Source organism: Microbacterium sp. NPDC060132 (assembly GCF_042729675.1).
Classification (GTDB): Bacteria; Actinomycetota; Actinomycetes; order Actinomycetales; family Microbacteriaceae; genus Microbacterium; species Microbacterium sufflavum.
Genome location: NZ_JBHWXU010000002.1, coordinates 54541 through 169883, shown reverse-complemented (window position 1 = coordinate 169883; position 115343 = coordinate 54541). Strand labels below are relative to the sequence as shown.

Annotated in this window: 103 protein-coding genes and 1 tRNA gene (2 of these 104 only partly in view); 43 read left to right on the top strand and 61 right to left on the bottom strand. The window is 71.2% G+C overall.

The annotated features are described in order from the left end of the window. Window positions 1-837 carry the 5' portion of an ATP-binding cassette domain-containing protein gene (locus tag ACFWCH_RS17295; RefSeq protein ID WP_308194378.1) on the bottom strand. The gene continues 318 nt to the left of window position 1, outside the view, so the window shows 837 of its 1155 coding nt (coding positions 1-837); the start codon lies at window positions 835-837; its stop codon lies beyond the left edge, outside the window. A gap of 133 nt (window positions 838-970) precedes the next feature. Between ACFWCH_RS17295 and ACFWCH_RS17290 the strand changes: the two genes are divergently transcribed. From ACFWCH_RS17290 to ACFWCH_RS17270, 5 genes are all read left to right on the top strand, one after another. After that, the gene (locus tag ACFWCH_RS17290) at window positions 971-2059 is read left to right on the top strand and encodes a hypothetical protein (RefSeq protein ID WP_378803923.1); all 1089 of its coding nucleotides are present in this window, start codon (window positions 971-973) and stop codon (window positions 2057-2059) included. A gap of 71 nt (window positions 2060-2130) precedes the next feature. After that, on the top strand, window positions 2131-2823 hold the full coding sequence (locus tag ACFWCH_RS17285; protein WP_136030312.1) for an NTP transferase domain-containing protein: 693 nt from the start codon (window positions 2131-2133) through the stop codon (window positions 2821-2823). A gap of 81 nt (window positions 2824-2904) precedes the next feature. Continuing rightward, window positions 2905-3900 carry a hypothetical protein gene (locus ACFWCH_RS17280; RefSeq protein ID WP_136030314.1) on the top strand — a complete coding sequence of 332 codons (996 nt, stop codon included), beginning with the start codon at window positions 2905-2907 and terminating at the stop codon, window positions 3898-3900. Between the two features lie 90 nt (window positions 3901-3990). Next, window positions 3991-5580: an acyl-CoA carboxylase subunit beta gene (locus ACFWCH_RS17275; protein ID WP_206253148.1), complete on the top strand. Its 1590-nt coding sequence runs from the start codon at window positions 3991-3993 to the stop codon at window positions 5578-5580. Beyond that, window positions 5577-5825, top strand: coding sequence for an acyl-CoA carboxylase subunit epsilon (locus ACFWCH_RS17270; protein WP_206253146.1), 249 nt, complete (start codon window positions 5577-5579; stop codon window positions 5823-5825). The genes ACFWCH_RS17275 and ACFWCH_RS17270 overlap by 4 nt, the downstream gene beginning before the upstream one ends. Before the next feature lie 21 nt (window positions 5826-5846). Here the strand turns inward: ACFWCH_RS17270 and ACFWCH_RS17265 are convergent, their stop codons facing one another. From ACFWCH_RS17265 to ACFWCH_RS17245, 5 genes are all read right to left on the bottom strand, one after another. Further along, complete coding sequence (locus tag ACFWCH_RS17265) at window positions 5847-7079, bottom strand: ROK family transcriptional regulator (RefSeq protein ID WP_206253144.1); 1233 nt, start codon at window positions 7077-7079, stop codon at window positions 5847-5849. Between the two features lie 216 nt (window positions 7080-7295). Next, the gene (locus tag ACFWCH_RS17260; RefSeq protein ID WP_378803922.1) at window positions 7296-8315 is read right to left on the bottom strand and encodes a hypothetical protein; all 1020 of its coding nucleotides are present in this window, start codon (window positions 8313-8315) and stop codon (window positions 7296-7298) included. Next, window positions 8312-9547, bottom strand: coding sequence for an ATP-binding protein (locus ACFWCH_RS17255; protein WP_136036327.1), 1236 nt, complete (start codon window positions 9545-9547; stop codon window positions 8312-8314). Before ACFWCH_RS17255 ends, ACFWCH_RS17260 begins: the two co-directional genes overlap by 4 nt. Further along, window positions 9537-10196 (bottom strand): response regulator, encoded by a 660-nt coding sequence (locus ACFWCH_RS17250; protein WP_136030323.1) that lies wholly within the window; start codon window positions 10194-10196, stop codon window positions 9537-9539. The genes ACFWCH_RS17255 and ACFWCH_RS17250 overlap by 11 nt, the downstream gene beginning before the upstream one ends. Window positions 10197-10237: 41 nt before the next feature. Then, a complete protein-coding gene (locus tag ACFWCH_RS17245) occupies window positions 10238-11476 on the bottom strand; it encodes a class I SAM-dependent RNA methyltransferase (RefSeq protein WP_247639041.1) in 1239 nt (412 codons plus the stop codon). A 23-nt stretch (window positions 11477-11499) separates the two neighbouring features. Here ACFWCH_RS17245 and ACFWCH_RS17240 point away from each other — a divergent pair, with 23 nt between their 5' ends. After that, entirely contained in the window at window positions 11500-12135 is a 636-nt protein-coding gene (locus ACFWCH_RS17240) for a nucleoside triphosphate pyrophosphatase (RefSeq protein WP_241115746.1), read from the top strand. Window positions 12136-12213: 78 nt separating this feature from the next. Next, window positions 12214-13980, top strand: a complete 1767-nt coding sequence (locus tag ACFWCH_RS17235) for a biotin carboxylase N-terminal domain-containing protein (protein ID WP_136030327.1) — start codon at window positions 12214-12216, stop codon at window positions 13978-13980. Window positions 13981-14053: 73 nt separating this feature from the next. Here the strand turns inward: ACFWCH_RS17235 and ACFWCH_RS17230 are convergent, their stop codons facing one another. After that, window positions 14054-15502, bottom strand: a complete 1449-nt coding sequence (locus tag ACFWCH_RS17230) for an NAD(P)H-quinone dehydrogenase (RefSeq protein ID WP_136030329.1) — start codon at window positions 15500-15502, stop codon at window positions 14054-14056. A gap of 48 nt (window positions 15503-15550) precedes the next feature. Between ACFWCH_RS17230 and ACFWCH_RS17225 the strand changes: the two genes are divergently transcribed. The 3 genes from ACFWCH_RS17225 to ACFWCH_RS17215 are packed head-to-tail and all read left to right on the top strand — an operon-like array spanning window position 15551 to window position 18317. Then, complete coding sequence (locus ACFWCH_RS17225) at window positions 15551-16384, top strand: purine-nucleoside phosphorylase (RefSeq protein ID WP_136045840.1); 834 nt, start codon at window positions 15551-15553, stop codon at window positions 16382-16384. Then, window positions 16381-18051 (top strand): phospho-sugar mutase, encoded by a 1671-nt coding sequence (locus ACFWCH_RS17220; RefSeq protein WP_136035526.1) that lies wholly within the window; start codon window positions 16381-16383, stop codon window positions 18049-18051. The genes ACFWCH_RS17225 and ACFWCH_RS17220 overlap by 4 nt, the downstream gene beginning before the upstream one ends. A 2-nt stretch (window positions 18052-18053) precedes the next feature. Continuing rightward, window positions 18054-18317 carry an HPr family phosphocarrier protein gene (locus tag ACFWCH_RS17215; protein ID WP_136030335.1) on the top strand — a complete coding sequence of 88 codons (264 nt, stop codon included), beginning with the start codon at window positions 18054-18056 and terminating at the stop codon, window positions 18315-18317. Window positions 18318-18319: 2 nt separating this feature from the next. Here the strand turns inward: ACFWCH_RS17215 and ACFWCH_RS17210 are convergent, their stop codons facing one another. After that, a complete protein-coding gene (locus ACFWCH_RS17210; protein ID WP_206253138.1) occupies window positions 18320-20242 on the bottom strand; it encodes a transcription antiterminator in 1923 nt (640 codons plus the stop codon). A 165-nt stretch (window positions 20243-20407) separates the two neighbouring features. Between ACFWCH_RS17210 and ACFWCH_RS17205 the strand changes: the two genes are divergently transcribed. From ACFWCH_RS17205 to ACFWCH_RS17160, 10 genes are all read left to right on the top strand, one after another. Beyond that, window positions 20408-20725, top strand: coding sequence for a PTS sugar transporter subunit IIB (locus ACFWCH_RS17205; RefSeq protein ID WP_136035488.1), 318 nt, complete (start codon window positions 20408-20410; stop codon window positions 20723-20725). Beyond that, a complete protein-coding gene (locus ACFWCH_RS17200; protein WP_136030342.1) occupies window positions 20722-21003 on the top strand; it encodes an HPr family phosphocarrier protein in 282 nt (93 codons plus the stop codon). The genes ACFWCH_RS17205 and ACFWCH_RS17200 overlap by 4 nt, the downstream gene beginning before the upstream one ends. Continuing rightward, entirely contained in the window at window positions 21000-22685 is a 1686-nt protein-coding gene (gene ptsP / locus ACFWCH_RS17195) for a phosphoenolpyruvate--protein phosphotransferase (RefSeq protein ID WP_247639043.1), read from the top strand. The genes ACFWCH_RS17200 and ptsP overlap by 4 nt, the downstream gene beginning before the upstream one ends. Next, the gene (locus ACFWCH_RS17190; RefSeq protein WP_136030346.1) at window positions 22682-24316 is read left to right on the top strand and encodes a PTS mannitol transporter subunit IICB; all 1635 of its coding nucleotides are present in this window, start codon (window positions 22682-22684) and stop codon (window positions 24314-24316) included. The genes ptsP and ACFWCH_RS17190 overlap by 4 nt, the downstream gene beginning before the upstream one ends. After that, a complete protein-coding gene (locus tag ACFWCH_RS17185) occupies window positions 24313-24747 on the top strand; it encodes a PTS sugar transporter subunit IIA (RefSeq protein WP_378803921.1) in 435 nt (144 codons plus the stop codon). The genes ACFWCH_RS17190 and ACFWCH_RS17185 overlap by 4 nt, the downstream gene beginning before the upstream one ends. Then, window positions 24744-25901 carry a mannitol-1-phosphate 5-dehydrogenase gene (locus tag ACFWCH_RS17180; protein ID WP_378803920.1) on the top strand — a complete coding sequence of 386 codons (1158 nt, stop codon included), beginning with the start codon at window positions 24744-24746 and terminating at the stop codon, window positions 25899-25901. Before ACFWCH_RS17185 ends, ACFWCH_RS17180 begins: the two co-directional genes overlap by 4 nt. Before the next feature lie 96 nt (window positions 25902-25997). Continuing rightward, window positions 25998-27290: a flavin-containing monooxygenase gene (locus ACFWCH_RS17175; RefSeq protein WP_378803919.1), complete on the top strand. Its 1293-nt coding sequence runs from the start codon at window positions 25998-26000 to the stop codon at window positions 27288-27290. Next, window positions 27287-28237 carry a bile acid:sodium symporter family protein gene (locus tag ACFWCH_RS17170; protein ID WP_378803918.1) on the top strand — a complete coding sequence of 317 codons (951 nt, stop codon included), beginning with the start codon at window positions 27287-27289 and terminating at the stop codon, window positions 28235-28237. The genes ACFWCH_RS17175 and ACFWCH_RS17170 overlap by 4 nt, the downstream gene beginning before the upstream one ends. After that, window positions 28237-29193, top strand: coding sequence for an SDR family oxidoreductase (locus ACFWCH_RS17165; RefSeq protein WP_378803917.1), 957 nt, complete (start codon window positions 28237-28239; stop codon window positions 29191-29193). The genes ACFWCH_RS17170 and ACFWCH_RS17165 overlap by 1 nt, the downstream gene beginning before the upstream one ends. Before the next feature lie 10 nt (window positions 29194-29203). Then, window positions 29204-29950 carry an alpha/beta hydrolase gene (locus ACFWCH_RS17160; protein WP_247639045.1) on the top strand — a complete coding sequence of 249 codons (747 nt, stop codon included), beginning with the start codon at window positions 29204-29206 and terminating at the stop codon, window positions 29948-29950. Window positions 29951-29960: 10 nt separating this feature from the next. On the opposite strand, the gene ACFWCH_RS17155 is transcribed toward ACFWCH_RS17160, so the two are convergent. From ACFWCH_RS17155 to ACFWCH_RS17110, 10 genes are all read right to left on the bottom strand, one after another. Next, the gene (locus ACFWCH_RS17155) at window positions 29961-30812 is read right to left on the bottom strand and encodes a carbohydrate kinase family protein (RefSeq protein WP_240744532.1); all 852 of its coding nucleotides are present in this window, start codon (window positions 30810-30812) and stop codon (window positions 29961-29963) included. A 3-nt stretch (window positions 30813-30815) separates the two neighbouring features. Further along, window positions 30816-31937: a polysaccharide deacetylase family protein gene (locus ACFWCH_RS17150; RefSeq protein WP_247981940.1), complete on the bottom strand. Its 1122-nt coding sequence runs from the start codon at window positions 31935-31937 to the stop codon at window positions 30816-30818. Between the two features lie 2 nt (window positions 31938-31939). Continuing rightward, window positions 31940-33055, bottom strand: coding sequence for an adenosine deaminase (locus ACFWCH_RS17145; protein ID WP_136030362.1), 1116 nt, complete (start codon window positions 33053-33055; stop codon window positions 31940-31942). A 50-nt stretch (window positions 33056-33105) separates the two neighbouring features. Continuing rightward, entirely contained in the window at window positions 33106-34398 is a 1293-nt protein-coding gene (locus ACFWCH_RS17140) for a thymidine phosphorylase (RefSeq protein ID WP_136030364.1), read from the bottom strand. After that, window positions 34395-34793 carry a cytidine deaminase gene (locus ACFWCH_RS17135; RefSeq protein ID WP_136030366.1) on the bottom strand — a complete coding sequence of 133 codons (399 nt, stop codon included), beginning with the start codon at window positions 34791-34793 and terminating at the stop codon, window positions 34395-34397. The genes ACFWCH_RS17140 and ACFWCH_RS17135 overlap by 4 nt, the downstream gene beginning before the upstream one ends. Window positions 34794-34818: 25 nt before the next feature. Next, window positions 34819-36105, bottom strand: a complete 1287-nt coding sequence (locus ACFWCH_RS17130) for an ABC transporter permease (RefSeq protein WP_378803916.1) — start codon at window positions 36103-36105, stop codon at window positions 34819-34821. Beyond that, on the bottom strand, window positions 36102-37421 hold the full coding sequence (locus ACFWCH_RS17125; protein WP_136030370.1) for an ABC transporter permease: 1320 nt from the start codon (window positions 37419-37421) through the stop codon (window positions 36102-36104). Before ACFWCH_RS17125 ends, ACFWCH_RS17130 begins: the two co-directional genes overlap by 4 nt. After that, window positions 37418-38932: an ABC transporter ATP-binding protein gene (locus tag ACFWCH_RS17120; protein ID WP_247639049.1), complete on the bottom strand. Its 1515-nt coding sequence runs from the start codon at window positions 38930-38932 to the stop codon at window positions 37418-37420. Before ACFWCH_RS17120 ends, ACFWCH_RS17125 begins: the two co-directional genes overlap by 4 nt. Window positions 38933-39038: 106 nt before the next feature. Further along, window positions 39039-40151, bottom strand: a complete 1113-nt coding sequence (locus tag ACFWCH_RS17115) for a BMP family protein (RefSeq protein WP_136030376.1) — start codon at window positions 40149-40151, stop codon at window positions 39039-39041. A gap of 149 nt (window positions 40152-40300) precedes the next feature. Beyond that, entirely contained in the window at window positions 40301-41416 is a 1116-nt protein-coding gene (locus ACFWCH_RS17110) for a mannose-1-phosphate guanylyltransferase (protein WP_136030378.1), read from the bottom strand. 227 nt (window positions 41417-41643) lie between these two features. Here ACFWCH_RS17110 and sdhC point away from each other — a divergent pair, with 227 nt between their 5' ends. The 6 genes from sdhC to ACFWCH_RS17080 all read left to right on the top strand — a co-directional run bounded on the left by sdhC (window position 41644) and on the right by ACFWCH_RS17080 (window position 47299). Next, window positions 41644-42078 (top strand): succinate dehydrogenase, cytochrome b556 subunit, encoded by a 435-nt coding sequence (gene sdhC / locus ACFWCH_RS17105; RefSeq protein ID WP_136030381.1) that lies wholly within the window; start codon window positions 41644-41646, stop codon window positions 42076-42078. Beyond that, window positions 42078-42518, top strand: a complete 441-nt coding sequence (locus ACFWCH_RS17100) for a succinate dehydrogenase hydrophobic membrane anchor subunit (protein ID WP_136030382.1) — start codon at window positions 42078-42080, stop codon at window positions 42516-42518. Before sdhC ends, ACFWCH_RS17100 begins: the two co-directional genes overlap by 1 nt. Window positions 42519-42537: 19 nt before the next feature. Then, window positions 42538-44364 (top strand): succinate dehydrogenase flavoprotein subunit, encoded by a 1827-nt coding sequence (sdhA, locus tag ACFWCH_RS17095; protein ID WP_136030384.1) that lies wholly within the window; start codon window positions 42538-42540, stop codon window positions 44362-44364. 2 nt (window positions 44365-44366) lie between these two features. Further along, window positions 44367-45134, top strand: coding sequence for a succinate dehydrogenase iron-sulfur subunit (locus ACFWCH_RS17090; RefSeq protein WP_136030386.1), 768 nt, complete (start codon window positions 44367-44369; stop codon window positions 45132-45134). Window positions 45135-45235: 101 nt separating this feature from the next. After that, window positions 45236-46450: a YihY/virulence factor BrkB family protein gene (locus ACFWCH_RS17085; RefSeq protein ID WP_136030388.1), complete on the top strand. Its 1215-nt coding sequence runs from the start codon at window positions 45236-45238 to the stop codon at window positions 46448-46450. A gap of 9 nt (window positions 46451-46459) precedes the next feature. Next, window positions 46460-47299 carry an exodeoxyribonuclease III gene (locus ACFWCH_RS17080; protein WP_378803915.1) on the top strand — a complete coding sequence of 280 codons (840 nt, stop codon included), beginning with the start codon at window positions 46460-46462 and terminating at the stop codon, window positions 47297-47299. A gap of 45 nt (window positions 47300-47344) precedes the next feature. Here the strand turns inward: ACFWCH_RS17080 and ACFWCH_RS17075 are convergent, their stop codons facing one another. Further along, a complete protein-coding gene (locus ACFWCH_RS17075) occupies window positions 47345-48016 on the bottom strand; it encodes a DUF4166 domain-containing protein (RefSeq protein ID WP_378803914.1) in 672 nt (223 codons plus the stop codon). 60 nt (window positions 48017-48076) lie between these two features. Between ACFWCH_RS17075 and trpS the strand changes: the two genes are divergently transcribed. Continuing rightward, window positions 48077-49081, top strand: a complete 1005-nt coding sequence (gene trpS, locus ACFWCH_RS17070) for a tryptophan--tRNA ligase (protein WP_136044440.1) — start codon at window positions 48077-48079, stop codon at window positions 49079-49081. 50 nt (window positions 49082-49131) lie between these two features. Continuing rightward, entirely contained in the window at window positions 49132-49863 is a 732-nt protein-coding gene (locus ACFWCH_RS17065) for a hypothetical protein (RefSeq protein WP_378803913.1), read from the top strand. Window positions 49864-49875: 12 nt separating this feature from the next. Here ACFWCH_RS17065 and pth read toward each other — a convergent pair whose 3' ends face one another. Both pth and ACFWCH_RS17055 read right to left on the bottom strand, forming a co-directional pair. Further along, window positions 49876-50457, bottom strand: coding sequence for an aminoacyl-tRNA hydrolase (pth, locus tag ACFWCH_RS17060; RefSeq protein ID WP_136036311.1), 582 nt, complete (start codon window positions 50455-50457; stop codon window positions 49876-49878). Window positions 50458-50553: 96 nt separating this feature from the next. Next, window positions 50554-51168, bottom strand: coding sequence for a 50S ribosomal protein L25/general stress protein Ctc (locus tag ACFWCH_RS17055; protein WP_136030399.1), 615 nt, complete (start codon window positions 51166-51168; stop codon window positions 50554-50556). Window positions 51169-51390: 222 nt separating this feature from the next. On the opposite strand from ACFWCH_RS17055, the gene ACFWCH_RS17050 reads away from it, so the two are divergent. Then, complete coding sequence (locus tag ACFWCH_RS17050; protein WP_275090547.1) at window positions 51391-51516, top strand: hypothetical protein; 126 nt, start codon at window positions 51391-51393, stop codon at window positions 51514-51516. Here ACFWCH_RS17050 and ACFWCH_RS17045 read toward each other — a convergent pair. After that, on the bottom strand, window positions 51501-52022 hold the full coding sequence (locus ACFWCH_RS17045) for a gluconokinase (protein WP_378803912.1): 522 nt from the start codon (window positions 52020-52022) through the stop codon (window positions 51501-51503). The two genes, ACFWCH_RS17050 and ACFWCH_RS17045, sit on opposite strands and share 16 nt — an antisense overlap. Window positions 52023-52033: 11 nt before the next feature. Beyond that, window positions 52034-53092: a D-2-hydroxyacid dehydrogenase gene (locus tag ACFWCH_RS17040; protein ID WP_247639055.1), complete on the bottom strand. Its 1059-nt coding sequence runs from the start codon at window positions 53090-53092 to the stop codon at window positions 52034-52036. Window positions 53093-53241: 149 nt separating this feature from the next. On the opposite strand from ACFWCH_RS17040, the gene gndA reads away from it, so the two are divergent. Further along, window positions 53242-54696 (top strand): NADP-dependent phosphogluconate dehydrogenase, encoded by a 1455-nt coding sequence (gene gndA, locus ACFWCH_RS17035; protein WP_136030406.1) that lies wholly within the window; start codon window positions 53242-53244, stop codon window positions 54694-54696. Window positions 54697-54756: 60 nt separating this feature from the next. Here gndA and ACFWCH_RS17030 read toward each other — a convergent pair whose 3' ends face one another. Further along, a complete protein-coding gene (locus ACFWCH_RS17030) occupies window positions 54757-56007 on the bottom strand; it encodes an FAD-binding oxidoreductase (protein WP_378803911.1) in 1251 nt (416 codons plus the stop codon). A gap of 104 nt (window positions 56008-56111) precedes the next feature. On the opposite strand from ACFWCH_RS17030, the gene ACFWCH_RS17025 reads away from it, so the two are divergent. Both ACFWCH_RS17025 and ACFWCH_RS17020 read left to right on the top strand, forming a co-directional pair. Beyond that, window positions 56112-56840 (top strand): response regulator transcription factor, encoded by a 729-nt coding sequence (locus ACFWCH_RS17025; protein ID WP_136030408.1) that lies wholly within the window; start codon window positions 56112-56114, stop codon window positions 56838-56840. Window positions 56841-56866: 26 nt separating this feature from the next. Next, the gene (locus ACFWCH_RS17020) at window positions 56867-58360 is read left to right on the top strand and encodes a cell wall metabolism sensor histidine kinase WalK (protein ID WP_136036313.1); all 1494 of its coding nucleotides are present in this window, start codon (window positions 56867-56869) and stop codon (window positions 58358-58360) included. Here ACFWCH_RS17020 and ACFWCH_RS17015 read toward each other — a convergent pair. The 6 genes from ACFWCH_RS17015 to ACFWCH_RS16990 form a co-directional block, all read right to left on the bottom strand. Continuing rightward, entirely contained in the window at window positions 58354-59928 is a 1575-nt protein-coding gene (locus ACFWCH_RS17015; RefSeq protein ID WP_136030410.1) for an FAD-dependent oxidoreductase, read from the bottom strand. The two genes, ACFWCH_RS17020 and ACFWCH_RS17015, sit on opposite strands and share 7 nt — an antisense overlap. A gap of 14 nt (window positions 59929-59942) precedes the next feature. Next, a complete protein-coding gene (locus ACFWCH_RS17010; protein ID WP_206253094.1) occupies window positions 59943-60821 on the bottom strand; it encodes an FAD:protein FMN transferase in 879 nt (292 codons plus the stop codon). 15 nt (window positions 60822-60836) lie between these two features. Next, window positions 60837-61307: an FMN-binding protein gene (locus ACFWCH_RS17005; RefSeq protein WP_136030415.1), complete on the bottom strand. Its 471-nt coding sequence runs from the start codon at window positions 61305-61307 to the stop codon at window positions 60837-60839. 81 nt (window positions 61308-61388) lie between these two features. Then, window positions 61389-62423 (bottom strand): ribose-phosphate diphosphokinase, encoded by a 1035-nt coding sequence (locus tag ACFWCH_RS17000; RefSeq protein WP_136030418.1) that lies wholly within the window; start codon window positions 62421-62423, stop codon window positions 61389-61391. Window positions 62424-62430: 7 nt separating this feature from the next. Continuing rightward, on the bottom strand, window positions 62431-63861 hold the full coding sequence (gene glmU, locus ACFWCH_RS16995; RefSeq protein WP_136030420.1) for a bifunctional UDP-N-acetylglucosamine diphosphorylase/glucosamine-1-phosphate N-acetyltransferase GlmU: 1431 nt from the start codon (window positions 63859-63861) through the stop codon (window positions 62431-62433). A 1-nt stretch (window position 63862) separates the two neighbouring features. Next, window positions 63863-63934: transfer RNA gene (locus tag ACFWCH_RS16990), tRNA-Gln, on the bottom strand. A gap of 114 nt (window positions 63935-64048) precedes the next feature. On the opposite strand from ACFWCH_RS16990, the gene ACFWCH_RS16985 reads away from it, so the two are divergent. From ACFWCH_RS16985 to ACFWCH_RS16970, 4 genes are all read left to right on the top strand, one after another. Continuing rightward, complete coding sequence (locus tag ACFWCH_RS16985; protein WP_378803910.1) at window positions 64049-64561, top strand: GNAT family N-acetyltransferase; 513 nt, start codon at window positions 64049-64051, stop codon at window positions 64559-64561. Further along, window positions 64558-65052, top strand: coding sequence for a MarR family winged helix-turn-helix transcriptional regulator (locus ACFWCH_RS16980; protein ID WP_136030425.1), 495 nt, complete (start codon window positions 64558-64560; stop codon window positions 65050-65052). The genes ACFWCH_RS16985 and ACFWCH_RS16980 overlap by 4 nt, the downstream gene beginning before the upstream one ends. A gap of 73 nt (window positions 65053-65125) precedes the next feature. Continuing rightward, entirely contained in the window at window positions 65126-65875 is a 750-nt protein-coding gene (locus tag ACFWCH_RS16975; RefSeq protein WP_136030427.1) for an SDR family oxidoreductase, read from the top strand. Between the two features lie 65 nt (window positions 65876-65940). Then, window positions 65941-66864 carry a pseudouridine synthase gene (locus tag ACFWCH_RS16970; RefSeq protein ID WP_378803909.1) on the top strand — a complete coding sequence of 308 codons (924 nt, stop codon included), beginning with the start codon at window positions 65941-65943 and terminating at the stop codon, window positions 66862-66864. 18 nt (window positions 66865-66882) lie between these two features. On the opposite strand, the gene ACFWCH_RS16965 is transcribed toward ACFWCH_RS16970, so the two are convergent. The 6 genes from ACFWCH_RS16965 to ACFWCH_RS16940 all read right to left on the bottom strand — a co-directional run bounded on the left by ACFWCH_RS16965 (window position 66883) and on the right by ACFWCH_RS16940 (window position 74134). After that, entirely contained in the window at window positions 66883-67542 is a 660-nt protein-coding gene (locus tag ACFWCH_RS16965) for a methionine ABC transporter permease (RefSeq protein WP_136030431.1), read from the bottom strand. Continuing rightward, window positions 67542-68585 carry a methionine ABC transporter ATP-binding protein gene (locus tag ACFWCH_RS16960; protein WP_136030433.1) on the bottom strand — a complete coding sequence of 348 codons (1044 nt, stop codon included), beginning with the start codon at window positions 68583-68585 and terminating at the stop codon, window positions 67542-67544. The genes ACFWCH_RS16965 and ACFWCH_RS16960 overlap by 1 nt, the downstream gene beginning before the upstream one ends. Before the next feature lie 103 nt (window positions 68586-68688). Continuing rightward, window positions 68689-69591, bottom strand: coding sequence for a MetQ/NlpA family ABC transporter substrate-binding protein (locus ACFWCH_RS16955; RefSeq protein WP_378803908.1), 903 nt, complete (start codon window positions 69589-69591; stop codon window positions 68689-68691). A 125-nt stretch (window positions 69592-69716) separates the two neighbouring features. Then, the gene (locus tag ACFWCH_RS16950; protein ID WP_136036320.1) at window positions 69717-71483 is read right to left on the bottom strand and encodes a Na+/H+ antiporter; all 1767 of its coding nucleotides are present in this window, start codon (window positions 71481-71483) and stop codon (window positions 69717-69719) included. A gap of 41 nt (window positions 71484-71524) precedes the next feature. Beyond that, on the bottom strand, window positions 71525-73348 hold the full coding sequence (locus ACFWCH_RS16945; RefSeq protein ID WP_136036321.1) for an ABC-F family ATP-binding cassette domain-containing protein: 1824 nt from the start codon (window positions 73346-73348) through the stop codon (window positions 71525-71527). A 45-nt stretch (window positions 73349-73393) separates the two neighbouring features. Continuing rightward, entirely contained in the window at window positions 73394-74134 is a 741-nt protein-coding gene (locus tag ACFWCH_RS16940) for an alpha/beta fold hydrolase (protein ID WP_136045695.1), read from the bottom strand. Window positions 74135-74236: 102 nt separating this feature from the next. Here ACFWCH_RS16940 and ACFWCH_RS16935 point away from each other — a divergent pair, with 102 nt between their 5' ends. Together ACFWCH_RS16935 and ACFWCH_RS16930 are read left to right on the top strand one after the other, a co-directional pair. Then, window positions 74237-75544, top strand: a complete 1308-nt coding sequence (locus ACFWCH_RS16935) for a DUF222 domain-containing protein (protein ID WP_378803907.1) — start codon at window positions 74237-74239, stop codon at window positions 75542-75544. Between the two features lie 423 nt (window positions 75545-75967). Beyond that, entirely contained in the window at window positions 75968-77227 is a 1260-nt protein-coding gene (locus ACFWCH_RS16930; protein WP_378803905.1) for an MFS transporter, read from the top strand. A 152-nt stretch (window positions 77228-77379) separates the two neighbouring features. On the opposite strand, the gene ACFWCH_RS16925 is transcribed toward ACFWCH_RS16930, so the two are convergent. From ACFWCH_RS16925 to mgrA, 6 genes are all read right to left on the bottom strand, one after another. Further along, the gene (locus ACFWCH_RS16925) at window positions 77380-78498 is read right to left on the bottom strand and encodes a sugar-binding protein (RefSeq protein WP_136028598.1); all 1119 of its coding nucleotides are present in this window, start codon (window positions 78496-78498) and stop codon (window positions 77380-77382) included. Between the two features lie 59 nt (window positions 78499-78557). Further along, window positions 78558-79931 (bottom strand): multiple monosaccharide ABC transporter permease, encoded by a 1374-nt coding sequence (gene mmsB / locus ACFWCH_RS16920; protein ID WP_136028597.1) that lies wholly within the window; start codon window positions 79929-79931, stop codon window positions 78558-78560. Continuing rightward, window positions 79928-81448, bottom strand: a complete 1521-nt coding sequence (mmsA, locus tag ACFWCH_RS16915; RefSeq protein ID WP_241115732.1) for a multiple monosaccharide ABC transporter ATP-binding protein — start codon at window positions 81446-81448, stop codon at window positions 79928-79930. The genes mmsB and mmsA overlap by 4 nt, the downstream gene beginning before the upstream one ends. Before the next feature lie 278 nt (window positions 81449-81726). Beyond that, window positions 81727-82740, bottom strand: coding sequence for a LacI family DNA-binding transcriptional regulator (locus ACFWCH_RS16910; protein ID WP_136028596.1), 1014 nt, complete (start codon window positions 82738-82740; stop codon window positions 81727-81729). 118 nt (window positions 82741-82858) lie between these two features. Next, complete coding sequence (locus ACFWCH_RS16905; RefSeq protein ID WP_247639067.1) at window positions 82859-83791, bottom strand: 4-(cytidine 5'-diphospho)-2-C-methyl-D-erythritol kinase; 933 nt, start codon at window positions 83789-83791, stop codon at window positions 82859-82861. A gap of 7 nt (window positions 83792-83798) precedes the next feature. Further along, on the bottom strand, window positions 83799-84866 hold the full coding sequence (gene mgrA, locus ACFWCH_RS16900; protein ID WP_136036205.1) for an L-glyceraldehyde 3-phosphate reductase: 1068 nt from the start codon (window positions 84864-84866) through the stop codon (window positions 83799-83801). A gap of 271 nt (window positions 84867-85137) precedes the next feature. Between mgrA and ACFWCH_RS16895 the strand changes: the two genes are divergently transcribed. Beyond that, window positions 85138-85959: a carbonic anhydrase gene (locus tag ACFWCH_RS16895; protein ID WP_378803904.1), complete on the top strand. Its 822-nt coding sequence runs from the start codon at window positions 85138-85140 to the stop codon at window positions 85957-85959. A 206-nt stretch (window positions 85960-86165) separates the two neighbouring features. Here the strand turns inward: ACFWCH_RS16895 and rsmA are convergent, their stop codons facing one another. After that, window positions 86166-87035, bottom strand: a complete 870-nt coding sequence (gene rsmA / locus ACFWCH_RS16890) for a 16S rRNA (adenine(1518)-N(6)/adenine(1519)-N(6))-dimethyltransferase RsmA (protein WP_378803903.1) — start codon at window positions 87033-87035, stop codon at window positions 86166-86168. 54 nt (window positions 87036-87089) lie between these two features. Here rsmA and ACFWCH_RS16885 point away from each other — a divergent pair, with 54 nt between their 5' ends. Continuing rightward, on the top strand, window positions 87090-88373 hold the full coding sequence (locus ACFWCH_RS16885) for an MFS transporter (RefSeq protein WP_378803902.1): 1284 nt from the start codon (window positions 87090-87092) through the stop codon (window positions 88371-88373). On the opposite strand, the gene ACFWCH_RS16880 is transcribed toward ACFWCH_RS16885, so the two are convergent. From ACFWCH_RS16880 to rsmI, 10 genes are all read right to left on the bottom strand, one after another. Beyond that, on the bottom strand, window positions 88352-89245 hold the full coding sequence (locus ACFWCH_RS16880; RefSeq protein WP_378803901.1) for a TatD family hydrolase: 894 nt from the start codon (window positions 89243-89245) through the stop codon (window positions 88352-88354). The genes ACFWCH_RS16885 and ACFWCH_RS16880 overlap by 22 nt on opposite strands. A gap of 10 nt (window positions 89246-89255) precedes the next feature. Continuing rightward, window positions 89256-90833, bottom strand: coding sequence for a methionine--tRNA ligase (gene metG / locus ACFWCH_RS16875; RefSeq protein WP_378803900.1), 1578 nt, complete (start codon window positions 90831-90833; stop codon window positions 89256-89258). 48 nt (window positions 90834-90881) lie between these two features. After that, complete coding sequence (locus ACFWCH_RS16870; protein ID WP_136036524.1) at window positions 90882-92051, bottom strand: glycoside hydrolase family 1 protein; 1170 nt, start codon at window positions 92049-92051, stop codon at window positions 90882-90884. Window positions 92052-92093: 42 nt separating this feature from the next. Next, window positions 92094-93821, bottom strand: a complete 1728-nt coding sequence (locus ACFWCH_RS16865) for an ABC transporter ATP-binding protein (RefSeq protein ID WP_240744477.1) — start codon at window positions 93819-93821, stop codon at window positions 92094-92096. Further along, window positions 93818-94732 (bottom strand): ABC transporter permease, encoded by a 915-nt coding sequence (locus ACFWCH_RS16860; RefSeq protein WP_136028587.1) that lies wholly within the window; start codon window positions 94730-94732, stop codon window positions 93818-93820. The genes ACFWCH_RS16865 and ACFWCH_RS16860 overlap by 4 nt, the downstream gene beginning before the upstream one ends. Window positions 94733-94787: 55 nt before the next feature. Next, window positions 94788-95768, bottom strand: coding sequence for an ABC transporter permease (locus tag ACFWCH_RS16855; protein WP_136028586.1), 981 nt, complete (start codon window positions 95766-95768; stop codon window positions 94788-94790). Continuing rightward, complete coding sequence (locus ACFWCH_RS16850; protein WP_136036525.1) at window positions 95765-97429, bottom strand: ABC transporter substrate-binding protein; 1665 nt, start codon at window positions 97427-97429, stop codon at window positions 95765-95767. The genes ACFWCH_RS16855 and ACFWCH_RS16850 overlap by 4 nt, the downstream gene beginning before the upstream one ends. Window positions 97430-97572: 143 nt before the next feature. Continuing rightward, the gene (locus ACFWCH_RS16845) at window positions 97573-98682 is read right to left on the bottom strand and encodes a LacI family DNA-binding transcriptional regulator (protein ID WP_247639076.1); all 1110 of its coding nucleotides are present in this window, start codon (window positions 98680-98682) and stop codon (window positions 97573-97575) included. 51 nt (window positions 98683-98733) lie between these two features. Then, window positions 98734-99360, bottom strand: a complete 627-nt coding sequence (locus tag ACFWCH_RS16840; protein ID WP_136045274.1) for a class I SAM-dependent methyltransferase — start codon at window positions 99358-99360, stop codon at window positions 98734-98736. Between the two features lie 16 nt (window positions 99361-99376). Next, on the bottom strand, window positions 99377-100198 hold the full coding sequence (gene rsmI / locus ACFWCH_RS16835; RefSeq protein WP_378803899.1) for a 16S rRNA (cytidine(1402)-2'-O)-methyltransferase: 822 nt from the start codon (window positions 100196-100198) through the stop codon (window positions 99377-99379). Between the two features lie 39 nt (window positions 100199-100237). Between rsmI and ACFWCH_RS16830 the strand changes: the two genes are divergently transcribed. After that, complete coding sequence (locus tag ACFWCH_RS16830; RefSeq protein ID WP_378803898.1) at window positions 100238-101791, top strand: dolichyl-phosphate-mannose--protein mannosyltransferase; 1554 nt, start codon at window positions 100238-100240, stop codon at window positions 101789-101791. A 30-nt stretch (window positions 101792-101821) separates the two neighbouring features. On the opposite strand, the gene ACFWCH_RS16825 is transcribed toward ACFWCH_RS16830, so the two are convergent. The 6 genes from ACFWCH_RS16825 to ACFWCH_RS16800 all read right to left on the bottom strand — a co-directional run bounded on the left by ACFWCH_RS16825 (window position 101822) and on the right by ACFWCH_RS16800 (window position 109109). After that, window positions 101822-102304 carry an Lrp/AsnC family transcriptional regulator gene (locus tag ACFWCH_RS16825; protein WP_136028578.1) on the bottom strand — a complete coding sequence of 161 codons (483 nt, stop codon included), beginning with the start codon at window positions 102302-102304 and terminating at the stop codon, window positions 101822-101824. 4 nt (window positions 102305-102308) lie between these two features. Continuing rightward, on the bottom strand, window positions 102309-103700 hold the full coding sequence (locus ACFWCH_RS16820; protein WP_378803897.1) for an amino acid permease: 1392 nt from the start codon (window positions 103698-103700) through the stop codon (window positions 102309-102311). After that, complete coding sequence (gene hisC / locus ACFWCH_RS16815) at window positions 103697-104809, bottom strand: histidinol-phosphate transaminase (protein ID WP_378803896.1); 1113 nt, start codon at window positions 104807-104809, stop codon at window positions 103697-103699. The genes ACFWCH_RS16820 and hisC overlap by 4 nt, the downstream gene beginning before the upstream one ends. 180 nt (window positions 104810-104989) lie before the next feature. After that, a complete protein-coding gene (locus tag ACFWCH_RS16810; RefSeq protein WP_378803895.1) occupies window positions 104990-106792 on the bottom strand; it encodes a thioredoxin domain-containing protein in 1803 nt (600 codons plus the stop codon). Between the two features lie 245 nt (window positions 106793-107037). Next, entirely contained in the window at window positions 107038-107877 is an 840-nt protein-coding gene (locus ACFWCH_RS16805) for an aldo/keto reductase (RefSeq protein ID WP_247639080.1), read from the bottom strand. Beyond that, window positions 107874-109109, bottom strand: a complete 1236-nt coding sequence (locus ACFWCH_RS16800) for a heparan-alpha-glucosaminide N-acetyltransferase domain-containing protein (protein ID WP_378803894.1) — start codon at window positions 109107-109109, stop codon at window positions 107874-107876. Before ACFWCH_RS16800 ends, ACFWCH_RS16805 begins: the two co-directional genes overlap by 4 nt. 43 nt (window positions 109110-109152) lie before the next feature. On the opposite strand from ACFWCH_RS16800, the gene hrpA reads away from it, so the two are divergent. Together hrpA and ACFWCH_RS16790 are read left to right on the top strand one after the other, a co-directional pair. Next, window positions 109153-113085, top strand: a complete 3933-nt coding sequence (gene hrpA / locus ACFWCH_RS16795; RefSeq protein WP_378803893.1) for an ATP-dependent RNA helicase HrpA — start codon at window positions 109153-109155, stop codon at window positions 113083-113085. A gap of 118 nt (window positions 113086-113203) precedes the next feature. Beyond that, a complete protein-coding gene (locus ACFWCH_RS16790) occupies window positions 113204-114148 on the top strand; it encodes a zinc-binding alcohol dehydrogenase family protein (protein WP_378803892.1) in 945 nt (314 codons plus the stop codon). A gap of 35 nt (window positions 114149-114183) precedes the next feature. Here the strand turns inward: ACFWCH_RS16790 and ACFWCH_RS16785 are convergent, their stop codons facing one another. Further along, window positions 114184-114957, bottom strand: coding sequence for an alkylhydroperoxidase domain protein (locus ACFWCH_RS16785; RefSeq protein ID WP_378803891.1), 774 nt, complete (start codon window positions 114955-114957; stop codon window positions 114184-114186). Next, window positions 114954-115343: the 3' portion of a CMD domain protein gene (locus ACFWCH_RS16780; RefSeq protein ID WP_378803889.1), read on the bottom strand. The gene runs 252 nt beyond the window's last position; only the last 390 of its 642 coding nucleotides appear in the window; its start codon lies beyond the right edge, outside the window; the stop codon is at window positions 114954-114956. Before ACFWCH_RS16780 ends, ACFWCH_RS16785 begins: the two co-directional genes overlap by 4 nt.

Genomic DNA, 115343 nt, shown 5'->3' with positions numbered 1-115343 from the left:
ACCGGCGAGCATGATCTTCTTCGTCATACCCGCGGAGTAGTCCGACACCACGCGGTTGAGCGCGTCTCCGAGATCGAAGGCGCGAGCCAGATCCGCGGCGCGCTTCTCGATGACGTCAGCCGCCAGCCCGCGAAGCAGTCCGTAGTAGTAGAGGAGTTGTCGGCCGGTCAGGCGGTCGAAGGTGCGAAGGCGGTCGGGAAGCACTCCCATGACGCGCTTGGCGGCGAGAGGGTCGACGGCCTGGTCGATGCCGCAGATCACGACGCTCCCCTCGTCGGCGCGCAGCAGCCCCGCGACGATCGAGAGCGTGGTGGTCTTGCCCGCACCGTTCGGTCCGACGATCCCGTAGAACGAGGCGGCGGGCACCGACAGGTCGATGCCGTCGACGGCGCGGTTGTCGCCGAACTGCTTCACCAGGCCGCGGATGCGGATCGCCTCGGTGCTCGGCTGGTCCTCACGGGAACCCTCGGCACGCAGCGGCGGCTCCTGCGAGGTCTCCGGATCGACGACGACGACGGAGTCGTCCGTCAGCGCGTCGGCTGTGGGGTTCGGCACGGGCTCCACCGCATCGGCGGGCACGGGAACGGCTGTGCTCTCGGCGGTCGGCTCGAGCTCTGCGACGATGGTGTCCGCGCCCGGATCATCGGACGCCGCTTCACCCACAGAGCCGGCGGACATCGGAGCTACCGTGTCGTCCGCCACCGCGGTGGCGGACGCAATCGCGACGCCCTCACCGTCCACGGCGGGCGTCTCCGTGACGGTCTCGAGCGCGGCAGCCCCGTCGGCCGCCGCCTCCTCGCCGGTCCCCTCGTGCGTCGCCTGCTCGGCTGCCGCCATCTCGGCTGCGACTTTCTCGGCTGCGACTTTCTCGGCTGCGACTTTCTCGGCTGCGGCCTTCTCAGCCGCGGCTTTCTCAGCTGCGGCCTTCTCGGCTGCGGCCTTCTCGGCTGCGGCCTTCGCGGCAGCCGTCTTGGCCGCCGCCGTCTTCGCCGACGCGGAGCGCGCCGTGCTCTTCGCCGCTGCCGACTTGGCCGCCGCCGCCTTCGCCGCCGCCGTCTTCGCAGCGGTCGCTGTGGACGTCGCCGCCCGTGGGGACGTCGGCGTGGCCGCCGCGTTCTTCACCGCCGCCGCCCGGGAGGCGCCGGCCTGTCGGGGTCGCGCGGGTGTGCGCGCTGCCGTGTTCCTCGCCGCCGCGAGTCGCGCCGCATCGGCGCTGCGCGCTGCGGGCGCCACGGCTGAAGCATCAACGCTGCCCTTGGGTGTCGGCTCCACCACGACCTCGAGCGACGCGGCGGCATTTTCTGCGGCCGCCTTGGCCGGTGCCGCCGTTGCGCTGACGCTCTTCGCCGATGCGGAGGTCTTCGCCGCCGCCTTCGACGCCGCAGCCTTCGATGCCGTGGCCTTCGATGCCGTGGCCTTCGATGACGAGGCCTTCGATGACGAGCCCTTCGCTCCCGCGGCTTGCGATGCTGACGTCTTCGCTGCCGTGGCCTTCGCTGCCGTCGTCTTCGCTGCCGCAGCCTTCGATGCCGTGGCCTTCGATGACGAGGCCTTCGATCCCGCGCCTTGCGATGCTGACGTCTTCGCTGCCGACGTCTTCGACGCAATCGTCTTCGCTGCCGACGTCTTCGATGCCGCCGTCTTCGCGCCCGTGGGCTGTGGCGTCGCGCCGCTCTCGTCGGCGCTCTTCTTCACCGCCGCCCCGCCCGTCGCCTTCTTCACGGTGGTGGTGCTGCGGCGAGGCGCACGTGGCTTCTTGGCCGCGGTCGCGGCGGTCGCCTTCTTCGCGCTCTCCGCCGCTGACGCACTCGCGTCGGGCGTTCCCGAAGGGGTCTCGTTCGTGTCCACCTCGGCGGTGCGGTCGTCAGGGGAGGAAGTCACCGTCCTACGGTATCAATGGGCGGCTTCCAGCCAAGGCCCCACGCGACAATCCGACATGCAGACCGCAACGCGAGGAGGAATGCAAGGGGGTTGCCGAGGCTGTGCGTTGCGTGTGTACTCGGTCACGAAATGGCAACAGGGACCTCTGGGCCCCGGGCTTCCCAGGCGGAATCGCTAGCATGATTCCCGGCACGACGAAGTGTCTGGTCGGTGAACCGGCCGTGAACACAACTTCCTTTAGGAGCACTCGTGACTCTTCAGACCGTCATCCTCGCAGCCGGCATGGGCTCTCGACTCGGCCGCGCGCTGCCCAAGCCGCTGACCGAGCTCAACGACGGCCGCACGATCATGCGCCAGCAGCACGACAACATCCGCGCCGCCTTCGGCTCTGACGCGCGCATCACCACCGTGGTGGGCTATCGCGCCGAGACGATCATCGAGGCGTTCCCGAACGTGAACTACGTCCACAACGACCGCTACGACGAGACCAACACGTCGAAGAGCCTCCTTCGCGCGCTCGGCGCCACCGGCCGCGGCGGGGTGCTCTGGATGAACGGCGACGTCGTGTTCGACCCGATGATCCTCGGCCGCGCGGTGGAGTACATCGAGCGCGACCAGTCGTTCGTGACCGTCAACACCGCCAAGGTGAGCGACGAAGAGGTCAAGTACACGGTCACGGCCGAGGGCTACATCAAGGAGCTGTCCAAGACCGTCAAGGGCGGGCTCGGCGAGGCAGTCGGCATCAACTACATCTCGTCCCGCGAGAAGAAGGCGTTCATGCGTCAGCTGCAGCGCGTCGAGGACCAGGACTACTTCGAGCGCGGCCTCGAGCTCGCGATCGCCGAAGACGGCCTGCTGCTCGAGCCGATGGACGTCTCGGACCTCTACGCGGTCGAGGTCGACTTCGCAGAAGACCTGGAGCGCGCGAACCTCTTCGTCTGATTCCACGACACCGAGAGCCCCTGTCCCCCGCGGACCGGGGCTCTCGGTGTTTTCGCGGTGGAATTCCGTAGGATCGGCGCCATGGCCCCCAAGGTGCACAAGATCCACTCCCTGCCGGATGACGCCCCGTGGGACAAAGGCATCCCGCCGACCGGCTCACCCGAACACCCGATGATGGTGCGCGGCCTCGACCGCGTTCTCTCTATCCAGCGACCGCTCGTCCTGGCGCACATCCGGAGCATCCGCCTTCGCCACCCGCACGCCACGCCCGCGGAGATCATCCGCATCCTGGAGCGGCGGTACCTCGCGGCGGTCACGGCCGGCGGCGCCGCCGTCGGTGCGACCGCGGTGGTCCCCGGGATCGGCACCGGCGTCACACTCGCGCTGTCCGGCGTGGAGACGGTCGGTTTCGTGGAGTCGACGGCGCTCTTCGCGCAGTCGGTGGCCGAGGTCCATGGGATCGCTGTCGGGAATCCCGACCGCGCGCGGGCGCTGGTGATGACGTTGATGCTCGGCAAGGAGGGCGTCGACCTGGTCGGTCAGCTGGCGGGACAGATCGCGGGGCGCGGGGTCAGCCGCTCGGCGTACTGGGGCGAACTCGTGACCAAGTCGCTGCCTCGTGCTGCCGTCGGCCCGCTGGTCGACCAGTTGAAGAGCATGTTCGTGAAGCAGTTCGCGGCGAAGGGCGGCGCATCCTTCGTCGGCAAAGCCATGCCGTTCGGTATCGGCGCGGCGATCGGCGGGGCAGGCAACCACCTCCTGGGCCGCCGCGTGCTGACGACCTCACACCGGGCGTTCGGGGCAGCCCCCGTCGATCTGCCCTCGGAGCTGGAGCCGGTGCCGGGTGCGGAGAAGCTGGAGCTGCGCATGCTCCGCGGAGCCCGCTACGCCGGCAACGCGGTCGCGGGCGCAGCCGGAACGGTCGCTCGTGGAGCGGGCTGGGTGGGCCACCGCGTGGGCGAGGTCGCGGGGCGACGTCGCGGGGACGCGGTCGCGGAGCTCGACGAGGGCGAGGGCGAGGTCGCGGGCGACCACAACCTGCCCGAGCGTCCGGGTGCGGACACCGCCGAGCGGTGACGGCAGGGCGCGCACCTCACCAAAGGATCGCCCGACCCGTTGTGCCGAGCATCCAACGGACGCGACGACGGCGACGCTAGGGTGGAATCCGTGACGGACAAGCCCGACCTCTTTACCACCGCCGGCAAGATCGCGGATCTCCGCGCCCGCTACACCGAGGCCGTCGTCGACGCCGAGGCGAAGGCGAAGGAGAAGCAGCACGCGAAGGGCAAGATGACCGCCCGCGAGCGCATCGAGCTCCTCGTCGACCCCGGGAGCTTCGTCGAGTTCGACGAGTACGTGCGCCACCGCACGACCGCCTTCGGCATGGACCGCTCGCGCCCCTACGGCGACTCCGTGGTCACGGGCGTCGGCACCATCCACGGGCGCACCGTCGCGGTCTACTCCCAGGACTTCTCGACGTTCGGCGGCTCGCTGGGCGAGGTCGCGGGCGAGAAGATCGTCAAGATCATGGAGTTCGCCCTCGCCGGAGGCATGCCGTGCATCGGCATCCTCGACTCGGGTGGCGCGCGCATCCAGGAGGGCGTGGTCGCGCTCGGGAAGTACGGCGAGATCTTCCGTCTGAACACCCGCGCGTCCGGCGTGATCCCCCAGATCTCCATCATCATGGGCCCGGCCGCGGGCGGCGCCGTGTACTCCCCCGCGCTCACCGACTTCGTCATCATGGTCGACAAGACCAGCCAGATGTTCGTGACCGGTCCCGACGTGATCAAGACCGTGACCGGCGAGGACGTCGGCATGGAGGAACTGGGCGGCGCCTACACGCACAACACGCGTTCGGGCGTGGCGCACTACCTCGCGGAGGACGAGGACGATGCGATCGACTACGCGCGCACGCTCCTCGGCTTCCTGCCCGACAACAACATGGCGGAGCTCCCCTCGTACGAGAGCGCGTTCGAGTTCGAGACCACCGACGCCGACCGCACGCTCAACACGATCGTCCCCGACTCCCCCAACCAGCCGTACGACATCCACACCGTCATCGAGCACGTCGTCGACGACGGCGACTTCCTCGAGGTGCAGCCGCTCTTCGCGCCGAACATCGTGATCGGCTTCGGCCGCATCGAGGGACGTTCCGTCGGCATCATCGCTAACCAGCCCTCGCAGATGGCGGGGACCCTCAACATCGAGGCGGGCGAGAAGGCCAGTCGCTTCGTGCGGTTCTGCGACGCGTTCTCCATCCCGATCGTGACGCTCGTGGACGTGCCCGGCTACCTTCCCGGCACCGATCAGGAGTGGACCGGCGTGATCCGCCGCGGCGCCAAGCTGCTGTACGCGTACGCGGAGGCGACGGTCCCGCTCGTCACGGTCATCCTGCGCAAGGCGTACGGCGGCGCCTACATCGTCATGGGATCTAAGCAGCTCGGTGCCGACGTGAACCTGGCCTGGCCGACCGCCGAGATCGCCGTCATGGGCGGCCAGGGCGCCGTCAACATCCTGTACCGCGGGGAGATCAAGAAGGCCGAGGAGGCCGGGGAGGACGTCGCGGCGGTCCGGACGCGACTCGCGAACGAGTACACGTACAACGTCGCATCCCCCTTCCTCGCCGCAGAGCGGGGGGAGCTCGACGGCATCATCGAGCCGGCCAACACCCGGGTGTCCGTGGCGAAGGCCCTGCGCGCTCTGCGCGGCAAGAGGGCCGAGCTGCCGCCCAAGAAGCACGGGAACATCCCGCTGTGACGGCGCAGGACGCTGCGGCGGAGGGCACGGCAGCGGCCCCTCCGATGCTCGAGATCACCCGGGGCACGGCGACGGAGGAGGAGCTCGCCGCCCTCATCGCCGTGATCGGAGACGCCTACGCCACCGAACAGGCGGAGGCGACGGTCGACGAGCCGCGCGTCTCCGCGTGGGAACGCACGCAGCGCCCGCTCCGGCGTCCCCTGCGCCGCGACATCCCCTGGGGCCGCTTCTCCGGCCGAGGCTGACGGGCTCGGCCGGAGGCACGTTCACCGGCCCAGCAGCAGGTCGGACGTGCGCGGCGTGAGCATGGAATCGAGAACGACGCACGCCGCGCCGACCGCACCGACGTCGTCGCCCACCACCGTGCTCTGCACCGGGAGCGCTCGGACGGCTCGCGTCGCGCTGGACCGCGCGAGCCGCGCGGCGACCTCCGGCAGCGACAGGTCGGCGAGGCGTCTCCAGAACGGACCGCCGAACACCACCCGGTCCACGTCGAGCAGGTCCGTGAGCACGAGCGTCAGCGTCGCCAGGTGTTCGGCGGCACGCTGCACGACAGCCCCCGCCGACGCCTCCCCGGCCGCGGCCCTGACACACAGTTCGGTGAGGCTCGCGTCGAGTGCGGCCCTGTCCCCGGGGCGCCGACCTCCGGCGAGAACCCCGAGCTGCTCCGCCCGTTCCACGATCGCCTCGGGGGTGCACACCACGTCGACGCAGCCCCGCGAGCCGCACGCACACCTCGGCCCCTCCGGATCGACCACGATGTGCCCGATCTCCCCGAGGTTGCGGGTGCTGCCACGCACCGCCTCGCCGTCTCGCACCACGGCGGCGCCGAGGCCGGTACCGAGATAGAGGAACACGAACGAGTCGTCGGACGGCCCACGCCGCGTCCACAGCTCGCCGACAGCCGCTGCCGTGGTGTCCTTCTCCAGCACGACCGGCAAGCCGATCGCGGCCGCCAGATCGTCCTGCAGTGCCACCCGGTGCCAGCCGGGCAGCTTGGGAGGATCGATGACCGTGCCCCGGGTCGCGTCGAGCGGTCCCGGAGCAGCCACGCCGACCCCCGCGATCCGCTCGCGCGGCACTCCCGAGCCCTCGACGAGCTCCTCGATCTGCGCCGCGAGATCGGCCAGGATCAACGACGGGGCCTCAGCGGGCGTCGCCATGCTCGACCGCCGCACGACCTCCCCGGCGAGGTCGAGCAGCACGAAGGTCGTCACCGCCGGATCGAGGTGCACGCCGACCGCGAACCTGCTCTCCTCCACCAGCCGCAGCATGACCCGCGGCTTACCCGGTCCGCTGATGGTCCGACCGGCTTCCCGGATGAGCCCCTCGTCGAGCAGCCGGCGCGTGATGTTCGTCACGGTCTGGGCCGAGAGCCCGGTGACCTGCGCCAGCTCGATACGGCTCAGCCCATCGACCGCATGCCGGACCGCCTCGAGGATGACCGACTGGTTGAAGTCGCCCATCCGCGGAAGGTTGGTTCCCCGCCGTGTACCCATCGTTCGATGATCCTCCTCACGCGTCGCTGCGCGTGTCCCCCAAAATACCTACAGACAAGGTGTTGACGACCCCGCAGACTGAAGGGGACGCTTCGCGTTCGGCTGGTCTCTCTGTCCCAGGGTAGACAGACGCTGATCGGCCACCAGCGGACGGTTTTCGGGTAACTGTCCGCACGGCGAGGGGCAGGCGATATCGCCGCCCCTCGCCCACTCTCCTCACGACCGCCGTGCGGGCTCGCTGCCCGCCTCGCGCACGATCTCGTGCCACAGGTCGACCGAGTCGTCGTCCGCCGCGCGCCGTCCGGCACGACCCACCACGGTGACCGCCACCAGGGGGTCTTTGGCGGAGCGGATGATGATGCGGCCGGTCCCCGCCGAGCGCAGCACCTGCGCCAGCTCGTCCCGGATCTCGATCCGTCGATCCTCACCGATGCCGTCCAGCCCGCCCTCGTCGAACACCGTCACCGATGCACCGCGTCGACGGGCGGCCTCGATCGCATCGCGGACGTCGTCGTTCAGCAGGTCCGCCCCGCGCAGCTCGTCGCGCAGCCGCCCCTCCGCCAGTCGCGCCTCCAGCCGCTCGTCCTCGTCCAGCGCACCGCGCGTGGCGACGACCCGACTCAGCACGGGCCCGGCGACGGCGAGGGCGAACTGCGTGCGCAGCCGCCGCTCCCGCTGCCGCACGCGCTGCGTGGCGTGCCAGGCCGACACCGCCTGCTGGATCTCGGAGAGCCGCTCCGTGTCCCTGACCGCCCTGTCCCAGAACATCACCAGGAGCTGCGCGACCACCACCCACATGATCGAGCCGACCACGCCCAGGTTCAGAGCGACGCCGACGCCGAGCGCCGCGGACGCCGTGGCGACCAGGATCGTCAGGGCCGACCACCCGATGACGGGTCGCCGCCGGACGACGCACACGACGGCCAGCAACCCGAGGCCGCCGATGTACCACGTGGCGAACGGTGCCGTACGGTCGGCGGGGTCGAGGGACACGGTGACCAGGACCGGGATCACCGCGGTCGCCGCCAGCGCGAGCAGCGACGTCCACAGCGGCATCCGCACGGTCGCGGGGTGGCCGAGGATCGCGACGGTGACCACCGCGAGGAACAGTCCGATACCGAGCACCATGAGCAGCGGGGCCGTCGGCTGCTCGATCCACCAGACACCGCGCGCGACGAAGTACAGCGCGAAGCCCACGGCCAGCGACGTCGCGACACTGCGCACCGTCCGGTTCACGAGCGCTCCCATCCGAGCGTGACCGTCGTGCCGTCCTCATCCGACACGATCTGCGCGGTGCCGGCGACACCGGCCATGCGCGCGAGGATCGATGCGCGGATACCCAGCCGGTCGGGGCCGATCGCGTCGACGTCGAAGCCGGGGCCGTGGTCGGAGATCGTGACCGCGATCCCCTCGTCGCCGTGGCCTTCCGCGACGATGTGCAGTCCACGTCCGTGCGCGTGCGTCACCGCGTTGCCGATCGCCTGCCGCGCCGCGAGCACCAGTGCTCTGGCGGCACGTCCGGGGATGAGGCCGATGCCTCCGCGCTCCTCGACGATGGCGTCCGCGCCGAGCTCCGACAGCGCCCGGCGCAGCTCGACGACGATCTGTGCGGTGCCGACCGGTTCGTCGCTGCCCTCCTCCGCCACCGCGGCCTCCGTGTTGGCCAGCCGCGTCAGCGCCTCCCTGGCCATCGCGACCGCGAGCTCCTGTGCCCTCTCCCCGTCCGCACGCTCCGCGGCGATCAGCGCGGCGAGCACGCTGTCGTGCATGAGCGCCGACATCGCCACCCGCTCCTCCTCCGCGGCGGCCGCGGCGGCCGCGGTGGCGTAGGACGCCACCGCGGTGCCCCTCGCCTCGTCGACGCCCCCCGCCACCGACCGGAACATCCAGCCGAGCGACACGATGACCACGCCCAGGATCAGCGTGAACGACACGTCGAACGCGGTCGTGACCCAGAACTCGCGCGAGAACCCGCCCTGCACCAGCCGGACGTAGCCGTACACGAACGGCACGCCCACCGCCCACGCGAACTGCAGCCGCAGCGGGAAGGCCAGCATCGCGGCGACCACCCCGACGTTCACCAGGAAGAAGATCCAGGGCTGCGCGCCGGCGACCTTGTCGGCGGGATCGACGACGACGGGCCACGCGGCGAGCGCGACCACGTAGACCACCGCGAAGATCCCCGCCGCGACGCGAACCGCGCGGCCGACCAGGCACGCCACGAGCATGACGATGAGCGGGACGAAGACGACCACGAGCAGGAGCATGTGCGGCACATCGGCCCTGGACAGGGTCGCGATCGCGGCGATGAGCGCCTGCACGCCGAGCACCGCCGAGCCCAGCGCCACCACGATCGCGAGGATCCGCTCCATCCGCTTCGACGTGAAGCGCTCGAAACCGCTCTCCACGCTGCCGGGAGACGGGATCTTGCTCCAGGCGTCGCGGACGCTGAGCGGCTCAGTGGGCACTCGGCGCCCCGTCGGCGGCCACGATGCCGTCCTCCATCGCCCGTCGCAACAGGTCGACCTTGGTGGGGGCGGGCCGCCCGACCTCGACGTACTTGACCCGGATGCGGGTGATGTTCTCCTTCGCGGTGGAGTAGGCGACGCCGAGCCGCTCGGCGACCGCCTTCAGCGGCAGCCCCGTGGCATACAGCCGCAGGACCTCGCGCTCTCGCGTGGAGAGCTGGGCATCCGCGAAGGCCCGGTCGCCGTCCACCGCACTCGCCCACTCGACATTGTTCAACGCCTCGCCCTGGGCGACCGTGCGGATCGCGTCGAGCACGTCGTCGAGGGCCGAGGACTTGCTGACCACGCCGGCGGCACCCGCCGCGAGCGCCTCCCGCACCGCGGCCGGCCGGTCGGCGACGCTGTGGATGACCACGCTCGCCCCGTCTGCCACCAGCGAGGTGACGTTCTCGGTCACGGTCGTCCCGTCACCGAGGGTGAGGTCGAGCACCACCACGTCGGCGGGCGGCACGACCGCGCTGGACCGCCACGTCAGATACGACCCCACCGTGCTGCCGGAGAACACCACGGTCTGCCCGTCGCGGGCGAACGCGGCCTCGAGACCGAGGCGGACGGACTCGTGGTCGTCGATGAGGGCGACGGTGCTCATGCCCACAGCCTACTGAGTCCCGCTCGCGGGTCGCCGCGCCGTCAGCGGGTGAGGAGCGCGACGACCTCGAAGTGATGCGAGTGCGGGAACAGGTCGAAGCCGCGCAGCGTCCCCACCCGCCACCCGAGCTCGCGGAACGTGCCGAGGTCGCGGGCGAGCGCCACCGGGTCGCACGCCACGTACACGACCGCCTCCGGGGCGAGCGCGTGCACACCCTCGACGACCGCGCGACCCGCACCGGCGCGCGGCGGGTCGAGCACCACGGCGCCCGTACGACCGCGGCTCGACGCGCCGGAGAGGAAACGGTCGACCCTGGCGGTCACCGCCGACACCTCGACCGGAGCGAGATTGACCTTGGCGTGCTCGGTCGCCCGCCTGCTCGACTCGACGGTGACGATGTCGGTGCCGCCCAGATCCGCCAGCGTGCGGGCGAACAGTCCTACCCCGCCGTACAGGTCGTAGTGCGTCGCACCCGGGTCCACGCGCCCGTCGAGCAGCCCGTAGACGGCGGCGTCGAGCACCGAGGCCGCGCGCGGGTGCACCTGCCAGAAGCCGCCGGCGTCGACCTGGAACACACGGTCGCCCACGCGCTCGTGCACGACCTCGGGCGCGGGTCGGCGGCCTCGGCGCGGAGCCCGCCGCTCGGACTCGGGGTGACGCAGCACCCGGACCTCGCCGTCGGCCGGCTCGACGAGCTCGATGCGGCCCGGCTCACCGCCGTCGAGCGCGAGAGCGGCGGCCTCGACCGCCGGCCGCGCAAGCGGGTACGAGCCGACCGGCACCACGCGGTGGCTGCGCGCCGCGAACGGGCCGACGACACCGCGGTCGTCCACGTGCAGGGTCACCCTGGTGCGCCAGCGCGCGCCGTCTCCGGACTCCACGGCCTCGATCTCCGGCGCCTCCAGCCCGGCGCCGGCGAAGCGGTCGAACGCCTCGCTCAGCACCTGGCGCTTCAGGACACGCTGCTGCCCGAGCTCGATGTGGCCCAGGTCGGCGCCGCCCGGACGGTCGGCGGGGTCGCGCGACACGTCGGCCTCCGGCCACAGGTGCGGGCGCCGGTGCGGGGAGGCCTCGACCACCTCGACCGTATCGGCGCGCCAGAAGCTGCGCGTGTCCGCGTCCGCAGCACCCGCGGGGGTGAGCAGCCGCGCCCGCACGCGCTCTCCGGGGAGCGCGTCGGAGACGAACACCACACGACCCTCGTGACGGGCGACGAAGGTCCCTCCGTGAGCGATGCCGGTGATGTCGAGTTCGAGCACGTCGGCTGCGGAGGAAGTCATCCTTCGAGGATACGGTGGTGCACATGCGCGTCTGCCTCGCCTCCACGTCTCCCGCCCGGCTCATGCTGCTGCGCCAGGCCGGCATCGAGCCACTCACCCTCGCGCCGGATGTCGACGAGGACGCCCTCGCCGCCGCGGCCGAGGAGCGCGTGGGCCCGCTCGCACCCGCCGACCTGGTGCTGCTGCTCGCCAGGGCCAAGGCGGCGGCCGTCGCCGAGCGGCTGAGCGCCGACGGCGACTTCGACGGCCTGGTGATCGGCGGCGACTCGATGTTCGAGCTCGCCGGACGCGTGTACGGGAAGCCGTATACCCCCGAGGAGGCGACGCGCCGCTGGCAGGAGATGCGCGGCGCCACCGGGGTGCTGCACTCCGGGCACTCCGTCTTCCGGGTCTCTCCCGGCGCGACCCCGGTGGAGGCGACCGCCGTCGCGGAGGCCGCGGTGACCTTCGCCGACGACCTGGACGACGCGGAGATCGCCGCCTATGTCGCGTCGGGTGAGCCCCTGCTCGTGGCCGGTGCCTTCACGGTCGACAGCCTGGGCGGTGCCTTCATCACCCGTGTGGAGGGCGACCCGTCCACCGTGGTCGGCATGTCCCTGTCGACCGTGCGCCGCCTGGCGGGTGAGCTCGGGGTCCGCTGGACCGACCTGTGGTCGTAGACTCCCCTCCACGTTTTCGATCGTTTCTTGTCGAGAGTCGTCAAAGGGATCGGGGGGCTACTCGCTAGGCTGGCAAGCATGCCTGCAATCGCCAAGGTGCTCATCGCCAACCGCGGCGAGATCGCCGTCCGCATCATCCGTGCCGCACGCGACTCCGGGATCGCCTCGGTCGCCGTCTACGCCGACCAGGACCGTGACGCGCTGCACGTGCGTCTCGCCGACGAGGCCTACGCGCTGAGCGGCTCGACCAGCGCCGAGACCTACCTCCAGATCGACAAGATCCTCTCCGTCGCCCGCCGCGCCGGTGCCGACGCCGTGCACCCCGGCTACGGCTTCCTCGCCGAGAACGCCGAGTTCGCGCGCGCCGTGATCGACGCGGGCATCACCTGGATCGGCCCGTCGCCCGAGGCCATCGAGGCCCTCGGCGATAAGGTCACCGCGCGTCACGTCGCCGAGAAGGTCGGCGCCCCGCTCGCCCCCGGCACCCCCGGCCCCGTCGCCGGCGCCGACGAGGTCGTGGCGTTCGCGAAGGAGTACGGCCTGCCCATCGCCATCAAGGCCGCGTACGGCGGTGGCGGACGCGGGCTCAAGGTCGCCCGTGAGCTCGACGAGGTCGCCGAACTGTTCGAGTCGGCCACGCGCGAGGCGGTCGCGGCCTTCGGTCGCGGCGAGTGCTTCGTCGAGAAGTACCTCGACAAGCCGCGCCACGTCGAGACCCAGTGCCTGGCCGACGCCGCGGGCAACGTCGTCGTCATCTCCACGCGCGACTGCTCGCTGCAGCGCCGTCACCAGAAGCTCGTCGAGGAGGCTCCGGCCCCGTTCCTCACCCCGGAGCAGAACGAGCAGCTCTACACCGCGTCGAAGGCCATCCTCAAGGAGGTCGGCTACGTGGGCGCGGGGACGTGCGAGTTCCTGATCGGCGCCGACGGCACGGTCTCGTTCCTCGAGGTCAACACGCGCCTCCAGGTCGAGCACCCGGTGTCGGAGGAGGTCACGGGCATCGACCTCGTGCGCGAGCAGTTCCGCATCGCCGCGGGCGGCACCATCGACTACGACGACCCCCAGCCGCAGGGCCACTCGATCGAGTTCCGCATCAACGGCGAGGACCCGGGTCGCGGCTTCCTCCCCCAGCCGGGCCCGATCCACGTGTTCAAGACGTTCGGCGGCCCCGGGATCCGCCTCGACTCCGGCGTGACCGCTGGCGACTCCGTCTCTGGCGCCTTCGACTCCCTGCTCGCGAAGATCATCGTCACCGGCAAGGACCGTGCCGAGGCGCTCGAGCGCTCGCGCCGCGCCCTGGACGAGTTCGAGGTCGCGGGTCTCCCCACCGTCATCCCGTTCCACCGCAAGGTGGTGCGCGACGCCGCCTTCACGGCGGAGGACGGCGACTTCGGCGTCTACACGCGCTGGATCGAGACCGAGTTCGACAACGACATCCCCGCGTGGGACGGCGAACTGGAGTCCCCCGCCGCCGCAGGTGCACGGCACACGGTGGTCGTCGAGGTCGGGGGCAAGCGCCTCGAGGTGAGCCTCCCCGACCGCGTCGCGGTCTCCGCCGGCTCGTCCGGACGGCCCGCTGTCGTGCCGCCGTCGCGCCGCAGCCACACCACCACCGCGAACGCCGGCGCCTCCGGCGACGCCGTCAAGTCGCCCATGCAGGCCACGGTCGTGAAGGTCGCGGTCGAAGACGGCCAGCAGGTCGTCAAGGGCGACCTGGTCGTCGTGCTCGAGGCCATGAAGATGGAGCAGCCGCTGCAGGCGCACAAGGACGGCGTCGTGGGCAACATCAACGCCGACGCCGGGGCCACGGTGTCCGCCGGGCACCAGCTCCTCACCATCAGCTGACACCCGGAACACACAGGAAAGGGCACCCCGCCGCAGCGGGGTGCCCTTTCCTGTGTGTCCGGAGGAGCGGGACTCAGGAGATGTTCACCAGGTGCATGGCCCGGCTCGCATCGGTGATGCTGCTGGACAGCGACGGGTAGGCCGCGAACACGCGCGAGACCTGGTCGACCGTGAGGCGCCGTTCGACGGCGATCGCGATCGGGTAGATCAGCTCGGACGCCTTCGGCGCGACGATCACGCCGCCGATCACGGTGCCGGAGCCCTTGCGGGCGATGAGCTTGACGAACCCGTCCTTGATGCCCATCATCTTCGCGCGCGGGTTGGCGGCGAGGGGCAGCTTGTAGACCATGCCGTCGGCCAGGCCGTCCTCCACGTCCTTCACCCCGTAGCCGACCGTGGCGATCTCCGGGGCGGTGAAGATGTTCGACGTGATCTTGATGAGCTCGAGCGGGATCACGATGTCGCCGAGGGCATGGAACACCGCCGTGCGGCCCTGCATCGAGGCCACCGAGGCCAGGGGGAAGAAGTTCGTGCAGTCGCCCACCGCGTACACGTTCGGCACCGACGTGCGGGCCACCCGGTTCACGCGCACGTGGCCGGAGTCGTCGAGCTCGACGCCCGCTTCCTCCAGACCGATGCCCGCGGTGTTCGGGATCGAGCCGACCGCCATGAGGCAATGGCTGCCCTCGACCGTGCGGCCGTCGGACAGCGTCACCGTCACGCCGTCGCCCGTGACCTCCACCTTCTCGGCGCGGGACTTCGACAGCACCTGCATGCCGCCGCGCTTGAACACCTTCTCGAGCACCCGGGCGGCGTCCTGATCCTCGCCGGGGAGCACCTGCTCGCGGCTGGAGACGAGGGTGACCTTCGCGCCGAGGTTCATGTAGGCGGAGGCGAACTCGGCGCCGGTGACTCCGGAGCCGACCACGATGAGGTGCTCGGGAAGCGCCTTCATGTCGTACAGCTGCGTCCACGTGAGGATGCGCCTGCCGTCGGGCTTGGCGGAGTCGAGCTCGCGCGGCGACGCGCCGACAGCGACCACGATGGTGTCCGCCTCGACGCGGTCGAAGTCGGTGCCGCGCTCCCCCGTCGAGACGACGATCGCGTTCGGACCCTCCAGACGACCGTGGCCGGAGAGGATGCGCACGCCCGCGTCGAGAAGGGTCGTGCGCATGTCCTCGGACTGCTGCCCGGCCAGCGCGACCAGCCGCTTGTTGACCGCGGCGAGGTTGATCGCGATCTCGGGCTTGAGCGGCTTGCCGTTCTCGCCCTTCGCGTAGAAGTTCACGCCGAGGTCGCTCGCCTCGGAGATCGCGACCGCGGCGTCGGCGGTCGCGATGAGACTCTTCGACGGCACCACATCGGTGAGCACGGCCGAGCCGCCCACCCCCACGCGCTCGACCAGGGTGACCTCGGCTCCGAGCTGGGCGGCCGCGAGGGCCGCCTCGTAACCGCCGGGTCCGCCGCCGAGCACGGCGACGCGCTGAGTGCGCTCGAAAGTGGTGGAAGACATGCTTTCCATTCTTCCCCAATCCTGGCCCCCGAGCCTGCACCTTCCTAGAGTGGATCCATGCCTGAAACGCACAGCAACCCCCTCGACGACCCCTCCGCGAACCCGTTCGAGGTGGCCGCCGCGGCCGCCTCCGACATCGCGCGCCTCACCGGCGTCGAGAAGCACGACATCGCCCTCACGCTCGGCAGCGGCTGGGGCAAGGCCGCCGACCTCATCGGCGAGACGGTCGCCACGATCCCCGCGACCGAGGTCACCGGATTCTCCAAGCCCGCCCTCGAGGGACACGTCGGGACGCTGCGCAGCATCCGCACCCCCGGCGGGAAGAACGTGCTGGTGATCGGCGCGCGCACCCACTACTACGAGAACCACGGCGTGCGTCGCGTGGTGCACAGCGTGCGAACGGCCGCTGCGACGGGGGCGAAGATCATGGTGCTCACCAACGGTGCCGGCGGCATCCGCGAGACCTGGAAGCCCGGCCAGCCGGTGCTGATCAGCGACCACATCAACCTGACCGCCGACTCGCCGCTCGAGGGGGCGACGTTCATCGACCTCACCGACCTGTACGCGAAGCGTCTGCGCGACGTCGCTCGGAGCATCGACCCCGGCCTGGACGAGGGCGTCTACACGCAGTTCCGCGGTCCGCACTACGAGACCCCGGCCGAGGTGCAGATGGCGAAGGCGATCGGCGGGCACATCGTCGGCATGTCCACCGCGCTGGAGGCCATCGCGGCGCGCGAGGCGGGCATGGAGATCCTCGGGTTCTCGCTCATCACGAACCTCGCCGCCGGCATCCAGCAGACACCGCTCAGCCATGCCGAGGTGATCGAGGCCGGGCGGGAGGCGGAGCCGGTGATCTCCGCACTGCTGGCGAGGGTGGTCGAGGCCCTGTGAGCGAGGAGCGGCTCGCGCAGGCCCGCGCCTGGCTGCGGCAGGACCCCGACCCGCAGACCAGGGACGAACTCGCCGGCGTCGTGACCAGGGCCGCCGCGGGAGACGCCGCGGCCGTCGCCGACCTGGACGACCGCTTCGGCCGTCGGCTCGCGTTCGGCACGGCCGGACTGCGCGGTGAGCTCGGCGCCGGGAGCAACCGGATGAACAGGGTGCTCGTCGCCCAGGCCGCGGCCGGGTTCGCCGCTTACCTCCGCGAGCGCGCGGGGGGCGGCACGCCCACCGTCGTGATCGGCTACGACGGCCGACGCGACTCCCGGGTGTTCGCGCAGGACTCGGCCGAGCTCTTCGCCGGGGCGGGACTGCGCGCGATCCTGCTGCCGCGCCTGCTGCCGACCCCGGTGCTGGCCTTCGCCGTACGCCACCTCGACGCCGCCGCCGGGGTGATGGTGACGGCGAGCCACAACCCGCCGAACGACAACGGCTACAAGGTGTACCTCGGCGGCGCCGACCAGGGCTCGCAGATCGTGGCCCCCGCGGACGCCGAGATCGCCGCGCACATTCAGCGGGTCGCAGACGCCGGAGACGTGCGGTCGCTGCCGCGCTCCACGGAGTACGAGACGGCGGGCGAAGACGTGGTCGAGGCCTATATCGCCGCGACCGCCGCCGTGGCCCCGGCTCCGGACGACGCGGTCGGGCTGCGGTGGGTGTACACGGCCATGCACGGCGTGGGCTGGGAGACGGTGTCGCGCATCGTGAAGGCCGCGGGCTACCCGCAGCCGCTCGTGGTCGACGAGCAGCTGCGCCCCGACGCCACCTTCCGCACGGTGTCGTTCCCCAACCCGGAAGAGCCGGGTGCCATGGACCTCGCGTTCGCGAAGGCCCGGCGGACGCGCGCCGACCTCATCCTCGCGAACGACCCGGACGCCGACCGGCTCGCCGTGGCGATTCCCGACGACACCGCGCCGGAGGGCTGGCGCCGGCTCACCGGCAACGAGGTGGGCCTGCTGCTCGGCGCCCGCGCCGCCCGTGCGGCCGCCGGCACGCCTGGAGCCTCGCTGGCCTGCTCGCTGGTCTCCTCCCCCGGTCTCGGCGCGGTCGCCGCGCACCACGGCCTCGACTTCCACGAGACGCTCACCGGCTTCAAGTGGATCTCGCGGGCCCCGGGCATCGTGTTCGGTTTTGAGGAGGCGCTCGGCTACCTCGTGAACCCCGAGACCGTGCGGGACAAGGACGGCATCTCCGCCGCCGTGGCGCTGCTCGGGCTCGCCGCGGAGGCGCGCGGGCGCGGCGCGACCATCGCGGACCTGCTCCGCGAGCTCGGCGACACCTACGGGCACTTCGCGAGCGCCCAGGTGTCGGTGCGCGTGGCCGATCTGGCCCTCATCGGCACCGTCATGCTGGCGCTGCGGACCCTGCCGCCCACGCAGATCGGCGGGCGCTCCATCGCCTCGGCGGAGGACCTGCTGAACGCCGCGGACGGTCAGCCGTCGGGCGACGTGCTCCGGTACCGGCTGAGTGACGGCTCGCGCGTCATCGTCCGCCCGAGCGGCACGGAGCCGAAGCTCAAGGTGTACATCGATGCGCGGGGCGACTCGGCGGAGGGAGCGGCTGCGGCCGTCGCCGAGCTCGAGGCCGGAGTGCGCGCCCTGCTGGACGAGCGCTCCTGACCATGCCCGAGCGGACCGTCGTCGTGAGCGCGCACAACGGCGTGCACGCGCGCCCGGTCGCCGAGATCGTCCGGCTCGTGCAGGCGCACGACCGCCCGGTGACGCTGCGCACCGCCGACGGGACGACCGTCGACCTGAGCAGCGTGCTGGCGGTCATGGACCTCGCGATCGTGCCGGGGGATGCCGTCGTGCTGGAGACGGCGGCATCCCCCGCCGCGGAGACGCTGCTGGACCGGCTCGCCGACGTGCTCGCACCGCGGGGCTGAGCTCAGCCGTCGATCACCGCCACCAGCTCGTCGAGGAACGCCTCGAACGTGGTGCCGCGCCGCACGATGCGCTGCACGCTGTCGCGCTCGCTGAACACCTCGACGAGCTGCTCGAACACGGTCTGGAAGGCCGCGCGGTCGCCCTCGCTGAACGCGGCGAGCGCGACGACCTGCACGCGGGCATCGCCCCAGGCCGCGGACCCCTCGGCGACCCCGATCGCGATCGCGGTGCGGGTGGCCGTCATCTGCAGCGCGTGCGGCACGGCGAGCGCGTCGGTGAACGCCGTGGACGACAGGCGTTCGCGCACGATCGTGTTCTCCACGTAGTCGTCGCCGATCAGTCCGGCCGCCACCAGCCGCGCGCCGAGGAGCCGGATGATCTCCTCCTCCCCCGCATCGGGCAGCGGGAAGACGTAGGCGTCGGGCAGGAAGTAGCGCGCCAGCTCGGCCCGCAGCCGCGTGAGACGCCGGCCGCGGCGGACGCGGGCCGCGGCCTGCTGCACGCGGTCGACGTCGGCGTCGGTGAGGAACGGCTGGATGCGCACGAACCGCTCACCGGGTGAGCCGGGCTCGATCGTGCTGAGCACCAGGTCGGTGTCGAACGACGCCCAGTCGGGGTCGACGTTCGTGACGACGCTCGTGACCTCGATCGCGGAGCCGAGGGAGCGGTCGACGCTCGACCGCAGCAGCTCGTGCAGCTCGTAATAGCCGGGGCACACGATCGTCGCCGTGAGGATCGACTCGGCCTTGCGGCTGCGCTCGAGACGCCCGCCGACGTGCATCGCGATGTAGGCGATCTCGTCGTCGTGGACGGGGGTGCCGAGGCGGTCGTGCAGCCCGCTCGCGATCGACACCGCCACCTCGAAGATCATCGGATACGTGGTCTTGAGCGACCGCGTGAGCGGGTTGCGCGTGAGGGCGCTCTCCTCCGCCCGTCGCCGCAGGTTCTGCACGTGCAGCGCGAGCCGCAGCACGAACGTCTCGTCGACCAGGTCGACCTGGAAGTCGTCCGCGGCCCTGGCGATCTCGGCCCGCACGGCCGCGTCGACCTCCGGCGCCACTCCGCTGCGCGCGACCTCGCGGGTCTCGTCGCCGCCCGGCGCCACGATGCGTGTGAGCACGAGGGACGCGAGGTGGGCGCTGTCGCCCTCGCCGAGCATCACGCCGAAGTGCTCGGCGGCGAGACGCGCGATCACGGCGCCGACGCGAGGGATCTCGGGCCTGGCCCCGGTCGGCGGCGTGTCGAGTGACCGCCCGGCGGCCACCCGCTCCGCGGCGATCGCGATGTGCAGCAGCACGTCGGCGATCGCGAGCTCGTTGACGTAGTAGCCGAGCTGTCCGAGCTCCCCCACCAGGGCCGACTTGAAGGGCGCGACCGCCCGCGGATCGACCGCCGTGCCGGACAGCGCGCGGCGGAACACCTCCGGGTGGAAGGACGCGTCGTCCATCTCGTCGTGCGCGAGCCGGCTGAGCAGCCGCCGCTGGGCCGCCTCGTCGCCACGCAGCCGCACGATCTCGCGCGAGCGGTCGAGGGTGAGGTCGGTGCCGTCGAGCAGACCGCGCACGCGCACGAGGTCGGCCTCCAGGGTGGCCTCGCTCACGTGCAGCTCGTCGGCGGCGTCGAACACGTCGACGCCCTCCGGCGCGTCGAGCAGCATGCGCACGAGCGCGTGCAACCGGTCGCGGGGCGTGGCCTCGCGGCCCTGGCGCACCCGTTGCGCGCCCCGGGCGCCCGACCCCGCGCGATAGCCGGCGGGTCCCGACTCCACCACGGCCGCGCCGGGCGTGCGGGCGTTGAGGGCGGCGACGTACGACCGGATGCTCCGCGGGGTCACGCCGAGGAGGTCGGCCAGGCTCCCGGCGGTCGCCCAGCCCTCCTGCCGCAGCAGCAGCGCGAGGAGCTGATCCTGGCGCTGGCGCGACATGACTCCCCCTGCTCTGGCGTGCTGACCGCACTGTCCGACGTGTCTCCATGATGTCAGCCCGACGGGCGGGGCGCGCGGAAACCGAGGTTCCGCAGGGGCGGAAAGGAACGTGTTGGCGCGACCCCGCTCCGCGTTCTCAGACTGTTCTCAGGAAAGGCGGCATCGATGAGGATCCTCGTGGTGTGCGGCGCTGGCGCGTCGAGCACGTTCGTCGCGCAGCGGTTGCGCAGGGCGGCGGAATCCGTCGGCCTGGACTGGGATGCGGCGGCCGGAACGGAGAGCTCCGTCGCCGCAGGGCGCCACGACCTCGTGCTCATCGGCCCGCACCTCGGCGACCGGCTCGCCGACATCCGCCGCGCCGCCGACGGCCCGGTGGCTCTGCTGCCCGACGACGTCTTCGCCGACCGCGACGGCAGCCGCACCCTCCGGCTCGCCCGCTCGATCCTCGCCGACGCCGGCGAGACACCGAAAGGAACACCATGACCGCCACTCGCACCGTCCGGATCGGCTCCTCGCACGGCCTGCACGCCCGCCCCGCGAAGATCTTCGCGCAGGCGGCCAAGGATTCCGGTCTCGCTGTGACCATCGCGAAGGACTCCGGCAAGCCGGTCAACGCCGCCAGCATCCTCGGCGTCATCGCGCTCGCGGTCGAGCACGGCGACTACGTCACGCTCACGGCCGAGGGCGACGGCGCGGAGGACGTGCTGGACACGCTCACCGAGCTGCTGACCACCGATCACGATCAGGACGCGGCCGGATGAGCGAGCTGCGCGGGGTGGGAATCGGCCTCGGCGTCGCCCAGGGACCGGTCGTCCGGATGACCGAGGCGCTGCCGGCGCCGGACGACTCGCCCAGCACCGCGGGCGCCGATGCCGAGCGCGCGCGAGCCCGCGAGGCCGTCGCCACGGTGGCGCGGGAGCTGACCGCGCGCGGCGAGGCCGCCGGAGGAGCGGCGCAGGAGGTGCTCGAGGCGCAGGCCATGATCGCCGAGGACCCGACGCTGCAGGACGAGGTGGATGCCCGCATCGACGGCGGCGCCACCGCGGAGTGGGCCGTGCACGACGCGTTCGCCGGGTTCCGCGCGACGCTGGAGGCCGTGGGCGGCTACCTCGGGGAGCGCGCCGCCGACCTCGACGACATCGCCCAGCGCGTGCTCGCCCGCCTGCGCGGGGTCGACGCCCCCGGCGTGCCGAACCCCGGGCACCCGTTCGTGCTGGTCGCGCGCGACCTCGCCCCGGCGGACACCGCGCTGCTCGACCTCGACCAGGTGCTCGCGCTCATCACCACCGACGGCGGCCCCACGTCGCACACCGCGATCCTCGCCCGTGAGAAGGGCATCGTCGCGATCGTCGGGGCGTCCGAGGGCACCGCCCTCACCACGGGCGAGACCGTGATCGTCGACGCCGCTGCCGGGGTCGTGACCCGCGAGCCCAGCACCGAGGCCCTCGCCCGAGCCGCGGAGCGCGCCGCGGCCCGACGCTCGGCCGTCGATGCACCAGCCACTCCCGGCGCCCTCGCCGACGGCACGCCCATCGCGCTGCTGGCGAACCTGGGGAAGCCTGCGGACGCCGCCGATGCGGTCGCTCGGGGGGCCGAGGGCGTCGGGCTGTTCCGCACCGAGTTCCTGTTCCTCTCGGCGTCCCAGGCCCCGACGGTGGCGCAGCAGCGCGAGTCGTACCGCGAGCTCCTGGCGGCGTTCCCCGGCCGGAAGGTCGTGGTGCGCATGCTCGACGCGGGCGCCGACAAGCCCCTGGCCTTCCTCAACGACGCGCACGAGGAGAACCCGGCCCTGGGGCTCCGCGGCCTCCGGGCGCTGCGGGCGAGCGAGGACATCCTGCGCGAGCAGCTCACGGCGCTCGCGGAAGCCGACGCCGAGACCGACGCCGACCTGTGGGTCATGGCGCCCATGGTCGCGACGGTCGAGGAGACCGTGTACTTCACGGGGCTCGCACGCGAGTACGGGCTGAAGACCGCCGGGGTCATGGTCGAGGTCCCGTCCAGCGCCCTGCTGGCCGACCGGGTGCTCGCCCACGCGGACTTCGCCTCGATCGGCACCAACGACCTGACGCAGTACACGATGGCGGCCGACCGCCTGCTCGGCTCGGTCGCGTCGTTCCAGGACCCGTGGCACCCCGCGGTGCTCCGCCTGGTGCGCGAGGTCGGCGCGGCCGGTGCCCGTCTCGGCAAGCCCGTGGGCATCTGCGGGGAGGCCGCGGCCGACCCCCTCCTCGCCGTCGTGCTCGTGGGTCTCGGGGCGACCAGTCTCTCGATGGCGCCGTCCGCGTTGGCCGACGTGCGCCGCGCCCTCTCCGAACGCACCGCATCCGACGCGCTCAGCCTGGCGGAAGCCGCGCTGGACGCCGACGACGCCTCCTCCGCCCGAACCGCCGTGGCGACCCTCGCCGCGGCACTCCCCCCTCACCAGAAAGAGACGACATCATGACGACGACGTCACCTGCCGCCACGAGACCCGGCGGCCTCCGCCTGGGTGTCCAGCGCTTCGGCACCTTCCTCTCGGGCATGATCATGCCGAACATCGCGGCCTTCATCGCCTGGGGCTTCATCACGATGCTCTTCATCCCCGCCGGCTTCTTCGGCGCGGACAGCCCCTTCGGCTGGCACTGGGCCGGGGTCGCCGAGATCATCGGCGGCGGCGGCGACTCGGCCGTGATCGGCTGGCAGGGTGCCATGACCGCGGTGGCCGAGGGAGACGGCGGCAACATCCTGGCGTACGTCGGGCTGGTCGGCCCGATGGTCACGTACCTGCTGCCGCTGCTGATCGCCAACACCGCGGGCCGCCTGGTCTACGGCGAGCGCGGTGGCGTCGTCGCCACGATCGCCACGGTCGGCGTGATCGTCGGCACGAACATCCCGATGTTCCTCGGCGCCATGATCATGGGACCGATCGCCGCATGGCTCACGAAGCAGATGGATCGCCTGTGGGACGGCAAGATCCGCCCCGGGTTCGAGATGCTCGTGAACAACTTCTCGGCGGGCATCCTCGGCATGATCCTCGCGATCGTCGGCTTCTTCGCGTTCGGACCGGTCATGCTCGGCATCAGCACCGCGCTGGGCGCCGCCGTCGACTGGCTCGTGGGACTGAACCTGCTGCCGCTGGTGTCGATCATCGTCGAGCCCGCGAAGGTGCTGTTCCTCAACAACGCCATCAACCACGGCGTGTTCACCCCGCTCGGCATCGAGCAGGCGACCGAGACCGGCAAGTCGATCCTGTTCCTCATCGAGGCGAACCCCGGTCCGGGCATCGGCCTGCTGCTGGCGTTCAGCTTCTTCGGGGTCGGTGCCGCGCGGGCGTCCGCGCCCGGTGCCGCGATCATCCAGTTCTTCGGCGGCATCCACGAGATCTACTTCCCGTACGCGCTGAGCAAGCCGGCGACGATCCTCGCCCTGATCGCGGGTGGAGCGACCGGTGTCACCACGAACATGCTCCTCGGCGGAGGCCTGGCCTTCCCGGCGGCGCCCGGCAGCATCATCGCGGTGACCGCCGCGGCGATCGGCCCCGGCGTCGCGAACCTGCTCGTGGTCTACCTGTCCGTCATCCTCGCTGCCGCCGTCACGTTCCTGCTCACCGCCGTGATCCTGCGGGCCTCGCGCAAGCGCGACCTCGCGGCGGAGGGCGACACGTTCGGCGCGGCGATCGCGCAGACCGAGGCGAACAAGGGCAAGTCGTCCGCCGCGATGGACGCGCTGCGCACCTCGTCGGGCGCTGCGACAGCCACCGCCGCGACCGAGGCGCCCGCGACCGCGGTCGCCGACCGGCCGATCTCCACGATCGTGTTCGCGTGCGACGCCGGCATGGGCTCCTCGGCCATGGGCGCCAGCGTGCTCCGCAACAAGATCAAGAAGGCCGGGATCGAGGGCGTCACCGTGACCAACGCGGCGATCGCCAACCTCGACGGCACCGCCGACCTGGTGATCACGCAGCAGCAGCTCACGGAGCGGGCGCAGACGAAGTCGCCGAACTCCATCCACGTCTCCGTCGACAACTTCATGAACTCGCCGAAGTACGAAGAGGTCGTCGAGATGGTCAGGGAACAGCGAAAGGACGAAGAATGAGCGTGCTCACCCTCGAGCAGATCCGGATCCACCCGTCGGGTGCGACGCGGGACGACGCCCTCCAGGAGGCGACGGACATCCTCGTCGCCGCCGGAGCGGTCACCCCCGCCTACGTCGACGCGATGCGGCAGCGCGAGCAGACCGTGTCGACCTACATGGGCAACGGGCTCGCGATCCCGCACGGCACCAACGACGCGAAGGACGCCATCCTCGCCTCGGCCCTCTCGGTCGTGCGCTACGACGGCGGCGTCGACTGGGACGGCGAGCAGGCGACCTTCGTGATCGGCATCGCCGGTGACGGTGACGAGCACCTGGAGATCCTGTCGCGCATCGCGATCCTTTTCTCGGACGAGGACGACGTCGCGAAGCTCGCCGCGGCGCAGACCCCGGAGGAGCTCTACACGCTCCTGTCGGAGGTGAACGAGGCATGAAGGCGGTCCACTTCGGGGCCGGCAACATCGGGCGCGGATTCGTCGGCCTGCTGCTGCACGAGGGCGGGTACGAGGTCGTGTTCTCGGATGTCGCCGGGGCTCTCGTCGACGCCATCAACGCGGTCGACGAGTACACCGTGCACGAGGCCGGCCCCGGGGGGACCGATCACGTCGTCACCGGGTTCCGCGCGGTGAACAGCCGCACCGACCCCGATGCCGTCGCGGAGGAGGTGGCGACCGCGGACGTCGTCACCACGGCCGTGGGACCGACGGTGCTGCGCTTCGTGGCGCCGTCGATCGTCGCGGGGCTCGCGCTCCGCTCCCCCTCGGCCGCGCCGCTGCAGGTCATGGCGTGCGAGAACGCGATCGGCGCCACCGACCAGCTGCGCGCCGAGGTCGCCGCGGCCGCCGGGCCCGACGCCGAGGCCCTGCTGTCGCGCGCGGTGTTCGCGAACACCGCGGTGGACCGCATCGTGCCCGCGCAGCCCGAGGGCGCGGGCGTCGACGTCACGGTGGAGCCGTACGTGGAGTGGGCCATCGAGTCGGGGCCGTTCGGGGAGGCGCCGCCGCACATCCCGGGGGCGCACTTCGTCGCGGACCTCGCGCCGTACATCGAGCGCAAGCTGTTCACGGTGAACACGGGACACGCCGCGACCGCGTACTTCGGCGCTCGCGCGGGCATCGAGCGCATCTCGGACGCGCTGGCCGACCCCGACATCGCCGCCCGGGTGTCCGCGGCACTGCAGGAGACATCGGCCGTGCTCGCGGCGGTGCACGGTCTCGATCCGGCCGAGCTCGCCGCGTACCGCGCCACGATCCTCGACCGGTTCCGCAACCCGGAACTGGTCGACACGGTGCAGCGCGTGGGGCGGCAGCCGCTGCGCAAGATCTCCCGCCACGAGCGTTTCATCGGCCCCGCCGCGATGGCCGCGGAGCGCGGGCTGCCGACCGGGGCGCTGGTGGCCGCCGTCGCCGCCGCTCTCGAGTTCGACGACCCCGCGGATGAGCAGTCCGTCGAGATCCAGGCGCTCCTGCGCAGCGAGGACGCCGGAGCGTTCACGACCCGCGCCACCGGACTCGACCCCGAACACCCGCTGTACGACGCGGTGCGCGAGGCCGTCGCCGCCCGGCAGGCCGTCCTGCGCGACACCTGATCCCGCCGCGGCGACCGTCCACGACGCGCCCCCGCGCACCGCTACGATCGGTGCGCGGGGGCGTTTTTTCGAGCACAGCGACGTGCGGGGAGCGGGATGAACAGATACGCCGTGATCGGCGCGGGGCCATCGGGCCTGGCAGCAGCCAGAGCGCTGCAGAAGCGCGGCATCGCCGTGGACGGGTACGACGCGTCGCACGGCGTCGGCGGCCTATGGGACATCGACAACCCGCGCAGCACAATGTACGAGTCCGCGCACCTGATCTCCTCGCGCACCACGACCGAGTTCGCGGAGTTCCCGATGCGGACCACCGCGGACTACCCGGGGCACCGCGTGCTCAAGGGGTACTTCACCGACTACGCCGAGCACTTCGGCCTGACAGGGCTGTTCCGCTTCGACACGGCCGTGACCAGGCTCGAACCCCGCGACGGCGGCTGGGACCTCACCGCCACGGGACCGGACGGCGAGCACACCCGGTGGTACGCGGGCGTGGTGCTCGCGAACGGCACGCTCGCCACGCCGAACGTCCCCTCGTTCCGCGGTGCGTTCACGGGCGAGCTGCAGCACACCAGCGCGTACCGGTCGCCGCAGCAGCTCGCGGGGAAGCGCGTTCTGCTGATCGGCGCGGGCAACTCGGGGTGCGACATCGCCGTCGACGCCGTGCACCATGCGGCGTCGGTCGACATGAGCGTGCGCCGCGGCTACTACTTCGTGCCGCGCTACCTGTTCGGGCGTCCCAGCGACACGCTCAACCAGGGCCGACCGCTGCCCGCCCGGCTCAAGCAGGCGATCGACACCCGCGTGCTGCGGGCGTTCACGGGCGATCCGGTACGGTTCGGCTTCCCCCGGCCCGACTACCGGCTGTACGAGTCGCACCCGATCGTGAACACGCTCGTCCTGAACCACCTCGGCCAAGGCGACCTGCGCATCCGACCCGACATCGACCGCTTCGACGGCTCCACGGTGCACTTCCGCGACGGGAGCGCGGACGACTACGACCTGGTCCTGCTCGCCACCGGCTACCGCCTCGACTACCCGTTCGTCGATCCGGAGCACCTGCACTGGCGCGGGGCGGCCCCGAGGCTGTTCCTGAATGTGTTCCCCTCCTCCTTCAACGGGCTGTTCGTGATGGGCATGATCGAGGCGTCGGGGATCGGATGGCAGGGGCGCTACGAGCAGGCCGAGCTCCTCGCCTCCTACCTGCACGCGGTGGAGACGGCTCCCGAGCGCGGCGCGCGATTCCGCGAGCGGGTGACCGGGGCCCCGTGGCCGGACGTGACCGGCGGCTACCACTACCTCGGCCTCGACCGGATGGCCTACTACGTGAACAAGGACGCCTATCGCCGCGCGGTCCGGCAGGAGCGGCAGTCGCTGGAGGCCGGGGCGTGAACGTCGACGACGTGGTGCTCTCCTTCACCCCCGGCACGCTCACGATCCTCAACGTGGTGCTCGGCCTGATCATGTTCGGCATCGCGCTGGACACGTCACCGCAGGACTTCCGCGTCGTGGCGAAGCACCCGAAGCCGTTCGCGATCGCGATCCTCGCCCAGCTCCTGCTGCTCCCCGTCGCGACGTTCCTGCTCACGCTGGTGCTGCCCGTCCCGCCGTCGATGGCGTTGGGGATGCTGCTGGTCGCGTGCTGTCCGCCCGGCAACATCTCGCAGGTGCTCACGCATCGCGCGGGCGGCAACGTCGCGCTGTCCGTGTCGCTCACGGCGGTCGGCAACCTGGTCTACATCGTCGCGATGCCGCTGAGCATCACGTTCTGGGGGTCGCTGCACCCGACCGCACGCACGCTGCTGCGCGACATCTCGCTCGACCCGTGGCGCATGCTGCTCGAGATCCTGCTGATCGTCGGTCTCCCGTTCGCCCTCGGGCTGCTGCTGCGGGCGAAGCTGCCGGGGGTGAGCGCGCGCGTGCAGCCCTTCGTGAAGTGGTTCAGCCTGCTCGCACTGCTGGGCTTCATCGTGGCCGCCCTGGTCGGCAACTGGACGGTGTTCATGCAGGTGCTCGGCATCATCCTCCTGGTGGTCGCCGTGCACGATGCGGTCGCGCTGGCCCTCGGTTACGGCACGGCCGTGGTCGGCGGACTGGGCACCCGCGAGCGCAAGGCCATGACCTTCGAGGTGGGCATCCGCAACGCCGGGCTCGGCCTGGGCCTGGTCTTCCTCTTCTTCGACGGGCTGGGCGGCATGGCCATCGTGGCGGGCTGGTGGGGCATCTGGGACATCATCGCCGGACTCGTGCTCGCCGGGCTGTGGGCGCGGCACACCCGACGGCGGACCGGAAGCCCCCACGGCGATGCGAGTGGTCGCATGAGCATCGAGGCGGCCTGATGCGGCGGGTGCTGATCACGGGCGGTGCGGGTTTCCTCGGCACGCACGTCGCGAGCGCCCTCGCGCGCCGTGACGACGTGGAGCTGGTCGTGGCCGCGGATGTGCGGGACACCCCCGCGCGGGACGGCGTCGTGAACGCGCTGCTCGACGTGACCGATGCCGCAGCCGTCGCGCCCCTGCTGCGCGCCCACCGGATCGACACCGTGGTGCACCTCGCCGCGATCGTGAACCCGGGTCGCGACGTCGACCGGGAGTACCGGGTCGATGTGATCGGCTCCGCGAATGTGCTCGCCGCGTGCGTCGAGACCGGCGTCCGCCGGATCGTCGTGTCGAGCTCGGGCGCCGCGTACGGCTACCACCCCGACGCTCCCGCCTGGATCGACGAGAGCACGCCTCTGCGCGGCAACGACGCGTTCCCGTACGCGCGCCACAAACGGCTGGTCGAGGAGATGCTGTCCGACTGCCGGAGCGAGCACCCCGGACTCGAGCAGGTCGTGTTCCGCATCGGGACGATCCTCGGTCCGACCGTGCGGAATCAGATCACCGCGCTCTGGGACGGGCGGCGCATCCTGCGCATCGCGGGCTCCGACTCCCCCTTCGTGTTCGTCTGGGTCGACGACGTCGCGACGGCGATGGTGCGGGCGGCGACGGACGGACCGGCGGGGGTGTTCAACGTTGCCGGAGACGGGCGTCTCACGGTGCCGCAGATCGCCGCGCGGCTCGGCAAGCGACAGCTCGTGGTCCCCGCGTGGGCACTGGACGCGGCGCTCCGCCTGGGACGGATGCTCCGGCTCACCGAGCACGGGCCGGAGAAGGTGCCGTTCCTGCGCTGGCGGCCCGTGCTGTCCAATCGCCGACTCATCGAGGATTTCGGCTTCACGCCCACGCGCACCTCGGCGGAGGCGTTCGAGGAGTACCTGGCCACGCACCCCTCCGTCTCCCGCCGACGGGAGTAGCGTTGCCTCCGTGCAGAAGAAGCCCCGCCGCCGCATCCTGAGACGTGTCCTGTGGGCTCTGGCCATCGTGCTGGTCCTCGCGATCGGCGGTGTGCTCGCCTACACCCAGATCGGGGTCATGCCGGCCGAACCGGGTCCGCTCGCCGAGGTCCGTGACAATTCGGCGATCACCGTGACCGACGCCGACGAAGGCATCGTGCTGGAACCCGCCGACGGCGACTCGGAACGGGGCCTGGTGTTCATCCCGGGCGCCAAGGTCGATCCGTGGGCCTATGCGGCCCCGCTCCAGGGCCTCGCCGAGGAGGGCATCACGGTCGTGATCACCCGGCCGTGGTTGAACCTCGCGTTCTTCGACCCCCGCGGCCTGGACGACTTCACGTCCGCGGCGCCCGATGTCGAGTCCTGGGCCGTCGGCGGCCACTCCCTGGGCGGCGTCCGCGCCTGCCAGCTCGCCACCGCAGCCGATGCCCTGGTGCTGTTCGCGTCGTACTGCGCGAACGACCTGTCCGATTCCGAGCTCCCGGTGCTCAGCGTGGCCGGGAGCGAGGACGGCCTGTCCACTCCGGAGAAGATCGCCGATGCGCGGCCGATGCTCCCCGCCGACGCCGAACTCGTCGAGATCGACGGCGCCTCTCATGCCTCGTTCGGCGATTACGGGCCACAGGCGGGCGACGGTGAGCCGACCCTGTCCGAGGAGGAGATGCGCGCGCAGCTCACCGACATCGTGGGCGGGTTCCTGCTGTCGGTTCCCCGCTGACCGGCACCTCTCAGCCGAGGACGGGGTCGAGCAGCGGGTGCAGGTGCCGGGTGCCGAGCACGAGCGACGCCGTCCGCGCCCCGGCCTCCAGCGCGGCGGCGAGCCCGGCTCCGCCCAGTCGGGCGTCCAGCACGCCGGCGAGGAACGCGTCGCCTGCGCCGTTGGTGTCGACGACCGTGGTGGGCACCGCGCGCACGCGCACCTCGGTCCCGTCCGCATCGATCGCCACCGCGCCGTCCGCGCCGAGCGTGCACACCGCGAGCTGGGCGCCCGCGTCGACCGTGGCCCGCAGGAACTCCACCGGAGAGTCCAGGCGGTCGGCGTTGCAGAACACGGCATGCGCGGCGGCGAGGAACGGCCGGTGGAACGCGGCCGTGCCGTCGTAGTCGTGCACGTCCACCCAGAGCGGCGTGCCGCTCCGCCGTGCCAGCGGGAGCAGGCGCAACGGTTCAGCGGCCAGGTCAAGCACGACCGCGTCCGCCACCGCCAGCTCTGCCGCCAGGGCCGCATCGTCGCGCCCGTCGCCCGCCTCCGGCGTCGCCAGGTACAGCGACACGCGCTCCCCCGCCCTCGTCATGAGGTTCAGGTGGCGCTCCGTCACGCCGTCCGACCAGTGCACGGGCACTCCGGCAGCGGCCAGGGCGTCGCGCACCCGCCGGCCGTCGTCGTCCGACCCCGCGATCGCGTGCAGCGCCACCGCGCGCCCGAGCCCGGTCAGGCTCAGCGCCTTGCCCGCACTCGTGCCGCCGACCGTCTCCCAGCTGTCCTCGGCGAACTGCATGTGCGGTTCCGGCTCCGGCAGCCGGTCGAGCACGACGATCCTGTTCCAGGCGGCGGGACCGACGATGACGACCGCGGCCACGCGTCAGCCGATCCGCGACACCAGGGCGTCGAGCCCCATGCCGTAGTCGATGCGCACCACGGGAAGCGCGAGCTTGTCCGTACCGATCTGCACGTACCCGGGCTCGATCGTCCGCGCCATCTCGAAGCCGGCCTGCGCCACGCCCTGCTTCGCCGTGTCGTTGTAGTGTCCGAAGGGGTAGGCCATGACCTCGCGGACGCCCAGCACGTCGCCCGAGGCGTTGAGGTCGGCGGCGATCTGATCGGCCGTCCAGTTCACCATCCGCCCCTTGCCGTTCTCCCCCGCCTGGTGCATGTCGTTGGTGTGCGAGCGCCGCAGCACGTAGATCGACGGGGGCGGATCGGTCCGGTAGGCCGTGATCATGAACGAGGTCGACAGCAGGCGGTACTTGTCGATCACGGGCACGGCGAGGTCGAACCAGCTCTGGTCGGCGTCGTCGTCCGTGATGATGACCGAGCGCGCGGGCAGGAACAGCCGGCCGTCGATGAACGCGCTGAGCTCGTCCCACGTCGGCAGGTAGAAGCCCGTGGTGGCGATGTGGTTCATCTGCGCGTCGAAGTCGCCGATGTAGGCGTAGTTCCCGCGCAGCCAGCCCGTCTCCCCGTCCGGGTTCGATGTGAACTGGTGGTACATGAGGATCGGCACGCGCGTGCCCTCCGCCGCGTTCTCCTCCGGGGTCTTCCAGGCCGCGAACAGCTCGATCCGCTGGTCGTCGCACACCACGGGGTCGGCGCCGTTGACGCGGGCCTCCGGAGTGAAGGCCGCCGCGTCTGCCGCCGTCGGGTACCACCCGGCGAACACCTTCCCCGCCACGGCCGGGATCGGCAGCGCGACGTACAGGCCGTTCTGCCACTGCAGCTGCGGATCCGCCGGGGCGCCCTCGCCGGCGAAGCTCACGGCACACGCCAGCGGGTTGTCGGCGTCGGCCAGCAGCTGCTCGACCGCGGTCAGCGGCGTCGGCGACGGCGACGGCTCGGGGCGCGGCGACTCCGTCCGCGCCGGTGCCGCCTCGGCCGCCCCCCGGTTCAGCAGCAGGTATGCCGCCGCGCCACCCCCGACCACCAGCACGGCGGCGAGCGAGATGATCAGTGCGACGCGCCCCCGTCGCTTCCCCCCGGAAGCCACGGTCAGGCGTCGAATCCCTCGGCGATCATCTCCACGAGCTCCTCGCGTTCCTCGACGGGGAGGAACGCGGCGGCCGCGGCGTTGAACTGGAAGGTCTCGAGGTCGTCGAGGTCGTAGTCGAACGTCTCCACCAGCAGCGCCAGCTCCCGCGTGAGCGAGGTCGCGCTCATGGTGCGGTTGTCTACGTTCACGGTGACGGCGAAGCCCAGCTGGTAGAGCAGGTCGAACGGGTGGTCGGCCAGCACGTTGCCCCAGGCCGCGACGGCCCCGGTCTGCAGGTTCGACGACGGCGACAGCTCGAGCGGGATCTCGCGGTCGCGCACCCAGCGGGCGAGCTCGCCGAAGCGCACCTGCACCTCGTCGCCCTCCTGCGTGACGACCTCCAGGTCCTCCGCGATGCGCACACCGTGGCCCAGCCGCAGCGCGCGCCCGTCGAGCAGCGCCGAACGGATCGATGCGAGTCCGGCGGCCTCTCCCGCGTGAACGGTCACGGGGAAGAAGTTCTCGGCGAGGAAGTCGAACGCGGCGCGGTGGTTCGACGGCGGGAAGCCGTCCTCCGGCCCGGCGATGTCGAAGCCCACGGCACCGCGGCCGCGGAAGTCGACCGCGAGCTCCGCGATCTCCCTGGCGCGGTCGGTGTGCCGCATGGCGGTGATCAGCTGGCCGATGCGGATGCTGCGACCGTTGCGGTCGGCGGCGTCCTCGCCCTCCTCGATGCCCTGCTGCACGGCCTCCACGGCCTGTTCCAGCGTGAGCCCCGCGGCCTGGTGCTGCTCGGGCGCCCAGCGCACCTCTCCGTAGATCACGCCGTCGGCCGCGAGATCCTGCACGAACTCGCGCGCGACCCGGGTGAGCCCTTCGCGCGTCTGCATGACGGCCGTCGTGAGGTCGAATGTCTTCAGGTATTCGACCAGCGAGCCGGAGTCGCTCTGCTTCGCGAACCAGGTGCCCAGCGCGCGCGGGTCGTTCTCCGGCACGTCGAGCCCGATGGCGTCCGCGAGTTCGATGATCGTCGCCGGCCGCACGGCCCCGTCGAGGTGGTCGTGCAACGACACCTTGGGCAGGCTCCGCAGGGAGACGCCGTTCAGGCTGGCATCGCCGTTCGCATCGATCGACATGGGGATCCTCTCGGTCGCGGGACTTCGGTTTCAGGCTACCGTCCGCGGCCTCAGGCCGTGATGCGCTCGCGGACGATCGGCCCGGCCTCCGGGGCCCGGTCGCCGAGCTCCCACGCCCCCTCCAGCGCCTCGATCGCGCGGGGGAACCGTGCCTCGTCGGCCGCGGACAGGGTGAACAGCGGCTGCCCGGCGGTCACGCGGTCGCCCGGCTTGGCGTGCAGGTCGATGCCGGCCTCGTGGATGACCGGATCCTCGGCCCTGGCCCGCCCGGCACCGAGGCGCCACGCGGCGATCCCGAAGGGCAGCGCGTCCATGCGCGTCACGACACCGTCGGACGCGGCGGTCACGACGTGCGTCTCCCTCGCGACCGGGAGCGCGGCGTCGGGGTCGCCGTCCTGCGCGCGGATCATGGCCTTCCAGCTGTCCATCGCGCGGCCGTCGTCGAGAGCGGCCTCCACGTCGGCGTCGGGCTGCCCGGCGAGGGCGAGCATCTCCCTGGCGAGGGCGACGGTCAGTGCCCGCACGTCGTCCGGGCCTCCGCCCGCCAGGATCTCGACGGACTCGCGCACCTCGTTGGCGTTGCCGATCGCGCGGCCCAGCGGCACGTTCATGTCCGTGAGCAGCGCGGTCGTGGCGACGCCGGAGTCGGTGCCGAGTGCGACCATCGTGCGTGCGAGCTCCCGCGCGCGGTCGATGTCCTGCATGAAGGCGCCGGAGCCGAACTTCACGTCGAGCACGAGCGCGTCGGTGCCCTCGGCGATCTTCTTCGACATGATGCTCGACGCGATCAGCGGGATCGCCTCGACCGTCCCCGTCACGTCGCGCAGCGCGTACAGCTTCTTGTCGGCGGGGGCGAGGCCGGAACCCGCGGCGCAGATCACCGCCCCCACGTCGCCCCGCATCTGGGCGAACATCTCCTCGTTGCTGAGCGCGGCGCGCCAGCCGGGGATCGCCTCGAGCTTGTCGAGCGTGCCCCCGGTGTGACCGAGGCCGCGTCCGCTGAGCTGCGGAACGGCCACGCCGAACGAGGCCACCAGCGGTGCGAGCGGCAGGGTGATCTTGTCGCCGACACCACCCGTGGAGTGCTTGTCGACCGTGGGCTTGCCGAGGGTCGCGAAGCTCATCCGCTCGCCGGAGGCGATCATGGCGTCGGTCAGCACGCGGATCTCGTCGCGCTCCATGCCCCGCTGGAACACCGCCATCGCGAACGAGGCCATCTGCGCGTCCGAGACGTAGCCGCGCGTGTACGCGTCGACCATCCAGCGCAGCGCCGGCTCCGGCACCGCCCCGCCGTCGCGCTTGGCGCGGATCACATCCACGGCGTCGAACGGCTCAACGGTCATCGTGCGTCCTCCAGGTCGCGCGGCCCGAACGCATCGGGCAGCACCTCGTCGATCGTGCGGATGCCGGAGACGGTCTCCAGCAGCATGCCGGGCACGGCGTGTTCGTACAGCAGCTGGCGGCACCGGCCGCACGGCATGATCGTGTCGCCGTCGTTGTTGACGCACACGAACGCCACGAGCTGCCCACCGCCCGACATGTGCAGGTCGCCGACGAGCGCGCACTCCGCACACAGCGTGACGCCGTACGAGGCGTTCTCCACGTTGCAGCCCGCGACGATGCGTCCGTCGCTGACGAGGGCGGCCGCTCCCACGCGGTAGCGCGAGTACGGCGCGTACGCCTTCGTCATCGCGTCGGCGGCGACCTGGCGCAGCTCGTCCCAGTCGATGTCGGTCATGACGGTCGTTCCTTCTTCCTGCGTCCTACGACTTGATGTACGGCTTGCCGTCGGCGGCAGGCGCCTTGATCTGCCCGGCGAACCCGGCGACCGCGAGCAGCGTCACCACGTACGGCAGCATCAGCATGAACTCGCCAGGGATCGGCGTCTTCAGGATCGACAGCAGGTTCTGCAGGTTCGTCGCGAAGCCGAACAGCAGTGCCGCCAGCGTCGCCCCGATCGGGTCCCAGCGGCCGAAGATCACCGCGGCGAGGGCGATGAAGCCGAGTCCCGCCGTCATGTCCTTGCCGAACTGCGGCACCGAGACGAGCGTGAAGTACGCACCGCCCATGCCCGCGATCGCACCGGCCAGCAGCACGTTCCAGAACCGCGTCGGGTTGACCTTGATGCCCACCGTGTCGGCGGCCTGCGGGTGCTCACCGACGGCGCGGAGCCGCAGCCCCCAGCGGGTGCGGTACAGCCCCCACGCGACGACGGCGACCGTGAGGAACATCAGGTAGCCGATGAACGTCTGGTTGAACAGCACGGGACCGATGATCGGGATGTCGCTGAGCAGCGGGATCTCGATCCGCGTGAACCGCACCGGCGTGTTCAGCTCGGCCTCGTTGGGTGCCAGGAGCGCGCCGTACAGGAACCCGGTGAGACCGGTGACGAGCACGTTCAGCACGACACCGACGATGACCTGCTCGACGAGGTACTTGATCGCGAACGCGGCGAGGACGCTGGCGACCAGCACGCCGCCGACCATCGCGCCGATCAGACCCACGAACGGGTTGCCGGTGATGCTCGACAGCAGGGCGGCCGAGAACGCGCCGAGCAGCAGCTGCCCCTCGATGGCGACGTTGACCACACCGGCGCGCTCGCCGATCACGCCGCCGAGGGCACCGAACACCAGCGGGACCGACAGCGACACCGCGCCGAACAGCAGGCTCGTGACGGGGACGAGGCCGCCCGCGGACGCCCACACCAGGAACCCGAACACCGCGAACACACCGTAGGCAGCGACCAGCCAGAGCGAGGTCGGACGATACACCCATGCCCGCAGGAACGAGGCGACCGTGATCACGACCAGCACGGCGAACACGAACCAGAAGGTCGACGAGGTGGGCAGGGCCACGTCGGGCAGTGCGAACGCCGACGACTGGTCGGAGAGCCGGAAGGTGCTGGTGCCGCTACGGGGTACCGCGAGGAACAGCAGCGCGAGCAGCACGGTCAGCACGGCGAGCACGATGGGCGCCTTGAGGTGGCGCTCCTTCACGGTCGCGAGCTGGACGGTGCCGTCTGCGGCCTCGGTCTGTGCGAGCGACATCATGCCGTCACCGCCTTCTTCGCGGCCTTGGCTCTCGCCTTGGCGGCCTTCTCCGCGTCGGACTTGGGCAGGAAGAACACGGTGCGCAGCAGCGGCGGCGCGGCGATGAACAGCACCACGAGCGACTGCACGACCAGCACGATGTCGACCGGGATGTCCTGCGCCTGCATCGAGAACGATCCGGCCTTGAGCGCGCCGAACAGGATGCCGGCGGCGAACGTGCCCCACGCGCGGCTGCGGCCGAGGAGGGCGACGGTGATCGCGTCGAAGCCGATGCCCGCGTCGATGGTCTCGGTGACGCCGGTGGTCACGGCGCCCTGCAGCTGGTTCATGCCCGCGAGTCCGGCGAGGCCTCCCGCGAAGAGCATCGCGTAGACGTAGATGCGCTGCACGCTGATGCCGGCGGCGCGGGCGGCGTGCGGGTTCTCGCCCACGGCGCGCATGCGCAGGCCGAGGGAGGAGCGCTCGAGGAGCCACCAGACGAACAGCGTCGCGATGATCACGATCACGAAGCCCACGTCCAGCAGCGGGAACTGCGGGCCGAGCAGCGTCGGGAACTGCGCCGACTCGGGTGTCGGCGAGCCGAGCGCCTGGTTCGTGCCCGGCTTCTGCAGCAGGCCGGGCGTCCGGATCATCCACAGCAGCAGGTAGTACGCGATGTAGTTGAGCATGATCGTGAGGATCACCTCGTGCGCACCCGTGCGGGCCTTGATGAGACCGGCGATCGCACCCCACAGCGCCCCGCCCGCGATGCCGGCGAGGAGCGTGACGGGCAGGTGCAGCCACAGCGGCAGGTCGAGGGAGAAGGTCAGCAGCGCCGCGACCGCGACACCGATGAGCATCTGGCCGCGCGCACCGATGTTGAACAGACCGACGCGGAACGCGAGCGCCACGCCGAGACCGGCCGCGATGAGCGGCGCGGCGAAACCGAGCGTGTTCGTCAGCGGACGGATCTGCGCGGCGAAGTCGGCTCCGCGGGCGTTGAAGATCGCGCCGCGGAAGAGCGCCTCGTAGCCGTTGTAGACGGCGTTCCAGGCCGCCGCCAACGTGTCGGTCGGACGGGCGAAGAAGTACCCGGACGCCTCCTGCACGTCTTCGTTCGTGAAGGCGATGAGGATGCCGCCCACGATGAGCGCGAGCACGATCGCCAGGATCGTGGTGACGGCGCTCCCCCGCAGGATCTCCTTCAGGACGACGTTCGCGCGGGGAGGCGGCGGGACGTCGGAGGGGTCGCGCGGCACAGTGCCGGTGCTCGTGGCGAGCTGTTCGGGTGGGAGCCCCTTGGTCGCGTCCCCTGCGCCTGGTGTCGCTCCGCTCACGCGGCCACCTCTCCTTCGGCCGCACCGGCCATCATGAGTCCGAGTGTCTCCCGGGGCGTGTCACCCGGGACGATGCCGACGATCGTGCCGCGGTACATGACCGCGATCCGGTCCGCGAGAGCTGCGACCTCGTCCAGCTCCGTGGAGACCACGACGACGGGGATCCCGGCGTCGCGCGTCTCGATGATCCGCTTGTGGATGAACTCGATCGAGCCGACGTCGACGCCGCGAGTGGGCTGCGCCGCCACGAGCAGGCGCAGGTCGCGGCTCATCTCCCGGGCGATGACCACCTTCTGCTGGTTTCCACCCGACAGCGTGCCCGCCGGGGTGTGGGGCCCCTGCGCGCGGATGTCGTACTCCTTGATGCGCTCGCGCGCGAACTCCTCGAGCACGGCGCGCTTGAGCGTGCCGGCGCGACTGAACGCCGGGTCGTCCGAGCGGTCGAGCACCAGGTTCTCGGCGACCGAGAACCCGCCGACCAGGCCGTCCTCCGTGCGGTCCTCCGGGACGAACCCGACTCCCGCGTCGAGGATGGCGCGCACGCTCTTGCCGACCAGCTCCTTGCCGTCGAGCACGATGCTGCCCTCGACGCGCGCCGCGAGACCGACGATGGCCTCCACGAGCTCGGTCTGGCCGTTGCCCTGCACGCCGGCGATCGCGAGCACCTCGCCCGGTCGCACGGTGAAGTCGACGCCGTCCACGACGATCGCGCCCCCCGTGGTGAGCACCCGCAGTCCGGACACCGCCAGCCCGCCCTCGCCGAGTCGCGGCGCCTCCTTGTGCACCGTCAGCTCGACCGCGCGGCCGACCATGAGCGAGGCGAGCTCCGCGTTCGACGCAGTCGGCGACGCCTCCCCCACGATCCGGCCGAGGCGGACGATCGTGATGGTGTCGGCGACCTCCCGCACCTCGCGGAGCTTGTGCGTGATGAACACGATCGCGGTGCCCTCGTCGCGCAGCTGCCGCATGATGCCCATGAGCTCATCGGTCTCCTGGGGGGTCAGCACCGCGGTGGGCTCGTCGAACACGAGCACCTTCGCGTCGCGCGAGAGCGCCTTGATGATCTCGACCCGCTGCTGCACGCCGACGGGCAGGTCGCCCACGATCGCGTCGGGGTCGATGTCGAAGCCGAAGCGCGCGGCGACGTCCCGCACGTGCTGGCGGGCCTTCGCGATGTCGAGGGTGCCGAGCGCCTTGGTCTGCTCGTGGCCGAGCATCACGTTCTCGGCGACCGTGAACACCGGTACGAGCATGAAGTGCTGGTGCACCATGCCGATCCCCGCAGCCATCGCGTCACCCGGGCCGCGGAAGTGCTGCACCTCGTCGTCGAGGAGGATCTCTCCCTCATCGGCCTGGTACAGGCCGTAGAGGACGTTCATGAGGGTGGACTTTCCCGCGCCGTTCTCCCCGAGGAGGGCGTGGATCTGCCCCGGTTCGACCACCAGATCGATGTGGTCGTTGGCCACGAGGCTGCCGAATCGCTTGGTGATGCCGCGAAGTTCGAGCTTCATATCTGCACCTTATCCAGAAGTGTCATTCAGGAGAATCGTCGTCCGTCCACGGCACGGGGCGAGTGGCAGCCTGCTCACCACTCGCCCCGTGTCGGACCGTTTCAGATCACGGCGAGTTCTTCGACTCCACCGTGATGTCGCCGGAGATGATCTGCTCCTGCAGCGTCTTCAGCTCGTCCATCAGGCCCTCGGGCAGCTGGGACTCGAAGTCGCCGAAGCCGGACAGCTTGACGCCCTCGTTCTCGAGCGTCCCGACGTAGGGCTCCGGGTCGAAGTCGCCCTTGGCGGCCGCGATCGTCGCGTCGTGCACAGCCACGTCGATGGCCTTCATGATCGACACGAGCGTCATGCCCGCAACACTCGGGTCGGCAACCGCGAGGTCGCTGTCCACGCCGAGCATCAGGGTGTCCTTGCCGCTGTCGGTGATGGCCGCCGCGGCGCTCTGGTAGACGGGGCCACCGACCGGGAGGATCACGTCGACACCCTGGTCGAGCACGCCCTGAGCGGTCTGCTTGGCGGTGTCGTTCGCGTCGAAGCCACCCGTGAAGGAGCCCTCCTGCGTCGCCGCATCCCATCCGAAGACCTGGACCGAAGCCGACTTGTCCTCGTTGTACTTCTCGACCCCGAGCTGGTAGCCGTCCATGAACACGGCGACCGACGGGATCTGCATGCCGCCGAAGGTGCCGACCTTGTTCACACCGCTCTGCGCCGACCACGCCGCGGCCGCGTAGCCGCCGAGGTAGGCGGCCTGAGCCGTGTCGAACACGAGGGGCTTGATGTTGGGCGCGTCGACCTCGCCGTCGAAGTCGTTGTCGGCCCAGTCATCGATGATCGCGTAGTCGATCTCGGGGTTCGCGAGCGCCGACTCGACCGTGGCGGCCGACAGCTTGAAGCCGACCGAGACGATGAGCGAGCAGCCCTCGGACACCGCGGTCTCGAGGTTCGGCGCGTAGTCGTTGTCGTTCGCCGACTCGAACTCGAGCGGCTTGATGTCGAGCTCCTCGGCGGCGCTGTCCATGCCCTCCTTGGCCGACTGGTTGAACGACTTGTCGTTCCAGCCGCCCGCGTCGGAGATCAGGCAGGGCAGGAAGTCGGAGTCGGCCGGCTTGTCCGATCCCCCGGCCTCGTCGGTCGGTGCCTGGCCGCAACCGGCGAGCGCGAAGATGACGCCCGCGGCGACGGTCGCGCCGAGAAGCTTCTTGGTGGTGGAGATGGTCAACTCATGCCTCCCTCAACGGAACCGCGACCATCGCGGATCGATCAAAGTTACCTAGTGTTTCAGCCTTCGTGCACGCACGTCGCCCCTGGCGCTGGCGAAAGGTTACAAAGCTGAAATCAACCCACCCGATGAGCACCGATCACTGCTCATCAGAGCACGTCGCCCTGTCCGTTCAGCTTCAGCGACTCCACGACGCCCTTCACGCGCTGCGCGTTCTCCACCGTCGTGACGAGAAGCGCGTCGGGGGTGTCGACCACGACGATGTCCTTGACGCCGACGAGGCTGATGACGCGGGAGGTCTGGCTGACGAGGATGCCGCTGGCGGCATCCGTGAGCACCCGCGCCCGCGGCCCGAGAACGGCGAGGTCGTTCTTCCTGCCGTTGGTGATGAGCTTGGTGAGCGACGCGAAGTCGCCGACATCGTCCCAGTCGAAGTGCCCGGGGACGACGGCGAGGCGACCACGACGCGCGGCGGGCTCGGCGACCGCATAGTCGATCGCCGTCTTCTTGAGGCGCGGCCAGATGCGGTCGACGACCGGGCCCCGTCGCTCGCGATCGTCCCACGCCTCGGCCAGTTCGAGCAGCCCGGCGTGCAGCTCCGGCTCGTTCGCGGCGAGCTCGTCGAGCAGGACGCTCGCCTTGGCGATGAACATGCCCGCGTTCCACAGGTAGCCCCGGTCGGCGAGGTACGCCTTGGCCGTCTCCAGGTCGGGCTTCTCCACGAAGCTCTCGACGAGCGCGGCCTCACGGGCACGCTCGACGACGAGCTCGGAGCCCTTCTTGATGTATCCGAAGCCGACCGCGGGCTCCGTGGGGGCGATGCCGATCGTGCAGATGTACCCCTCGCGAGCGACCTCGACCGCGTCTCGCACCGCGAACTCGAACACGCGCGTGCCGCGGATGACGTGATCGGCGCTGAACGAGCCGATGATCACATCGGGGTCGCGCCGGTGCAGCACGGCGGCGGCCAGTCCGATCGCCGCGGCGGACTCGCGCGGCTCCGACTCCAGGAACACGTTCAGATCGGCGATGCCGGGCAGCTCGGCCTCCACCGCCGCCCGGTGCGCCCGTCCCGTGACCACCGCGATCCGATCGGGTCCGGCGAGAGGCTCGAGGCGGTCCCACGTGTCGCGCAGCAGCGAGTGGCCGGAGCCGGTCAGGTCGTGCAGGAACTTCGGCGCATCCGCCCGGGAGAGCGGCCACAGCCTGCTGCCGATGCCTCCGGCCGGGATCACCGCGTAGAAGTCCTCGATGGGTTCGCTCACCCGGCCAGCGTACCCAGCCGGCCCGCTCGGTCCCCGTGAGCCGCTCCGCGGCGACGCGGTCCCGACCGGATCCGGGCGGCGCACGCTGGTTAGGGTCCCCTTCGTCGCCCACGGCCTTCTCACAGGAATAGGATGGAGGGCGATCGGGCGTGCCTGCCCCTCCCCAGCACTTCGAGGGGTCGAGACGGCGCACGCGACCGAGTCACATCGATCCAGGGAGGACGACCGTGTCCACAAGCGCTCGCTTGACACCGTCGATTTCGGAAACCACGTCCAAGACCCCCCGCGGCACCCTCTACCGGGGTCGCGAAGGCATGTGGTCGTGGGTGCTTCACCGCATCACCGGAGTCGCCATCTTCTTCTTCCTGTTGGTGCACGTGCTCGACACGGCGCTCATCAGGGTGTCGCCGGAGGCGTACGACGCGGTCATCGGCACGTACAAGAACCCGGTCATGGCGCTCGGCGAGGTCGTGCTCGTGGCCGGCATCGTGTTCCACGCCATGAACGGTCTGCGCATCATCGCCGTGGACTTCTGGTCGAAGGGCGCCAAGTACCAGCGCCAGCTCTTCTGGGGCGTTCTGCTCGTCTGGGGCATCATCATGGCCGGCTTCGTGCCCCGCCACCTGATGCTCGCATTCGCCGGCTTCGGAGGAGGACACTGATGAGCGCTCAGACCGCCGTCGCCCCCGCCCGCCGTCAGCGCGGGGTGAACCTGGAGAAGTGGGGCTGGGTCTTCATGCGCGTGTCGGGCGTCGTGCTCGTCGTGCTGATCTTCGGCCACCTCTTCGTCAACCTCATGCTCGGCGAGGGCATCCACGCCCTCGACTTCGCGTTCATCGCCGGCAAGTTCGCCACGCCGTTCTGGCAGTGGTGGGACGTGCTGATGCTGTGGCTCGCGCTCATCCACGGCGCCAACGGCATGCGCACGATCGTGAACGACTACGTGACCAACGCCACCGCCCGCAAGGCACTCGTGTGGGCACTCGGGCTGGCCGCCGGCCTGCTCATCATCCTCGGCACGCTGGTCGTCTTCACGTTCGACCCCTGCCTGGGTGTGACCGAGTCCAGCACGCTGTGGGAGACCTGCCAGGCGCAGGGCTAGAAGAAGAGGCATACGAGAAGTGACTACCCAGACCCAGGATTCCGTCGTCCGTGACGGCGTGCACTACCACCAGTTCGACATCGTCATCGTGGGCGCCGGCGGCGCCGGGATGCGGGCGGCCATCGAGGCGGGCCCCGGCGCGAAGACGGCCGTGATCTCGAAGCTGTACCCGACGCGCTCGCACACCGGTGCCGCGCAGGGCGGCATGGCGGCGGCGCTCGCGAACGTCGAGGAGGACTCCTGGGAGTGGCACACCTTCGACACGGTCAAGGGCGGCGACTACCTCGTCGACCAGGACGCGGCGGAGATCCTCGCGAAGGAAGCCATCGACGCGGTCATCGACCTCGAGAACATGGGCCTTCCCTTCAACCGCACGCCCGAGGGCAAGATCGACCAGCGTCGCTTCGGCGGTCACACGGCCGAGCACGGCAAGACCCCGGTCCGCCGCGCCTGCTACGCCGCCGACCGCACCGGTCACATGATCCTGCAGACGCTGTTCCAGAACTGCGTCAAGCTCGGCATCAACTTCTTCAACGAGTTCTATGTGCTCGACCTCATCACCGTGAAGGACGAGGCGGGCAAGACCCAGATCGCCGGCGTCGTCGCCTACGACCTCGCCACGGGTGAGCTGCACGTCTTCCAGTCCAAGGCCGTCATCTTCGCGACCGGCGGCTTCGGGAAGATCTTCAAGACCACGTCGAATGCGCACACTCTCACGGGCGACGGCGTCGGCATCGTCTGGCGCAAGGGCCTCCCGCTGGAGGACCTCGAGTTCTTCCAGTTCCACCCGACCGGACTCGCCGGACTCGGCATCCTCCTCACCGAGGGTGCCCGCGGTGAGGGCGCGATCCTCCGCAACGCCTCGGGCGAACGGTTCATGGAGCGATACGCCCCCACCATCAAGGACCTCGCGCCGCGTGACATCGTCGCGCGCTGCATGGTGCAGGAGGTCGCGGAGGGCCGCGGCGCCGGACCGCACAAGGACTACGTGCTGCTCGACTGCACGCACCTGGGTGCCGAGGTGCTCGAGACCAAGCTCCCCGACATCACCGAGTTCGCGCGCACGTACCTGGGCGTCGACCCGGTCGTGGAGCCCGTCCCCGTGATGCCGACCGCGCACTACGCCATGGGCGGCATCCCCACCAACAACAACGGCGAGGTGCTGGCCGACAACGACACCGTGGTGCCCGGCCTGTACGCCGCCGGCGAGTGCGCGTGCGTCTCGGTGCACGGCGCCAACCGCCTCGGCACCAACTCGCTGCTCGACATCAACGTCTTCGGCAAGCGAAGCGGCCGCAACGCCGTGGAGTACGTCAAGACCGCCGAGTTCGTTCCACTCCCCGAGAACCCCGCCGCGTTCGTCTCCGGCATGCTCGAGGACCTGCGCAACAACCAGGGCACCGAGCGCATCGCCGTGCTGCGCAAGACGCTGCAGGACGAGATGGACAAGGGCGCGCAGGTGTTCCGCACGCACGAGTCGCTGCAGCACGTGCTGGGCGTGATCGCCGAGCTGCGCGAGCGCTACAAGAACGTGCACGTCGACGACAAGGGCCACCGGTTCAACACCGACCTGCTCGAGGCCGTGGAGCTGGGCTTCCTGCTCGACATCGCCGAGGTCGTCGTCTACGCGGCGCAGAACCGCGAGGAGAGCCGCGGCGGTCACATGCGCGACGACTTCCCGAAGCGCGACGACGAGAACTACATGAAGCACACCATGGCCTACCTGACGGGCGACCCGCACTCGTCGGACCCGAGCGACCACATCAAGCTCGACTGGAAGCCCGTCGTGTTCACCAAGAACGACAAGGGCGAGTTGAACTACCCGCCGATGGAGAGGAAGTACTGACCATGTCGAACGCCATCGCCGAAGCCCCCGCGGAGACGACCGAAGACACCGGCATCCAGTCCTTCATCGTCACGTTCAACATCCGCCGGTTCGACCCCGAGGTCGACGCCGAGCCGCACTGGGTCGACTACGACGTGGAGCTCTACTCCACCGACCGCGTGCTCGACGCCCTGCACAAGATCAAGTGGGAGGTCGACGGTTCGCTCACGTTCCGCCGCTCCTGCGCCCACGGGATCTGCGGCTCCGACGCCATGCGCATCAACGGACGGAACCGCCTCGCCTGCAAGACGCTGATCAAGGACCTCGACATCTCGAAGCCCATCTACGTCGAGGCCATCAAGGGCCTGCCGCTGGAGAAGGACCTCGTCGTCGACATGGAGCCGTTCTTCGCGTCGTACCGCGAGGTGCAGCCGTTCCTCGTCGCGAACTCCGTGCCGGAGAAGGGCAAGGAGCGCCTGCAGACCATCGCCGACCGCGAGGTCTTCGACGACACCACCAAGTGCATCCTGTGCGCCGCGTGCACCTCCTCGTGCCCCGTGTTCTGGACCGACGGTCAGTACTTCGGCCCGGCGGCCATCGTCAACGCGCACCGCTTCATCTTCGACTCGCGCGACGACAACGCCGCCGTGCGCCTCGACATCCTCAACGACAAGGAGGGTGTGTGGCGGTGCCGCACGACCTTCAACTGCTCCGAGGCGTGCCCCCGCGGCATCGAGGTCACGAAGGCGATCGCAGAGGTCAAGCAGGCGGTCCTTCGCGGACGCCCCTGAGGCATCTCCTCCCCCGCGCGAAGGGCGGCTCCGACTGCGGAGCCGCCCTTCGCGCGTCTCGGAGGCGTCCCGGCGTGGGGCGCCTTGGATAGGGTGGGGTCGTGTCCGACCCCACTGGTGCCGCGACCGAGCCCGGTCGTCTCGATGCGGCGGTCGAGCGCGCGACCGCGCTGACGCAGCGCACCCTGGGACTGTTCCCGGTGCGGGTGTGGCGACACTTCCTGCAGCACAACGGCTTCCTGCTCGCCGCGGGCGTGAGCTATCAGGCGCTGTTCGCCATCTTCGCCGCGGTGTACCTGGCCTTCGCCATCGCCGGTCTCTGGCTGGGCGGCAGCGAAGATGCGGTCAACGGCCTCATCGACATCATCAACAACTACATCCCGAACCTGATCCTCGATCAGGGCGGCGTGTTCACACCGCAGCAGGTGCAGGAGATCGCCTCCAACACGACCGGCGTGCTCGGCGTCACCGGCCTCATCGCCCTGGGCACGGTGATCTGGACCGCGATCGGCTGGGTCACCTTCTCCCGCCGCGCCGTGCGAGACATCTTCGGGCTCGAGCCCGACCGCCGCAGCTACCTGCTGCTGAAGGCCCGCGACCTGCTCGCGGCCCTCATCTTCGGGGTGGCCCTGATCCTCGGGTCGGCCCTCAGCTCGGCCAGTGCGGCCGTGCTGCGCTGGCTCCTCACTCTCCTCGGGTGGGACTCCGGATCGGACGGGCTGAACCTCAGCATCCGGATCGGGACCGTGCTCGTGTCCTTCGTGCTCCTGACCGGGGCCCTGGCCGCGATGGTGCGATTCCTCACCGGGACCTCGCTGCACTGGGGAGTGATCTGGCCGGGCGCGCTCCTCGGCGGTGCGGCCATGACCGTGCTGCAGTTCGGTGTCGGCTTCCTGCTGAGCTACACGCCGTCGAACCCTCTCCTGGCCACGTTCGCGATCTTCGTCGGACTGCTGCTGTGGTTCCGCGTGAACGGCGTCGTGATGCTCGTCGCGGCGTCGTGGATGGCGGTGACGGCGCAGGACCGCGACCTGCCGCTCCTCGCCCAGACTGAGGCGGAGCGCCGCATCGACGAGCACCGGGCGCTGCTCGTCGCCGCGCGCATCCGAGCCCGAGACGCGCAGGCGGAGCGCGATGCCGCCCCCTGGTACCGCGTGTGGGCGACCGAGCGGGCGCTGCGCCGCGCACGGGAGGAAGTGGCGCACCTCGAGGCCACTGCCCCGCCGCCGCTGCCGGCGGGTTCCCCGCTGGCACAGCGTCTGCTCACAGAGCTCAACCACCGCCAGGACCGCGGTGATGTCGGAGGCGCTCGTTAGGCTGGAGGAATGCCTCATCTGCGTATCGCCACGGTCAATGTCAACGGGATCCGAGCGGCGGCTCGCAACGGGATGAGCTCGTGGCTCGACGCGGCGGACATCGACATCCTCACCCTGCAGGAGGTCCGCGGCCAGGACGAGCACATCGAGGCCGCCCTCCCCGGATGGACCTTCGTGCACGACGAGGCGACGGCGAAGGGGCGCGCAGGCGTCGCGATCGCCAGCCGCCTCCCCGCCGTCGCTTCCCGCACCGACTTCGGGCCGGAGGACTTCGATTCGAAGGGTCGCTGGATCGAGGCCGACTACGTGATCGGCGACCAGCCGCTGACGGTGGTCAGCGCCTACGTGCACTCGGGCGAGGCGGACACCCCGAAGCAGGACGAGAAGTGGAAGTTCCTCGACGCGTTCGAGGCCCGACTCGCGTCGCTGAACACCGACGGCGCCCTCGCCCTCGTCACGGGCGACCTCAACGTGGGACACCGCGAGCTCGACATCAAGAACTGGCGCGGGAACCGCACCAAGGCCGGCTTCCTCCCGCGGGAACGCGCGTACTTCGACCGGTTCCTCGGCGAGGCGGGCATGTCGATCACGGGGACCGACGGCTCGGTCGGCACCGGCCTCGGCTGGGTCGATGTCGGGCGCCGCTTCCACGGTGAGGTCGACGGTCCGTACACGTGGTGGTCCATGCGCGGGAAGGCATTCGACAACGACTCCGGGTGGCGCATCGACTACCACCTCGCAACTCCCGCTCTCGCGGAACGGGTCGAGGCTTACCACGTCGCCAGGGCCGCCGCCTACGACCAGCGGTGGAGCGACCACGCACCGGTCGTCGTCGACTACTCGTACTGAGGACGCCGAGCCGGCCGCGCGGGAGGTTACGTCGTGCCGGGCTCGCTAGGAGCCGGGCCGCGAGCCGGGCTGCGCAGCCGCGTGCCGGTCCTGTTCGCGGTACCACCCGCGGTACTCCAAGACCGTCCCCAGCACCGGGTTCACCGCGCGCATGTCGATCGTGCGACGACGGTGCTCCTCGTCCCAGCCGTCCACGAGATCGACGTGCACGCCGAGGGGTCCGCGGAGCGCGACCCGTCGACCGCACAGACGCAGCGCGACCCGCACCGTGCTCATGCGGAGGAACCCCTCCGATGTCACGGAGCACGCCTCGATCAGCTCGACCCGACCGCGCGAGCCGAGGAGGTTGCGCACCAGCCCAGGGCGGACGCTCACGGTCAGACGGTCGGCGATCTCCTGCGCACCGCGGGAGAAGCCGAACACGCGGACGGAGTCGAGCGTGGCACGCCCCGACGGAGACCGCCCGGACACCGTCATCAGCGTGAATGGCACCGCGCGGCCCCGGGCGGTGACGAGCAGACGCGGGCCCACGACGGGACGGGCGAGCGCCGACCATCGACCGAAGCGGCTTCCCGCGATCGCGAACACCCCCTCCGCGTGACCGACGGCCGAGGGGCGACGGAACGAGGCGAGCAGTTCCGGATGCAGTCGCTCCGCCTCCGCTCCGAGGGCGTCGAGGAAGACCTTGCCTCGTGCGGGCGGGGGTGTCTCGGTCATGCCGCCAGCGTAGGCGACGGCCGCGCGGAGGGCCGCGCGACGGGCGCATAGGATTGACGGGTGAACAAGCCTCGTCTCTACTCCGGAATGCAGCCCTCCGCCGACTCCCTCCAGATCGGCAACTACATCGGCGCTCTCCTGCAGTGGCGAGAGCTGCAGAACTCGTACGACGCCTTCTTCTCCGTGGTCGACCTGCACGCCCTGACCGTGGCCCAGGAGCCGGCGGAGCTGCGGGAGAAGACGCGCCGGACGGCTGCGCAGTACATCGCAGCGGGCATCGAGCCCTCGCAGTCGACGCTGTACGTGCAGTCCCACGTGCGCGCACACGCCGAGCTGGCCTGGATCCTCAGCACGATCACCGGTTTCGGCGAGGCCGGTCGCATGACGCAGTTCAAGGACAAGTCCGCCCGGTACGGCGCTGACGCGACCAGCGTCGGACTCTTCACCTATCCAGTGCTCATGGCCGCGGACATCCTCCTCTACCAGACCGACGTCGTGCCGGTCGGCGACGACCAGAAGCAGCACGTCGAGCTCACGCGCGACCTCGCCGAGCGCTTCAACACGCGCTTCGGTCCCACCTTCACGGTGCCGATCCCCGTCATCCAGAAGGAGACGGCACGGATCTACGACCTGCAGAACCCGACCGCGAAGATGTCGAAGTCGGCGGAGAGCGACGCCGGCGTCCTGTGGATGCTCGACGACCCGGCCAAGTCGGCCAAGAAGATCATGCGGGCCGTGACCGACAACGAGGGCTCGGTGCGGTTCGACCGCGAGAACAAGCCCGGTGTCTCGAACCTGCTGACGATCTACGCAGCCCTCACCGGTCGGCAGATCGCCGCGATCGAGGACGAGTACGCGGGCCGTGGCTACGGAGACTTCAAGAAGGGCCTGGCAGAGGTCGTGGTGGCGGAGTTCGGGCCGGTGCGGGAGCGCGCGCTCGAGCTCCTCGACGACCCGGCCGAGCTCGACCGCATCCTCGCCGCGAACGCCGCCCGCGCGGACGCCGTCGCCGATGCGACGCTGTCCGACGTGTACGACCGCGTCGGACTGCTCCGGCGGGTCTGACGGCGGCGGCGCCCGGGGGCGAGGACGGCAGCGCCTCTAGGATGGGGGGCGTGACCGATCCCCAGCTGCCTCCTCCCCCCGACGCACGCTCGACCCCCGACGGACCCCCGCCGGCACCCCCGGCATACGCCCCCGCGCCGTCCGCCGCCCCGGTCCCGCCCGCATACGATGCCGCCCCGGTCCCGCCCGCATACGATGCCGCCCCGGTCTCGTCGTCGTACGCAGCCGCCCCGGTCCCGCCGTCGTACGGCGCTGCCCCGGTACCCCCGGCATACGCCACCGCCCCCGGCGCATACCCGACCGCGGCTCCGGTCGCACCCGCCGCCCCTCCCGGCGCCTACGCCGTGCCCGTGGGCGGCTACGCGGTGCCGTCCGGGGCCTACAGCGTGCCGGATGCGGCTCCGCAGCGCTCCGGCGTCCTGGGCTCGCTCGCCCTCGTCTTCTCCCTCGTCGCGGCCGTCGTGGCCCCGATCCTCGGCGGCATCAGCGCCTTCGAGATCGGCCGACGACTCCCCTACGGCGTCTCGAGCGGCAATGACCTGAGCGTCCTCAGCCCGGCGCGAGATCAGGTGCTGTGGGCGGAGCTGTCGTTCTGGACCGGGACGGTGTTCGGCGTCGCCGCGCTCGTCCTCGGCATCATCGCGATCCGCCGTCGGCAGGGTCGCGGTGCCGGGATCGCCGCGCTCGTGCTCGCCGTGCTCGGCGTCGTGATCTTCTCCGCCGTCGTGCTCGTCACGTTCGCCGTCGGTGGTGCCGCCGGATTCGCGGGCTCCCCCGCCTGAGCGCACGACCGCTCAGCGGGGCGCGTGGTGCTTCTGCTGCGCGGCCAGGAGCCCCTCGTCCACCAGCAGCTCGACCGCATCGGCGGCATCCGCGACGAGGAGCGGCAGGTTCGCCCGCTCGTCCTTCCCGAACGGGGACAGCACCCAATCGGCGGGGTCCTGACGCCCGGGCGGGCGCCCGATCCCCACGCGCACGCGCGGGAACTCGGGCGTCGTGAGCGCGCGCGCCACGTCGCGCACGCCGTTGTGTCCGCCGTGGCCGCCGCCCGTCTTCAGCTTCACCGTGTCGAACGGGATGTCGAGCTCGTCGTGCACCACGACCACGTGCTCCGGCGCGACGGAGTAGAACCGGGCCAGTGCGGCGACCGGTGTCCCCGAGACGTTCATGAAGGTGTTCGGCTTGGCGAGCACAAGCTTGTCCGCCCCCGGGCGCAGCCACGTCTCCACCACGCGAGCACCGCCCTTGTGCTCACGGAACGTCTCGCCGCGCCTGCTCGCCAACTCGTCGACGACCAGCTGGCCGATGTTGTGGCGGGTCGCCTCGTACCGCGGACCCGGGTTGCCGAGTCCGACAACGAGCCAGGTGACTGCCATTCCTCGTCCTCTCTCGCGGGCGCCGCGCACCCGGTCAGGATACGACGGAGGGGACGCGATGCGATCGCGTCCCCTCCGTGGTGAAGCTGTCGGAGATCACTCCGCGGCGGCCTCCTCGGCAGCCTCGGCGGGAGCCTCGCCCTCGGCGGCCTCGGCCTCGTCCTCGACCGGAGCGGCCGGAACGGCGATCGCGACGACCAGGACCTCGGGGTCGGTCAGCAGCGACGAACCCTTGGGCAGGGTGACGTCGGCGGCCGTGATGTGCGCGCCCTCCTCGAGACCCTCGACCGACACCTCGATGTGCTCCGGGATGTGGGTGGCCTCGGCCTCGACCGACAGCGTGGTCGCGTCGAGGTTGACGATGGTGCCGGGAGCCGACTCGCCCGTGACGACGACGGGAACGTCGATCGCGACCTTCTCGCCCTTCTTCACGACCAGCAGGTCGATGTGCTCGATGATCTGGTGCACCGGGTCCTTCTGCACGTCCTTGACGAGCGCGAGCTGCGAGGTGCCCTCGATGTCGAGGTCGAGCAGCGCGTTCGCGCGACGCACGATCAGCGAGACCTGGTGGCCCGGGAGCGCGACGTGCACGGGCTCGGTGCCGTGGCCGTAGATGACGGCGGGGATCTTGCCGGCGGCGCGCAGACGACGGGCGAAGCCCTTGCCGAAGCTGTTGCGCAGCTCGGCGTGGACCGTGGTGTCTTCAGACATGGGTTCTCCTTCGGGGCACGCAGCGAAGGCGCCGCGCGGTGGTCTTGGAATTGTGAACTCGAACGCGGACGCGTGAGGAAAGCCACCGGGCTTGCTTCGCCGCGTCGATTACGGATATCCGCGCACGCGCAGAAGCATCCCTCGCCGAGGTACGTGTCCATGGTACCGGATCACCCGATAGGCTGAGGACACCGTCCCTTCTGCAGAACTCGGAGTACCCCCATGCTCGACGGCGCCTTCCTCTCGCACGTCCTTCTCTGGCTCATCGGCGCCATGACGCTCTGCGCCGCGATCGGTACCGCGGGCGCGCTGTTCTCGCTCGGCCGCTCCGGCTACCGCAAGGACTGATCGCCCCTCCGACGCCCCTCGTCCCGCCACGCGGCGACGATGGCGTCGACCTCCCCGGCGGGGTTCCGCGTGGCCTCGACCCGCACCCCGCGCTCATCGCCCTCCAGCGGCTCCAGCGCCGCGAGCTGCGAGTCCAGCAGCGACGCCGGCATGAAGTGGTCCTCCCTCGCCCGCATCCGCGCGGCCAGCACCGCAGGATCGACGACGAGCTCCGCGAAGAACGCCTCCGGCGCCTCCGTCCTGATCGCCTCGCGGTAGCGACGCCGCAGCGCGGAGCAGGCGATCACGATGCGGTCGTGCGCGCGCAGCGTCTCGCCCACGACCCGCAACCACGGCAGGCGGTCCTCGTCGTCGAGCGGGACACCGGCAGCCATCTTGTCGACGCTGGTGAGCGGATGCAGATCGTCACCGTCGACGAACCGCGCGTCCAGCGCCTCCGCGAGGGCCCGGCCCACCGTCGACTTGCCCGAGCCGCTCGGCCCCATCACCACGATGCGGACGCTCATCGCCGCCCGGATCAGTAGAACTCGACGGTGTCGACCACGGCGCGCAGCTCGCGGCCGTCGAGCAGGCGGGTGGCGTTCTCCGCGAAGCGGCGGGCGATGCGCTCCTCCTCGCGGGAGCTGAGCGCCGCGGTGTGCGGACTCACGAGCACGCGCGGGTGCGACCACAGGGGCGAGCCCTCCGGCAGCGGCTCCTCCTCGAACACGTCCAGCCCGGCGAACCCCACGCGCCCGTCGTCCAGCGCCCGCAGCAGCGCGGCCTCGTCGATCACGCTCCCCCGGCCCACGTTGGTGACGATCACCCCGGGGCGCACCGCCCGCAGCACGTCGTCGCCGATCAGGTGCCGGGTCTGCGCGGTACCGGGCAGCGTGACCACGATCGCGTCGACCTCCGCGACCACCTCGCTCAGCGCATCCGGGGAGACGAGCCGCTCGACCCCCTCCACCGGGCGGCCGGAACGGCTCGTGCCCCACACCCGCGCACCCAGCGCATCGAATCGGCGCGCGCACTCCGCTCCGATCCCGCCCAACCCGACGACGAGCACCGTCATCTCCTCGACCTGCCTCATCTCCCACCGCTCGGGCCAGCGACGGTCGCGCTGATCCTCCAGCAGACGCGGCAACCCCTTGGCACCGGCGAGCACGGCGAACACCGCGAACTCGGCGAGCGTGCCACCGTGCACGCCGGCGCTCGTGGTGAAGACGACCCGGTCCAGGTCGGCGCGACCGAGGTCCGCGGCGCGCACCGTGCTCCCGCCGCCCGCCGCCGTGGTCATGACCCAGCGCAGCCGCGGGTTCGCGGACACCGTGCGCGCCAGGGCGCGGGGATCGACGTCCGGGATCCCGAACAGCACGTCGGCGGAGTCGACCAGGGCGTCGAAGGCCTCCTGCTGCTGCGGCGTGCGCGTGAACCCGGGGTCGCCCGACCAGTCCGCGGGCCCGCGCATCGGCGGCACGAGCGACGGATCGCTCACCACCTCCAGGCGCGGCTCCAGCTCTTCGATGAGCCGGCACAGCTCCTCGGGCAGCGGCACCGCCACCACGGCGCGCACCTTCTTCTCGGACTCCGTCACGACGACTCCCTCTCTGCAGGCCTGCTCCGACCAGCGTAGAGGTCGAGGCGGGCCGCACCGCCGCGGCCTCACGAGGACACGATCGCGCGCCGACCGACCGCACAGCGATACGCTGAACACAACCCTTCTTCACGATCGAGGAGCCCTCTGTGCCCGAAGCATCAGCGAACATCGGAGTCGTCGGACTCGCCGTCATGGGGTCGAACCTCGCCCGCAACCTCGCCAGCCGCGAGGGCAACACCGTGGCGATCTTCAACCGCAGCTACGAGAAGACCGAGACCCTCCTCGAGGAGCATCCGGAAGCCGGCTTCATCCCCGCCCGGACGTACCAGGAGTTCGCCGATGCGCTGCAGAAGCCGCGCACGGCCATCATCATGGTCAAGGCGGGTGCCCCGACCGACGCGGTGATCGATTCGCTGGTCGAAGTGTTCGAGCCGGGCGACATCATCGTCGACGGCGGCAACGCCTACTTCCCCGACACCATCCGCCGCGAGAAGGCCGTGCGGGAGACGGGCATCAACTTCGTCGGCGCCGGCATCTCCGGCGGCGAAGAGGGTGCGCTCACCGGTCCCTCGATCATGCCCGGCGGCTCCGACGAGTCGTGGGTCACGCTCGGCCCGATCCTCAAGTCCATCGCGGCGGTCGCCGAGGGCGAACCGTGCGTCACGCACGTGGGTCACGACGGTGCCGGCCACTTCGTCAAGATGGTGCACAACGGCATCGAGTACGCCGACATGCAGCTGATCGCCGAGGCCTACGACCTCATCCGTCGCGGCACCGGCAAGTCGCCCGCCGAGATCGCCGAGATCTTCGCGGAGTGGAACCGCGGCGAGCTCGAGTCGTACCTGATCGAGATCACCGCCGAGGTGCTCCGTCAGGTGGATGCGGAGACCGGCAAGCCCCTCGTCGATGTGATCCTCGACCAGGCCGGCGCCAAGGGCACCGGCGCCTGGACCGTGCAGACCGCGCTGTCGCTCGGCGTCCCGGTCTCCGGCATCGCCGAGGCGACCTTCGCCCGCTCGCTCTCCTCGCACCCCGAGCAGCGCGCCGTCGCCGCGTCGCTGCCCGGACCCGACGAGGAGTTCACCGTGCCGGCCGATCAGGTCGATGCGTTCATCGAGGACGTGCGCCTGGCGCTCTACGCGTCGAAGATCGTCGCGTACTCGCAGGGCTTCGACGAGATCCGCGCGGGGGCCGCCGAGTACGGCTGGAACATCGACCTCGGCGCGATCTCCAAGATCTGGCGCGGCGGCTGCATCATCCGGGCGCAGTTCCTGAACCGGATCGCGGACGCCTACGCCGAGACGCCCGACCTTCCCGTGCTGATGACGGCGCCGTACTTCGCCGAGGCGCTGACCCGCGCCCAGTCCGCCTGGCGCCGCGTCGTGGTGACGGCCGCGCAGTCGGGCATCCCCGCCCCGGCGTTCTCGTCGTCGCTGTCGTACTACGACGGCATCCGCGCCGACCGCCTCCCCGCCGCGCTCGTGCAGGGCCAGCGCGACTTCTTCGGCGCCCACACCTACAAGCGCATCGACAAGGACGGCACGTTCCACACGCTGTGGTCGGGCGACCGCACCGAGATCGAGGCCGAGGACACGCACTGACGCCTCCGTGCGACGAGGGCCCGGGAACCGCATGGTTCCCGGGCCCTCGTGCGTCGTCGCTCAGACGCTGATGTTGTGGTTGCGGCGGAACAGGTTCTGCGGGTCCCACTGCCGCTTGACCTCGAGGAGCCGGGCGAACGCCTCTTCGGCATACATGCCGGCGACCGTCTCGGACTGCTCCGTGTCGACGAAGTTGCTGTACTCGGCGAGGCGCCCCGCGGCGATCCGCTGGACCTCGACGGCAGCGCGCTCGCGCGCGGCATCGTCGAGCAGTCCGGGGATGTCGAAGGCGGCCGCCATCACGAACCAGGTCGCGGAACGGGCGGGGAACGCGGTCGCCTCCTGGGGCACGTCGGCGAAGGCGCCGCCGAGCGAACGCAGGAACACGACCGACGCCGGATAGGCGCTCCGGAAGGCGATCAGGCGGTCGATCAGCTCATCATCGAGGTCGGACATGAGCCCGTTGGCCGCGATGAACCCGGGAGGAGCGGGGGCCTCCTCCCCCTCGGGCTGCGGCATCTCCAGCAGGATGTCGCGGTAGGCCGGCGTACTGACCTCACTGTGCACGCCATCGAGCGCGGCGATCGGGGCGAGGGCGGCCTGCAGCGCCTCGGGCTCGGGGCCGGCCCAGACCGCGGTGAGCCTGGCGCCCGCCGGAGCACTCGGGTCCATGGGCGGCACGTCCATGAACGTGACGGTGAGCTCGCGCGGGGCATCGCGCATCAGGTCGCGTGTCGCCCGGAGGACGTCGGTGGCATCACCGTCGACGACGTTCTCGGCCAGCGCGATGCCCGGGAGCCGGTGCGCCTCGAAGTCGAAGCGGGTGACGATGCCGAAGTTGCCGCCACCGCCGCGCAGCGCCCAGAACAGCTCGGGGTGCTCGTCGGCGGAGGTCTCGATCACGTCGCCGGTCGCGGTCACGACCTGCGCGCCGACCAGCTGGTCGACCGCGAGGCCCCAGGCCCGGACCATCCAGCCGATGCCGCCGCCGAGGGTGAGACCGCCCACGCCGACGCTCGCGGTGTCGCCCGAGCTGAGCGCGAGGCCGTGGTTCGCGAGCTCCGCGGCCACGTGGCCCCAGACGGCGCCGCCGCCGATGCGGACCCTCGTGCCCTCGACCTCGACGGAGGACAGGGCGCCGAGCTCGATGCGGATGCCGGGTGCGGGGGCGTGCGACCAGGGGCCGTGGCCGCCGGAGACGACGGTCAGCGGGACGGGTTCCCGCGCGGCGCGACGGACGAGGTCGGCGACCTCGGAGACGGTGGAGGGACGGTGGACGATGGGGGAAGGATGCTCGACGCTGTCGGTCATGAGCACACGGTAGACCCGGGCGCAGACATTCGGGAGGGCTGTTCCCAGAGAACACATAGCGGCCTCCATAGAAATCGCATAGGAGATTCCGCAGAATAGACGCTATGACCAGCGACCTGCCCGAACTGCGCCGCCCCGACGGCTCCCCTCTGCGCATCCTCGCCGTGGACGACGAGCAGATGCTCACCGACCTGCTCGCCATGGCCCTGCGGATGGAGGGGTGGGAGGTGCGCACCGCGTCGTCCGGCCTCGAGGCCATCCAGGTGGCCAAGGAGTTCGAGCCGGACGCGCTCGTGCTCGACATCATGATGCCCGACCTCGACGGGATGTCCGTGCTCAAGCGGCTCCGCGATGCGGGCAACCTCGTGCCCGTGCTGTTCCTCACGGCCAAGGACGCCGTCGGCGACCGCGTGGCGGGCCTCACCGCCGGCGGCGACGACTACGTGACCAAGCCGTTCAGCCTCGAAGAGGTGATCGCCCGCCTGCGCGCGATCATCCGCCGCACCGGTCACGCGACCGCAGACGACGGGCAGTCCATCCTCCGCGTGGCCGACCTCACGCTCAACGAGGACAGCCACGAGGTCGTGCGCGACGGCACCGAGATCGAGCTGACCGCGACCGAGTTCGAGCTGCTGCGCTACCTGATGCGCAACGAGCGCCGCGTGCTGTCGAAGGCGCAGATCCTCGACCGGGTGTGGAGCTACGACTTCGGCGGGAAGTCGTCGGTGGTCGAGCTGTACATCTCCTACCTGCGCAAGAAGATCGACGCCGGACGCACTCCTCTGCTGCACACGGTGCGCGGCGTCGGCTACATGATCAAGGCCCCGCAGTGAGCGGAGCGACGATGACGCGACGCCCCATGAGCCTGCAGACGCGGCTCATGACGGCCGTGATCGGCTTCGTGTCGCTCATCCTCGTCATCGTCGCCATCATCACCAGCGCCACCCTCGGCAGCACGCTCGAACAGCAGCTCGACGACAAGGTCAAGGGCTACGCCGTCACGATCCGCGACCAGGTCGTCGAGCGGGTCGCGCCGTCCGATGCGACCGTCGAGAACATCCTCTACCGCATCGACCCCGTGCCGGGGCTGCTGCTCTCGGTGGGAAGCCCCGTCGCCGGTGCCACGGGCGTCGCGTTCCACGACAACCGCGCCGAGCTCAGCAACCGGTCGACCACCCTCACCTCCGAGCAGCTGCGACAGCTGTACGGCACGGTCGCCCTCGGCACCCAGGGCACCATCACGTTCGACGGGCTCGGCTCGTACCGCGTCTTCGCGACCACCGCGAGCAACGGCGTCGTCGTGGTCACCGGCCTCCCCCGCGACGAGATCCAGAACCAGCTCACGCAGCTGCTCACCGTGATCGTGCTCGCGACCGTGGGCGGCCTGATCCTCCTCGCCCTCACCACCGCGGTGACCATCCGGGTGAGCCTTCGTCCGCTGCGCGCGGTCGCCGCGACCGCCACCCGGGTCGCGAACCAGCAGCTCGACCGCGGCGAGGTCAGCATCACCGAGCGCGTGCCGCCCGCCGAGGCCGATCCGCGCACGGAGACCGGGCTGGTGGGCGCGGCGCTCAACAAGCTGCTCGACCACGTGGACGTCTCCCTCGCCGCTCGGCAGAAGAACGAGGAGCGCATGCGGCAGTTCGTCGCCGACGCGAGCCACGAGCTGCGCACCCCGCTCGCCTCGATCCGCGGCTACTCCGAGCTCTCCCTGCGCGCGCTCCGTCAGGCGGACGCCGCGACCGACCCCGCCAAGGCCCCCGAGGCGATCGAGGGCACCACGTCGTCGCTCGAGCGCATCCAGGCGCAGTCGCTGCGCATGACCAGGCTCGTGGAGGACCTGCTGCTGCTCGCCCGGCTCGACGAGGGCCGCGAGCTCGTCTACAGCAACGTCGACCTCGCGCAGCTCGCGCTGGAGGGCCTCTCCGACGCGCGGCCGACCGCACCCGAGCACCACTGGAGCATCGAGGTCCCGGACGAGCCGGTGCTGATCCTGGGCGATGCCGGGCGCATGCACCAGGTGGTGGCGAACCTGCTCGCGAACGCCAGGGCACACACCCCGGCGGGGACCACGGTGACGCTCAGCGTCGCCAGGGAGGGCGACGACGCCGTGCTCCGCGTGCACGACGACGGGCCGGGCATCGACCCCGCGATCCGCGACGAGCTCTTCGCCCGCTTCGCCCGCGGTGACACCTCGCGCGCCCGTCAGACCGGCGGCACCGGGCTCGGCCTCGCGATCGTGAAGGCCATCGTCGAGGGGCACGGGGGCGTGATCGACGTGACCAGCGAGCCGGGTGACACCACCTTCACGGTGCGGATCCCGTCCGCGCCCGCTCCGGCCCCCGCTCAGTAACCCGCGAACGCATCGGTCGTGAGGCTGCGCGCCCTCTGCAGCGCCGGCGCGAGGTCGGCGATCAGCCGCGGCGGTCCGGAGATGAACGCGTGCCGCTCGGCCAGGTCGGGCACGGCCTGCTCGAGCGACTCCGCACCCAGGCGCGCGCCCCGCGCCCAGGACCAGTGCGCGGGAAGCCCGGTGGGCTCGTCGCGCGTGAACACCACCGTCCGCACGCCGGTCGCCTCCAGCTCCTCCCGGAACGCGAGCTCCGCGGCCTCCGCGGCGACGTAGACCAGCACCACGTCGCGCTGCTGACCCGTGGCCCGCAGCTGCCGCAACTGCGACACGAACGGCGTCACGCCGATGCCCGCCGCGACCATGAGCACGGGCTGCTCGCCGCGCGGCAGGACGAAGTCGCCCCACGTGCCGGTGACCGCGAACGTCGCCCCCGGCTCCGCGGCCGCCAGCGCGCGCTTGTAGCTGGACGGGTGCTTCTGGTCGCCGTTCTTGTACGCGATGCGCAGCGTCGGCAGGTCGGCCGGTGCCGAGACGATGCTGAACTCCCGTCGAGTGCCCCGCGCGTCGGGACGGCGGTGCGGCACGTCCAGCTCGAGGTACTGGCCGGCGAGGAACCGGACCCGCCCCTTCGCGCGGAACGTGAGCTCCTGCGCGGTCGGGGTGACGAAGGTGCGACGCTCCAGCACGAGCCGCACCGAGCCGCGCAGCGCGAACGCGAAGGCGAGCAGGTTGCCGATCAGCAGCGCCCGCTCCTGGCCGAGCGTGAACAGCCCGGCCACCGAGATCGGCCAGCCGGCGAGCACGCCGACCAGGACCGCGACCGCGAGCTGCTGTCGCCGTCGTGGCGGGAGCGTGAGCGGCTCGGACAGCATGAACGCGCCGAGGAACAGGAACGGCGACTGCAGCACCGCGAACGACAGCGCCGTGACGAGGTCGAACGGGATGTCGAACTGCGCCGCCTGCACGGCCTGGCGCACCAGGGACGTGGCCACCGCGGCCACGAGGAAGAGCGACACGACCCGGATCTTCTCGGTGCGCCAGAGCACGGCGAGCCCGAGCAGCACCACCGGCACGGCGAGCACCGGAGTGCCGACCCACCACGACGACGAAGTGCCCAGCCACGCGAAGGCTCCGAACGCGCCGAGGATCGAGACGACCGCCGCACCGAAGGCCGCCGGGTTGAAGATGTGGCGGCCGCGCCAGGCGATCACGTACTTCGACACGCTCGCCACGGCGCCCGCGATCGCGAGCCCGAGCAGGGCTGCGGGCTCCACACCGGGACGCAGCACGAACAGCAGGATGAGCGCGGTCACCAGCGACGACTCGATCCGCCACGGCAGCCGGAGGATGCGCTGCGCCGCCGCGTCCACCGCCGAGATCACGGCCGCGAGCACCACGAACGACACCACGAGCTCGACGGGCGTCGGCGACACGATCACCCCGAACAGCGACAGGACGAGGGCGATCGCGGCGAGGGCGATGAGGGCGAACAGCACCAGGCGGTACATCGACAGCGCGCCCAGCACGGCGAGGACGCGCTGGCGTGCAGCGGCGAATGTCGTGATCACGGTTCCACTCTTCCCTAGTCAGCGGCCGCCCGGCCAGGCCCGCCCACCGTGAACAGCTCGGCCGGACAGCCCGGCGACCACTGCAGGCGCCCATCGGTGGTCATGCGCACCCACTCCACGCCCCAGGCCAGGGCGAGCGCCGGGCCCCCGTCGAAGAACAGCGCGGTGGCCACGGCGTCGGCGATCATCGCGTCGGGCGCCAGCGCCCAGGTCGCCGCCCAGGTGCGCACGGGCACCCCGGTGCGGGCGTCCAGCACGTGATGCAGCCCGTCTCCCCACGCGCGGCGGTTCACGGCCGAGGCGCACAGCGCGCCGTCACGCACCTCGACCACGCCCACGGCCTTCCGCGGGTCGTACGGATGCTCCAGGGCGACGCGCTCACCGGAGCCGCGGACCCGGAGGTCACCGCCCGCGTCGACCACGACGTCGTCCGGCACCTCCGCCAGTTCCGTCATCACCAGGTCCACCAGGCGACCCTTGCCGAGCGCGCCGACGTCGAGCAGGGCCGGAGCCGACGCGGTCACCCCGGTCGAGGTCCACGAGACCCGCTCCGTCCAGTCCGCGGGCGCGGCGAGCGGGTCCCGCGGCACGAGCGAGTACTCCCGGTCGTAGCCCAGGGCGGCGAGACTGTCGGCGACGAGAGGGTTGACGGCCCCGTCGGTCGCCGTGGTCAGCGCGCGATACGCGTCGAGCATGGGCGCCGCGTCGGCGGAGGCCAGCGTCCCGCCCTCGCGCCCGAGCCGCGAGACCTCCGAGTCGGCCCGGAACCGCGACCAGGCGCGGTCGAACCTCTCGATCACCGCCGACACGGCGGATCGGACGGGCTCCGGGAGCGGCGATGACGTCTCGATCTCCCAGTGCGTGCCGATCGCCTCGAAACGCCAACCCGCCATGACGAGGCCCCGCGCTCAGGAGGCGGCCTGCTCCTTGATCGACTCGAGCGCGTCGTTGAAGCCGCCGCTGGTGAGCGACGACCCCGCGACGCGGCTCACGTTCAGCTCGTCGATGGGCTTGCCCACGACCTCGTCCGCGATGCCGTCGATGAACTGGCCCTGATACTGCTCGGTCTCGGGTGCCTTCGGGTCGCCCGTCACCTCGACGTCGGTCACGACGCCGTCCGCGAGCGTGAGAGTGACCGAGATCTGCTCGACCGTCTCCGGGGTCTGGTACGACCCCTCGGCGGTGTAGGTGCCGTCGTTGTAGGAGCCCGCGGCGTCGCCCCCGCCGGACGACGAGCTCGAACCCGTCGGCGCCGTCGAAGCGTTCGACGAGTCGGCGGCGTCGGGGGTGCCCGCGCACCCCGCGAGCACGACCAGGCCGGCGACCCCGAGAAGCGCGGAACCGGTGCGGACGGACGTGGGTACGGTCGTGCGGATCATGGGGGCCTCCGTGGGTCGGGGTCTGTCGATCCTTCGACGGTAGGGACCGCGCCTATGCTCCGGCTGTGCTGTGCCGATGCGTCAGGCGTCGCCGCCGAACATGCTCGTCACGGAGCCGTCCTCGAACACCTCGTGGATCGCCCTGGCCAGCAGGGGGGCGATCGGCAGGATCGTGAGGTTGTCCCAGCGGCGCGACGCCGACAGCGGGATCGTGTCCGTCACGACGACCTCATCGATCGAGGCGTCCTGCAACCGCTCCGAGGCGGGGTCGCTGAAGATCGCGTGGGTCGCGGCCACGATCACACGGTGCGCGCCGTTGGCCTTGAGCGCCTGAGCGGCCTTCACGATCGTGCCACCGGTGTCGATCATGTCGTCGACCAGGAGGCACGTGCGCCCCTCGACGGCGCCGACGATCTCGTGCACCGACACCTGGTTGGCGACCTTCGGGTCGCGGCGCTTGTGGATGATCGCCAGCGGCGCACCGAGGCTGTCCGACCACGTGTCGGCGACGCGGACGCGGCCCATGTCGGGCGACACGACCGTGAGGATCTCGCGGTCCTCCGGGCTCAGCGTGCGCTCGAAGTGGTCGAGCAGCACCGGCTTGGCGAAGAGATGGTCGACCGGGCCGTCGAAGAAGCCCTGGATCTGCGCCGCGTGCAGGTCGACGCTCATGACGCGGTCGGCGCCGGCCGTCTTGAGCAGGTCGGCGACCAGGCGGGCGCTGATCGGCTCACGGCCGCGGCCCTTCTTGTCCTGGCGCGAATACGGGTAATAGGGGGCGACGACGGTGATGCGCTTGGCCGACGCGCGCTTGGCGGCGTCGATCATGATGAGCGTCTCCATGAGCCACTCGTTCACCGGTTCGCCGAAGGTCTGGATGAGGAAGAGGTCGACGCCGCGGATCGAGACCTCGAAGCGGGCGTAGATCTCCCCCGACGCGAACGTGCGGTGCTCCACCGGCGCGATCTCGGTGCCCAGGGCCTCGGCGACGGCCGCTGTCAGCTCGGGGTGGGAGCGCCCGCCCGCGACGACGAGCCGCTTCTTGGTCTTCGCGATGATCCCGGGGGCCACCCCGTTGTCGCGATCCAGGTCGACCGTCTTCTTCTTCCGGGCCATGCTCCGCCTATTCCGCCGTGTTCTCCCGGGCCGCGGCGTCCGCCGCCCCCGTGCCTGCTCTGTTCTTCTCGACCCACCCCTCGACGTTGCGCTGGGGGGCCACGCTCATGGCCAGGGCACCGGCGGGGACGTCCTTGCGGACGACGGCGCCGGCACCGGTCTTCGCACCAGCACCCAGCCTAACGGGCGCGACCAGGACCGTGTGCGAGCCGGTGTGGACCTCGTCGCCGATCTCGGTGCGGTGCTTGTTCACGTCGTCGTAGTTGGCGGTGATGGTGCTCGCGCCCAGGTTGACCCCGCGGCCGATCGTCGCATCCCCCACGTAAGAGAGGTGCGGCACCTTGCTGCCCTCGCCGATCTCGGCGTTCTTCGTCTCGACGTACGCGCCGATCTTGCCCTTGGCGCCCAGCACGGTGCCGGGACGGAGGAAGGAGAAGGGCCCGACGGTCGCCTCTGCGCCGATCACGGCGAGCGTGGCGTCGGTGCGCCGCACCACCGCGTCCTCCCCCACCTCGCAGGTCACCAGCGTCGTGTCGGGACCGATCGTGGCGCCCGCGGCGACGGTGGTCGCGCGCAGGATCTGCGTGTTCGGCAGGAGCGTCACGTCGGGCGCCAGGGTGACGTCGTCGTCGATCCACGTGGTCGCCGGATCGATCACCGTGACGCCCTCGAGCTGCCAGCGGCGCACGATGCGGGCGTTCAAGCGGCGGCCGACCTCGGCGAGCTGCGCACGGTCGTTCACCCCGAACGTGACCTCGACGTCGTCGACGACCGAGGCGGCCACGCGGTCGCCGTCACGGCGCAGCAGCCCGGGCACATCGGTCAGGTACATCTCGCCCTGCGCGTTGTCGACGCCCACCTGCGGCAGGTACGTGCGCAGCGTCGCGGCACGGAACACGTACATGCCGGCGTTGATCTCGGTGACCGCGGCCTCCTCGGCCGTCGCGTCCTTCTGCTCGACGATGCGGTCGACACCGCCGTCCGCGTCGCGGATCACCCGGCCGTAGCCGGTGGGGTCGTCGACCAGGGCCGTCATGAGGGTGGCCGCCGCACCGGAGGCGCGGTGCTCCTCCAGGAACGCGGTGAGCGTCTCGGCGTCCGCGAGCGGGCAGTCGCCCGAGAGCACGAGCACATCGCCGTCGAAGTCGCCGGGCAGCGCATCGACCGCAACCTGCACGGCCCGCCCCGTGCCCGGCACCTCGTCCTGGTCGACGAACACCGCATCGGGGTAGTCCTCCGCGAGCGCGGCCACCACCTGGTCGCGCTCGTGACGCACGACGACCTCGATGTGCGCGGCCTGCAGCCGACGCGCCGTGGTGAGCACGTGCCCGACGAGCGGTCGGCCGCCGATGGGGTGCAGCACCTTGGGCAGCCGCGACTTCATGCGGGTGCCCTGACCTGCGGCGAGGACGACGATGGCGAGATTGTTCCCAGTCATGCTCCGCCGCCAGGACTCGAACCTAGACCTCACAGCTCCAAAGGCTGTCGTGCTGCCATTACACCACGGCGGACCGCGGCCCCCGCGTGGGCACCGCCCGACAAGTCTGCCACGTCCCCGCTCGTGTTCCGATGCACGCCCGGGTGGCCGACATCGCGACGAAACACGGCTCTGCGATGCTGGGGCCATGAGCGACGTCGTCATCACCCGCATCGCCTCCGCCACGCCGGACCTCGCGGCGTTCGTGTCCGCGCATCACGCCGAGATGCAGGGCACCGCGCCACCCGAGAGCCAGCACGCCCTGCCCATCGACGGACTCCTCGCACCGCACGTGCGCCTGTTCGCCGCCACCCTGGACGACCGCATCGTCGGCACGGGCGCCCTCGCCACGGTCGACCACGGGCACGAGGAGCTCAAGTCGATGCGCACCGACCCCGCACTGCGCGGCCGCGGCATCGGACGCACCCTGGTACGGTTCCTCCTCGACGACGCCACCGCCCGCGGGGTGCGCCGGGTGTCGCTGGAGACCGGGCGCGACGACTTCTTCCTGCCCGCGGTCGCGATGTACACCCGCGCGGGCTTCCGCGAGTGCGCGGCGTTCGGCCGCTACCGGCCGGATCCGCACAGCGTGTTCCTGACCCGGGAGCTGCCCGCCCGCGGGTCGGCGGACGACGGGGCGCACGCGATAATGAACGCATGAGCGAGGTGGATGAGGTCGACCGGATCGTCGGCGCGTGGAACACGCAGCGCCCCGACCTCGACTTCTCCCCGCTCGAGGTGCTGTCGCGGATGGACCGGCTGTCGCGTCACCTCGACCGCGCCCGCCGCGAGGTGTTCCGCCGCAGCGACCTCGAGTCGTGGGAGTGGGACGTGCTGTCGGCGCTGCGCCGCGCCGGCGCCCCCTTCCAGCTCTCCCCGAAGCAGCTGCTGCAGCAGACCCTCGTGTCCAGCGGCACCATGACCAACCGGATCGACCGGCTGGTCGGGCGGCGGCTGGTGCGCAGGGAGGCCGACCCCGGCGACGGCCGCAGCGTGCTGGTGACGCTCACCGACGACGGGCGTATCCGGGTGGACGCGGCGATCACCCGGCTGGTCGACGCGGAGGCCGAGCTGCTCAGGGCACTGTCGCGCGGCGACCGCGAACGGCTCGCCGGTCTGCTGCGCAAGCTCAGCCTGAGCTTCGACGCCTGACGCCGCTCACGCGTGCGCGGCGGATGTCGGCGGCCCGGGGCAGGATAGCCACGGATCACGACAAAGGAGCGGCATGCGCATCGCGGTGGCAGGCGGAACAGGACGGATCGGACGGCTCGTGGTGGAGGAGGCGCGACGGCGAGGCCATGACGCGATCTCCCTCAGCCGCGGCGAAGGGGTGGACCTGACGACGGGCGAGGGTCTAGCGGCGAGGCTCGACGGGGTCGACGCGGTGATCGACGCGACCAATCCCCCGGTGTCCGACGTCGCAGAGGCCGAGCGCGTGTTCGCGACGGTGACGCGCACCCTCCTGGTCGCCGGAGCCGCCGCCGGGGTCGCCCACCACGTGGCCCTGTCGATCGCGGCGCTCGATCGGGTGCAGGGCAACCCGCACTACTTCGGCAAGCGGGCTCAGGAGCGCGAGGTCGCCCGCGGCGCCGTGCCCTTCACGATCGTGCGCGCGACGCAGTTCCACGACTTCCCCGCCATGATCGCCGAGTGGTCGATCGTCGACGGCGAGGGCGTCGTCCCCCCGCTGCTGCTGCAGCCGATCGCCCCGGCGGACGTGGCGGTCGCCCTCGTCGAGGCGGCCGCCGCCCCCGCGCTGGGCGGATCCTTCGACATCGCCGGGCCCCGCACCGAAGACGCCGTCGACATGGCCAGGCGCACCCTCGCCGCCCGCGGACGAGAGCTTCCGCTGCGCGCCTCGTGGCGCGGTGCGGCTCTGGGCGTCGAGTTCGCGGGCGAGGTGCTGCTCCCCGCCGAGGGAGCCCGGCTCGCCCCCACCACCTTCGACGACTGGATCGCCGCCGGGGCGGACTGAGCCGAGCCGACCGGCGCCGTCCCCTAGGGTGGAGGGGTCCCGCCCCTCCTGCCGAAGGCCGAACAATGGGCATGCCCTCCCCGCTCCCCGTGCGCGACGGCGTCGGCGCCACGCGGTTGCACGTTCCGCTGACCGGGGATTGGCCGACGATCGCGGACTACATGGTCGAGCGGTTCTTCCACCTCGACCCCGAGCGGCTGCTCGTGCGGTTCGACCGCGGCGAGATCGTCGCCCGCGACGGACGACCGCTCAGCCGGGAGACGCCGCTGGGCGCCGAGGAGTTCGTCTGGTACTACCGCGAGCCGCCCGTCGAGAAGGAGATCCCCTTCACCGAGGAGATCCTGCACGAGGACGACCACCTCGTCGTGATCGACAAGCCGCACTTCCTGCCCACCACCCCCGGCGGCAAGTACCTGCAGAACTCGGCTCTCGTGCGGTTGCGGAACCGGCTCGGCAACCCGGAGCTCACGCCGATCCACCGCCTCGACCGCGCGACCGCCGGGCTGCTGATGTTCTCCGTCCGCCCCGCCACCCGCGGCGCCTACCAGCTGCTGTTCGAGGATCGACGGGTCGAGAAGGTGTACGAGGCCGTATCGGCCCGGCCCGCCGGCTGGGATCCCTCCCGCTTCCCGCTGGTGTACCGCACCCACATCGAGAAGCACCGCGGAGAGGTGCGCGTGCAGGTCGACGACACCCGGGAGCCCAACTCGGAGACGCTCATCGACGTGATCGACGCCGACGACCGCGTGGTGCACACCCTGCTGCGCCCGCACAGCGGCAAGATGCACCAGTTGCGCGTGCACCTGGCCGCGCTCGGGCTCGGCATCCTGCACGACGGCTTCTACCCGGAGCTGCTGCCCGAGCAGCCCGACGACTTCTCCCGGCCCCTGCAGCTCCTGGCGCGGGAACTGCGGTTCCTCGACCCGCTCACCGGTGAGGAGCGCGTGTTCACCACCCGCCGGAGCCTGCAGGACGCCCCGGCGCGCTGACCCGCGCCCCACCGGGGGTCAGCGTCGCATGATCCTCCGGGCGAGCCGCGTTCCCAGCAGCTGCACCAGGTGCACGAACACCACGATCAGGATGATGGCGGCCCACATCACGATCGGCTCGAACTGCCGGAAGCCGTAGATCTGCGCGAACGCACCCAGGCCGCCGCCGCCGATCAGACCGGCCATCGCGGTCATGTCGATGAGCGCGACCACGATGAACGTGTAGCCGAGGATCAGCGGTCCGAGGGACTCCGGGATCGCGACCGTGAACAGGATGCGCCACGGCCCCGCCCCCATCGCCCGCGCCGCCTCGATCACGCCGGGCGACACCGACACGAGGTGCTGCTCCACGATGCGGCCGATCGCGAACGCCGCCGCGAGACCGATGATGAACGCGCCCGCCGTGGTGCCGATACCCGACCCCACCACGAGCCGTGCGAACGGCTGCGCGACGGCCATGAAGATCACGAACGGGATGGGTCGGAAGAAGTTGACCCCCAGGTTGACGAGCACCGAGACGACCCGGTTCTGCAGGAGTCCACCGGGGCGCGTGATGTAGAGGATGATGCCGATCGCAAGACCGAGGATCCCGCCGAGCACGAGCGCGAACGACGCCATGTACAGCGTCTCCAGTGCGGCCGACCAGAACTCGGGCCACAGTTCGTTCAGACGATCCATCAGCGGGCCTCCTCTGCGGCGATCACGGTCACGTCCACGCGCTCACCGATCGTGGTGAGCGCCCTGTCGATCGCGGAGGAGTCGCCGCGGATCGCGAGCGTCAGGTGCCCGAACGCCCTGCCCCGGATGTCGTTGATGCCGCCGTACACGAGCTCGAAGTCGAGTCCGGCGGCCGCGAGGTCGAGGAACACCTGCGCCTGCGACGAGTCGCCGTCGCGGAACGAGAACGTGACGAGACGCCCGCGATGCCGCTCGCGCAGCACGGCGAGCTCGGACGGCGACGGCACGCCCTTCACGACCGTGCCGACGAAGCGCTGCGACGCCGGGTTCTGCGGCGCCGAGAACACGTCGAACACGTCGCCGCGCTCGATCACGCGACCGTTCTCCATCACGGCGACCTTGGTCGCGATCGTCTGGATGACGTCCATCTCGTGGGTGATGACCACGATGGTGACGCCCTGCTCCTCGTTGACCCGCTTGAGCAGGTCGAGGACCTCGTGCGTGGTCTGCGGGTCGAGGGCGCTGGTGGCCTCGTCGGCGAGCAGGATCGCGGGCTTGGTGGCCAGGGCCCGGGCGATGCCGACGCGCTGCTTCTGGCCGCCGGACAGCTGCTCGGGGTAGGCCTTCGCCTTGTCGGACAGCCCCACGAACGACAGCAGCTCGGTCACCCGCGCCTCGATGTCGGGCTTCGACCAGCCGGCCAGCGTCAGCGGGTAGGCCACGTTCGACCGCACGGTGCGCGAGGAGAACAGGTTGAACTGCTGGAAGATCATGCCGATGCCGCCGCGCACGCGGCGCAGTTCGCGTTCGCCGAGCGTGGTGAGATCGACGCCGTCGACCGTGATGGTGCCGCTCGTCGCCGGCTCCAGGGCGTTGATCAGGCGCACCAGCGTCGACTTGCCGGCGCCGGAGTAGCCGATGATGCCGTACACGTCGCCCTGGTCGATGTCGAGGGTCACGTCGTCGACGGCGACGACCTCCGGTTCACCGTGACTGCGGGAGGGGTAGGTCTTGGACACGTTCGTCAGGGAGACGATCGGCATGTGCTGCTCCGGTCTGGGTCTCGGGAAACGGAGAATCGGGCGACGCGAGAGGCGCCACCCGATTCTCCCTCATGGGGTGGGGGTGCCCCGCACCCCCACTGCGTCACTTCTTCGCGTCGGCGTCCTTCTGGACCTTCTCCAGCGAGGCCACGAGGTCCTTCACCGGGGTCTGCAGCGCCACCGCCGTGCCACCGGAGGACTCGAGGAGTCCCGCCTGCACGTCCTCGTTCGTCTGGAAGATCTCGACCAGCTTGTTGTAGGTCTCGTTGTCGGCATCCTCCGCGCGGGCCGCGAAGATGTTCACGTACGGCAGGGCGCTCGGGTCCTCGGGGTCGTCCTGCGCGATCGCGTCGTCGAACGTGAGCCCGGCGTCCTCCACGAAGTCGTTGTTGATGATCGCAGCGGCGACATCGGGCAGTGAGGTGGGGATGAGCGCCGCCTCCAGCGCCTTCACCTGCACCTTCGACTTCTCGGTGTCGACGTCGGCGAGGTCGGAGTAGGGCGTGCCGCCGCTCTTCAGCTCGACGAGGCCGGCCTGCTGCAGCACGTTCAGCGCGCGGGCCTGGTTCGACGCGTCGTCCGGCACGGCGACGGTCTCGCCCTTGGGGATGTCGTCCACGTCGTCGTACTTCTTCGAGTACAGGCCGAGCGGGTAGATCGCGGTGGAGCCGATCGGCGTGAGGTCGGAGCCCGAGGCGTTGTTGTACTCGGCGAGGTACACGATGTGCTGGAACTGGTTGAGGTCGATCTCGCCCTCCGTCAGCGCGGGGTTCGGCTGCTCGTAGGAGCCGAAGTCGACCAGCTCGACCGTGATGCCCTCGTCGGCGGCAGCCTCGACGAAGGCGGGCCACTGCGCGTCGCCCTTGCCGACGACCCCGATCTTGACGGTCTCGTTCTCCGCGTCGCCGGAACCGGCGTCGGAGGAGGCCGTCGCGCATCCGGAGAGCGCGACGAACAGCGGGACCGCGGCGAGCGCGGCGAGGACGGTGGTGGTGCGGCGGGACATGATGAGGGGGTTCCTTCCTGGCGGGACCCGACTACGTTAGGCAGGTCGGGCGCAGGCGGCGGAATCGCGCCGTCACACGGCGTCACAGGTCCCGGCGGAGCCCGGCACGGACGACCGGGTGAGGGTCAGTCGAACTCCTCGATGCCCTGCAGACGCACCTGTTCGAGGTCGAGCCGGGCCGAGATGCGCCGCACCACCAGGTCGTCCACGGTCCCGGCGCTGCGCAGCCCGAGCAGCACCTCGCGCTTGCGATCGAGCAGCGCGAGCTTGAGTCGCGTGTGCTCCTCGTGCCGGATGAGCGGAGAGCGCTGGGCCAGGTCGACGTCGGCCGAGGTCGCGATCATCTGCAGTACCGTGCCGTCGCTCGACTCGGGGTCGACCGCGCCGCCGACGCCGCCGTCGGGTTCCGGCTCCCCGGTGCCCTCCTCCCCGCCGATGCCCAGGGGGTCGGGCTCGCCGAGCATGTCGTCCAGCGCCTCGGCCTCCGCGTCGATCAGGGCCTGCTCCCGCGCCAGGGTCCGGGCGTTCGCGAACTCCAGGTTGCGATACCCCTCGGCCCGCACGTGATCGCGCACCTCCGCGCCGACGCCGTGCTCGGCGGCCAGGTCGTCCAGCGCGGCCAGAGCGGCGCCGGAGATCGCACGCTCCGCGAGCTCGAACTCCTCGGCCTCCGCGTGGTCGACCGGGAACCGCGCCCAGCGCACCAGGGCCGGCAGCATGGGGGCCTGCGCGAGCAGACTGAGCAGGATCACCCCGGCCGTCACGAGCACGATCTCGTCGCGGCCGGCGATCGCGCCGCCCTCGGTCACGGTCGTGGGCACCGACAGGGCGATCGCGAGCGACACGGCTCCGCGCATCCCCGCGACGGTGGACACGAGGCGCGCACGGGAGCGCGAGCCAGGGGCCGGGCGGGCGGACGGCCTGCCCTGGAACAGCACGTTGAGCAGCTGGAACAGGTAGCGCACGACCAGCAGCGTGGCCCACACCGCGAGCGTGATCAGCACCAGTCGCCCGATCACCGACGGCGGCACCTCGTGCACCACGTACTGCACCTCGAGCCCGATGAGCACGAACAGCGCGCCGTTGAGGAGGAACACGCCGAAGGGCCACGCCGCGTCCGCCTGGCGCCGCGACGCCGCGGTCGTCACGCGCGGCGACACCCAGGCCACGATGAGTCCGGCCACGACCACGGCCAGCACCCCCGAGGCGTGCACCATCTCGGCGACCAGGAACGCCGAGAACGGCACGAGCAGCAGCGTCACGTTGATGACGATGGTCGACGACATGCGACGCAGCAGCAGGTACGCGATCGCGGCGACCGCGACGCCCGCCGCGACCCCGCCGACGTACGACACCAGCACGTCCCACGTGACCGAGAGCGGCGTGACCTGGCCGCCGAGCGCGAGCGACACCGCGATCGCATACAGGACGAGCGCGGTGCCGTCGTTCGTGAGGCTCTCCGCCTTCAGCTTCATGAACATGCGTCGCGGCAGCAGACGTCCGAGCGCGGCGACCGCGGTGGCATCGGGCGGGGCGACGGCGGCGCCCAGGATGAGCGCGACCTCCCACGGCATCCCGAACAGCACGCCGATGCCCGCGACCGCGAACGCCGAGGCCACCACGAGCAGGGTGCTCATCGGCAGGATGTAGCGGAAGTCGCGGCGGATCGAGCGCAGCGACGTGGTGAGGCTCTCCCAGAACAGGATCACGGGCAGGAACAGCAGCAGCACGGTCTCCGGCGGCAGCTGCACCTCGCGCAGCTCCGGCACGAAACCGAGCAGCAGTCCGAGCAGGACGAGGACGAGCGGGAGCGCGAGACGCACGCGCGGGGCGATCAGGGTTCCGACGAGGATCGTGAGTCCGAGCAGGACGGTGACTTCAAGGCCTTCCATCCCTACCTCCCAACGCTATGGGGAGAAGGATATTCCTGGTCTCAGCCGATCTGTTCGGTGAGTTCGAACCAGCGCAGCTCGAGCTCCTCGATCTCGGCCTCCTGCGCCGAGATCTCCTTCATCCGCTCCCCCAGTCCGGCGTAGTCGGACTGGTCGTGGTCGGCGAGTGCGTGCTTGGCCGCGTCGACCTGCGCGGTGAGCTTCTGGATGCGTCGTTCGAGCGCCGCGACCTCCTTCTGCGCCGTGCGGAGCGCGGCACCGTCGAGGCCGGTCGGTGCCGCCGCAGCGGCACTCGCGGAGGGCTTCGGCCCCTCGGCCTCCACCCGCTCGCGCAGCCGCAGGTACTCGTCCACGCCGCCGGGGAGGTGGCGCAGCCGTCCGGCGCCGTCGGGCCCCGGGAGGATCGCGTACTGCTGGTCGGTCACGCGCTCCAGGAAGTACCGGTCGTGGCTGACGACCAGGAGCGTGCCCGACCAGGAGTCGAGGAGGTCCTCGATCGCGGCGAGCATGTCGGTGTCCATGTCGTTGGTCGGCTCGTCGAGGATCAGCACGTTGGGCTGGTCGAGCAGCACGAGCAGCAGCTGCAACCGGCGCTGCTGGCCGCCCGAGAGGTCTTTGACCGGTGTCGACAGCTGCGCCGAGGAGAAGCCGAGCCGCTCCAGCAGCTGACCGGGCGTGAGGTCTTGCGCCTTCGACCCGGCGCCGAGCGTGTAGGAGGTGCGCAACCCGGAGATCACCACGCGCACCGGGTCGTTCCAGTGCGGCGTGAGCTCGTCGAGGCGCTGCGTGAGGGTGCGCACCTGCACGGTCTTGCCGCGCTTGACCCGGCCCTCTGTCGGCTCGACGGCACCGGAGATCAGCCCGAGCAGCGTGGACTTCCCCGCCCCGTTCACCCCGAGGATGCCGGTGCGCTCCCCCGGTGCGATGCGCCACTCCACGTCCTTCAGCACCGTCTTCACGCCGCCGTCCTCGGTCGGGTAGGTCACGCCGACGTCGAGCAGGTCGACCACGTCCTTCCCGAGCCGCGACACCGCGAGCGACTGCAGCGACACCTTGTCGCGGATCTCCGGCACGTCCGCGATCAGCTCGTTGGCCGCGTCGATGCGGAACTTCGGCTTGCTGGTGCGCGCGGGGGCGCCACGGCGCAGCCACGCGAGCTCCTTGCGGGCGAGGTTCTGCCGCTTCGCCTCGGTCGCCGCGGCCATGCGGTCACGCTCGACCCGCTGCAGGATGTACGCCGCGTAGCCGCCCTCGAACGGCTCGACGATGCGGTCGTGCACCTCCCACGTCTCGGTGCAGATCTCGTCGAGGAACCAGCGGTCGTGCGTGACGACCAGCAGCGCCCCGGCGTTCGGGGACCAGCGCTTCTTCAGGTGACCGGCGAGCCAGGTGATGGCCTCGACGTCGAGGTGGTTGGTGGGCTCGTCGAGCGCGATCACGTCCCAGTCGCCGGTCAGGAGCTTGGCGAGCGACACACGCCGCCGCTGGCCGCCGCTGAGCGATCCGATCCGCGCGTCCCACGGGAGCTCTCGCAGCAGCCCGTCGATCACATCGCGCACCCGGGCGTCGCCCGCCCACTCGTGCTCCGGCACGTCGCCGACCACGGCCGCGCCGATCGTGAGGTCGTCCGGGAGCGTATCCGCCTGGGTCAGCACACCGATGCGGGTGCCGCCGCGCACGGTCACCCGGCCGGAGTCCGGCTCCTTGGTGCCGGCGAGCATGCCGAGGAGGCTGGACTTGCCGTCGCCGTTGCGGCCGACGATCCCGATGCGGTCCCCCTCCTCGATGCCGAGGGTGACGGAGTCGAAGACGACGCGGGTCGGGTATTCGAGGTGCAGGGCTTCGGCCCCGAGAAGATGTGCCATGTCCTCTCCAGGGTAGTCGCGGATCGCGGGCCGCCCGCCCTGTCGTCAGCGGGAGCCGAAGAGCTCCGGCAGCGCCGCCGTGAACACGTCGAAGTGGCTGTACCAGACGGTGTGCGCCGCGCCGGGGATGCTCCGCACGCGGACGCCCTCGTGCTCGAACCGGCGCGCATCCTCGTCGGTGACCCACGCGCTGGGGTCGGCGCGGACCACGATCGAGCCCGGTGCGGCGCTCCAGTGCCCATCGGAGCCGCACGACACGGACGCGGCCGTCGCGGCATCGAACCGCTCGGCCGCGCGGGCCTCCGCCTCGGCATCGGCGACCGAATAGAACGGACGCGCGCGGCGCAGCTCGGTCGGCGACAGGCGTGCACGCCGGTCGTGTTCGTACTGCGACACCAGCGCCGCGCGATCCTGACCGCCCTGCAGGGTCAGCGCCGCGTCGACGTAGACGGCGAGCGCCGGTTCGAGTCGCGGGGCGGCCGCGGCGAGGACCGTGGCACCGAAGGAGTGTCCCATCGCGGCGATCAGGGGCGGGCCGGGGGTGGCGGACGGGGGCTCGAGGAGGCGCACCAGGGTCTCGACGACCGCGTCGGCCGCGCTCTCGATCGTGAGCTGCGGATCGCGCGGCGAGAGTCCGTGACCGGGGAGATCGAGCGCGAGTACGCGGAAACCGCGCTCCGTCAGCGCGGGCACGACGCGGTGCCAGCTCTCGGCGGAGCCCATCATGCCGTGGAGGAGCACGACCGTGTGCTCGCCCGAACCGGCTTCGACGACGTTGAGAAGCATCGCGTCAGTAAACCACGACCGTTACCTTTCCGTGACCTGACTTTCGTCCATACTCGTTCGATCCTTTGTTCGAATGTCGGTGGTCAGTGATGGAGTGAGGTCATGACCGCGCTGCTCGACGCCACCGACTCCCAGCGGGCGATGCTCGCCGAGCTGGTCGCGGGCCTGATCGCGGCGGAGCAGACGCTGAGCAGCATGCAGGCCGCCCGCGACGGCTTGCTGGCCCTGGCCGGGCGCCTCGCGGTCGACATCGCCCGGCAGGGGCGCCACCCCGACCACGGCGACCTGGCGATCCGCACGGTCGCCGCCGAGATCGGCGCGGCCCAGCGCGCGAGCGATCGCGCGGTCGAACGGCGCATGTCCGAGGCGTCCTGGCTGGTCGAGCGCTTCCCCGCGGTGTGGGAGGCGCAGGGCCGCGGGCTGATCAGCGCGGCGCACGCGCGCGCGATCCTCGACGCGGGTGCGCATCTCCACGACGCTTCCGAGCGGTCGGCCTTCGCCGACGACGCCGTAGCCCTCGCGCAGACCACCTCGCCCAACCGGCTGCGGCCGCTCGTGCGACGCCTCGCCGAACGCTTCCAGGAGCGCACGGTCACCGAACGGCACCGCGACGCCCGCGAGCAGCGGCGGGTCTGGGTGAAAGACGCAGGCGACGGGATGGCCGACCTGGGCATGCACGGACCGGCGGCACTCGTCCACGGCATGTTCGACCGGCTGTCGCAGATGGCTCACGCCGTACAGCAGGAGAACGCGCGCGCGGAGCGGGGCGCGACCGAGCCCTCCCCTGCCACACCCGACACCCGCACGGTCGACCAGCTGCGAGCCGACCTGCTCTCCGATCTGGTGCTGACTGGCACCCCGGCCGGCCACGACACGGCGGACGGTCTGCTGGGCGAGCTGCGGGCGCGCGTGGAGGTGACGGTGCCCGTGCTGACCCTTCTTCGTGACGATCACCCCACGGCGGCGGGTGCTCCGGCTGAGCTCGACGGTCAGACGCCGATCGATGCGGAGACCGCCCGACATCTGACCGGCGGCGCCGCGGGGTGGGATCGGGTGCTCACGCATCCGATCAGCGGCGCGACGCTCGCGGTCGACCGCTACCGGCCGAGCGAGGAGCTCCGCCGGCACCTGCGAGCGCGCGACCAGCGCTGCCGTTTCCCCGGATGCGGCCTCGCGGCGCGGAAGAGCGACCTCGACCACACCCACGATGCGGCCCGCGGCGGGACGACCGAGCACCGGAACCTGGCGACCCTCTGCCGCAGACACCACACCCTCAAGCACCACTCCCCGTGGCAGGTGCGGCAGCGGCCGGGCGGCCTTCTGGAGTGGACGAGTCCGGCCGGACGGAGCTACCTCGACCGTCCGCCGCCTCGGCCATCGGTGGTGTTCGCGGAGGCGGCACCGTTCTGAGTCGCGATGCTGCGAGCGCATTGATGATGCCGGCGGGTGCGGCGAGCGGTGGGTGCAGCGAGTGCGGCAGGTGCGGCGAGCGGTGGGTGCAGCGAGTGCGGCAGGTGCGGCGAGCGGTGGGTGCAGCGAGTGCGGCAGGTGCGGCGAGCGGTGGATGCAGCGAGTGCGGCGAGCGCGGCAGGTGCGGCGAGCGCGGTGGGTGCGGCGAGCGCGGCAGGAGTCTGCGGTGCGCCTCCCCCTAGAGTGGAAGCATGTCGAGCCCCGAATCAGACAGGTCGGGGGCTGCCGGTCGCACCGCCAGCCCCGACACTCGCTGACTCGTCGCATCCGCCCCCGGGCGGGCGCTCCCCCGTCGCACCCGTCGCACCGGGCTGGCCGTGGTGACCAGAAGATCCCTTCTGCTCTCTCACCTCGGAGTCCTCGATGCCTCTTGCCCTCTACTCCCTCGCCCTGACGGTGTTCGTCATGGGCACGTCCGAATTCATGCTCGCCGGGCTCCTCCCCGCGATCGCCGACGACCTCCACATTCCGGTCGGGTCCGCGGGACTGCTCACCTCCGCCTTCGCGATCGGAATGGTCGTGGGCGCCCCGGTGATGGCGGCCTCCGCGCGCGGATGGCCGCCTCGCCTCACCCTGCTCCTGTGCCTGCTCGCGTTCGGCGCGTGCCACGTGCTCGGCGCCCTCACCACATCGTTCGAGATCCTGCTCCTCACGCGAGTGGTGAGCGCGATCGCCAACGCCGGCTTCCTCGCCGTCGCCCTGCGCACCGCGACGTCGCTGGTGCCGCCCGGCCAGACCGGGCGCGCCGTCTCAGTGCTCCTGGCGGGCACCACCGTCGCCACGGTCGCGGGCGTTCCCGCGGGCGCCGTGCTGGGCGCGGTCTGGGGGTGGCGCGCCACCTTCTGGGCAGTCGCGCTGCTCTGCGTGCCCGCCCTCCTCGGGATCGTCCGCGGCGTCCCCGCGCGCGTGATCGCTCCATACCGGCCAGAGTCCACATCCATACCCACACCAGCGCCCACACCCACACCCGCGCCCGCGCCCGCGGCCACGCCCACACCCGCGCCCGCGCCCACACCCACACCCGCGGCCGCGCCGACCCTGCGTGCCGAGCTGCGCGTCTTCGGCACCCGACCGGTCGCCGTCGCTCTGGCGCTCGCGGCGCTGATCAACGGCGGCACGTTCGCCGCCTTCACGTTCCTCGCGCCGATCGTGACCGAGACCGCGCACCTGGCCGAGGGATGGGTGGCGATCGCCCTGGTGCTGTTCGGCGTCGGGTCGTTCGTCGGTGTGACCGTCGCCGGGCGACTCTCCGACCGGCACCCCGGGCTGGTGGTCGGCATCGGCGGACCGCTGCTGCTCGCCGGCTGGACGGCGTTCGCGCTCCTCGCGACCCACCCCGCGACTCTGCTCGCCGGCGTGCTCGTGCTGGGAGTGTTGTCGTTCGGGGTGGGCAGCACCCTGGTCACACGGGTGCTGTACGCCGCGACCGGGGCACCGACCATGGCCGGCTCCGCCGCGACCGCAGCCCTGAACGTCGGAGCGGCCGCGGGCCCCGTGCTCGGAGCCGCGGCACTGGCGACCGGCACCGGACCTCTCGGACCGGTCTGGGTCGCAGTCGCCCTCACCGGGATCGCCCTCACCCTCCTGCTCCTCACCCGCGCCTCCATGACGCGCACCTCGTGACGCGACCTCGTGATCGGCGCCGGTGCGCTGGCGTCACGGGCGCCGCGACCGACACAGCCCCGTGACGCGGGCGCCGTACAGACACGGGCCCCCATGCGGACGAGCCGCCCGCCCCGGAAGGGACGGACGGCTCGTGCGCGGTGCGAATCGTGTTACTGGTACGACTTCACGATCTCGAGGAGGCTCGGCACGTTGGCGTACGCCTCGGCCGCGTTCTCCTTGGTCACGATGACCGGCGGGAGCAGGTAGGCCGGAACGACCTTCTTGCCGTTGTCGTACTGGTCGGTGTCGTTGACGTCGACCTCCTCGCCCTTCTGCAGCTGGCCGACCATCTTGATGGCCTGCTCCACCAGCAGCGTGGTGTCCTTGTTGATCGTGGAGTACTGGACGCCCTCCATGATCGACTTCACCGACTCGACCTCGGAGTCCTGACCCGTCACGACCGGGACGGGCTTGCCGGCCTGCTGCGCCGAGGTGATGATGGCGCGCGCGAGCGTGTCGTTCGGGGACAGGACGCCGTCGAGCGTCTCCGAGCCGTAGCTGGACGTGAGGATCGAGTCCATGCGACGCTGGGCGTTCTCCGGCTTCCAACCCTCGGTCGCCGTCTGGGAGATCTCGGTCTGACCGGAGACGACGTTCAGCGTGCCGTCGTCGATCTTCGGCTGCAGCACCTCCATCGCGCCGTTGAAGAACACGGCGGAGTTGGCGTCGTCCGGCGAACCCGAGAACAGCTCGATGTTGTACGGCGCCTCGTGGCCCGCGCGCTCGGCGAGACCGTCGAGGAGCGCCTGGCCCTGGAGCTTGCCGACCTCGAAGTTGTCGAACGCGACGTAGTAGTCCACCGCGTCGGTGTTCTCAATCAGGCGGTCGTACGCGATGACGGCGACACCGGCGTCGCGCGCGGCCTCGACCTGGGTGGTGAGCTGCTTGCCGTCCTTCGCGCCGATGATGATGACCTTGGCACCACCCGTGACGAGCGCCTGGATCTGGTTCTGCTGCTCGGCGACCGTGTTGCTGGCCGGCGCATACTGCACGTCGGCCTTGAATCCCGCCTTCTCGAGACCGGTCTTGAACAGGTCACCGGCCAGGACCCAGTTCTCCGAGGTCTTGTCCGGGAGGGCGACACCGATCGTGGCGTCGGCGGCGAAGCCCTTCGTCGCTTCATCGCCGGAACCCGATCCCGTGTCACCGCCGCGCTCCGAGGAGCAGCCGGTGAGGGCGAATGCGCCCGCGACGACAAGCGCTGTCGCCGACAGAAGAATCTTCTTCATGTGATCTCTTTCTCTGGTGTGTGCAGGTCTCGTCGCGCGTGCGCTGCGCGACGCGGCCCTTACTTTCCGCGCGTCTCCTCGACGGCGGGGGCTTCGTACTTCTGGCTGGTGGGGTAGTTCGTCTTCGTCGGATCGAAGGTGTCGGTGGCCGGGTCCTGCTTGCGGCCGAAGCGGCGCGTGAGGAAGCCGGTGATCGAGGGGCGTCCCTGCTGCTTGTTCCACACGTCGATGCCGACCGCGAACAGCAGCACGAGGCCCTTGATCATCGACACCACGTCGGCGCCGGCGCCGAGCAGGGCGAGGCCGTTGTTGAGGAACGCCATCACGAGACCACCGATGATCGACCCGATCACGGTGCCGATGCCGCCCGAGACCGCCGCACCGCCGATGAAGACCGAGGCGATCGCGTCGAGCTCCCAGCCGTTGCCGTCCTGGGGACCGGACGCGGTCGCCCTCGCGACGTAGATCATGCCGGCCAGCGAGGCCAGGACCGACATGTTCATCATCACGAAGAAGTCGACCCAGCGGTCCTTCACGCCCGACAGGCGCGCCGCCTGCCGGTTGCCGCCGACCGCGTAGATGTGCCGGCCGAACACGGTGTTGTTCGTGATGAACGAGTACAGGATGACCAGGGCGAGCAGGATGACGCCCGAGATCGGGAAGCTGGTGCCCTCACGTCCGGTGGCGAACAGCCAGCCCGCGATGAGGATGACCGCCGAGATCAGCACGACCTTGGTGACGCTGACCCACAGCGGCGCCATGTCGGAGCCCATCTTGCGCTGCACGCGACGCGTACGGATCTCCCAGAACACGATCCACGCCACGCCGGCGAGCGCCAGCAGCATGGTCGGGATGTTGAACGGCAGCGGCAGCGCGATCTCCGGCAGGTACCCCGCGCCGATGATCTTGAAGCCCTCCGGTACGGGCACGGACTGCGAGTCGCCGACCCACTGGTTCGCCCCGCGGAAGAACAGCATGCCGGCCAGGGTCACGATGAACGCCGGCACTCCCACATAGGCGACCCAGAAGCCCTGCCAGGCTCCCACGAGCACACCGACCCCCAGTCCCAGCAGGATGCCGAGCGGCCAGGGAAGGTTCCAGTCCTGCATGGCCTTCGCCACCACGATGCCCGTGAACGCGGCGACCGAGCCGACCGAGAGGTCGATGTGCCCCATGATGATGACCATCACCATGCCGATCGCCAGGATCAGGATGTACGAGTACTGGTTGACGACGTTGATGAGGTTCCCGGACGACAGCGTGAGTCCGGTGCCCTTCACGATCCACGTCAGCACCTGGAAGACGACGAGGATGACGACGAGGCTGCCGAGGATGCCGAACTGGCGCAGCGTGGAGGTGCCGCCGCCGCCGAACATCTTCGTGATGTCCTTGAAGTGGAAGCCGCGCTTCGCGGTGGTCGAGTCGGTGGTCATGCGGATGCTTTCTGGGTCGCGGAGGTCATGCTGCGCATGAGGTCCTCGGGGGTCGCCTGGTCGGCCGGGATGCAGTCGGTGACCCGGCCTTCGAACACGGTGTAGATGCGGTCGGAGATGCCGAGAAGCTCGGGCAGCTCGCTGGAGATCACGATCACGCCCTTGCCCTGGGCGGCGAGCTCGTTGATGATCGCGTAGATCTCGTACTTCGCGCCGACGTCGATGCCGCGGGTCGGCTCGTCGAGGATCAGCAGGTCGGGGTCGGTGAACATCCACTTCGCGAGGACGACCTTCTGCTGGTTGCCGCCCGACAGCTTGCCGACGCCCTCCTCCACCGAGGGGGTCTTGATGCGCAGCGCCTTGCGGTAGCGTTCGGCGACCGCGAACTCCTCGCGCGCGTCGACCACCCCGTTGTGCGCGATCTTCGACAGCTTCGCCGCCACGATCGACCGTTTGATGGTGTCGAGCAGGTTGAGCCCCAGCACCTTGCGGTCCTCGCTCACGTAGGCGAGGCCGTGCTTGATGGCCGCAGCGACATCGGGCAGTTCGATCTCCTGCCCGTCCTTCACGAGCGTGCCGGAGAGGTAGGTGCCGTAGGAGCGACCGAAGATGCTCATGGCGAGCTCGGTGCGCCCCGCGCCCATGAGCCCGGCGATGCCGACGACCTCGCCGCGCCGCACGTTCAGGTTCGAGCCCTTCACGACCATGCGCTCCGGCACCGTCGGGTGCTGCACCCACCAGTCCCTGACCTCGAAGAACACCTCGCCGATCTCGGGCGTGCGGTCGGGGTAGCGGCTCTCCAGCGACCGGCCGACCATGCCGCGGATGATGCGGTCCTCGTTGATCTCGCCGCGGGAGATGTCGAGCGTCTCGACCGTGCGGCCGTCGCGGATGATCGTGATCTCGTCGGCGATCTGCTCGATCTCGTTGAGCTTGTGGCTGATCATGATCGACGCGATGCCCTTGGCCTTGAGCCCCAGGATCAGGTCGAGCAGGTGCTGGGAGTCGTTCTCGTTCAGGGCCGCGGTCGGCTCGTCGAGGATCAGGAGCTTGACGTCCTTGTTGAGGGCCTTGGCGATCTCGATGAGCTGCTGCTTGCCGACACCGAGGGTCTTGATCGGCACGTCGGGGTCTTCGCTCAGCCCGACGCGGGCGAGCAGCTCGATCGTGCGCTCCTTCTGCGCCTGCCAGTCGATGCGGCCGAAGCGGCGGATCTCGTTGCCGAGGAAGATGTTCTCGGTGACGGACAGCTCGGGGATGAGCGCCAGCTCCTGGTGGATGATGACGATGCCCGCCTGCTCGCTCGCGGCGATGTCCTTGAAGCGCTGCTCCTCGCCGTACAGCAGGATCTCCCCGTCGTAACTGCCGTACGGGTACACCCCGGAGAGGACCTTCATCAGCGTCGACTTCCCGGCGCCGTTCTCGCCGCAGATCGCGTGGATCTCGCCGGCGCGGACGGTGATCGAGACGTCGGCGAGCGCCTTGACCCCCGGAAACTCCTTGGTGATGCTGCGCATCTCCAGGATCGGGCCTGACACGGTCGGCAACGTTGCAGTGGTGCTCACGGATCTTCCTCGCGACGTGCGGTCACCTTCGATGTGACCGTTCACATCGATACATCGTCGTCTCCCGCGGGAGCGGTGTCAAGTCGGCGCGGGCATTCCGTGTCGCGACCGTGATCTCCTCGCGATCCGCAGGAACACGGGCATCCCGGCGGCGCGGCGGATCGAAAGGATTCGATCCGTGGAGGGGCGCGGCCCGCGGGAATCGAATGCCCCGAACGCGCCGGATCGGCTCAGCGGGCGGCGGCCGACTCGCGAGCCCGCAGCAGCGTCTGCAGCGCCCCGAACGCGGGCGGATCCTCACCGCGGATCTGCGCCAGCAGGATGCGCACCGCGCGGCGGCCCAGCTCCGGGAAGTCCTGGTGCACGGTGCTCAGCGTCGGTGCCACGTGGGCCGCGACCGGGATGTCGTCGAAGCCGATCACGCTCACGTCATGCGGCACCCGCACCCCGGCGTCGCGGAAGCCGTGCAGCAGTCCGATCGCCATCAGGTCGTTCGCCGCGAACACCGCCGTGAAGTCGCGGCGGTGCGACAGCTCCTTGCCCGCGAAGTAGCCGAAGTCCGCCGTCCAGTCCCCGCGGATGGGCGGGAACGTGGGCAGATCGGCATCGCGCAGCGCGTCGAGGTAGCCCCGCATGCGCGACTCCGCCTCGATCCAGTCCTGCGGTCCGGCCAGGTGCAGGATGTCGCTGTGCCCGAGCGAGATGAGGTGCTCCGTCGCGGCTTTGGCACCGGCGACCTGATCGGCCGACAGGCTCACGCCGTCCGAGCCCGACGCCGTCTGCAGAGTGACGAAGGGCATCGCGCCGGACATGCCGCGCAAGACATGGAACACGCGCACCTGTGGCGCGAGCACCACGATCCCGTCGACCTGCTCCCGCTCGAGCTGGCGCACCGCGTTGCCGATGGCCTCCGGCGTGGTCGAGGGGAGGTTGAGCGTGGAGACCGAGTAGCCCTCCTCGCGCGCCGCATCCTCGATCCCGGCGATGGACGAGGTGGGGCCGAACTCGCCGATCGTGGCGGACAGGATGCCCAGCATGTTCGACTTGCTCGTCACCAGCGCGCGCGCCGCGAGGTTCGGCCGGTAGTCCAGCACGGCGATCGCGTCGAGCACCTTCGCCTTGGTCTCCGGCCGGATGCTGGGGTGATCGTTCAGCACGCGGGACACCGTCTGGTGCGACACCCCCGCGAGCCGGGCGACGTCGCGGATGCTCGGCAGGCGGGCACGCTCGGAGGACGTGGACATCACTGCCTCCTCGCGTGTGCACGGTCACATCGTCACTTCATTATGTCTGCCACGACCGCGCCGTGCATCCCGAAGGCGTCACGGACCGGTGGGCCGGAGGACGTCGCGGCGGGAGACCTCAGCCGAGGATGCGGGCGCCGGGCACCGGCCCGTGCACGTGCAGCGGGTCCAACCCCTCGTCCCGCAGCCGGGTCTGCACGTCCTGCGCGGTCTCGGGATCGGGGCACAGCAGCGCGACCGTGGGACCGGAGCCCGAGACGATCCCGTGCAGGGCACCCGCCGCGATCCCGCGGTCGATCGTGTCACCCAGGTCGGGCCGCTCGTGCAGCGCCGCCGTCTGCAGGTCGTTGTGCAGCGCATCGGCGAGCTGCCGCGGGTCTCCGGTGCGCAGCGCCTGGAGCACCGGGATCGGCACGTCGAGCGACAGCGGCGGGTCATCGGCGAGCGCACCCTCCTCCTCGCGCAGCAGGTCGAGCCGCTCGTACACCACCGGGGTCGACAGGCCCTGCTCGCTCGTCACCAGCAGCCAGTCGAAGCGGCCACGCGCGAGCGCGGGGTTCAGCTGATCACCGCGCCCCGTGCCCACCGCCGTGCCGCCGTGCAGGGCGAACGGGACGTCGGCGCCGAGCCGCGCCGCCAGGTCGTGCAGACGCGCGGGCGACAGACCGGTCCCCCACAGCGCATCGCACGCGACCAGGGCCGCGGCGGCGTCGGCCGATCCGCCCCCCATGCCGCCAGCGACCGGAACGCTCTTGCGCACCTCGAGCGCCACCCCGCCGGTGTGCTCGGTGGCCGTGGCGAGCAGCTTCGCCGCGCGCATCGCCAGGTTGCGGTCGTCGAGCGGCACGGAGCCGTCGTCCTCGACCCCGGACACCGTGATCGAGAAGTCGTCCGCCCGTCGCGCGATCACGTCTTCGTACAGCGACACCGCCTGGAACACCGTCGCGAGGGCGTGGTAGCCGTCGTCGTGGCGGCCACCGACCCCCAGATAGACGTTGATCTTCCCCGGCGCGCGCACGTGCACGGATCCGGCGGCCGAGGCGAGGCTCATGACCGGGTCACAGATCCGAGGAGGTCGCCCAGAGGTTCACGTCGATCCCCCCGGACAGCTCGTCGATGCGGGCGAGCTCCTCCGCGGTGAACTCGGGCCCGTCGAGCGCGGCGAGGTTCTCGTCGAGCTGCTCGGGCCGGGACGCCCCGATCAGGGCCGAGGCGACCACCGGGGTGCGCAGCGTCCACTGCAGCGCCAGCTGGGCGAGCGACTGTCCGCGGCCCTTCGCCACGTCGTTCAGCGCCCGCAGCGTCTGCACGGCCTCGTCGGTGAGCTTGCCCTTCGGGAGCGAGCCGCGCTGCTGCGCCCGGTCGGCGGTGCCGTCGCCCAGGTACTTGTCGGTGAGCAGTCCCTGCGCGAGCGGCGTGAACGCGATGGCCCCGAGACCCGACTCCTCGAGCGTCGTCGTGAGGCCGTCCTCGATCCACCGGTTCAGGATGGAGTACGCGGGCTGGTGGATGACCAGCGGGGTGCCGAGATCCTTCGCCACGGCGACCGCCTCGGCCGTGCGCTCGGCGCTGTACGACGAGATGCCCACGTAGAGGGCCTTGCCCTGCCGCACGAGCGTGTCGAGCGCGCCCACGGTCTCCTCGATCGGGGTGACCGGATCGACGCGGTGCGAGTAGAAGATGTCGACGTAGTCCAGGCCCATGCGCGTGAGCGACTGCTCGGCGCTGGCGAGGATGTACTTGCGGCTCGCGTAGTCGCCGTACGGGCCCGGCCACATGTCCCAGCCGGCCTTCGACGAGATGATGAGCTCGTCGCGGTAGGGCCGGAAGTCCTCCGCGAAGATGCGACCGAAGTTCTTCTCGGCGGAGCCGTAGGGCGGGCCGTAGTTGTTCGCGAGATCGAAGTGCGTGATACCGCCGTCGAACGCGTGACGCAGCAGCGCGCGCTGGTTGTCGAGCGGGATGTTGTCGCCGAAGTTCCACCACAGCCCGAGCGAGATCGGCGGCAGGTAGAGGCCGGACGACCCGACCTGACGGTAGGCGAACCGTCCGTAGCGGCCCTCGTCGGCGGCGTACGGGCGGTGGAGCTCGGGGACATCGGGACGGAAGCGCGGGGAGTCGGTCACGGTGCCAGATTACCGGGCGGTGTGGGATCCGGGATCGCCGTTGCGTGGCGCTCGATGCGCTGGTAGGCGGGGACGACGGGCGGTGCGGGACCACGGGCAACTCCGGGTTTCGTCGCCTACACTCGTGCCGCTCGGACGCCGCGGGGCAGTGACAACTGGCCGTCCGGGTGATCACGCAGTCCGCCAGGGCATCGTCCCGATGGCGTCGCGGTGTGGTGCGCGGCGATCCGCTGTGCCTGCAGCGCGCGCCGCACACTCCGAAGGAAACAACATGAAGATCCGCCCCGCTCTCGCTCTGTCCACCGCGGCCCTCGCGATCGGCGCTCTCGCCGGCTGCGCACCCGCCGCCACGACCCCCGCCGCGTCTGCGTCGCCCTCGCCCGGCGCCTCCGCGGACGCCGAGTGGTCGTACCGCGGGTCCAACGGCCCCGAGCACTGGGGGAAGTTCGGCGCCGCGTGCGAGAACGTCGACAGCTCCCACGAGTCCCCCATCGCCATCGACACCTCGACGGTGCAGATGGGGACCGCCGCGCAGAAGGTCGTGACGCACTACGCCCCCGCCGCGTTCGACATCGAGAACAACGGCCACACCATCGAGGCGATCCCGGAGGACCCGACGTCCAACTCGATCGAGGTGAACGGCAAGACGTACGAGCTGCAGCAGTTCCACCTGCACGCGAGCAGCGAGCACACGATCGACGGACGCACGGCTCCCGCCGAGCTGCACCTGGTGCACAAGGCCGAGGACGGCTCGATGCTCGTGCTCGGCGTGATGCTGCAGGCTGGGCCGGCCAGCACGGCACTTGACGAGTTCTTCTCGTCGATCACCACCACCGTGAGCGAGAAGGGCACGCCGCTGAGCCACGAGATCGACCCGAGCGCGCTCATCCCGGCGGACGGCATGAGCGTGCAGTACGACGGCTCGCTCACCACGCCGCCGTGCACCGAGGGCGTGCGCTGGAACGTCTACCTCACCCCGGTGACGGTGTCGGCGGAGGAGCTCGCCGCGTTCACCGACGTCTACCCCGACAACCACCGACCCGTGCAGCCCCTGCACGACCGCACGCTCACCGAGATCCCTTCGGGGGTCTGAGCTCCGCGTCCTGCCCGCACCTCCGCCGGGCTCCCGCCGCGACGGCGGGAGCCCGGCGGTGTCGAGGGGCAGAACCCCGGGCCGCGCGCGGGGCGTCAGGCGGCGGTGTCTAGGGGCAGAACCTCGGGCCGCGCGCGGGGCGTCAGGCCGCGCAGGGCGTCAGGCGGCGGTGTCGAGGGGCAGAGCCTCAGGCCGCGCGCGGGGCGTCAGACCCCGGCCGCCGCGTCCGGCGCCGCCGGTGCCTGCTGCGCGATGCGCTGGTAGTCGTCGACCGTGAGGTCCTCGCCGCGGGCGGTCGGGGCCACGCCGGCGGCCGTCAGCACCTCGGTCGCAGCGGCCGAGCTGCCGAAGACGCCGGACAGCGCCTGGCGGAGCATCTTGCGGCGCTGGTTGAACGCGGCATCGACGATCTCGAAGGTGCGGCGACGCTCGGCCTCGGAACCGCGCTCGCCCTCCGACCGATCGAAGCCGACGAGCAGGCTGTCGACGTTCGGAACGGGCCAGAACACCTGCCGCGACACCGTGCCGGTGAGCCGCCACTCGCCGTACCACGCGGCCTTCACGCTCGGCGAGCCGTAGATCTTCGACCCCGGCTTCGCCGCCAGGCGCTCGGCCACCTCGGCCTGCACCATCACGACGCCCCGCTGCAGATAGGGGAAGGTCTCGAGGAAGTGCAGCAGCACCGGCACCGACACGTTGTACGGCAGGTTCGCGACCAGGACGGTCGGCTCGCCGGGCAGCTCGGCCACCCGCAGCGCGTCGGCATCGACCACCGTGAGCGCCCCCTCGGGCACGCCGTGCTCGGCGGCGGTCTGCGGCAGGCGGGCGGCGAGGCGGTGATCGATCTCCACGGCGGTGACGGCGGCCCCGGTCTCCAGGATCGCGAGCGTCAGCGAACCCAGGCCGGGCCCCACCTCGACCACGCGCTCGCCCGGCTGCACGCGCGCGGCCTGCACGATCTTGCGGACCGTGTTCGCGTCGGTGACGAAGTTCTGGCCCAGCTTCTTGGTGGGGGTGACATCGAGCTCGGCGGCCAGTCGGCGGATCTCGGCGGCTCCGAGCAGGGTGACGGTCATGCGTCCATTCTCGCCGAAAGCCCGACCGTCCCCGGCACTCGCTATCCTGCGGGGATGCCCTCCCTCGGTGAACTGATCGCTCCGCGGCGCATGGGCAGGGACTTCCGCTGGCTGCTCGCGTCGTCGTGGACGAGCAACATCGGCGACGGCGTGGCGCTGGCCGCCGCTCCCCTGCTCATCGCCTCGATGACCTCGTCGCCGATCCTCGTCGCCTCCGGCGCCGTCCTCCAGTTCCTGCCCTGGCTGCTGTTCGGCCTGCACGCGGGGGCCATCGCCGACCGCTTCGACCGTCGGCGCCTGGTGATGATCGCGAACGCCGCGCGGGCGGTCGTGCTCGCGGCGCTGTGCGTGTTCCTCGTGACGGGCACCGCGAACATCGGCATCGTGCTCGCGGTGGCCTTCCTGTACGGCTCGGCCGAGGTGTTCGTCGACACCGCGAGCAGCACGCTGCTGCCGATGATCGTGAAGCCGGACGACCTCGGCCTCGGGAACGCCCGGCTCCAGGCCGGCTACCTCGTGGCCAACCAGTTCGCCGGTCCTCCCCTCGGGGCGTTCCTGTTCGCCGCGGGGCACGCCTGGCCGTTCCTGGTCGAGGTGCTGTGCGTCAGCCTCGCGGTCGTGCTGATCTCCCGCATGGCCCGCACGCCCGTGCCACCCCGGGCGGACGCCGCCGCGCACCCGCCCGTGCACACCGACATCGCGGAGGGGCTGCGCTGGCTGTGGCGCAACCCGCCCGTGCGCATGCTGGTGATCATCATCCTCGTCTTCAACGTCACGTGGGCGGCGCCGTGGGGCGTGCTCGTGCTGTACGCGACCGAGCACCTGCAGATGGGCCCGGTGGGGTACGGCGCCCTCACCACGGCGTCCGCGGCCGGCGGCATCCTCGCGACGTTCAGCTTCGGGTGGCTCGAACGGCACGTGTCGTTCGCGACCCTCATGCGCATCGTGCTCTCGCTGGAGGTGCTGATGCACCTGGCGTTCGCGCTCACCACCGCCGGCTGGGTGGCGCTGATCATCATGTTCTTCTTCGGCGCGTACGCCTTCGTGTGGGGCACGATCTCCACGACTGTCCGGCAGCGCCTCGTGCCCGCCGAGCTGCAGGGACGCGTCGCCTCGGTCAACATGGTCGGGGTGTTCGGGGGCATGATCGTCGGCCAGGCGCTCGGCGGAGTGATCGCCCAGCTGTGGGGGCTCACCGCACCGTGGTGGTTCGCGTTCGGCGGCGCAGCGATCACGCTGCTGCTGGTGTGGAGGCCGATCTCGCAGATCGTGAGCGCGAGACCGGTCGCCCAGACCGGCCCGGACGACGTGGACGCTCAGTCGGTGAACGAGCCGTAGACCCGCAGGGTGTTCTCGGCGAGCTGCGCGGACAGCTCGTCGACGCCGATGCCGAGCTCGGCGGCCAGGAAGCGGACCGTGATCGGCACGAGGTAGGGCGCGTTCGGGCGTCCCCGCAGCGGCGTCGGCGTGAGGAACGGGGCGTCGGTCTCCACCAGAAGTCGGTCGAGCGGCGTGACCTTCAGCGCGTCGCGCAGGTTCTGCGCGTTCTTGAACGTGACGTTGCCCGCGAACGACAGGTGGTAGCCCGCGTCGGCGCACACCCGGGCCATCGCGGCGTCGCCGGAGAAGCAGTGGAACACCGTGCGATCGGGAGCGCCCACACGCGACAGGGTCTCCAGCACCGCGTCGTGCGCGTCGCGGTCGTGGATCTGCATCGCGATGCCGTGCTTCTTCGCGAGCGCGATGTGCGCCTCGAACGACTCGAACTGCGGCCCGCGGCGCTCCGGCTCGGTGCGGAAGAAGTCGAGCCCGGTCTCGCCGATCGCGCGGGTGCGCGGATGCGCCGCCAGCTCGTCGATCACCGCGAGGGCCTCGTCGAGACCGGCACCGCCGCGACGGCCCTGCTCGGCATAGGTCGGCGCGTCGTTCGGGTGGATCGCCACCGCGGCGAGCACGCGGGGGTCCGAAGCCGCCGCCTCGACCGCCCAGCGCGACGACTCGATGTCGCCCGATGCCTGCACGACCCCGGCGATGCCCACGGCCTCGGCGCGGTCGAGCTGCTCCGTCAGGCTCAACGGCTCGTCGCCGTCCATGATCTCCAGGTGCGCGTGGTTGTCGTACACCGGGACGGCGAGGGGCTCAGGGGCTGCGGGATACCGCAGGTCTTTGCGCCCGTCGCCGTCTCGGCGCTGCACGTACGTCTCGGTCATGGGGTGTCGGTCAGGCCGTCGACTCCACGCGCGGGAACAGCGGCGCCAGGCCGTTGACACTCGTGTCCGGCTTCAGCACGCCCCACGCCCCCGCCTCACGGATCGGCTGGTCCTGCAGACGACCCAGCGTCTCGGCGGCGCCCAGTGCGATCCACAGCTTCTCGGTGGACTGGGGCATCACCGGCGACAACAGCACCGCCAGGGCCCGCAGGCCCTCGGCACACGTGTACAGCACCGTGCCCAGACGCTCGCGCTTCTCGTCGTCGCGGGCCAGCGCCCACGGCTCGTTCTCGGTGATGTAGCCGTTGAGCGCGTCGACGATGGTCCAGATCGCGGAGATCGCCTCGTCGATGCGGAACTGGCCGATCGCGGCATCCGCCTTCGTCGCGGCGTCGGCGACGATCTTCTGGATCGCGAGGTCCGCCTCGGTGTACTCGGCCGCCGGCGGGACGATGCCCTCGAAGTACTTCTCGATCATCGCGGTCGTGCGGGAGGCGAGGTTGCCGAAGCCGTTCGCGAGCTCGGCCTGGTAGCGGGCGGACAGGTCCTCCCAGGAGAACGAGCCGTCCTGGCCGAACGCGATCGCCGACAGGAAGTAGAAGCGGTAGGCGTCGGAGCCGAACACGTCGGTGATCTCGGTCGGCGCGATGCCGGTCAGCTTCGACTTCGACATCTTCTCGCCGCCGACCAGCAGCCAGCCGTGCGCGAACACGCCCTTGGGAACGTCGAGCCCCGCCGCCATCAGCAGCGCGGGCCAGATCACCGCGTGGAAGCGCAGGATGTCCTTGCCGACCACGTGGTACGCGGGCCAGCGGCGCGCGAACGTCTCCTCGTCGGAGCCGTAGCCCACGGCGGTGGCGTAGTTGAGCAGCGCGTCGACCCACACGTAGATCACGTGCGACTCGTCCCACGGCAGCGGGATGCCCCAGTCGAACGTGGAGCGCGAGATCGACAGATCCTTCAGCCCCTGGCTCACGAACGACACGACCTCGTTGCGCGCCGAGTCCGGCCGCACGAAGTCGGGCTCGGTCTTGTACAGCTCGAGCAGCCGGTCCTGGAACTCGCTCAGCTTGAAGAAGTAGTTCTTCTCCTGCAGCAGCTCCAGCGGCTTGGAGTGGATCGCACACACCTTCAGCCCCTCGAAGGGACCGGTGCCGTCGACGATCTCGGACTCCGGCTTGAACTCCTCGCAGCCCACGCAGTAGAGCGCCTCGTACTCGCCCGCGTAGATGTAGCCGCGGTCGTACAGGCGCTGGAAGAACGTCTGCACGTTGGTCTCGTGGCGCTCCTGCGTCGTGCGGATGAAGTCGTCGTTGGCGACATCGAGGGTCGTCAACAGCGGGAACCAGCTCTCGCTGACCAGCTTGTCCACCCACTCCTGCGGCGTCACGCCGTTGGCCGCCGCCGCCCGCAGCATCTTCTGCCCGTGCTCGTCGGTGCCCGTGAGCATCCAGGTGTCATCCCCCGCCTGGCGGTGCCACCGCGCGAGCGTGTCGACCGCCACCGTCGTGTACCCGTGGCCGATGTGGGGCACGTCCGACGGGTAGTAGATGGGCGTGGTGATGTAGAAGGATTCGCCTGCGGGCATGGGGACAATTCTAGGTGCCCCCATGCCGCAGGTTACGCCGGTGCGCGCTCAGAGCGCGTTGCGTCGCGCGACCTCGCCCAGCCACGCCAGCGACGGCTTCGGGAACCGCTCGAACGTCTCGTGGTCGAACCCGATCAGCCCGAAGGTCGGCCGGAAGCCGCTCGCCCACTCGTAGTTGTCCAGCGCGCTCCAGTGCTGATACCCGCGCACCTCGATGCCGTCCGCGATCGCGCGGTGCAGGCCCTCCAGTGCGCCCTGCGTGTAGGCGATGCGGCGGGTGTCGTCGGCCGTGGCGATGCCGTTCTCGGTCACGATCACCGGCACCCCGCCACTGCGCTGCCACGCGCTGCGCACCCCCAGCTCGAGCGCGGGCGGGTAGAACTCCCACCCGGTCAGCGTCGTCTCCACGTCGTCGGCGACCGGCCGCGGTCCCTCCGGACCGATGAACGTGCGCGTGTACGCCTGCACGCCCACGAAGTCGTCACCGGCCGACTGCTCCAGGTACCAGTGGTCGCGCGGGTCGCCGTAGGCCGCCAGCATCTCGTCGGCGCCCGGCTCGCCCGTCGAGTGGAAGGCCTGGGTCGCGATGGTCCACCCCGCCTGCGCGCCCGGCACGGTGTGCACGAGTTCGGAGGCCCGGCGGTGCGCGGCCAGCAGCGTGTCCGCCACGGCGAGGTCGGGATTGGGCAGGCCGTAGGCGACGAGGTTGGCCGCGTCCTCTCCCCCGGCCAGCATCGCGGCGATGTTGGGCTCGTTGATCGTACACACGTAGCGCACGCCGTCGAGGATGGGCAGCACGGTCTCCACGTAGCGCGAGAACAGGTCGACCGCGTCGCCCGCGCGCCAGAAGCCGTCGCGCTGAAACCACTGCGGCACCGTGAAGTGCATGAGGGTGACCGTCGGGTCGAGCCCGTGCTCCCGTGCGGTGTCGATCATGCGGCGGTAGTGGTCGAGCATCGCCCGTGACACGAAGCCGCGCTCCGGCTCGATCCGCGCCCACTCGACCGAGAAGCGGTAGGAGTTCAGCCCCGCCTCGGCCAGCAGCCGCATGTCCTCCGGGTAGCGGTGGAAGTGGTCGGCGGCGTCGCCGGAGGGCTCGACCATGGGCGAGTCGGGGGCGTGCTCCATCGCCCACCAGTTGCTCGTGGTGTTGTTGCCCTCCACCTGATGGGCGGCGGTCGCGGCGCCCCAGAGGAAGCCGTCGGGGAATGCGAGCACGGATGCGCTCCTCTCTCTTTCTTGCAGATCTCCCGGCGCGGTTCAGCGCGCGCGGGAGGGGTTGGGCACGGCGTCGAGCAGCTCGACCGTGTACGGGTCCTCGGGGTGCTGGAGCACGTGCGAGGTCTCGCCGCGCTCCACGACCCGTCCGCCGTTGAGCACCAGGATGTTCTCGGTGACCAGGCGCGCGCTCAGCAGGTCGTGCGTGATGTAGAGCATGCTGATGCCCCAGCGCTCACGCAGGTCCTCCAGCAGCGCGAGCACGCCGGCACGCAGCGACACGTCGAGCATCGACACGGGCTCGTCGGCGATCAGCACCTGCGGGTCGCTCGCGAGCGCACGGGCGATCACGACACGCTGCCGCTGTCCGCCGGAGAGCTGGTGCGGCAGCTTGGCCGCGAACTGCTCGACGGGCGTGAGGCCGACGGTCTCCAGCAGTTCGAGCACGCGCGCCCGCGCCTCGGTGCCGCGCAGCGTCGTGTAGTTGCGGATCGGGCGGGACAGCGCATACTCGACCGTGTGCAGCGGGTTCAGGGCCGCATACGGGTCCTGGAACACCATCTGCACGTCCTTGCGGAGGTCGCGCAGGCCCCGGCGCTTCAGTGCGGCGACGTCGGTGTCGCCGAAGCGGATCGTGCCGGCGGTGGGCTTCTCGACGCCGGTGAGCATCTTCGCGATCGTCGACTTGCCCGACCCCGAGGCGCCGACCAGCGCGAGGGCCTCCCCCGGCTCCAGCCGGAAGGACACGTCGTCGACCGCGACCACCGGCTCCTGCCCGCGCCGCGGCGCCGGGTACCGCTTGGTGACGCCGTCCACCACGATCGCGGCGTCCGCGCGCCGGGTGTCGCGCGCAGACACGGTCGGCAGGGTCTCGGTGACGTCGGTGCGGCTGCGGCCCTCGCGGCGGCGGGTGCCCACATCGAGGAACCCGGGGATCTCGATCTTCTCCGCCCGGGGGTCGGCGTAGTGGCTCAGCAGCATGCGCGTGTACTCGTCCTGCGGACGGTGCAGGATGTCGTGGCTCGGGGCGTCCTCCACGATGCGGCCCTCGTGCATCACCATGACCCGGTCGGTGGCCTCGAGCACGATGCCGAGGTCGTGGCTGATGAGGATCGCCGTGAACCGCTCCGACCGCTGCAGCTCCTGGATCGTGTCCATCACCGCATGCTGCACGAGCACGTCGAGGGCCGTGGTCGGCTCGTCGAACACCATGAGCTGCGGCTCCAGCGACAGCGCGAGGGCGATCGAGGCGCGCTGCCGCATGCCGCCCGAGAGCTCCCCGGGGTAGCGGTCGAGCACCTCGGGCTTCAGTCCGACCTTGCCCACGAGCTCGCGGGCCCTGGCCTCACGGGCCTCGCGGGGCACATGTCCGTGCGCGGCGAAGATGTCGCGGAAGTGACCTGCGACCGTGCGCACGGGGTTGAGCGCGTTCATGCCCGACTGCAGCACCATCGCGAAGCCGCCCTGCCGCTGGCGGCGCAGTCCCTCGGCGTCGAGCTCGCGGATGTCGCGCCCGTCGAACAGGATGCGACCGCCGCTGATGCGCGCCGGGGGCTTCTGCAGCCGGGTCAGCGCGAACCCGAGCGTGGACTTGCCCGACCCGGACTCGCCGACGAGTCCGACGAACTCGCCGCGTCGCAGCGTGAACGACACGTCGTGCACGGCCTGCACGGGCTGCTGCCCCGGGGAGGCGTACTCGACGGACAGGTTCTGCACGTCGAGGAGGATTCCGGCGTTGCTATCCGAGGTGTGCGCGGTCATGGCGCTCATCGCCCCTTCCCTTCCCGCAGGCGCGGATTGGAGATGCCGTCCACGCCGAAGTTGATGAGTGTGAGGCTGAGGGCCAACAGGGCGATGCACAGACCGGGGGCGAACAGCAGCAGCCACTGCCCGGTGAGCAGCGAGTTGGAGTTCTGCGCCCAGTAGAGCATGGTGCCCCAGCTGACGATGCTGGAGTCGCCGAGGCCGAGGAACTCCAGGCCCGCCTCCGCCAGGATCGCCGCGGTGGCCGCGCCGAACAGGGTCCCCGCGATGATCGAGGTCATGTTCGGGAGGATCTCGCGGAACACGATGCGGGCCCTGCTGTCGCCGGAGAACTGGGCCGAGGTGACGAAGTCGTTGCCGCGCAGCGACTGGGTCTGGCTGCGCAGCACGCGCGCGCCCCACGCCCATCCGGTGACCACGATCACGGCGATGATCATGAGGATGCCGCCGTTCTGCAGGTACGCGGCGATCACGATCATGAGCGGCAGGCCGGGGATCACGAGGAACAGGTTCACGATGAACCCGACGACCTCGCCGGCGAAGCCGCGCATGTACCCCCAGCTCAGGCCGATCAGCACCGCGACGATCGTGGAGAGGATGCCGGCGGCGAAGCCGACCAGCAGACTCACCTGCGCACCGTAGATCAGCTGGCTGAGCACGTCCTCGCCCGCGGCGGTCGTGCCGAGCCAGTGCTCCCACGACGCGTCGGCGTTGCGCTCGAAGCCGTTCTCCTTCGGGCCGTACGGCGCGAGGAGCGGCGCGAACACCGCGACCAGGACGAAGAAGGCGAGGATGCACAGCCCGAGCCGTGCCTTGCCGTTGGCCCACAGGGTGCCGACCATGCGCCCGAAGGAGCGCCACGGGCTGGGGGCAGCGATCCGATCGGCCGGGATCTTGACGTTCATGGTGGAGGTCATCGTCTGGTCCTCGGGTCGAGCACGCAGTGCAGGCGGACGGGGAAAGGAGGGATCATCATCGGCGCGTCCTCGGGTCGAGCACCCCGTAGAGGATGTCCACGAGGAAGTTGGCGATGAGCACGCTCACCGTGATCATCAGGAACAGCGCCTGCATGAGCGGGTAGTCCTGCCCGATCACGGCGTTGAACAGCAGGTAGCCGATGCCCGGATAGCCGAACACCTGCTCCACGAGGATCGACCCGCCCACCACGCCGCCGAGCGTGAGCCCGAAGCCGGTGAGGTTCGGCAGGATCGCGTTGCGCGCGGCGTAGCGGAGCGCGATCGTGCGCCCGCGCAGCCCGTTGGCCTCACCGAAGGTGATGTAGTCCTCGCCGAGCGTGTTGATCATGGCGTTGCGCATGCCGATGATCCAGCCGCCGAGCGACGTGAGCAGGATCGTCAGCGCCGGCAGGAACGCGTGGCGCACCAGGTCGACGATGAAGTCCCACGTGAACCCGGGCGTCGTGGTCGCCGAGTAGGCGCCGGTCGTCGGGAACCAGTGCAGCACGTAGCCGAGGAAGAACAGCAGCAGCAGCGCGGTCCAGAAGTACGGGAAGGTGCTGAGGAACGAGCCGGTCAGCGTGGGCAGCGAGTCGAGCCAGGTGCCGCGCCGCCACGCGGCCATCACGCCGATGAGGGTGCCGATCACGAACGCGAGGATCGTGACGATGCCCACCAGGCCCAGCGTGTACGGCAGCGCCGTGGACACCATGCTCGACACCGACTGCGGGTAGAACGTGTACGAGACGCCGAAGTCGAGCCGTACGACCTGACCGAGGTAGGCGACGTACTGGTCCCATAGCGAGCCGGTCGGCACGCCGAGCTGCGCCTCGATCGCGGCCCTGGTCGCATCCGACACGGGTCCGTTCTGCGAGAGCTTGGCTATTGCGGCGTCGGCGGGCGAGCCGGGCATCATGCGCGGGAGGAAGAAGTTCAGCGTGACCGCGGCCCACAGGGTCAGCACGAACAGGCCGAGTTTCTGGGCGACGTACTTCACTGGTCGTCTCCGTTCACTCGCTTCAGGTGGGTGAAGATCATCAGGGGCGCCGAGTCGTAGTTCTGCGGGATCATGTACGGGTCGTCGGCGGACGGCCACCCGGTGAACTTCGCGTCGTTGAACAGACCCCAGATGCCGCCGTAGTACATGCCGATCACGGGCAGCTCGTCGTACACGATGTTCTGCAGCTCGTGCACGATCTCGCCCTGGCGCTGCGGGTCGACCGTCGCGCGGTACTCCGCGAGCAGCGCATCGGCCTCCGGCGAGCGGTAGCGCTCGAAGTTGTTCGTGGTCGACTCGCCCGACGGCACGTAGAAGTCGCTGGAGAGCAGGCTGTTGAACGCCTGGTAGACGTCGCCGTTGCCCATGCCGCCGATCGCCATCTCGAAGTCGCCGTTGCCGATCGCGCTCTGGTAGCCCGCGGGCTGCGGCAGCTTCAGCGAGACCTTGATGCCGATGTCTCCGAGCTGGCGCTGCACGGTCTGCGCGGCGCGGGTCCAGTCGGAGAAGCCGTTCGCGGTGGTGAGCGAGAACTCCAGCTGCTCACCGTCCGGCCCCACCAGCCGATCGCCGTCGAGCGTGTAGCCGGACTCGGCGAAGGCGGCGAGCGCGGCGTCCTCGTCTTGGGCGATCATGCCCGCGTCGGGGATCTCGGGGTCGAGGTACTGCTCCTGGTTCGGCAGGATCAGGCCGGTCTGGCCGGCGGGCTTCATGTAGCCCTCGGACGCGGTCTCGGCGATCTCCTCGCGGTCGAGCGCGAGCGCGATGCCGCGGCGCACGTTGACGTCGTCGAACGGGGCGACCTCGAGGTTCGGCACCAGCGAGATCACGCCGCCCGGCGGGAACCACCAGGTGTTGTCCGGGCTGGCCGCGCCCCACGTGCCCTCCACGTCGGAGATGAACGCGTACGCCCAGTCGTAGCCGCGCGTGACGGTGTCGAGCTGGCTGTTGGTCGCCGGGAGGATGATGTGCTCGATCTCGATCCGGTCGGCCTGCCAGTAGTCGGGGTTGCGGTCCATCGAGTACTGCTGATCGTTGTAGTTGCCGAGCACGAACGGACCGGTGCCGACCGGATCCTCGTTGCGCCAGGTGCCCGGATCCTGCACGTCCTTCCAGATGTGCTCGGGCACGATCATGGTCTGGCCGAGGATCGACAGCGACGGGGCGTCCTCGCTCTGCAGGTGGAAGACCACGTCAGAGCCGTCGACCTCGACCGAGTCGATGTGCTGCCAGGCGCCCTTGATGTCGAGAGACGGCTCATCCTTCAGCAGCTGGAACGTGAAGGCGACGTCGTCGGCCGTGAAGTCCTCGCCGTCGCTCCACTCGACCCCGTCGCGCAGCGTCATCACGATCGTGCGGGCGTCGGGCTGCGACCACGCGGAGGCCAGCCACGGGTTGAGCTCGCCGTCGAGCGGGTTCACCAGGATCAGCGGCTCGTAGATCCACCGCGAGGCGGTGCGCGTGTTGGTCAGGTACGGGTTGAAGTTCTTCGTGAAGAACGGGTTGCCGTGGTCGGCGTTGATCAGCATCGTGTCCTCGCCGATGGAGGGGTCGGGCTGGGAGCTGATCTGGATGCTGCAGCCGCTGAGCGCGATCGCCGCGGCCGCGAGCCCCACGACGGCGGCTCTGCGCCAGCGTCGGAAGGTGTGCGTCTCTGCCACTGGGGGACCTCATGTCGTCTCTGTCATGATGGGCGCCCCACGGGTCGGAGCGTCCGTCGGCCGAAGCCGCATGAGCGAGTGTAAGCGCATACATTTGTGATCGGCAACCCCTTGACACCGCGCTCCCGTCCGTTCGAGGCGCGTCAGGCGGGACGCGCGGAGCTCTCTCGCAGGAGGATCTGCAACGGCAGCCGCACCACCGCGGGCGGGGCCTCCGGCTCCTCCAGCCGGCGCGCCAGCACCTGCACCGCGGCGCGGCCCAGCTCGATCATCGGCTGCCGGATCGTCGTCAGCGGGGGGACGGAGAGGGCGGCGGCGTCGATGCCGTCGAACCCGGTCACGAGCACGTCGTCGGGCACACGCACGCCTGCGCGGTGCAGCACGTCGACGACCCCCAGCGCCATCTGGTCGTTCGCCGCGATCACCGCGGACGGAGGTGCGCCGTCGCGCAGCAGCTCCTCGGCCGCGCGCCGCCCCGACGCCCGCGTGAAGTCGCCGCGCAGCAGCCGCAGCTCCTCGGTCGCCCGGCCCGACGCCGCCACGGCCGCCACCACGCCCTCGCGCCGCTGCTCCGCGTCGGGCGAGTCCGCGGGACCCGCGAGGAACGCGACCGCACCCTCCCCGACCTGCGCGAGAACGTGCCGCGTGAGCTCGCCCATCGCCTCGGCGTTGCTGACCGTGACGTGGTCGTAGTCGTCGCCGCGCGGCGGACCGGACAGGACCACGACCGGGATGCGGCGCGCGAGCCGCGCCAGCACGTCATCCGGCACGCTGCTCGCGAGCACCATGAGCCCGTCGACACGACCGGCCATGTCCCGCACGGTCGACCGGTCGGGGTCGTCGCGCCCCACGCCCACCATCAGCACGAAGCCCTGCTTCCACGCCTCCAGCTCGGCCCCGCGCAGCACCTCGTCCAGGAACAGCATCGAGGTGGCAGGAGCGCCGGGCTCGCCCTCGTCCTCCACCACCGTGAACGGCGGGGCCGCGGCTCCCGCACTCGACAGGACGTCGAGCGCGGGGGCGTCCTCCGCCGCGTCGAACCCCGGGAAGTACAGGCCCAGCACGCCCGTCCGGCGCTCGGCCAGCCCGCGCGCGCTTCCGCTCGGGACGTAGCCGAGAGCCGTGACCGCATCGAGCACCCGCTCGCGGGTCGCCGGTCGTACGGCATCGGGCGACCGCAGCACCCGCGACACGGTGGCGATCGAGACGCCCGCGTGCGCGGCGACGTCGTACACGGTCGCGGCCTTGCTCACGGCGGATCCCCCAGGGTCGAGTCGTCGGATCGGGTGTCAGGACAGCGTAGATCAGACCCGGCGGGCGATCAGCGCACCGTGCGGGCGCGTGCTCGCCTCCCCGGGCACGCGGGCGCGGGTCTCGGTCCCCTCGACCTCGAGCCCCGCGGCGGCGAGCAGCGGCGTGAGCGCCTCCGCCGACCAGAAGTACGCGGTCGTGATCGCGTGGTCGAACGGCGCGCGCGGCTCGCCGTCGAAGAAGCCCAGCAGCAGTCGTCCCCCTGGCGCGAGCACGCGCGCGAACTCGGCGAGCGCGGCGGGCACCTCGGTCGGCGGCGTGTGGATGAGCGAGTACCACGCGAGGACGCCGCCCAGCGACCCGGCGGGCTGCGGCAGCGCGAGGAAGGAGCCCTGGGTGACGTCGAGGCCGGGGTGCCGCGTGCGGGCCTCCGCGACGAACTCCGCCGACAGGTCGATGCCCGACACGTCGTGCCCCGCGTCGTGGAGGAACCGCGTCCACAGCCCGGGACCGCACCCGGCGTCGAGCAGGGCACCCGAGGTGGCTCGGCGCCAGCGATCGATCGTGTCGCGGTCGCGGGGGTCCAGCTGCTCCACCGTGCCGGCGATCGCGACGTACTCCGCGGCGCGGCGGTCGTAGGCGGCCGCGATGGCGTCGTGCGCCTCCGCCGGTGTCGTCACCGGGCGCCCCCCGAGCTCATCGGGTACGGGCGGCGAGGGCGGCCTGGTAGAGGTCGCGCGTGGAGAGGCCGGTCTGCGCCGCCACCTCGGCCGCGGCCTCCTTCAGGCGCGTGCCGTCCGCGACCAGGGCCTGCACCTGGGCCAGCGCGTCGTCGGCCGACACCGCGCGGCGGGGCGCGCCCTCGACCACGACCACGATCTCGCCCTTCACGCCGTCGGCGGCCCAGGCGGCGAGCTCGGCGGCGGTCCCGCGGCGCACCTCCTCGTACAGCTTCGTCAGCTCCCGGCACACCGCGATCCGGCGGTCCTCGCCGAACGCCGCCCCCATGTCGGCGAGCGCCGCGGCCAGGCGCGACGGCGACTCGAAGAACACCATGGTGCGCGGCTCCGCGGCGAGCGCGGTCAGGGTCGCCCGGCGCTCCCCCGGCTTGCGCGGCAAGAACCCCTCGAACGTGAAGCGGTCGGTCGGCAGACCCGAGATCGCCAGCGCCATGAGCACGGCGCTCGGACCGGGGATCGCGGTGACCGTGACCCCCTGCGCCACGGCCTCGGCCACGAGCCCGTAGCCCGGGTCGCTCACGGTCGGCATGCCCGCGTCGCTCATCACCACGACATCGGTGTCCGCGGCGAGGGCCGCCAGCTCCGCGGCCTTCTGCTTCTCGTTGTGGTCGTGCAGCGCGATCAGGCGCGGGCGGTTGGCGATCTGCAGCGCCTGCAGAAGCCGCTGCGTGGTGCGGGTGTCCTCCGCAACCACGACCTCCGCGTTCTCCAGCACCTCCACCAGACGCCGGGACGCGTCCCCGAGGTTCCCGATGGGCGTGGCGGCAAGGATGATCACCCGCCCAGCTTAGGCGGGCGGGGTGTCTAGGCTGGAGCGGTGACCGCGCCCCAGCCCCTGCTGCCTCCCCCCGAGGCGCGGGCGACGCGGTACGAGCGGCTGCGCGACCGCGTGCTGCACGCCGCCGACTGGGGACGGGCCATCGGGTGGCTCGCACCGCTCGTGGTCACGGCGCTCGCGGCGGTGCTGCGGCTCGTGAACGTCGGGCACCCCCACCAGCTGGCGTTCGACGAGACGTACTACGTCAAGGACGCCTGGTCGCTGTGGACCCTCGGCTACGAAGGCGTCTGGGGGCAGGGCGCCGACGAGGCCTTCCAGACCCTGCAGGAGCTGCCGCTCACGAACAAGGGCGCGTTCATCGTGCACCCGCCGCTGGGCAAGTGGCTCATCGCGCTCGGCATGGCCATCGGCGGCCCCGACAACAGCGCCGGCTGGCGGCTGGCCACGGCCCTGCTGGGTGCGGGCTCCGTGCTGCTGGTGTACCTGATCGCCCGCCGGCTGACCGGATCCGTGGTCGCGGCCACCGTGGCGGGCACCCTTCTCGCGATCGACGGACTGAGCATCGTGCTGAGCCGCATCGCGCTGCTCGACGGCATCCTCACCTTCTTCGTGCTGCTCGGCGTGCTGTTCGTGCTGCTCGACCGGCAACGCACCATCCCCCTCCTGGAGCGTCGCGACCCCGACGCCCCCGACCCGCTGTGGGGTCCGGTGCTGTGGCGCCGCCCGTGGCTCGTCGCCGCGGGTCTCGCGCTGGGGGCGGCGTGCGCCGTGAAGTGGTCGGGCCTGTACGTGCTGGCCGGCTTCGGGCTGTACGTGGTGGTCACCGATGCGCTGGCCCGGCGCCGCGGCGGTGTGGTCGTGTGGCCCGCGTCCGCCGCGTTCCGCCAGGGGCCCGTGTCGTTCGTGCTGCTGGTGCTGCCGGCCGCGGCCGTGTACCTCGCGAGCTGGACCGGGTGGCTCGTGACCGACAAGGGCTACGACCGCGGCAGCGACGCGAACCCCCTGCTCGCGCTGTGGAACTACCACCAAGCGATGCTGGGCTTCCACGTGGGGCTCAGCCGCGGGCACCCCTACGCCAGCCCCGCGTGGGAGTGGCCGTTCCTGCTGCGACCGACCGCCGTCTGGGTCGACCCCGAGCCGACCGCGTGCGGGGTCGACCACTGCATCGGCGTGATCTCCGCGATCCCCAACCCGCTGATCTGGTACGGCGGCGTCGCCGCGAGCGTGTACCTGCTGTACCGCCTGGTGCGCGCATGGATCGCCCGTCAGCCGATCGAACCGGCGCTCACGCTGCCGCTCGTGGGGCTCGCCGTGACCTACCTGCCCTGGCTGATGTTCCCCGAGCGGACGATCTTCCAGTTCTACACGGTGGTCATGATGCCGTTCCTGGTGCTCGCGCTGACGATGACGCTGCGGATCATCGCCGGGACACGCGACGATCCGCTGCACCGGCGCCAGTCCGGGCAGCGCACCGTGGTGGTGTTCCTGACCGTGGTCGTGCTCGTGTCGGCGTTCTTCCTGCCGCTGTGGCTGGGGATCAGCGTGCCGTACGACTTCTGGCGGCTGCACAACTGGCTGCCCGGCTGGATCTGAGCACGGGAGCCCCGACGGCGAGGCCGGTGCTCAGCCGGCGTCGTCGGTGGCCACGTGCTCGACCAGCGGCAGCACGCGCCCCGACAGGTGCGTACGCATCGCGATGGACGACGCCGTGCGCGCCACCCCCGGCACGACGGCGACCCGGTCGAGCACCTCCTGCAGCTGCGTGGCATCGCGCGCGACCAGGCGCAGCTGCATGTCGCTCGCCCCCGTCACGGTGTGCATGTCCACGATCTCCGGCACCGCGTCCGCGAGCGCGGCGGCCACCTCGTCGTGCCCCACCTTCTGATCGATCTCGACCAGGCAGAACGCGACCATGCCGTAGCCGAAGCCGGCCGGGTCGACGCGCGGCACGATCGCCTCGATCACCCCGCCCTCGTGCAGTCGCGCGAGCCGGCTGGTGGCGGTGCCGCGTGCGATGCCCAGCCGCCGCGCACACTCCAGGATGGGCAGCTGCGGCGACTCGGTGAGCAACCGGATCAGCGCGGCGTCCAGCCGGTCGATGCGCACGCCGCTACTCCCGCACCACGCCGGGACGGGACACACCACGGGTGAGCCGCGCCACCACCAGCAGCACGACCGTCAGCCCGAGGGTCAGCAGCAGCTGCGTGCGTGCCGCGGGGTCGATCATCGCGAGGGCGATCACCCCGGCGAGCAGGGCCAAGCACAGCCACGAGATCCACGGGAAGCCCCACATCCGCATCGGCATCGCCTCGCCGGCGCGGTCCGCCCGGCGCCGCAGCACGATCTGCGAGACCGCGGTCGCCGTCCAGATCACCAGCAGCGTCGAGCCCACCACGTTCAACAGGGCGGGGAGCACCACATCGGGGAACGCCCAGTTCAACCCGACCGTGACGAACCCGAACGCGACCGACGCCAGCACCGCCAGGTACGGCACGCCCGTGAGACTCGTGCGGGTGACCGCCAGCGGCGCCAGTCCGCGCTCCCCCAGCGAATACGCCATGCGGGAGGCGCCGTAGATGTTGGCGTTCATGGCCGACAGCAGCGCGACCACGACGATGAGGTCCATCACCAGACCGACACCCGGCACATGGAGCGTGTTGAGCACCGCCGAGAACGGACCGGCCTCCACCGCGGGGTCGTCCCACGGCAGCACCGCGACGATCACGAAGATCGAGCCGACGTAGAAGATGAGGATGCGCACCAGCACCTCGCGCACGATGCGGCGGATGTTGCGCGCCGGGTCGTCGGACTCGGCCGCCGCGATCGCCACGACCTCGGTGCCGCCGAACGCGAACACCACGATCAGGAGCGCCGCCGCGATGCCGGTGATGCCGTTGGGCGCGAAGCCGCCCTCGTCCACGAGGTTCGACACACCCGTGGCCGGAACACCGGGGATGAGGCCGACGATCGCGCACACGCCGACCACGAGGAACGCGATGATCGCGGCGACCTTGATCGCCGCGAACCAGAACTCGAAGGTGCCGTAGTTGCGCACCCCGAACAGGTTCACCGCGGTGAGGGCGACCACGAACACCAGCACCCACACCCACGCGGGCACGCCGGGGATCCAGCCGGCCACGATGCCCGCCGCCCCGGTCGCCTCGGCCGCGATCACCACGATCAGCTGGATCCAGTAGAGCCAGCCGACCGCGCTGCCGGCGCTGCGCCCCATCGCCTTCTGGGCGTAGGAGCTGAACGCGCCGGAGCTGGGGCGTGCCGCGACCATCTCGGCCAGCATCGCCATGACCAGCACGACGATGCCGCCGGCGACCAGATACGAGATGAGGACCGCGGGACCGGCGATCCCGATCGCCTGGCCGGAGCCGACGAACAGCCCGGCGCCGATCGCGCCGCCGAGCCCCATCATGGAGATCTGGCGCCGGGTGAGCCCGGGATGCAGGCCCTTCGTGGTGGTGGTCGTGACCGGGACCTCGACGCTCACGCGGACACCCCCATCAGGTCGGAATCGCGGTCGGAATCGTGCGCGGCGTCGCCGCCGGAGACCGCGGCGGCGAGGGCGGCCTCGACCCTGTCGATGTCGGCGGCGGAGCCGGACGAGATCCGGATGCCCTCGCCGGGGAAGGCGCGCGCGACGACACCCCCGGCGTGCAGGAGGGCGTCGAGCTCGGCGGTGCGCTCCCCCGACGGGACCCAGACGAAGTTGGCCTGTGACGGGACGGCGGGCCAGCCCGCGGCGGTGAGCACGGCGTACAGGCGCTCGCGCTGCGCGACCACCTCGTCGATGCGGACCGCCAGCTCCTCCTCCGCCGCGAGCGACGCGAGGGCGGCGGCCTGCGCCAGGTCGGTCACACCGAACGGCACGGCCACCTTGCGCTGCGCCTCGGCGATCTCGCGCGGGGCGATCGCATAGCCGATGCGCAGGCCGGCGAGACCATAGGCCTTGGAGAACGTGTGGAGCACCGCGACGTGCGGGTGGCGGCGGAACAGCTCGATGCCGGCGCCGCGGCTCGCCGTGCGATCGAAGTGCACGTACGCCTCGTCGATCACCACGAGCACGTCGCGCGGCACGGCGGCCACGAAGCGCTCGAGCGCGTCCGCGTCGACGACCGTGCCGGTGGGGTTGTTCGGGTTGCACACGAACACCAGTCGGGTGCGCGGGGTGATCGCGGCGAGCATCGCGTCGAGGTCGTGGCCGTGCTGCGCGTCGAGCGGAACGGGCACGGGCGTGGCCCCCGCGATGCGCACGAGCGAGGGGTACGCCTCGAATGACCGCCACGCGAACACGACCTCGTCACCCGCGCCGGCGACCGCGTGGATCAGCTGGGCCGCGATCTCCACCGATCCGGCTCCCACCGTGACCTCGTCGACGTCGACGCCGTAGCGCGCGGCGAGCGCCTGCCGCACGGCCGCGGCACTCATGTCGGGGTAGCGGTGGATGCCGGCGACGCGCTCCTGGACGACCTGCACGACGGAGGGCAGGGGCGGATGCGGGGACTCGTTGGACGAGAGCTTCGAGGCACCGGCGGGGGCCGAGCGGCCCTGACGGTAGGCGGGGACGGCGTCGAGGCCGGGACGGGCGGAGAGGGGCATCGTCAGAGCATCCTTGCTGTGATCCGGGTGGTGTCGCGCCACCCTAGAACGCACGTCGCCCCCTGGGCAATCGGTGCAGCGAATGGTGGGCATCGCGCGCAATCGAACGCCCGGCGTGCCGTCCACCCTGGGCAGATTGCCCAGTCCGCCTCCGGGTCGGGGCGGAGGGCAGGGTGAGCGTCAGCGTTCCCTCGTGACCTCGGCGGGGTCGGCGGTGGGAAGCCGGCACACGAACGCCCGGCAGTCGTACAGGCGCTCGGGCGTCGCGGCCTTGCCCTCGAACAGCTCGAAGCCCGCCGCGGCGAACGCGGCGGCCTGGGCGGGCGACACCACCGCGAGCACGTCGGCGTCGGCGTCCCGCGCGGCGCGGGCGAGCGCCCCGTCGCGGTCGTCGGTCACGACCACGAGCTGACGGGCCGGTGCGACCAGCCCCGCGGCCACCCGGAGCAGGCTCCCGTGCGCGAACGGCTGACCGAGCGCACGCGCCGCCAGCATCCGCACCCGGGCGACCGCCTCCTCGCGGTACCGGTCCCCCGCACCGAGCCGCCACGCCGCCAGCGCAGCGCCCGCCACCGCCGCCGCGTCGGAGGGGAGGTCGCCGTCGGTGTGGTCGGGCGAGGTCGCGATGCCCTGCGCCGCAAGCAGCGGGTCGGCGCCGGCGGCACCGTCGAGGGCCGGGTCGAGCAGCCGCAGCGCCGTGACCGCCCACTCGGCCTCCCCGGTCGCGGCGGCGAGGCCCAGCAGCCCCTCCGCGAACAGCGCGAGGTCGGCCGCGGTCGCCGGGGCTGCCGAGGCACGGTCGTCGAGCGACGCCCGGGCGAGCGCGCCGTCGTCGCCGCGGTTGACGCGCAGCACATGATCGGCCGCCGCGGCCGCCGCCTCGACCCAGTCGGGCTCGCCGAGAGTCGTCCCCGCCCTGGCCAGCGCCCCGACCGCGAGGCCGTTCCAGCCCGTGATGACCTTGCCGTCCACCGTGGGAGGTTCCAGCTCGCCGCGCGCGGATACCGGGCGCTGGTAGTACCCGCCCTCGCTGCGCACCCCGTCGATCCACGACTCCGAGTCCTGCGCGGCCCCGAAGCCGCCACCGTCGCGTCGCAGCACGCCCAGGAGGAAGCCGGCGATGCCGCGGGCGGTGCCCGTATCCCCCTCGTCCAGCGCGACCTCCAGCAGCTGCGCGTTGTCGGTGAGCATGCGCTCGTAGTGCGGCACCGTCCAGTCCCGCTGCGTGGCGTAGCGGAAGAAGCCGCCGTCCTCGTCGCGCAGGTCGGAGCCGGACATGGCCGCGAGCGCCCGCGTGGCCGCTGCCCCGGCGTCGGGAGAACCCGCCCGCACCAGCGGATGCTGCAGCAGCCGCAGCGTGGTCGCCACCGGGAACTTCGGCGCCCCGCCGAAGCCTCCGAACAGCCGGTCCTCCCTGGCCGCGATCCCCTCGGCGGCGGTGACGATCGCCGCCGCGTCGGGCAGGTCGGACGGCGCGGACTCGGCCGCCCTGGCGAGGGCCTCGGTCACCGCGTCCGCCGACTCCTCCGCCTGCGCGCGCCGCACCGTCCACGCCTCCCGCACGGCCGCGAGCACCTCGCGGAACGCGGGCATCGGCGGCCGGGGCTCGGGCGGCCAGTAGGTGCCGGCGAAGAACGCGCGGCCACTCGGCGTCGTGAACACCGTCAGCGGCCAGCCGAGGTTCTGCGTGAACGCCGACGCCGCGGCCATGTACGCCGCATCGACGTGCGGGTGCTCTTCGCGGTCGACCTTGACCGCCACGAAGCCCTCGTCGATCAGCGCGGCCGTGACGGGATCGGAGAACGACTCGCGCGCCATCACGTGACACCAGTGGCACGTGGAGTAGCCGATCGAGATCAGCAGCGGCACGTCCCGCCGTCGCGCCTCCGCGAACGCCTCCTCGCCCCACGGGTACCAGTCGACCGGATTCTCGGCGTGCGACCGGAGGTAGGGGCTGAGGGTGTCCGCGAGCCGGTTGGTCATGCCGTCCACGCTACGCCGCGCGGCGGCACGGCGGGCTGCGGCGGTGAGCACGGGATCGCGGCTCCCCCGCGAACGCCCCGCGTCGCGAGCGGCGACACGGGGCGTTCGGGTGCGGGGGTGGTGGTCGGCCGGCGCGACCGGTCCGTTGCGTGACCGGTCGATCGGGCCGACTCCCGGGGGGCGGGGGTCAGCCGGTCCGTTGCGTGGCCGGTCGATCGGGGCGACTCCGTGGGCGGGGGTTCCCGTCAGTTGACCTCGTCGGGGTGCGAGCCGACACGACCCGAACCGTCGAGCGGGTCGAGGGCGTCGATCGCGGCGATCTCCGCGTCGGTCAGCTCGAAGCCGAACACGTCCAGGTTCTCGCGCAGACGCTCGGGGCGCACCGACTTCGGGAAGACGATGATCCCCTTCTGCAGGTGCCAGCGCAGCACCGCCTGCGCCGGGGTGACGCCGTGGGCCGCGGCCGCGTCGGCGACCGCCGGGATGCCGAACAGGTCGTACTTGCCCTGACCGAGCGGACCCCACGCCTCGATACGCACGTCGTTCGCGTCGGCCCACGCGACCTCCTCGCGACGCTGGTAGGCCGGGTGCAGCTCGATCTGGTTCACGGCCGGGACGACGCCGGTCTCCTTCACGGTGCGCTCCAGGTGCGGCACGAGGAAGTTCGAGACGCCGATACTGCGGGTCAGTCCGGCCTCGCGCAGCTCGATGAGCTTGGCGAACGCGTGCACGTAGTCGTCCTTCGCCGGGGTGGGCCAGTGCACGAGGTACAGGTCGACCCGGTCGAGCCCGAGCTTCTGGAGGCTCTCGCCGATCGCCGCACGCGGCTCGTCGTCGTGGTGGCGGTCGTTCCAAAGCTTGGTGGTGATGAACAGCTCGTCGCGCGGGATGCCGGAGGCGGCGATCGCGGCGCCCACGCCCTCCTCGTTGCCGTAGATCGCGGCGGTGTCGATGTGGCGGTAGCCGATCTCCAGCGCTTCGCTCACCGCGCGCTCGGTCTCAGCCGGCGGCACCTTGAAGACGCCGTAGCCCAGCTGCGGGATGGAGTTGCCGTCGTTGAGTTCGAGAGAGGGAATGGTGGTCATGGGTCCAGCCTATGACCTGTGATGACAGGTGTGGCGGGATCGTGTCTTTCCCTGTCGGCGGAGGCACCGCGTCGGTCGACCGGCACCGAGGCCATGGCCTGCGCCGCCCGACCCACGAGGCGCTCGAGGGGTCCGCGGCCGAAGAGGATCGACCACAGCGTCGCGGCCACCACGAGTGCGACCGCCGTGAGGAGCCAGAAGGCCGTGCTCTGCACGAAGCCGCCGGGGCCCACCAGCACCACGATCGACACCACGTGCACCGTGTATGCCGTGAGCGGCATGGAGCCGAGCGCCGCGAGCGGCAGGAACACCCACCGCAGCGGCCGGCTCAGCAGCAGGCACAGCGCGACCACCGCGAGCGCGAAGCCCCCGGAGCCGAGGATCTCGGCCGTGCCGCCGGAGTGCGGTTCCACGCCGAAGAACGCCGACAGCACCGACCGCAGCGGGTCCAGCCCCGCGAGCGCCGCGGGGTACGCGTCCCACCCGGAGCCGAATCCGAAGCCGCCGTCGCCGGAGCCGATGCCACCGTCGTCGCCCCCGACTCCGGCCGCCTGGCCGACCGCGCCGAGCCCGTACCCGATGACCGCGAGCAGCACGCCGACAGCGAGCGCGACGACCGCCGTGCGGAGTCGCTCCACGTGCAGCCGGCCGAGCGCGAGACCGCCCAGCACGAACGCGAGCCACGCCGTCAGCGGGTACACGCCGTACAGCGCGAAGCCGAGCCCTGCGCCGTAGGGCTCCAGCGCAAGCGCGCTCAGCAGCGCGAGCGCGGCGGGGGCCACGACCGCGAGCACCCCGGCCGCGAGGAGCAGCTGCCACGCCCGCCACCGCAGGAACGGGATCACCGCGACGTAGAGCAGCCCGTAGAGCGTGAGGATCACCGCGATGGGCGTGTTCAGCATCTCGAGCGCGAGACCGATCAGGAAGATCGCCGCGCCCCGGCCCACCAGGTTCAGGCGCAGCGTCGGCATGCGCTCGGGAGCGGGCAGCGTGCTGCGCCCCGTCATCAGCGCGATCGACACCCCGGCGAGCAGTGCGAACAGGATCGAGGAGCGGCCGTTCACCAGGTCGGTCCAGGTGGACGGGTCGCCCCACGCGAACGGCCGGAGCTCGCCGACGTGGGCGGCGGCCATGCCCAGGATCGCGAGGGCCCTGGCCACGTCGAGGCCGAGGATGCGCGGGGGCCGGCCGAAGTCCCGGAACCAGCGGGTGGGCGCGAGGGGGGAGGTCACGAGTTGATCGTAGGGCGCGCATCCCGGCATACGATGGAGGGCTATGTCCTCCCCCGTGATCTCCTATCCCCCGGAGCTGCCCGTCAGCGCCGCGCGGGAGGAGATCGCCGACGCCGTGCGCGACCACCAGGTCGTGATCGTCGCGGGCGCGACCGGTTCGGGCAAGACCACCCAGCTGCCCAAGATCGCGCTCGAACTCGGGCGCGAGCGCATCGCCCACACGCAGCCGCGTCGCCTGGCCGCCCGCACGATCGCGGAGCGCGTCGCGGAGGAGCTGCACGTCGAGCTCGGCACGCTCGTGGGCTACAAGGTGCGCTTCACCGACAAGGTCTCCGATGCCACGCGCATCGCGCTGATGACCGACGGGATCCTGCTCAACGAGATCCACCGCGACCGGCTGCTCACGCGCTACGACACGATCATCATCGACGAGGCGCACGAGCGCTCCCTCAACGTCGACTTCCTGCTCGGCTACCTCGCCCGCATCCTCCCGGAGCGCCCCGACCTCAAGGTGATCATCACCTCGGCGACCATCGACCCGGAGAGCTTCGCGCGGCACTTCGCCGCCGCCGACGGCACTCCTGCCCCGATCATCGAGGTCTCCGGCCGCACGTACCCGGTGGAGGTCCGCTACCGGCCCCTCGTGGACGACGCGGATGAGGACGCATCGGCATCCGGCGACCCGGAGGACGAGGTGTCCGCGATCGTCGCGGCCCTGCGCGAGCTGGACCGTGAAGCCCCCGGCGACGTGCTGGTGTTCCTGCCCGGCGAGGCCGAGATCCGTGATGCGGCCGATGCGGTGCGCGGCGCCTACGGGAAGGACCGCTCCCCCACCGAGGTGCTGCCGCTGTTCGGACGGCTCTCGGCGGCTGAACAGCACCGGGTGTTCGAGCGGAGTCGCGTGCCGGGTGTGCGACGGCGGGTCGTGCTCGCCACGAACGTCGCCGAGACCAGCCTCACCGTGCCGGGCATCAAGTACGTGATCGACACCGGCACCGCCCGCATCTCCCGGTACAGCAACCGCTCCAAGGTGCAGCGCCTGCCGATCGAGGCGATCTCCCAGGCCTCCGCGAACCAGCGCTCGGGGCGCGCCGGCCGCACGAGCGAGGGCATCGCGATCCGCCTCTATTCGGAGGAGGACTACGACCGGCGCCCGGAGTACACCGAGCCGGAGATCCTGCGCACCTCGCTCGCCTCGGTCATCCTGCAGATGCTGTCGCTGGGGTTCGGCGACATCGAGGCGTTCCCGTTCCTCACCCCGCCCGACTCCCGCGGCGTGAAGGCCGCGTTCGACCTGCTCACCGAGCTGGGCGCGGTCGAGCCGTCGCGGCGGGACGGCTCGACGCATCTCACGCGCGTGGGCCGCGACATCGCCCGCATGCCGATCGATCCGCGGTTCGCGCGCATGCTCCTCGAGGCGGGACGCGACCGCAGCGGCGCCGTCCTGCGCGACGTGCTCGCGATCGTCGCCGGACTCACGATCCAGGATGTGCGGGAGCGTCCGGAGGAGCGCCGCGAGGAGGCCGACCGCCTGCACGCGCGCTTCGCCGACCCCACGAGCGACTTCCTGACCCTGCTGAACCTGTGGAACCACCTGCGCGAGCAGCAGCGCGAGCTGGGGTCGAGCGCGTTCCGCCGGCTGTGCCGCGCCGAGCACCTCAACTACGTGCGCGTGCGCGAATGGTTCGACGTGCACCGCCAGCTGCGCACGCTCGGCAAGAACCCGGAGCGCGGCGCGGAGGCGGGGGGCGCGGCCGACCCCGACGCGATCCACCGCGCCCTGCTGTCTGGTCTGCTGTCGCAGATCGGCATCCTCGACGAGCGCACGGCCCCGGCCGGCAAGAGCCACTCCCCCGCGAAGGACCCGAAGCGCCGGGTGACCGAGTACCGCGGGGCCCGCGGCATCCGGTTCTCGATCTTCCCGGGCTCGGCGCTGCGCAAGAAGAGCCCGCGGGCGGTGATGGCGGCGGAGATCGTGGAGACCTCCCGCACCTTCGCCCGCACGGTCGCCCAGATCGACCCCGCGTGGGCCGAGCCGCTGGCCGGTGACCTCGCGAAGCGTCAGGTCACGGAGCCGCACTGGTCGAAGGATGCCGGCGCCGCCGTCGCCTTCGAGAAGGTGACGCTGTTCGGGGTGGAGATCATCCCCCGCCGCCGCGTGCAGTTCGCCCGCATCGACCGGGCCGCGTCGCGCGAGCTGTTCGTGCGGCACGCGCTCGTGGAGGGCGAGTGGGATCCGTCGCGCATCGACAAGCGGGTGAGCGCGTTCTGGCGCAGCAACGCCGAGCTGCGCCGCCGCCTGGAGAAGCTGGAGGAGCGGGAGCGCCGCCGCGACATCCTCGCCGGCGACGAGGCCGTGTTCCGCTTCTACGACGAGCGCATCCCCGCCGACGTGTTCGATGTGCGATCGTTCGAGAAGTGGTGGCGCGAGGCGCTCACGACCGCGCCGAAGCTGCTCGTGATGCGCGAGAGCGACCTGGCCGACGAGGCCGACCGCGCCGACCAGCGCGAGTTCCCCACGCGGTGGACGCAGGGCGACCAGGTGCTGGGGCTCGCCTACCGCTTCGAGCCCGGAGCCCCCGACGACGGCGTGAGCGTGGTGCTGCCCCTGCCGCTGCTCGCGCAGATCGAGGACCGCGGCTTCGACTGGCAGGTGCCGGGCCTGCGCGCCGAGCTCGTCACCGGACTGCTGCGCGCGCTGCCCAAGGCCATCCGCCGCCACGTGGTGCCCGCCGCCGACTGGGCGGAGAAGTTCGGCGCCGAGCTGGCCGACCAGGGCCCGGAGTCGCACGAGGGCCTTCCCCCGCGCACGCTCAAGGAGGCACTGGCCCGCCTCATCCAGCCTCTCGCGAACCAGCTCGTGTCGGCCGCGGACTTCGAGGACGACCGCGTGCCCGCGCACCTGCGCATGAACTTCCGCGCCGTGGACGAACGCGGCCGCGTGGTCGGCTCGGGGCGCGACCTCCGGGCACTGCAGACCGAGCTGTCGGATCGCGCCCGCAGCAGCGTCGCCCGCTCCATCGCGGCGCCGTCACGACGCGCGAGCCCGACCGCGGCGGCGGGCGCCGAGCGCGTCGCGGCCGCCCCGGTGGAGCAGACCGGGCTGACCGCGTGGACCTTCGGCGACCTGCCCGAGGTGCTCGACACCCGGGTCGCCGGCGGCGTCGTGCGCGGCTACCCGGCGATCGTCGACGCGGGCAAGAGCGTCTCCGTGCGCGTGGAGGCGACCGCGGAAGCCGCCGCGACCGCGACCAGGGACGGCGTGCTCCGGCTGGTGCTGCTCACGGTGCCCTCGCCGTCGTCGTACGTGCAGGAGCATCTGACGAGCCAGGAGAAGCTGGCGCTCGCGGCGTCGCCGTATCCCTCCGCCGCGGCGCTCATCGAAGACGCCAGGGCCGCGGTCGCCCGCCGCGTGATCGACGCGTCGACGGGAGGGCCGGACGGCGCCGGTCGCGGGATCGTGCGCACGGAGGCCGAGTTCGCCCGCGTCCGGGAGGCGGTGTCGGCGGTGCTCGTGGACGAGCTGTTCGCCGCCGTGTCCCTGGTGGCGCGGATCCTGGTCAAGGCGCGCGAGGTCGAGCGGGGCATCAAGGCGCAGAACTCTCTGGCGCTGCTCGGACCGCTGAACGACATCCGCACGCAGCTGAGCGGTCTGCTGCACCCCGGGTTCGTGTCGGCGGCGGGCATCGACCGGCTCGCGCACTACCCCCGCTACCTCGACGGCATGCTCGACCGCCTGAAGACGCTGGCGAACGAGCCGGGCAAGGACCGGGCGCGGCTGACCGAGTTCGAGCGCATGGCGACCGCGTTCACCGAGGCGGGCGGCACGATCCCGCTGCCGACCGACGCGCCGCCGACGCTGGTGGAGGTGCGGTGGCTGCTGGAGGAGTACCGCGTGAGCGTGTTCGCGCAGCGCCTCGGCACCGCGCAGCCGGTCTCGCCGCAGCGGATCATGAAGGCGCTGTCCGGGCGCTGATCCTGCCCGGGCGCTGATCCTGTCCGGGCGCTGACGGTGTCCTCCCCGGGCGGTGATCCTGACCGGGCGCTGATCCTGCCCCGGCGCTGACCGTGTCCTCCCCGGGTAGCCTGGGGTCATGGCCAGCGCGATCGTCTACACCGAGTTCGGCTCCCCCGATGTCCTGCACCTGATGGAGGTGCCCGATCCCGTCGCCGTGCGCGGCGAGGCCGTGGTGCGCATCGAGGCCGCCGGCGCGAACCCCATCGACGCGAAGCTGCGCAGCGGCAAGCGTCCGTCACCGCCGATCACCGAACCGCGGGGCGTCGGCTTCGACGGCGCGGGCGTGGTGGAGGTGCTCGGCGAGGGCGTCGACGGGCTGGAGGTGGGCGACCGCGTCGCGATCCGTGACACGGTCGGCACGTACGCCTCGGCGCTCGCGGTCGAGGCCGACAAGCTGGTGAAGCTCCCCGACGCGGTGACCGCGGCCGAGGGCGCCGCGATCGGCATCCCCGCCGGCACCGCGTATCAGGCGCTGCGCTCGCTCGGCGTGACCGCGGGCGACGTGCTCCTGGTGCACGGCGGCTCCGGCTCGGTGGGTCAGGCGGCGGTGCAGTTCGCGGTGGCCGGCGGCGCGACCGTGATCGCCACCGCGAGCCCCGCCCGGCACGAGCAGCTGCGCGAGCTCGGTGCCCTCCCCGTCGCATACGGAGACGGCCTGCTCGACCGCGTGCGCGCGGCCGCTCCGTCGCCCGTCACGGTGGCGCTCGACTGCGCGGGCACGGACGAGGCCATCGAGACCTCGCTCGCCCTGGTGCCCGACCGCGACCGCATCGCCACGATCGTGCGCGGCCCCGACGCCGCCGACTTCGGCATCCGCGCGTTCTCGGGCGGCTCCCCCATCCCGCTCACGGAGCAGGAGCTCGCCTGGCGCGCCGAAGCCCTGGAGAAGACCGTGGAGCTGCTCGCGTCGGGCGACTTCACGATCGAGCTCGGCCCGGAGCTCCCGCTCGCCGAGGCGGCGCGGGCCCATGAGCTCATGGAATCCGGCGCCGCCTCGGGCAAGATCATCCTGGTGCCGTAGCCATCATCCTGGTGCCGGAGCCGGGGCCGCCCGGCTCAGGCCGGAGCAACGGGTCGGCCGAGCGACAGCATCAGCCGGTTCGCCCAGTTGAAGAACGCGGCGCCGTGCACCACGTCGGCGATCTCGCCGTCGTCGAGCCCCGCGGATCGCAGGAGCGCGATGTGGTCGGGCCCGAACGCGCTGGGCGTCTCGGTCAGCGCGACGGAGGCCGCGACGATCGCGTTCCACCGCTCGCCGAGGTCGGCGGACACGCCCTCGTCGAGCAGCCGGTCCACGTCGTCCTGCCGCTTGCTGTGATGCGCCGCGAAGCGCGAGTGCACCGAGGCGCAGAACACGCAGCCGTTGCGCCGCGAGGCCGCGGTGGCCGCCAGCTCACGATCGGCCCTGGGCAGTCCGTCGGCGACGTTGTAGAAGATGTCCTTGTCGACCAGGGTGCGCGCCCGGAGCACCTCGGGGTCGCGCGCGAGCAGACGGAAGTAGTCGTTCTTGGCGCGAGCGGTGTCGACCAGGCCGTCATAGTGCCGCTCGGTCAACTCGTCCTCCGCGAGCGGGGGCAGGTGCGGCGTCCACCCGACCTCGGCGCGCGTGAACCCGTGCGGGTGCGGGGCGTCGTCGTGTCGGAGCACGGTGTCGGCGGTGGCGGGCTCGGTGGTGGTGGCGGGGTCGGTGGTGGTGGGGTCGGTGGTGGTGGCGTCGGTGGTGGCGGTGGTGTCGGTGGTGTCGGTGGTGTCGGTGGTGTCGGTGGTGTCGGTGGTGTCGGTGGTGGCGGGCTCGGTGGTGGCGGGATCGGTGGTGTCGGTGGTGGTCATGCGGCCTCCTCCTCGGTGGACGCGGCGGTGGTGGCGGCGGTGGTGGCGGTCGCGAGTCCGGCGGCGGCGAGCACGCGGAGCCCGGTCACGACGCGCTGCTGGAACGCCAGGAACGACACGAGCTGCGACACCGTGACGATGCCGTCGGGCGTCCACCCCGCGTCGAGCAGGCGGCCCAGGTCGGCGGCCGAGGCCTCGCGCGGCCGCAGCACCAGCAGGTGCGCGTGGGCGAGCGCGGCGGCCAGTCGCTCGCCCAGAGCGTCCGTGGCGGCGGCGTCCGGCGCATACCTCAGCCCGTCGGTGCTCTCCCCCTGGAGCCCGGCCTCGGTGTACGCGCCGAACGGCCCGGTGGCGGCGGCCCCGGCCAGCTCGGCCCTGACCACCGC

Bases quoted from the DNA above. Each gene is read 5' to 3' on its own strand.
- ACFWCH_RS16945 (WP_136036321.1), bottom strand. From the start codon at position 73,348: ATGGCACATCTTCTCGGGGCCGAAGCCCTGCACCTCGAATACCCGACC.
- ACFWCH_RS17130 (WP_378803916.1), bottom strand. From the start codon at position 36,105: ATGATGTCGCTCGCACAGACCGAGGCCGCAGACGGCACCGTCCAGCTC.
- ACFWCH_RS17250 (WP_136030323.1), bottom strand. From the start codon at position 10,196: ATGAGCACCGTCGCCCTCATCGACGACCACGAGTCCGTCCGCCTCGGT.
- ACFWCH_RS17025 (WP_136030408.1), top strand. From the start codon at position 56,112: ATGACCAGCGACCTGCCCGAACTGCGCCGCCCCGACGGCTCCCCTCTG.
- ACFWCH_RS16950 (WP_136036320.1), bottom strand. From the start codon at position 71,483: ATGGAAGGCCTTGAAGTCACCGTCCTGCTCGGACTCACGATCCTCGTC.
- ACFWCH_RS17280 (WP_136030314.1), top strand. From the start codon at position 2,905: ATGGCCCCCAAGGTGCACAAGATCCACTCCCTGCCGGATGACGCCCCG.
- ACFWCH_RS17050 (WP_275090547.1), top strand. From the start codon at position 51,391: ATGCTCGACGGCGCCTTCCTCTCGCACGTCCTTCTCTGGCTCATCGGC.
- hrpA (WP_378803893.1), top strand. From the start codon at position 109,153: ATGTCCTCCCCCGTGATCTCCTATCCCCCGGAGCTGCCCGTCAGCGCC.
- hisC (WP_378803896.1), bottom strand. From the start codon at position 104,809: ATGCCCCTCTCCGCCCGTCCCGGCCTCGACGCCGTCCCCGCCTACCGT.
- ACFWCH_RS17200 (WP_136030342.1), top strand. From the start codon at position 20,722: ATGACCGCCACTCGCACCGTCCGGATCGGCTCCTCGCACGGCCTGCAC.
- ACFWCH_RS17005 (WP_136030415.1), bottom strand. From the start codon at position 61,307: ATGATCCGCACGACCGTACCCACGTCCGTCCGCACCGGTTCCGCGCTT.
- ACFWCH_RS17185 (WP_378803921.1), top strand. From the start codon at position 24,313: ATGAGCGTGCTCACCCTCGAGCAGATCCGGATCCACCCGTCGGGTGCG.
- ACFWCH_RS16790 (WP_378803892.1), top strand. From the start codon at position 113,204: ATGGCCAGCGCGATCGTCTACACCGAGTTCGGCTCCCCCGATGTCCTG.
- ACFWCH_RS17145 (WP_136030362.1), bottom strand. From the start codon at position 33,055: ATGTCGATCGATGCGAACGGCGATGCCAGCCTGAACGGCGTCTCCCTG.
- glmU (WP_136030420.1), bottom strand. From the start codon at position 63,861: ATGACTGGGAACAATCTCGCCATCGTCGTCCTCGCCGCAGGTCAGGGC.
- ACFWCH_RS16905 (WP_247639067.1), bottom strand. From the start codon at position 83,791: ATGAGCCTCGCCTCGGCCGCCGGATCCGTGCACGTGCGCGCGCCGGGG.
- ACFWCH_RS17120 (WP_247639049.1), bottom strand. From the start codon at position 38,932: ATGAAGCTCGAACTTCGCGGCATCACCAAGCGATTCGGCAGCCTCGTG.
- ACFWCH_RS17000 (WP_136030418.1), bottom strand. From the start codon at position 62,423: ATGGCCCGGAAGAAGAAGACGGTCGACCTGGATCGCGACAACGGGGTG.
- ACFWCH_RS16965 (WP_136030431.1), bottom strand. From the start codon at position 67,542: ATGGATCGTCTGAACGAACTGTGGCCCGAGTTCTGGTCGGCCGCACTG.
- ACFWCH_RS17075 (WP_378803914.1), bottom strand. From the start codon at position 48,016: ATGACCGAGACACCCCCGCCCGCACGAGGCAAGGTCTTCCTCGACGCC.
- mmsB (WP_136028597.1), bottom strand. From the start codon at position 79,931: ATGACCACCGACTCGACCACCGCGAAGCGCGGCTTCCACTTCAAGGAC.
- ACFWCH_RS16960 (WP_136030433.1), bottom strand. From the start codon at position 68,585: ATGCCGATCGTCTCCCTGACGAACGTGTCCAAGACCTACCCCTCCCGC.
- ACFWCH_RS16985 (WP_378803910.1), top strand. From the start codon at position 64,049: ATGAGCGACGTCGTCATCACCCGCATCGCCTCCGCCACGCCGGACCTC.
- ACFWCH_RS17080 (WP_378803915.1), top strand. From the start codon at position 46,460: ATGCCTCATCTGCGTATCGCCACGGTCAATGTCAACGGGATCCGAGCG.
- pth (WP_136036311.1), bottom strand. From the start codon at position 50,457: ATGGCAGTCACCTGGCTCGTTGTCGGACTCGGCAACCCGGGTCCGCGG.
- ACFWCH_RS17230 (WP_136030329.1), bottom strand. From the start codon at position 15,502: ATGGAAAGCATGTCTTCCACCACTTTCGAGCGCACTCAGCGCGTCGCC.
- ACFWCH_RS16930 (WP_378803905.1), top strand. From the start codon at position 75,968: ATGCCTCTTGCCCTCTACTCCCTCGCCCTGACGGTGTTCGTCATGGGC.
- ACFWCH_RS16880 (WP_378803901.1), bottom strand. From the start codon at position 89,245: ATGACCGAGACGTACGTGCAGCGCCGAGACGGCGACGGGCGCAAAGAC.
- ACFWCH_RS16885 (WP_378803902.1), top strand. From the start codon at position 87,090: ATGCCCTCCCTCGGTGAACTGATCGCTCCGCGGCGCATGGGCAGGGAC.
- ACFWCH_RS17245 (WP_247639041.1), bottom strand. From the start codon at position 11,476: ATGACTTCCTCCGCAGCCGACGTGCTCGAACTCGACATCACCGGCATC.
- ACFWCH_RS16975 (WP_136030427.1), top strand. From the start codon at position 65,126: ATGCGCATCGCGGTGGCAGGCGGAACAGGACGGATCGGACGGCTCGTG.
- ACFWCH_RS17090 (WP_136030386.1), top strand. From the start codon at position 44,367: ATGTCGAACGCCATCGCCGAAGCCCCCGCGGAGACGACCGAAGACACC.
- ACFWCH_RS16910 (WP_136028596.1), bottom strand. From the start codon at position 82,740: ATGTCCACGTCCTCCGAGCGTGCCCGCCTGCCGAGCATCCGCGACGTC.
- ACFWCH_RS17240 (WP_241115746.1), top strand. From the start codon at position 11,500: ATGCGCGTCTGCCTCGCCTCCACGTCTCCCGCCCGGCTCATGCTGCTG.
- ACFWCH_RS17020 (WP_136036313.1), top strand. From the start codon at position 56,867: ATGAGCCTGCAGACGCGGCTCATGACGGCCGTGATCGGCTTCGTGTCG.
- ACFWCH_RS17055 (WP_136030399.1), bottom strand. From the start codon at position 51,168: ATGTCTGAAGACACCACGGTCCACGCCGAGCTGCGCAACAGCTTCGGC.
- ACFWCH_RS16810 (WP_378803895.1), bottom strand. From the start codon at position 106,792: ATGACCAACCGGCTCGCGGACACCCTCAGCCCCTACCTCCGGTCGCAC.
- ACFWCH_RS16860 (WP_136028587.1), bottom strand. From the start codon at position 94,732: ATGACCTCCACCATGAACGTCAAGATCCCGGCCGATCGGATCGCTGCC.
- ACFWCH_RS17180 (WP_378803920.1), top strand. From the start codon at position 24,744: ATGAAGGCGGTCCACTTCGGGGCCGGCAACATCGGGCGCGGATTCGTC.
- ACFWCH_RS16925 (WP_136028598.1), bottom strand. From the start codon at position 78,498: ATGAAGAAGATTCTTCTGTCGGCGACAGCGCTTGTCGTCGCGGGCGCA.
- ACFWCH_RS17175 (WP_378803919.1), top strand. From the start codon at position 25,998: ATGAACAGATACGCCGTGATCGGCGCGGGGCCATCGGGCCTGGCAGCA.
- ACFWCH_RS17030 (WP_378803911.1), bottom strand. From the start codon at position 56,007: ATGACCGACAGCGTCGAGCATCCTTCCCCCATCGTCCACCGTCCCTCC.
- ACFWCH_RS16805 (WP_247639080.1), bottom strand. From the start codon at position 107,877: ATGACCACCATTCCCTCTCTCGAACTCAACGACGGCAACTCCATCCCG.
- ACFWCH_RS16970 (WP_378803909.1), top strand. From the start codon at position 65,941: ATGGGCATGCCCTCCCCGCTCCCCGTGCGCGACGGCGTCGGCGCCACG.
- ACFWCH_RS16865 (WP_240744477.1), bottom strand. From the start codon at position 93,821: ATGAGCGCCATGACCGCGCACACCTCGGATAGCAACGCCGGAATCCTC.
- ACFWCH_RS16935 (WP_378803907.1), top strand. From the start codon at position 74,237: ATGACCGCGCTGCTCGACGCCACCGACTCCCAGCGGGCGATGCTCGCC.
- rsmA (WP_378803903.1), bottom strand. From the start codon at position 87,035: ATGACCGTCACCCTGCTCGGAGCCGCCGAGATCCGCCGACTGGCCGCC.
- ACFWCH_RS17140 (WP_136030364.1), bottom strand. From the start codon at position 34,398: ATGACCGTTGAGCCGTTCGACGCCGTGGATGTGATCCGCGCCAAGCGC.
- ACFWCH_RS17100 (WP_136030382.1), top strand. From the start codon at position 42,078: ATGAGCGCTCAGACCGCCGTCGCCCCCGCCCGCCGTCAGCGCGGGGTG.
- ACFWCH_RS17225 (WP_136045840.1), top strand. From the start codon at position 15,551: ATGCCTGAAACGCACAGCAACCCCCTCGACGACCCCTCCGCGAACCCG.
- ACFWCH_RS17190 (WP_136030346.1), top strand. From the start codon at position 22,682: ATGACGACGACGTCACCTGCCGCCACGAGACCCGGCGGCCTCCGCCTG.
- ACFWCH_RS17235 (WP_136030327.1), top strand. From the start codon at position 12,214: ATGCCTGCAATCGCCAAGGTGCTCATCGCCAACCGCGGCGAGATCGCC.
- ACFWCH_RS16785 (WP_378803891.1), bottom strand. From the start codon at position 114,957: ATGACCACCACCGACACCACCGATCCCGCCACCACCGAGCCCGCCACC.
- ACFWCH_RS17045 (WP_378803912.1), bottom strand. From the start codon at position 52,022: ATGAGCGTCCGCATCGTGGTGATGGGGCCGAGCGGCTCGGGCAAGTCG.
- ACFWCH_RS17165 (WP_378803917.1), top strand. From the start codon at position 28,237: ATGCGGCGGGTGCTGATCACGGGCGGTGCGGGTTTCCTCGGCACGCAC.
- ACFWCH_RS17210 (WP_206253138.1), bottom strand. From the start codon at position 20,242: ATGTCGCGCCAGCGCCAGGATCAGCTCCTCGCGCTGCTGCTGCGGCAG.
- ptsP (WP_247639043.1), top strand. From the start codon at position 21,000: ATGAGCGAGCTGCGCGGGGTGGGAATCGGCCTCGGCGTCGCCCAGGGA.
- ACFWCH_RS17265 (WP_206253144.1), bottom strand. From the start codon at position 7,079: ATGGGTACACGGCGGGGAACCAACCTTCCGCGGATGGGCGACTTCAAC.
- ACFWCH_RS16940 (WP_136045695.1), bottom strand. From the start codon at position 74,134: ATGCTTCTCAACGTCGTCGAAGCCGGTTCGGGCGAGCACACGGTCGTG.
- ACFWCH_RS16955 (WP_378803908.1), bottom strand. From the start codon at position 69,591: ATGTCCCGCCGCACCACCACCGTCCTCGCCGCGCTCGCCGCGGTCCCG.
- ACFWCH_RS16980 (WP_136030425.1), top strand. From the start codon at position 64,558: ATGAGCGAGGTGGATGAGGTCGACCGGATCGTCGGCGCGTGGAACACG.
- ACFWCH_RS17215 (WP_136030335.1), top strand. From the start codon at position 18,054: ATGCCCGAGCGGACCGTCGTCGTGAGCGCGCACAACGGCGTGCACGCG.
- ACFWCH_RS17205 (WP_136035488.1), top strand. From the start codon at position 20,408: ATGAGGATCCTCGTGGTGTGCGGCGCTGGCGCGTCGAGCACGTTCGTC.
- ACFWCH_RS16895 (WP_378803904.1), top strand. From the start codon at position 85,138: ATGAAGATCCGCCCCGCTCTCGCTCTGTCCACCGCGGCCCTCGCGATC.
- ACFWCH_RS17135 (WP_136030366.1), bottom strand. From the start codon at position 34,793: ATGACCGACATCGACTGGGACGAGCTGCGCCAGGTCGCCGCCGACGCG.
- ACFWCH_RS17010 (WP_206253094.1), bottom strand. From the start codon at position 60,821: ATGGCGGGTTGGCGTTTCGAGGCGATCGGCACGCACTGGGAGATCGAG.
- metG (WP_378803900.1), bottom strand. From the start codon at position 90,833: ATGCCCGCAGGCGAATCCTTCTACATCACCACGCCCATCTACTACCCG.
- mmsA (WP_241115732.1), bottom strand. From the start codon at position 81,448: ATGCGCAGCATCACCAAGGAGTTTCCGGGGGTCAAGGCGCTCGCCGAC.